General features: G+C 68.6%; 105 protein-coding genes, 1 pseudogene and 1 riboswitch (1 of these 107 running past the window's edge). Of the genes and pseudogenes, 49 read left to right on the plus strand and 57 right to left on the minus strand.

The genetic code is table 11. The features are described 5' to 3' along the window. Positions 1–1,540, plus strand: the 3' portion of a protein-coding gene (locus F8566_RS44375; protein WP_225994080.1) for an excinuclease ABC subunit UvrA. The gene continues 950 nt to the left of window position 1, outside the view; the window shows 1,540 of its 2,490 coding nt (coding positions 951–2,490); its start codon lies beyond the left edge, outside the window; it ends in the stop codon at positions 1,538–1,540. A 70-nt stretch (positions 1,541–1,610) separates the two neighbouring features. Here F8566_RS44375 and F8566_RS44380 read toward each other — a convergent pair whose 3' ends face one another. From F8566_RS44380 to F8566_RS44395, 4 genes are all read right to left on the minus strand, one after another. Beyond that, positions 1,611–2,351, minus strand: coding sequence for a LolA-like protein (locus F8566_RS44380; protein WP_151569508.1), 741 nt, complete (start codon positions 2,349–2,351; stop codon positions 1,611–1,613). Positions 2,352–2,677: 326 nt separating this feature from the next. After that, positions 2,678–2,872 (minus strand): hypothetical protein, encoded by a 195-nt coding sequence (locus tag F8566_RS50575; protein WP_192810193.1) that lies wholly within the window; start codon positions 2,870–2,872, stop codon positions 2,678–2,680. Between the two features lie 9 nt (positions 2,873–2,881). Beyond that, the gene (locus F8566_RS50580; protein WP_192810194.1) at positions 2,882–3,247 is read right to left on the minus strand and encodes a hypothetical protein; all 366 of its coding nucleotides are present in this window, start codon (positions 3,245–3,247) and stop codon (positions 2,882–2,884) included. A gap of 287 nt (positions 3,248–3,534) precedes the next feature. Further along, positions 3,535–4,194 carry a winged helix-turn-helix transcriptional regulator gene (locus F8566_RS44395; protein ID WP_225994081.1) on the minus strand — a complete coding sequence of 220 codons (660 nt, stop codon included), beginning with the start codon at positions 4,192–4,194 and terminating at the stop codon, positions 3,535–3,537. A gap of 91 nt (positions 4,195–4,285) precedes the next feature. On the opposite strand from F8566_RS44395, the gene F8566_RS44400 reads away from it, so the two are divergent. After that, a complete protein-coding gene (locus F8566_RS44400; RefSeq protein WP_151569512.1) occupies positions 4,286–4,684 on the plus strand; it encodes a hypothetical protein in 399 nt (132 codons plus the stop codon). A 51-nt stretch (positions 4,685–4,735) separates the two neighbouring features. Beyond that, entirely contained in the window at positions 4,736–5,185 is a 450-nt protein-coding gene (locus F8566_RS44405; RefSeq protein ID WP_151569514.1) for a pyridoxamine 5'-phosphate oxidase family protein, read from the plus strand. Here the strand turns inward: F8566_RS44405 and F8566_RS44410 are convergent. Next, entirely contained in the window at positions 5,182–6,054 is an 873-nt protein-coding gene (locus F8566_RS44410) for a helix-turn-helix transcriptional regulator (RefSeq protein WP_151569516.1), read from the minus strand. The genes F8566_RS44405 and F8566_RS44410 overlap by 4 nt on opposite strands. A gap of 149 nt (positions 6,055–6,203) precedes the next feature. Between F8566_RS44410 and F8566_RS44415 the strand changes: the two genes are divergently transcribed. After that, a complete protein-coding gene (locus F8566_RS44415; protein WP_225994082.1) occupies positions 6,204–7,229 on the plus strand; it encodes a zinc-dependent alcohol dehydrogenase family protein in 1,026 nt (341 codons plus the stop codon). Positions 7,230–7,242: 13 nt separating this feature from the next. Here F8566_RS44415 and F8566_RS44420 read toward each other — a convergent pair whose 3' ends face one another. Both F8566_RS44420 and F8566_RS44425 read right to left on the minus strand, forming a co-directional pair. Continuing rightward, on the minus strand, positions 7,243–8,001 hold the full coding sequence (locus tag F8566_RS44420; RefSeq protein WP_151569518.1) for an outer membrane protein assembly factor BamB family protein: 759 nt from the start codon (positions 7,999–8,001) through the stop codon (positions 7,243–7,245). Further along, positions 7,998–8,354, minus strand: coding sequence for a PQQ-binding-like beta-propeller repeat protein (locus F8566_RS44425; protein ID WP_151569520.1), 357 nt, complete (start codon positions 8,352–8,354; stop codon positions 7,998–8,000). The genes F8566_RS44420 and F8566_RS44425 overlap by 4 nt, the downstream gene beginning before the upstream one ends. 136 nt (positions 8,355–8,490) lie before the next feature. Here F8566_RS44425 and F8566_RS44430 point away from each other — a divergent pair, with 136 nt between their 5' ends. Then, positions 8,491–8,742, plus strand: coding sequence for a DUF4873 domain-containing protein (locus F8566_RS44430; RefSeq protein WP_151569522.1), 252 nt, complete (start codon positions 8,491–8,493; stop codon positions 8,740–8,742). A gap of 190 nt (positions 8,743–8,932) precedes the next feature. Here the strand turns inward: F8566_RS44430 and F8566_RS44435 are convergent, their stop codons facing one another. Beyond that, on the minus strand, positions 8,933–9,601 hold the full coding sequence (locus F8566_RS44435) for a GntR family transcriptional regulator (RefSeq protein ID WP_151569524.1): 669 nt from the start codon (positions 9,599–9,601) through the stop codon (positions 8,933–8,935). 57 nt (positions 9,602–9,658) lie between these two features. On the opposite strand from F8566_RS44435, the gene F8566_RS44440 reads away from it, so the two are divergent. Continuing rightward, positions 9,659–10,078: a VOC family protein gene (locus F8566_RS44440; RefSeq protein ID WP_151569527.1), complete on the plus strand. Its 420-nt coding sequence runs from the start codon at positions 9,659–9,661 to the stop codon at positions 10,076–10,078. A 764-nt stretch (positions 10,079–10,842) separates the two neighbouring features. After that, positions 10,843–12,060: an MFS transporter gene (locus F8566_RS44445; protein ID WP_192810195.1), complete on the plus strand. Its 1,218-nt coding sequence runs from the start codon at positions 10,843–10,845 to the stop codon at positions 12,058–12,060. Here F8566_RS44445 and F8566_RS44450 read toward each other — a convergent pair. The 4 genes from F8566_RS44450 to F8566_RS44465 are packed head-to-tail and all read right to left on the minus strand — an operon-like array spanning position 12,020 to position 15,929. Beyond that, the gene (locus tag F8566_RS44450; RefSeq protein WP_225994083.1) at positions 12,020–13,363 is read right to left on the minus strand and encodes an NAD(P)/FAD-dependent oxidoreductase; all 1,344 of its coding nucleotides are present in this window, start codon (positions 13,361–13,363) and stop codon (positions 12,020–12,022) included. The genes F8566_RS44445 and F8566_RS44450 overlap by 41 nt on opposite strands. Beyond that, positions 13,360–14,232 carry an amino acid ABC transporter ATP-binding protein gene (locus F8566_RS44455; RefSeq protein ID WP_151569531.1) on the minus strand — a complete coding sequence of 291 codons (873 nt, stop codon included), beginning with the start codon at positions 14,230–14,232 and terminating at the stop codon, positions 13,360–13,362. The genes F8566_RS44450 and F8566_RS44455 overlap by 4 nt, the downstream gene beginning before the upstream one ends. Next, positions 14,229–14,948: an amino acid ABC transporter permease gene (locus F8566_RS44460; RefSeq protein ID WP_151569533.1), complete on the minus strand. Its 720-nt coding sequence runs from the start codon at positions 14,946–14,948 to the stop codon at positions 14,229–14,231. The genes F8566_RS44455 and F8566_RS44460 overlap by 4 nt, the downstream gene beginning before the upstream one ends. Before the next feature lie 57 nt (positions 14,949–15,005). Continuing rightward, positions 15,006–15,929, minus strand: a complete 924-nt coding sequence (locus F8566_RS44465; RefSeq protein ID WP_225994084.1) for a substrate-binding periplasmic protein — start codon at positions 15,927–15,929, stop codon at positions 15,006–15,008. A 189-nt stretch (positions 15,930–16,118) separates the two neighbouring features. On the opposite strand from F8566_RS44465, the gene F8566_RS44470 reads away from it, so the two are divergent. Next, a complete protein-coding gene (locus tag F8566_RS44470; protein WP_225994085.1) occupies positions 16,119–17,438 on the plus strand; it encodes a CdaR family transcriptional regulator in 1,320 nt (439 codons plus the stop codon). Between the two features lie 263 nt (positions 17,439–17,701). On the opposite strand, the gene F8566_RS44475 is transcribed toward F8566_RS44470, so the two are convergent. Genes F8566_RS44475 through F8566_RS44485 form a run of 3 tightly spaced genes read right to left on the minus strand, consistent with a single transcriptional unit; the run spans position 17,702 to position 20,372 of the window. Then, a complete protein-coding gene (locus F8566_RS44475; RefSeq protein ID WP_151569535.1) occupies positions 17,702–18,307 on the minus strand; it encodes a response regulator transcription factor in 606 nt (201 codons plus the stop codon). After that, positions 18,304–19,446: a sensor histidine kinase gene (locus tag F8566_RS44480; RefSeq protein ID WP_151569537.1), complete on the minus strand. Its 1,143-nt coding sequence runs from the start codon at positions 19,444–19,446 to the stop codon at positions 18,304–18,306. The genes F8566_RS44475 and F8566_RS44480 overlap by 4 nt, the downstream gene beginning before the upstream one ends. Beyond that, complete coding sequence (locus F8566_RS44485) at positions 19,443–20,372, minus strand: sensor histidine kinase (protein ID WP_151569539.1); 930 nt, start codon at positions 20,370–20,372, stop codon at positions 19,443–19,445. Before F8566_RS44485 ends, F8566_RS44480 begins: the two co-directional genes overlap by 4 nt. A 278-nt stretch (positions 20,373–20,650) precedes the next feature. Between F8566_RS44485 and F8566_RS44490 the strand changes: the two genes are divergently transcribed. From F8566_RS44490 to F8566_RS44510, 6 genes are all read left to right on the plus strand, one after another. Further along, complete coding sequence (locus F8566_RS44490; protein ID WP_225994086.1) at positions 20,651–22,144, plus strand: MFS transporter; 1,494 nt, start codon at positions 20,651–20,653, stop codon at positions 22,142–22,144. Positions 22,145–22,424: 280 nt separating this feature from the next. Then, positions 22,425–24,482, plus strand: coding sequence for an NAD(+) synthase (locus F8566_RS44495; RefSeq protein WP_151569541.1), 2,058 nt, complete (start codon positions 22,425–22,427; stop codon positions 24,480–24,482). Between the two features lie 102 nt (positions 24,483–24,584). Further along, complete coding sequence (locus F8566_RS44500) at positions 24,585–25,427, plus strand: hypothetical protein (protein ID WP_151569543.1); 843 nt, start codon at positions 24,585–24,587, stop codon at positions 25,425–25,427. Positions 25,428–25,475: 48 nt separating this feature from the next. Next, positions 25,476–26,648, plus strand: coding sequence for a hypothetical protein (locus F8566_RS44505; protein ID WP_151569545.1), 1,173 nt, complete (start codon positions 25,476–25,478; stop codon positions 26,646–26,648). Positions 26,649–26,912: 264 nt separating this feature from the next. Next, the gene (locus F8566_RS52495) at positions 26,913–27,044 is read left to right on the plus strand and encodes a hypothetical protein (protein ID WP_264159536.1); all 132 of its coding nucleotides are present in this window, start codon (positions 26,913–26,915) and stop codon (positions 27,042–27,044) included. Between the two features lie 134 nt (positions 27,045–27,178). Beyond that, positions 27,179–27,721 (plus strand): hypothetical protein, encoded by a 543-nt coding sequence (locus tag F8566_RS44510; protein WP_151569547.1) that lies wholly within the window; start codon positions 27,179–27,181, stop codon positions 27,719–27,721. A 162-nt stretch (positions 27,722–27,883) separates the two neighbouring features. Here F8566_RS44510 and F8566_RS44515 read toward each other — a convergent pair whose 3' ends face one another. The 3 genes from F8566_RS44515 to F8566_RS44525 all read right to left on the minus strand — a co-directional run bounded on the left by F8566_RS44515 (position 27,884) and on the right by F8566_RS44525 (position 29,322). After that, positions 27,884–28,381 (minus strand): MerR family transcriptional regulator, encoded by a 498-nt coding sequence (locus F8566_RS44515; protein WP_151569549.1) that lies wholly within the window; start codon positions 28,379–28,381, stop codon positions 27,884–27,886. Next, positions 28,378–28,734 carry a hypothetical protein gene (locus tag F8566_RS44520; RefSeq protein ID WP_151569551.1) on the minus strand — a complete coding sequence of 119 codons (357 nt, stop codon included), beginning with the start codon at positions 28,732–28,734 and terminating at the stop codon, positions 28,378–28,380. Before F8566_RS44520 ends, F8566_RS44515 begins: the two co-directional genes overlap by 4 nt. A gap of 249 nt (positions 28,735–28,983) precedes the next feature. Then, positions 28,984–29,322, minus strand: a complete 339-nt coding sequence (locus tag F8566_RS44525) for an ArsR/SmtB family transcription factor (protein WP_151569553.1) — start codon at positions 29,320–29,322, stop codon at positions 28,984–28,986. A gap of 115 nt (positions 29,323–29,437) precedes the next feature. On the opposite strand from F8566_RS44525, the gene F8566_RS44530 reads away from it, so the two are divergent. Further along, positions 29,438–30,643 (plus strand): MFS transporter, encoded by a 1,206-nt coding sequence (locus tag F8566_RS44530; RefSeq protein WP_225994087.1) that lies wholly within the window; start codon positions 29,438–29,440, stop codon positions 30,641–30,643. 93 nt (positions 30,644–30,736) lie between these two features. Further along, complete coding sequence (locus F8566_RS44535; protein ID WP_151569555.1) at positions 30,737–32,179, plus strand: aldehyde dehydrogenase family protein; 1,443 nt, start codon at positions 30,737–30,739, stop codon at positions 32,177–32,179. A 32-nt stretch (positions 32,180–32,211) separates the two neighbouring features. Here F8566_RS44535 and F8566_RS44540 read toward each other — a convergent pair whose 3' ends face one another. After that, entirely contained in the window at positions 32,212–32,577 is a 366-nt protein-coding gene (locus tag F8566_RS44540; protein ID WP_151569557.1) for a MerR family transcriptional regulator, read from the minus strand. 92 nt (positions 32,578–32,669) lie between these two features. Between F8566_RS44540 and F8566_RS44545 the strand changes: the two genes are divergently transcribed. Continuing rightward, complete coding sequence (locus F8566_RS44545) at positions 32,670–33,173, plus strand: peptidylprolyl isomerase PrsA (RefSeq protein WP_151569559.1); 504 nt, start codon at positions 32,670–32,672, stop codon at positions 33,171–33,173. Positions 33,174–33,184: 11 nt separating this feature from the next. On the opposite strand, the gene F8566_RS44550 is transcribed toward F8566_RS44545, so the two are convergent. The 4 genes from F8566_RS44550 to F8566_RS44565 all read right to left on the minus strand — a co-directional run bounded on the left by F8566_RS44550 (position 33,185) and on the right by F8566_RS44565 (position 35,625). Beyond that, on the minus strand, positions 33,185–33,406 hold the full coding sequence (locus tag F8566_RS44550; protein ID WP_151569561.1) for a hypothetical protein: 222 nt from the start codon (positions 33,404–33,406) through the stop codon (positions 33,185–33,187). Positions 33,407–33,835: 429 nt separating this feature from the next. Next, complete coding sequence (locus tag F8566_RS44555; protein ID WP_192810196.1) at positions 33,836–34,225, minus strand: PPOX class F420-dependent oxidoreductase; 390 nt, start codon at positions 34,223–34,225, stop codon at positions 33,836–33,838. Between the two features lie 65 nt (positions 34,226–34,290). Beyond that, positions 34,291–34,902, minus strand: a complete 612-nt coding sequence (locus F8566_RS44560) for a hypothetical protein (RefSeq protein WP_151569563.1) — start codon at positions 34,900–34,902, stop codon at positions 34,291–34,293. Positions 34,903–35,013: 111 nt separating this feature from the next. Further along, positions 35,014–35,625 carry a TetR/AcrR family transcriptional regulator gene (locus F8566_RS44565; protein ID WP_151569565.1) on the minus strand — a complete coding sequence of 204 codons (612 nt, stop codon included), beginning with the start codon at positions 35,623–35,625 and terminating at the stop codon, positions 35,014–35,016. A 98-nt stretch (positions 35,626–35,723) separates the two neighbouring features. Here F8566_RS44565 and F8566_RS44570 point away from each other — a divergent pair, with 98 nt between their 5' ends. Beyond that, entirely contained in the window at positions 35,724–36,089 is a 366-nt protein-coding gene (locus F8566_RS44570) for an ester cyclase (protein ID WP_151569567.1), read from the plus strand. Positions 36,090–36,284: 195 nt separating this feature from the next. On the opposite strand, the gene F8566_RS44575 is transcribed toward F8566_RS44570, so the two are convergent. The 4 genes from F8566_RS44575 to F8566_RS44590 all read right to left on the minus strand — a co-directional run bounded on the left by F8566_RS44575 (position 36,285) and on the right by F8566_RS44590 (position 40,386). Continuing rightward, positions 36,285–37,250, minus strand: coding sequence for an alpha/beta fold hydrolase (locus tag F8566_RS44575; RefSeq protein WP_151569569.1), 966 nt, complete (start codon positions 37,248–37,250; stop codon positions 36,285–36,287). A 240-nt stretch (positions 37,251–37,490) separates the two neighbouring features. Continuing rightward, on the minus strand, positions 37,491–38,375 hold the full coding sequence (locus F8566_RS44580; RefSeq protein ID WP_151569571.1) for a hypothetical protein: 885 nt from the start codon (positions 38,373–38,375) through the stop codon (positions 37,491–37,493). Then, complete coding sequence (locus tag F8566_RS44585) at positions 38,372–38,953, minus strand: RNA polymerase sigma factor (RefSeq protein ID WP_151569573.1); 582 nt, start codon at positions 38,951–38,953, stop codon at positions 38,372–38,374. The genes F8566_RS44580 and F8566_RS44585 overlap by 4 nt, the downstream gene beginning before the upstream one ends. 542 nt (positions 38,954–39,495) lie before the next feature. Then, positions 39,496–40,386, minus strand: coding sequence for an AraC family transcriptional regulator (locus F8566_RS44590; protein WP_151569575.1), 891 nt, complete (start codon positions 40,384–40,386; stop codon positions 39,496–39,498). Positions 40,387–40,485: 99 nt separating this feature from the next. Between F8566_RS44590 and F8566_RS44595 the strand changes: the two genes are divergently transcribed. Further along, positions 40,486–41,280, plus strand: a complete 795-nt coding sequence (locus F8566_RS44595; RefSeq protein ID WP_225994088.1) for a phytanoyl-CoA dioxygenase family protein — start codon at positions 40,486–40,488, stop codon at positions 41,278–41,280. Positions 41,281–41,543: 263 nt separating this feature from the next. Here F8566_RS44595 and F8566_RS44600 read toward each other — a convergent pair whose 3' ends face one another. Further along, complete coding sequence (locus tag F8566_RS44600) at positions 41,544–41,915, minus strand: winged helix-turn-helix transcriptional regulator (RefSeq protein ID WP_151569577.1); 372 nt, start codon at positions 41,913–41,915, stop codon at positions 41,544–41,546. 110 nt (positions 41,916–42,025) lie between these two features. Here F8566_RS44600 and F8566_RS44605 point away from each other — a divergent pair, with 110 nt between their 5' ends. Beyond that, positions 42,026–42,652 carry an NAD(P)-dependent oxidoreductase gene (locus tag F8566_RS44605; protein WP_151569579.1) on the plus strand — a complete coding sequence of 209 codons (627 nt, stop codon included), beginning with the start codon at positions 42,026–42,028 and terminating at the stop codon, positions 42,650–42,652. A gap of 173 nt (positions 42,653–42,825) precedes the next feature. Here F8566_RS44605 and F8566_RS51975 read toward each other — a convergent pair. After that, positions 42,826–43,019 (minus strand): annotated as a pseudogene (locus F8566_RS51975) (transposase); the annotation flags it as partial. A 58-nt stretch (positions 43,020–43,077) separates the two neighbouring features. Further along, the gene (locus F8566_RS44610) at positions 43,078–43,785 is read right to left on the minus strand and encodes a hypothetical protein (protein WP_151569581.1); all 708 of its coding nucleotides are present in this window, start codon (positions 43,783–43,785) and stop codon (positions 43,078–43,080) included. A 318-nt stretch (positions 43,786–44,103) separates the two neighbouring features. Beyond that, a riboswitch (guanidine-III (ykkC-III) riboswitch) is annotated at positions 44,104–44,171 on the plus strand. A gap of 12 nt (positions 44,172–44,183) precedes the next feature. On the opposite strand from F8566_RS44610, the gene F8566_RS44615 reads away from it, so the two are divergent. From F8566_RS44615 to F8566_RS44625, 3 genes are all read left to right on the plus strand, one after another. Next, on the plus strand, positions 44,184–45,062 hold the full coding sequence (locus F8566_RS44615; RefSeq protein ID WP_151569583.1) for an MBL fold metallo-hydrolase: 879 nt from the start codon (positions 44,184–44,186) through the stop codon (positions 45,060–45,062). Between the two features lie 43 nt (positions 45,063–45,105). Next, on the plus strand, positions 45,106–46,014 hold the full coding sequence (locus tag F8566_RS44620) for a PhzF family phenazine biosynthesis protein (protein ID WP_151569585.1): 909 nt from the start codon (positions 45,106–45,108) through the stop codon (positions 46,012–46,014). A 191-nt stretch (positions 46,015–46,205) separates the two neighbouring features. After that, positions 46,206–47,078 (plus strand): alpha/beta hydrolase, encoded by an 873-nt coding sequence (locus F8566_RS44625; RefSeq protein WP_192810197.1) that lies wholly within the window; start codon positions 46,206–46,208, stop codon positions 47,076–47,078. A 387-nt stretch (positions 47,079–47,465) separates the two neighbouring features. Here the strand turns inward: F8566_RS44625 and F8566_RS44630 are convergent, their stop codons facing one another. After that, positions 47,466–47,867: a winged helix-turn-helix transcriptional regulator gene (locus tag F8566_RS44630; protein WP_225994089.1), complete on the minus strand. Its 402-nt coding sequence runs from the start codon at positions 47,865–47,867 to the stop codon at positions 47,466–47,468. Between the two features lie 91 nt (positions 47,868–47,958). Between F8566_RS44630 and F8566_RS44635 the strand changes: the two genes are divergently transcribed. Next, a complete protein-coding gene (locus tag F8566_RS44635; protein ID WP_151569589.1) occupies positions 47,959–48,816 on the plus strand; it encodes an SDR family oxidoreductase in 858 nt (285 codons plus the stop codon). Positions 48,817–49,047: 231 nt separating this feature from the next. Here the strand turns inward: F8566_RS44635 and F8566_RS44640 are convergent, their stop codons facing one another. Further along, complete coding sequence (locus tag F8566_RS44640) at positions 49,048–49,791, minus strand: hypothetical protein (protein WP_151569591.1); 744 nt, start codon at positions 49,789–49,791, stop codon at positions 49,048–49,050. A gap of 110 nt (positions 49,792–49,901) precedes the next feature. On the opposite strand from F8566_RS44640, the gene F8566_RS44645 reads away from it, so the two are divergent. The 4 genes from F8566_RS44645 (at position 49,902) to F8566_RS44660 (ending at position 52,293) form a co-directional block, all read left to right on the plus strand. Continuing rightward, the gene (locus F8566_RS44645; RefSeq protein ID WP_151569594.1) at positions 49,902–50,198 is read left to right on the plus strand and encodes a ribbon-helix-helix domain-containing protein; all 297 of its coding nucleotides are present in this window, start codon (positions 49,902–49,904) and stop codon (positions 50,196–50,198) included. A gap of 122 nt (positions 50,199–50,320) precedes the next feature. Continuing rightward, positions 50,321–50,599 (plus strand): hypothetical protein, encoded by a 279-nt coding sequence (locus F8566_RS44650; protein WP_192810198.1) that lies wholly within the window; start codon positions 50,321–50,323, stop codon positions 50,597–50,599. Positions 50,600–50,647: 48 nt separating this feature from the next. Then, on the plus strand, positions 50,648–51,673 hold the full coding sequence (locus F8566_RS44655; RefSeq protein WP_151569598.1) for a sigma-70 family RNA polymerase sigma factor: 1,026 nt from the start codon (positions 50,648–50,650) through the stop codon (positions 51,671–51,673). Positions 51,674–51,729: 56 nt separating this feature from the next. Next, positions 51,730–52,293: a dihydrofolate reductase family protein gene (locus F8566_RS44660; RefSeq protein WP_151569600.1), complete on the plus strand. Its 564-nt coding sequence runs from the start codon at positions 51,730–51,732 to the stop codon at positions 52,291–52,293. Positions 52,294–52,497: 204 nt separating this feature from the next. Here the strand turns inward: F8566_RS44660 and F8566_RS44665 are convergent, their stop codons facing one another. Then, positions 52,498–54,423, minus strand: coding sequence for an ATP-binding SpoIIE family protein phosphatase (locus F8566_RS44665; protein ID WP_151569602.1), 1,926 nt, complete (start codon positions 54,421–54,423; stop codon positions 52,498–52,500). A 1,088-nt stretch (positions 54,424–55,511) separates the two neighbouring features. Between F8566_RS44665 and F8566_RS44670 the strand changes: the two genes are divergently transcribed. Beyond that, complete coding sequence (locus F8566_RS44670; RefSeq protein WP_151569604.1) at positions 55,512–55,823, plus strand: hypothetical protein; 312 nt, start codon at positions 55,512–55,514, stop codon at positions 55,821–55,823. A 294-nt stretch (positions 55,824–56,117) separates the two neighbouring features. Then, a complete protein-coding gene (locus tag F8566_RS44675; protein ID WP_225994090.1) occupies positions 56,118–57,263 on the plus strand; it encodes a serine hydrolase domain-containing protein in 1,146 nt (381 codons plus the stop codon). A gap of 175 nt (positions 57,264–57,438) precedes the next feature. On the opposite strand, the gene F8566_RS52500 is transcribed toward F8566_RS44675, so the two are convergent. Then, positions 57,439–57,561, minus strand: coding sequence for a hypothetical protein (locus F8566_RS52500; RefSeq protein WP_264159538.1), 123 nt, complete (start codon positions 57,559–57,561; stop codon positions 57,439–57,441). A 505-nt stretch (positions 57,562–58,066) separates the two neighbouring features. Between F8566_RS52500 and F8566_RS44680 the strand changes: the two genes are divergently transcribed. Next, the gene (locus tag F8566_RS44680) at positions 58,067–58,393 is read left to right on the plus strand and encodes a hypothetical protein (RefSeq protein WP_151569606.1); all 327 of its coding nucleotides are present in this window, start codon (positions 58,067–58,069) and stop codon (positions 58,391–58,393) included. A 187-nt stretch (positions 58,394–58,580) separates the two neighbouring features. On the opposite strand, the gene F8566_RS44685 is transcribed toward F8566_RS44680, so the two are convergent. Further along, positions 58,581–59,063, minus strand: a complete 483-nt coding sequence (locus tag F8566_RS44685) for an SET domain-containing protein-lysine N-methyltransferase (RefSeq protein ID WP_225994091.1) — start codon at positions 59,061–59,063, stop codon at positions 58,581–58,583. 289 nt (positions 59,064–59,352) lie between these two features. After that, the gene (locus tag F8566_RS44690; protein ID WP_151569608.1) at positions 59,353–59,778 is read right to left on the minus strand and encodes a tyrosine-type recombinase/integrase; all 426 of its coding nucleotides are present in this window, start codon (positions 59,776–59,778) and stop codon (positions 59,353–59,355) included. 256 nt (positions 59,779–60,034) lie between these two features. On the opposite strand from F8566_RS44690, the gene F8566_RS44695 reads away from it, so the two are divergent. Continuing rightward, a complete protein-coding gene (locus F8566_RS44695; protein WP_151569610.1) occupies positions 60,035–60,499 on the plus strand; it encodes a hypothetical protein in 465 nt (154 codons plus the stop codon). Between the two features lie 232 nt (positions 60,500–60,731). On the opposite strand, the gene F8566_RS44700 is transcribed toward F8566_RS44695, so the two are convergent. The 4 genes from F8566_RS44700 to F8566_RS50585 form a co-directional block, all read right to left on the minus strand. After that, the gene (locus tag F8566_RS44700; RefSeq protein ID WP_151569612.1) at positions 60,732–61,940 is read right to left on the minus strand and encodes a CynX/NimT family MFS transporter; all 1,209 of its coding nucleotides are present in this window, start codon (positions 61,938–61,940) and stop codon (positions 60,732–60,734) included. After that, entirely contained in the window at positions 61,937–62,644 is a 708-nt protein-coding gene (locus tag F8566_RS44705) for a FadR/GntR family transcriptional regulator (RefSeq protein ID WP_151569614.1), read from the minus strand. Before F8566_RS44705 ends, F8566_RS44700 begins: the two co-directional genes overlap by 4 nt. Before the next feature lie 197 nt (positions 62,645–62,841). Further along, on the minus strand, positions 62,842–63,786 hold the full coding sequence (locus F8566_RS44710; RefSeq protein ID WP_151569616.1) for a Gfo/Idh/MocA family protein: 945 nt from the start codon (positions 63,784–63,786) through the stop codon (positions 62,842–62,844). A gap of 231 nt (positions 63,787–64,017) precedes the next feature. Then, entirely contained in the window at positions 64,018–64,353 is a 336-nt protein-coding gene (locus F8566_RS50585) for a hypothetical protein (RefSeq protein ID WP_192810199.1), read from the minus strand. Between the two features lie 66 nt (positions 64,354–64,419). On the opposite strand from F8566_RS50585, the gene F8566_RS50590 reads away from it, so the two are divergent. Continuing rightward, entirely contained in the window at positions 64,420–65,058 is a 639-nt protein-coding gene (locus F8566_RS50590) for a TetR/AcrR family transcriptional regulator (protein WP_192810200.1), read from the plus strand. 79 nt (positions 65,059–65,137) lie between these two features. Here F8566_RS50590 and F8566_RS44720 read toward each other — a convergent pair whose 3' ends face one another. Beyond that, complete coding sequence (locus F8566_RS44720) at positions 65,138–65,824, minus strand: response regulator transcription factor (RefSeq protein ID WP_151569620.1); 687 nt, start codon at positions 65,822–65,824, stop codon at positions 65,138–65,140. A 174-nt stretch (positions 65,825–65,998) separates the two neighbouring features. Here F8566_RS44720 and F8566_RS44725 point away from each other — a divergent pair, with 174 nt between their 5' ends. Together F8566_RS44725 and F8566_RS44730 are read left to right on the plus strand one after the other, a co-directional pair. Continuing rightward, positions 65,999–66,559 (plus strand): M15 family metallopeptidase, encoded by a 561-nt coding sequence (locus F8566_RS44725; RefSeq protein ID WP_225994092.1) that lies wholly within the window; start codon positions 65,999–66,001, stop codon positions 66,557–66,559. A 233-nt stretch (positions 66,560–66,792) separates the two neighbouring features. Continuing rightward, complete coding sequence (locus F8566_RS44730; RefSeq protein ID WP_404800403.1) at positions 66,793–67,776, plus strand: endonuclease/exonuclease/phosphatase family protein; 984 nt, start codon at positions 66,793–66,795, stop codon at positions 67,774–67,776. A gap of 79 nt (positions 67,777–67,855) precedes the next feature. Here F8566_RS44730 and F8566_RS44735 read toward each other — a convergent pair whose 3' ends face one another. Both F8566_RS44735 and F8566_RS44740 read right to left on the minus strand, forming a co-directional pair. Further along, on the minus strand, positions 67,856–69,178 hold the full coding sequence (locus tag F8566_RS44735; RefSeq protein WP_151569622.1) for a tannase/feruloyl esterase family alpha/beta hydrolase: 1,323 nt from the start codon (positions 69,176–69,178) through the stop codon (positions 67,856–67,858). Positions 69,179–69,433: 255 nt separating this feature from the next. Next, positions 69,434–69,967: a hypothetical protein gene (locus F8566_RS44740; RefSeq protein WP_151569624.1), complete on the minus strand. Its 534-nt coding sequence runs from the start codon at positions 69,965–69,967 to the stop codon at positions 69,434–69,436. A gap of 355 nt (positions 69,968–70,322) precedes the next feature. On the opposite strand from F8566_RS44740, the gene F8566_RS44745 reads away from it, so the two are divergent. After that, complete coding sequence (locus F8566_RS44745; protein ID WP_225994094.1) at positions 70,323–70,739, plus strand: hypothetical protein; 417 nt, start codon at positions 70,323–70,325, stop codon at positions 70,737–70,739. A gap of 232 nt (positions 70,740–70,971) precedes the next feature. Next, positions 70,972–71,835 (plus strand): hypothetical protein, encoded by an 864-nt coding sequence (locus F8566_RS44750; protein ID WP_151569627.1) that lies wholly within the window; start codon positions 70,972–70,974, stop codon positions 71,833–71,835. A 203-nt stretch (positions 71,836–72,038) separates the two neighbouring features. Here F8566_RS44750 and F8566_RS44755 read toward each other — a convergent pair whose 3' ends face one another. Next, positions 72,039–73,286, minus strand: coding sequence for an MFS transporter (locus F8566_RS44755; protein ID WP_225994095.1), 1,248 nt, complete (start codon positions 73,284–73,286; stop codon positions 72,039–72,041). 898 nt (positions 73,287–74,184) lie between these two features. Next, the gene (locus F8566_RS44760) at positions 74,185–74,955 is read right to left on the minus strand and encodes an MBL fold metallo-hydrolase (protein WP_151569630.1); all 771 of its coding nucleotides are present in this window, start codon (positions 74,953–74,955) and stop codon (positions 74,185–74,187) included. Between the two features lie 91 nt (positions 74,956–75,046). Between F8566_RS44760 and F8566_RS44765 the strand changes: the two genes are divergently transcribed. Next, positions 75,047–75,634, plus strand: a complete 588-nt coding sequence (locus tag F8566_RS44765; RefSeq protein WP_225994096.1) for a CGNR zinc finger domain-containing protein — start codon at positions 75,047–75,049, stop codon at positions 75,632–75,634. 237 nt (positions 75,635–75,871) lie between these two features. On the opposite strand, the gene F8566_RS44770 is transcribed toward F8566_RS44765, so the two are convergent. The 4 genes from F8566_RS44770 to F8566_RS44785 form a co-directional block, all read right to left on the minus strand. Continuing rightward, positions 75,872–77,200 carry a protoporphyrinogen/coproporphyrinogen oxidase gene (locus tag F8566_RS44770; protein ID WP_192810201.1) on the minus strand — a complete coding sequence of 443 codons (1,329 nt, stop codon included), beginning with the start codon at positions 77,198–77,200 and terminating at the stop codon, positions 75,872–75,874. A 393-nt stretch (positions 77,201–77,593) separates the two neighbouring features. Beyond that, positions 77,594–78,205 carry a hypothetical protein gene (locus F8566_RS44775; protein ID WP_151569636.1) on the minus strand — a complete coding sequence of 204 codons (612 nt, stop codon included), beginning with the start codon at positions 78,203–78,205 and terminating at the stop codon, positions 77,594–77,596. Between the two features lie 127 nt (positions 78,206–78,332). Next, positions 78,333–79,016: a hypothetical protein gene (locus tag F8566_RS44780; RefSeq protein WP_151569638.1), complete on the minus strand. Its 684-nt coding sequence runs from the start codon at positions 79,014–79,016 to the stop codon at positions 78,333–78,335. A gap of 94 nt (positions 79,017–79,110) precedes the next feature. Continuing rightward, positions 79,111–80,700: an alpha/beta hydrolase gene (locus F8566_RS44785; protein ID WP_151569640.1), complete on the minus strand. Its 1,590-nt coding sequence runs from the start codon at positions 80,698–80,700 to the stop codon at positions 79,111–79,113. Positions 80,701–80,871: 171 nt separating this feature from the next. Between F8566_RS44785 and F8566_RS44790 the strand changes: the two genes are divergently transcribed. The 3 genes from F8566_RS44790 (at position 80,872) to F8566_RS44800 (ending at position 83,336) form a co-directional block, all read left to right on the plus strand. Continuing rightward, positions 80,872–81,327, plus strand: a complete 456-nt coding sequence (locus F8566_RS44790; RefSeq protein ID WP_151569642.1) for an SRPBCC domain-containing protein — start codon at positions 80,872–80,874, stop codon at positions 81,325–81,327. Further along, positions 81,324–81,671 (plus strand): ArsR/SmtB family transcription factor, encoded by a 348-nt coding sequence (locus F8566_RS44795; RefSeq protein ID WP_151569644.1) that lies wholly within the window; start codon positions 81,324–81,326, stop codon positions 81,669–81,671. The genes F8566_RS44790 and F8566_RS44795 overlap by 4 nt, the downstream gene beginning before the upstream one ends. Positions 81,672–81,980: 309 nt before the next feature. Then, positions 81,981–83,336 carry an MFS transporter gene (locus F8566_RS44800; RefSeq protein ID WP_225994097.1) on the plus strand — a complete coding sequence of 452 codons (1,356 nt, stop codon included), beginning with the start codon at positions 81,981–81,983 and terminating at the stop codon, positions 83,334–83,336. Here F8566_RS44800 and F8566_RS44805 read toward each other — a convergent pair. Further along, positions 83,333–83,707, minus strand: a complete 375-nt coding sequence (locus tag F8566_RS44805) for a winged helix-turn-helix transcriptional regulator (protein WP_151569646.1) — start codon at positions 83,705–83,707, stop codon at positions 83,333–83,335. The two genes, F8566_RS44800 and F8566_RS44805, sit on opposite strands and share 4 nt — an antisense overlap. 83 nt (positions 83,708–83,790) lie before the next feature. Between F8566_RS44805 and F8566_RS44810 the strand changes: the two genes are divergently transcribed. Beyond that, complete coding sequence (locus F8566_RS44810) at positions 83,791–84,447, plus strand: nitroreductase family protein (protein WP_151569648.1); 657 nt, start codon at positions 83,791–83,793, stop codon at positions 84,445–84,447. A gap of 355 nt (positions 84,448–84,802) precedes the next feature. Here F8566_RS44810 and F8566_RS44815 read toward each other — a convergent pair whose 3' ends face one another. Continuing rightward, positions 84,803–85,555 (minus strand): helix-turn-helix transcriptional regulator, encoded by a 753-nt coding sequence (locus F8566_RS44815; protein ID WP_151569650.1) that lies wholly within the window; start codon positions 85,553–85,555, stop codon positions 84,803–84,805. A gap of 85 nt (positions 85,556–85,640) precedes the next feature. On the opposite strand from F8566_RS44815, the gene F8566_RS44820 reads away from it, so the two are divergent. Beyond that, positions 85,641–87,077 (plus strand): MFS transporter, encoded by a 1,437-nt coding sequence (locus F8566_RS44820; RefSeq protein WP_151569652.1) that lies wholly within the window; start codon positions 85,641–85,643, stop codon positions 87,075–87,077. A 23-nt stretch (positions 87,078–87,100) separates the two neighbouring features. Here F8566_RS44820 and F8566_RS44825 read toward each other — a convergent pair whose 3' ends face one another. Together F8566_RS44825 and F8566_RS44830 are read right to left on the minus strand one after the other, a co-directional pair. After that, complete coding sequence (locus tag F8566_RS44825) at positions 87,101–87,778, minus strand: response regulator transcription factor (RefSeq protein ID WP_151569654.1); 678 nt, start codon at positions 87,776–87,778, stop codon at positions 87,101–87,103. Beyond that, positions 87,775–89,169, minus strand: a complete 1,395-nt coding sequence (locus F8566_RS44830; RefSeq protein ID WP_225994098.1) for a sensor histidine kinase — start codon at positions 89,167–89,169, stop codon at positions 87,775–87,777. Before F8566_RS44830 ends, F8566_RS44825 begins: the two co-directional genes overlap by 4 nt. Before the next feature lie 277 nt (positions 89,170–89,446). Here F8566_RS44830 and F8566_RS44835 point away from each other — a divergent pair, with 277 nt between their 5' ends. Continuing rightward, a complete protein-coding gene (locus tag F8566_RS44835) occupies positions 89,447–91,603 on the plus strand; it encodes an MMPL family transporter (protein WP_151569656.1) in 2,157 nt (718 codons plus the stop codon). 122 nt (positions 91,604–91,725) lie between these two features. Here the strand turns inward: F8566_RS44835 and F8566_RS44840 are convergent, their stop codons facing one another. Beyond that, positions 91,726–93,273, minus strand: coding sequence for a PQQ-binding-like beta-propeller repeat protein (locus F8566_RS44840; protein WP_151569658.1), 1,548 nt, complete (start codon positions 93,271–93,273; stop codon positions 91,726–91,728). 265 nt (positions 93,274–93,538) lie between these two features. Next, complete coding sequence (locus F8566_RS44845; protein WP_151569660.1) at positions 93,539–93,916, minus strand: winged helix-turn-helix transcriptional regulator; 378 nt, start codon at positions 93,914–93,916, stop codon at positions 93,539–93,541. Between the two features lie 131 nt (positions 93,917–94,047). On the opposite strand from F8566_RS44845, the gene F8566_RS44850 reads away from it, so the two are divergent. Then, a complete protein-coding gene (locus tag F8566_RS44850; RefSeq protein WP_151569662.1) occupies positions 94,048–94,413 on the plus strand; it encodes a DoxX family protein in 366 nt (121 codons plus the stop codon). A 114-nt stretch (positions 94,414–94,527) separates the two neighbouring features. On the opposite strand, the gene F8566_RS51980 is transcribed toward F8566_RS44850, so the two are convergent. Both F8566_RS51980 and F8566_RS44855 read right to left on the minus strand, forming a co-directional pair. After that, on the minus strand, positions 94,528–94,908 hold the full coding sequence (locus F8566_RS51980) for a hypothetical protein (protein WP_225994099.1): 381 nt from the start codon (positions 94,906–94,908) through the stop codon (positions 94,528–94,530). Beyond that, complete coding sequence (locus F8566_RS44855; RefSeq protein WP_225994100.1) at positions 94,874–95,719, minus strand: helix-turn-helix domain-containing protein; 846 nt, start codon at positions 95,717–95,719, stop codon at positions 94,874–94,876. Before F8566_RS44855 ends, F8566_RS51980 begins: the two co-directional genes overlap by 35 nt. A gap of 75 nt (positions 95,720–95,794) precedes the next feature. On the opposite strand from F8566_RS44855, the gene F8566_RS44860 reads away from it, so the two are divergent. Genes F8566_RS44860 through F8566_RS44875 form a run of 4 tightly spaced genes read left to right on the plus strand, consistent with a single transcriptional unit; the run spans position 95,795 to position 97,653 of the window. Beyond that, positions 95,795–96,001: a hypothetical protein gene (locus F8566_RS44860; protein WP_151569664.1), complete on the plus strand. Its 207-nt coding sequence runs from the start codon at positions 95,795–95,797 to the stop codon at positions 95,999–96,001. Further along, positions 95,998–96,225 (plus strand): hypothetical protein, encoded by a 228-nt coding sequence (locus F8566_RS44865; RefSeq protein ID WP_151569666.1) that lies wholly within the window; start codon positions 95,998–96,000, stop codon positions 96,223–96,225. Before F8566_RS44860 ends, F8566_RS44865 begins: the two co-directional genes overlap by 4 nt. Before the next feature lie 10 nt (positions 96,226–96,235). Next, positions 96,236–96,568 (plus strand): hypothetical protein, encoded by a 333-nt coding sequence (locus F8566_RS50595; protein WP_192810203.1) that lies wholly within the window; start codon positions 96,236–96,238, stop codon positions 96,566–96,568. Between the two features lie 44 nt (positions 96,569–96,612). After that, positions 96,613–97,653, plus strand: coding sequence for a Glu/Leu/Phe/Val family dehydrogenase (locus F8566_RS44875; protein WP_151569668.1), 1,041 nt, complete (start codon positions 96,613–96,615; stop codon positions 97,651–97,653). Positions 97,654–98,374 lie beyond the last annotated feature (721 nt).

Here is a 98,374-nt window from a genome sequence, read left to right on the forward strand (position 1 = left end):
CAGCTGGGCGAAGCGCGTGGCGGCCGACCTGGGCGTACGGCAGCGCGAGGTGGGTGAGCCGCTGTTGCAGGACCTGGGCCGCAGGCTCGGGATCCTTGACCGGCTCGGCCTGGCCCATCTCCAGCTGTCCCGGAGCGCGGCGACGCTGTCCGGGGGCGAGCTGCAGCGGACCCGGCTCGCCGCGCAGCTCAGCACCGAGCTGAGCGGCATCATCTTCGTCCTGGACGAGCCCGGGAACGGGTTGCATCCGGCGGACAAGGCACACCTGCTCGACATCGCCCTGGAGTTGCGCGAGGCCGGTAACACGGTGCTCCTCGTCGAGCACGACCCCGAGCTGATCGCCCGCGCCGACTGGGTGATCGACATGGGACCCGGCGCGGGCCGCCTCGGTGGTGAGGTCCTGGTGTCGGGGCCACCCGCCGACGCGGCCGCCCATCCGGGGTCGCTGACCGGGCGCTATCTGTCCGGTGAGGGGCCACGCCTCCGCCGGGCCCGCCGTCCAGTGGACGGCTCCGGCTGGGTGGAGTTGCACGGCCTGCGTGCCCACAACGTGACTGCGGACCTGGTGCGTTTCCCCATCGGCCGCCTCACCTGCCTGACCGGGGTGAGCGGCAGCGGCAAGAGCAGCCTGCTCGGCGCGCTCGGGGCCGGTGTGGAGGCCGCCCTGAACGGGGCGGCGACCGACATGGTGCGGAAGGTGACCGGCCTCGACGGCTTCAGCTGGGTCGCCGTCGTCGATCAGGAGCCACTCGGCCGGACGCCGCGTTCCAATCCGGCCACGTACAGCAAGGCGTTCGACATCATCCGCAAGCTGTTCGCCGAGACCGACGTGGCGCGCAAGCGCGGTGTCAATGCGTCCTGGTTCAGCTTCAACACCGCAGACGGCGGGCGCTGCGAGACCTGCACCGGCTATGGCCGCAAGCTCGTCAACATGCACTTTCTACCGGACGTATGGGTGGTCTGCGACGCCTGCGAGGGCCGGCGTTACAAGCCGGAGGCCCTGGAGATCAAATATCAAGGATTGGCCATTGACCAGGTACTGGAGCTGACTGTCGCCGAGGCCGTGGAGCGGCTTTCCGAGCCCCGGCAGCTCGCGGAGATCCTGAGGGCCTTGAACCAGGTCGGGCTTGGCTATCTCCAACTCGGCCAAAGCGCCACGGAGCTGTCCGGCGGCGAGGCGCAGCGGCTGAAGCTGGCGTCCGCGATCCAGCGCGGTGCCGCGAGCCGCAAGGCGGGCCTCGTCGTTCTCGACGAGCCCGTCTCGGGCCTGCATCCATCCGACATCCAGCGTGTCGTGGACGCCCTCGATGTGCTGCTCGACTCGGGCAACACCGTCGTCGTGGCCGAACACGACATCCCCGTCGCCGCGTCCGCAGACTGGGTGATCGACCTGGGCCCGGGAGCTGGTCCGGACGGAGGCGCAGTGGTCGCGGAGGGCACCCCGGACACCGTCGCGACGGCGGACACCCCGACCGCCGTTTTCTTCCGACGGCACGCGGCAGGCCTGCCCCTCCTAGAGGTACGGCACGCGCGCTGCTGAGAGACCTTGGGCTCTGACCCTGGTCGGCTCTCTCTTCGGTGTGGGTGTATCCCGGGACAATCGAGTTGGGTCAGCCCTGCCCGCTGAGTTTGAGCGCTCCCTTTGGTGCCGTGAACGCGCCGGGAGCCTCATAGGTGAAGTTCAGCGCTTTGGCGCCGTCGAACAGGCGCACCGGGTAGGGCGTGCCTTCGGCGGCAACGTAGTACGGAACACCCTTGTCTGGACGCTCCCAGTAGGAGTAGTCCAGCACCACGTTGACCGGCATGCCATTGATCTTGCTCGGCGGGCGCTTGGCCAGCACGCCCTTCGGCGAGGGGAGAATGTCGCGCAGCCCGTCCGTGGTCAGATAGGGGTCGAACGTTTTGGCCAGATAGGACGGCGCGATCACCCACTTGCCACCCAGGGCCGCCCCCGCTTCCCTGCCGGCCGTCTTGACCCAGAGCTGCTTGCCCTTGAGGTAGAGCTTGCCCTGGGTCTTCACCACCTCCGCCGGGGTGGCGGCGCCCTTGGCGGCAAGGTCGATCACCCCCTTGGCCGAGTCTCCCGCGATCACCACATCGATCTTTGCGCCCTTGGCCTCGCCCGGCAGAGTGCCCTTCACGTGGACCGACGTGGCGGCCCTCAGCGCGGCCTGGCTCTCCTCAACGATCTGGGCAGCGGTCTTGATATAGCCGGACGTGGCCGACGACTGACTGGCGGGCGACTTGGGCGCGTCCTTGGAGCCCTTGTCCTCGCCTCCGCACGACGCTGTGGCCAAGCCAAGGAGCGCGACCCCTGCCACAAGGCGGATGCGCGCAAGAGGGAGGTCCATCAGGCTCCTGAGTCCGTGGTCGGCGGCGCTCGTCCACCACCGTGGTGGTGAGGCGGTTGCAAGATAATGGCGCGACGATCAAGGCCTCAACCCCGCCCGCCGAAGTCGAGCGCTCCCTGGGCCGCCGCCTTTTCCGCGTCGGGGATGGCGCCGTCGCGGTTTGCGGACGCCGCAGCCGATTTCGCTGGCCGTCAGCTCGCGTCTCGCGGGTCGACAACGCCTGCTCAGGCCGGATGCCAACCGCCGCCAACGGCGAACACCGCTCACCGCCCCCGCGCGCCAGGCATGAACGATCAGCGATCTCCTGACAGGCCTGGCTGGCCACATCAGGCCGGGGCCGGATGCCCGGCCGTTCTCCCGAGCACGACAGCAGACCCGCCGAGATCGCCGACCGCTTCCACCTCGCCGAGTCCACCGGCAAGACGCCCGTCGGCCACATGCCGGCGAAGATCGGGCGGGACCGGGTGCAGGCGGTGATCTTCGCGTACGACGCCGGGGTTGGTGCGGCCCGCGCGAGTCAACGAGCCTTCTCAGCTGGGCGAAGTGCCGCGGCGGGCCTGTGTGATCATGTCGATGACGGACTGGGGGTCTTCGACCTCCAGGACAAGGCGGGTGTGGCGGTCGTTGGCCAGGTCGATAATGATCGCCTTCGTGGGGTGGCGGATGTCCCAGAACTCTCGCTTGCCGCGGCTGCAAAAGGTGCCGGCGACGATGAGCCCCGGAGCCCAGAAGCCCAGGGACCACCCGATAGGTGGGCGTCTGATCCGGTCAGGGTTGCCACTCACGTGTTGAACGTGCGCCAGCGGAATGGTCAGACGCCGCTTGAAGGCCCAGAGCCGGTGGAGTCCCTCGATCTCAATGTTGAGGTTGTCGTTGTGGACGGTGATCCGCGTCATGGTCATGCACCCCCCGAAGCGTCGCAGGGCTGACAGCCAATCGACGCCAAGGTTGGTCTACCCAAACGGCGGGCCTTGGGCGTGGCAGGGTTACCCGGGCTTGCACGTGCGGAGTGGTTCTCTCATGTGGCGCCATGCCGTTCGGCGACCTTGGCCATGCGATCACCGGTGAGATCGCTCATGCCGCCGAGCGGGAAGAACGGCACGAAGGCGATGCCGGTTTCCTCACAGGCCGTCAGGAGTTCGGCGTCGTCGCGTTTGCCGGCGTGGAAGTGGTTCTGTGTGCTTCACGCGGGCGTGTGGATGCGGGCTGCTTCGAAGAGGCGTTGGCCGGCCTGCTCGTCTCCGGTGATGGTGAGCCGCCCGTCCTCGACGGCCTTGGTGAGGGCCCCTTCCACGCCGAGGACGTCGGCCAGGGTCTCGGGGTCGGTGTCGACGATCGTGTCGGGCCGGTCATGCGGCTCGCCGCGGATCATCTCGACGAGCTGACCGCCGGCGACCCGCGTGGTGAAACGGTAGCGGCCGAGGCGTACCTCGTAGGTGGCGGTCCATGGCCGTTCGGGCTGCGGGGTGAAGAGGCTGCGCAGCCTGAGCATGGCGGAGTCGGCACCCACGTGGCCCGTGGACGGCTCCGGCGCGGCCGCTCCCCAATGTCCGAGCGCGACGAGGGCGGCGTCCAGCCGGGCGCCCCAGTCGGTCAGCTCGTAGACCTGGGAACTGGCCGGCGGGGGCAGGGTGCGGCGTCGTACGATCCCGGCGCTCTCCAGTCCCCGCAGCCGCTGGGCCAGGACCTTGGGGCCCGCACCCGGCAGCCCGTCCTGGAGGTCAGTGAACCGCTTGGGGCCCAGCAGGAGTTCGCGTACGACCAGCAGGGCCCACCGTTCGCCCACGTAGTCGAGTGCGGTCGCGATCGCGCACTTCTCACCGTACTGCCGGTTCGTCGCCATGGTTGCCATCATACAGGTGCTCACTTGCCATTGACGGTACGTCTACTTCCCTATAGAAAGTAGATACAACCCCGATGGAAAGGAAGAATTCATGCCCATCGCTTACCTCGACGTACCGGACAGCGCTGCTCTCAGTACGAAGAAAGAACTGGTGAAGGCGCTCTACGAGGCCCTGCACGAGGCCTACCCGTTCCCCGACGACACGCGGATCTTCCTGCGTGAGTGGCCCCTCCACAGCGTGAGCCAGAATGGGCTTCTGGGCTCGGAACCAGCGAGGCCCGCGTTCGTCATGCACGTCCCGGAGGGGGCCGATCCCGACGCCAAGCGCACGATGCTGAAGAAGGTCAACGCAGCGGTCACCGAGGCCTACCGGCTTCCGGACTTCATGACGTTCATCCACGAGCACGCCCTTGACCTTGTGGCGCTCGACGGAGGCCTGCTCGCGGACGACCAGCAGCGGGTCGAAGACCAGGCAGAGGTCTACGGCTGACCCTTGCCGCGCCCGCCGAGGGCGTCCGACAAAGAAGAGAGGTGTGTGCCCATGGCGGATCTTGAGGACTTCGCTCAGCTCGTACCGGGCGATCATGGCCTGTGCGTGGTGTCGACCCTGCGGGCGGACGGGACCATCCAGTCGTCGGTGGTGAACGCCGGCGTCCTGGCGCATCCGGTGACCGGTGCGCAGGTGGTCGGGCTGGTCGCCGTCGGCGGTGCGCGCAAGGTGGCCAACCTGGGAGAACGGCCGCGCGCGAACGTGGTGGTCCGCGCAGGCTGGGAGTGGGCGTCAGCCGAAGGCCCGGTCGAGCTCGCCGGCCCCGACGACCCGCTGCCCGGCGTGGACGACGAACGCCTCCGGCTCCTCCTGCGCGAGATCTTCACCGCCGCCGGCGGCACGCACGACGACTGGCCCACCTACGACCGGACGATGGCCGAAGAACGCCGCGTCGCCGTCCTGCTCACCCCGGAACGGATCTCAGGGAACCGCCGCGGCTAGAGCTTCCGCTGAGCCTGAATCTGCAGCAACCGGAGGGCGGCCTGAGCGGGGCTTCCCTCCGGAGCGCTGTAGATCAGAATCCGGTGGCCGGAGCCGTCGGGCGTGGTGAGGGTTTCCAGGTCAAGGGTGATGTCGCCGACCTCTGGGTGGCTGAGCTGACGTTCACCGTAGGCATGGCCGCCCACGGAGTGCTTGGACCACAGGGTGGCGAACTCCGTGCTGTTCATGGTGAGTTCCCCGATCAGTCCGGCGAGCCTGCGGTCGCCCCTGTGACGCCCGGCCGCGTTCCGGAGCGCAGCCACCGCGCAGGTGGCCGCCTGGTTCCAGCGCGGGTGGAGGTCACGGTGATGCGCATCGAGGAAGAGCATTCTGGTCAGGTTGGGACGGTCTGACGGCCGATCGGGGGCCTCGGGGTCGAGGTGGCCGGCCAGCAGCAGGTGACCGAGCCGGTTCCAGGCGAGCACATCGGTGCGGTGGTCGGTGAGGACGGCGGCGGCGTTCTCCATGGAGTCGAGGAGCCGGCGCGTGCTCGGGCGTACGGGCGCGGTCCTGGCGCTCCGGCGTGGCCTGGATGGCTCCGGCCGTGCCAGGCGGTGCAGATGAGCCCGCTCTGCGTCCGTCAGCCGCAGTGCGTCAGCCAGGGCTTCCAGCACGGAGGTGGACGCTTGGTGGCTTTGTCCCTGCTCCAACCGCGTGTAGTAGGTGGGGCTGACGCCGGCGAGCTGGGCGAGTTCCTCCCGGCGCAATCCCGGTACCCGGCGCAGGCCATGGTGGGCGATGCCAAGTTCTTCGGGCTTGAGCCCGTTGCGTCTGCTGCGTAGGAAGTCGCCCAGCGTCGTACTGTCCGGCAAGCTCGCGCTGTCCCGCATAAGCATCATCTTGCCCTGTGCATCGTCGGCAGTGCCTGACCCTGCCGTTGCCAGGCACGTGGTGAGTAGGCATCTCGGGGTGTGGTTGCCGTACGACCGGCGGTCCAGGCTGAGTTCCGTTGAGGACCCAGCTTTGTATGGAGCAGCCGATGATGACGTACTGGACGATGACCGCGACCGGTCGCGAGCACCTGAAGCTTGCCCACGGCGATGTCCCCGTCCCGGGCCCGCGAGAGGTTCTGGTGAAGGTGGGCGCAGCGGCACTGAATTTCCGTGACCGTCTGGCCATCGACGATGGGCTGACGATGGTGTTCCCCGAGACGGGGCCGTTCGTGCCTGGTTCCGACATGGCGGGAACGGTCGTCGCCGTCGGCGCGGCGGTGGAGCGGTGGCAGCCCGGGGATCGAGTGATCTCGGTGAGCCTGCCCGGCTGGATCGACGGATCCGGACCGGGCGACGCGCTGCTGGGCGGTCCCGAGGCGCTCGGCAGCGGCTACTTCCCGGGGGTCTTCTCCGAGTACGTCGTCCTGGACCAGGAGTGGGTCGTGTCAGCCCCCGCAAATCTCACCGACGCGGAGGCCAGCGCCCTCCCCATGGCCGGCCTGACGGCATGGACCGCGCTGGTGGAACGCGGACGGCTGCGCGCTGGCCAGACCGTCCTCGTTCAGGGCACGGGCGGGGTCTCGCTCTTCGGTCTCCAGATCGCCGCCGCGCACGGCGCCAAGGTGATCGTGACCTCCGGCGACGATGCCAAGCTGGCCCGGGCTGCGGCCTTGGGCGCGGACCACGGAATCAACCGGAATTCCCGTGACTGGGTCCAAGCCGTGCATGAGCTCACCGCAGGCCACGGCGCCGATCACATTCTGGAGATCGTCGGCGGAGCGCACCTGGCCCGTTCGTTGGAGGCTGCGGCCGTCGGCGGACATGTCTCGCTGATCGGCGTCCTGGGAGGCTTCGAGTTCGCGGGCAAGATCTCCGATCTGGCACGCAAGAAGCTCACCCTCCACGGCATTCAGGTGGGGCACCGGCGTTCCCTGGAGGAGCTCGTCCGTGCCGTCGACCAGGCCGGCATCTCTCCCGTGATCGACACCGCGTACCCGCACACCGAACTGCCCGAAGCCTTGGACCATATGACCCGCGGCCCCTTCGGCAAGGTCGTCCTAACGTTCCCCTGACCCTGCTTGGCCCTTAACGCAGCGCTACCAGACCGGCGCTCGTCCGGACGTAGAGCACGGTTGCGGCATCGAACGCCGACACCGTGCCCGTACGGGACGCGACGTAGACGACCCCGCCGGCCACCACCGGTGAACCCGCACAAGACCCGAACGGCCGGACCCAGCGCGCACGTCCGGACGCGATGTCACAGCATGCAACCGGGCACTGTCCTCTTCGGGCGGGACATCCGGAGAACCTCCACCAGGAACACCGCCCCGTCCAGCACCGCCACCCCGGAGTCCACCTCGTTGTCACGATCGAGGTCGGGCAGATGGCTCCAGACTTGCTCTCCGGTCCGCGCGGGTCGAGGCCCACGACCTGCGCGGTCCACTCGTCATCCTCACGGCAGGCCGGCACCCACACCCGCCCCTCAGCCAGTAACGCGTGCGCCTGAGCGAAGTAGGCGACTTGCTCCTCCTCCCAGTCCTCGTCGTCCTCCTCCTCATCCGCAAGCTCGGCCGGGAAGGTGAGGTCCTCGGGTCTTACCAAGGTCACGAGCTCTCCGGAGCCCATGTCGAGCATGGCCACGCCGGTGTGGGTGTGGTTGGCCTCGAAGCCGAGGGACGCATAGGCCATCCCGTCCGCCGAGATCGCCGGGCTCGTCTGCACCCAGCCGGACGCGTCGGTCGAGCGCCACCGCAGCCGCAGATCGGGCAGGTCGAGCGCGCGCACCTCGTTCAACGTGTTGAGCAGCAGAAGATCGCCGAACACGGTCGGGGGAGCCGCAGTCATCGAGCGTGCGGACCAACTCGCCGGTACGAACGTCGAAGACCGAACTGTCCCCGCCAGAGCTCCACGAAGACCCAGGAATTCCAGACGTCAGGCGCCACCATGAAATCGGCGCGGCCATCCCGATAGCCCTCGCCGACCACGCGCCGCCACCGCAGCCCGCCGGTCACAGCGTCGAACGCGTAGAGCATCCCGGACACATCAGCGGCGAGAAGCGTGTCACCTGCAAGCACCGGAGAGGCCACCACAGGCGTATCCGTCCGCGCGACCCAGGCGACCTCCGCCTTATCAGGCACCCCGGAAACCCAATAAACCCCGGTACGCCCGTCATCGCCATAGTGCGGCGTGACCTCCATACCCCTCCCCAGATGATCACGATGGTGATCAAACCGTACCGAGGAGCGAGTCCACGCGCGGAGAGTGTCCGACCTGAGCGCTATGGTGCGTCTCCATGAACACAATTCAGGCTGGCCCTGATGAGACGGCCCAGCTGTGAGCCGCTACCGGGGACCCGCCACGCTGATCAGCAGCGACGGAGCCGAGGTCGAGGTCTATGTCGACCTGCGCACCAAGCAGCGGGAGTGGTCCGGGACCGCGACCATCGGCGACTTCGACGCCACCGGCCTTAACGACCGGACGCTGAGGCTCCCAGACGGCCGCGAGGCACAGGTCACGCTCGGCAGTTCGGCAGCCTGGTCTGACGTCATCACGCTGGAGGGAAGTGGTCCGCCGCCCTTCGCCTGAGCAGACCCGCAAGTCTGGAGCCCAAGCTCCGCCCGGTTCACCGATCCCGCCGATCGGGCACGTGAAAGGCCGCGGTGGCCGGTCAGCGCGGGGTGATCCAGCCCTCCGGGATCTGCCCCCTGGGAGTATCGGCCCCAAGGTCAGCTGCGTGCTCGTGCTGAGCTGGGCGAACGTTGAGGCCGCGTGGCCGTCAGCTCGAGTCGGTGTTCGCGGTGACGACGTTGAAGGCGTGCCGGCGGTGGGCGGCGAAGAGTTCGAGGGCGGTCTCCGTGTCGCGGGCGCGTAGCGCTGTGACGAGTTCGCGGTGTTCGCGCGGAATGTCGGCGAGATAACCCTCGGTGCTGACGTTGATGCGAGTCAGCAGGAACAGGTGGACCTGGCAGCGGATGGACTGCCACGCCTCCACCAGGCGCCAGTGCCGGGCGGCCTCAAAGACGGCGTCGTGGAAGGCGATGTCCAAACCCACCATCTCGTGCTCGTCCATGGCGCGGTCCATGAGGTCGGCCGTCTTCTCGATGAACGCAAGGTCCTCGTCAGAGGCGTGGGCCACCACCTGCCGGACGGCGAGATCCTCCAGCGCGCCCCGCAGACTGTCCAGCTCTGCGACGTCCTCGGACGACAGCGTGGTGACCGTGGTGTTGCGATGCCACTCGCAGTGCACCAGACCTTCGCGCTCCAGGAGCCGCAGCGCCTCACGCACCGGGCCGCGGCTGACGCCCATCGCCGCCGACAACTCCACCTCCCGCAGCTGCGACCCCAGGCCGTAGGCCCCGCTGAAGATCGCTTCCCGAATGCGGTCGGCGACCTCGTCGGCCAGCCCCCGGCGGCGCGCGGGGGCCACCGCGGCATGCTCTCTCATATCTCAATGTTAACATTGATGTCGCAATGTCAACATTAGTAGGAAGGACGTACCTCCATGCCCTCGGTCCCTCGGTTTCACCTGGCCATGCCGGTCGACGACTTGGCCACCGCCCGGCGCTTCTACGGCGAGGTACTCGGCCTTCCCCAGGGCCGGAGCGCCGATACGTGGGTCGACTGGAACCTGCACGGCCATCAGTTCGTCACGCACCTCGCACCGGTCCGCGCCCAGCGCATCCACAACCCGGTCGACGGCCACGACGTTCCCGTTCCGCATTTCGGCCTCATCTTGACCATCCCTGAGTTCCACGAACTCGCCGCCCGCCTCCGCGCCGCCGACATCGCGTTCGTCATCGAGCCATACGTGCGCTTCGAGGGCGAGCCCGGCGAGCAGTGGACGATGTTCCTGCTCGACCCGGCGGGCAACGCCCTGGAGTTCAAAGCGTTCGCCGACGACTCCCAGGTCTTCGCCACCTGACGCCACCGCGCCGGTGCGCGAACGGCCGCATCCGTCATGACGCCGCGCCGATATCCTCCACCGGCAGCGAGACGATCTGCGCACCGCAGGGCGGGCCACCTCCTGGTGAACGCGACCCCAGGCCCTCCATGGCCTCCTCCAGCGGCTGCATCACGCTGCCCACCCGATGAGCGCGTCCAGGAGCCGATGCAACTTCCCTCGAGGGATGGGCTCGTCAATCGCGATGCGGTGGCGCGAGAGGCAGGTACGCGGTCAGATGTCCCACGATCCGATCGGCCGCGCATGGCAGGTCCCACACGGGTGCCAGCGGCGCGCCCGTAGAGGAGATGAACCATGATTCCCCGTCTGGGCCAGCGCCGACGCTCACGCTGTCGCCGAACCGGGGGGTGTTCCGCAAGAACACCCGCTGCCGTGCGGGTTCGGCCTGGCCCTCGTGATGACCCCTGGGACGCTCTCTGGGCACCGCACCCAGCGCCCGAGGCGCGCGGCGGTCGGATATCCCTCGGCGATGAGGTGGTCGCAGGCCGCGCGGACCGTTCCGGCGCGGCCACCCCGAGTTCGGCGGCCAGTCCGCGGGTGGCGTGGCAGGTGCGTGTCCGGAGTGAGCCTTCCGGCCCGTACGGCGGCGCGCAGTGCCCGCTCGAGCCCGGCCGACGTCCTGCACCCGCATCGACCTCCAGGGCAGGTCGAGCCCAAAGTGGGCCAATAATTCGAGGTAAAACCGGATCTTAGAATCGGCTCGATCGTCTCGTAGCGTCGCGGCGGTGACCATCGACGAGACGCTACGGCGGGGTGCAGGGGTGCGCCGGCTGGCTCGGCTGCTGGCCCTGACCTACGGGCTGACGATCGCCAATCTCTACTACTGCCAGCCGCTGCTGCCTCGGATGGCCGAGTCGTATCCGATGTCGTCTGCGGTGGTGCATCTGACGACGGCGGGTCAGCTCGGCTACGTGATGGGGCTGGTGCTGGTCGTGCCGCTCGGCGACATCGTCCGCCGCCGTCGGCTGGTGTGCGTGCTGCTGCTCGTTGAAGCGGCCGCGCTGGCGGCGACTGCGATGGCGCCTACGGTCACCGTGCTGCTGGTCGCGGGTGCGGTGATCGGCATGGCGAGTGCGAGCGTGGTGAACGTCCTGGTGGCCTACACCGCCGCGGTCGCCGCCGATCACGAACGCGGTCGGGTGATCGCGACGGTGGTCGGCGGCGGGCTGATGGGGGTGCTGTTGTCCCGCACGGTCGCCGGGCTCGGGGCAGAGGTCGTCGGATGGCGGGGCGTCTTCTGGGCCGCCGCCGCGGTGACCTTGCTGCTCTCGGCGGCTCTGCTCGGCATCTTGGCACCGTCCCCGCCAGAGACGTCGATCGGTTACACCCGGCAGTTGCGTGCCACTGCCCGTCTGCTGCGGACAGAGCCCGTTCTGCGGCGTCGCTCGCTGATCGGCGGCTGCGTCTTCGCGAGCTTCGGTGTCTTCTGGGCGACCGTCGCCTTCCTGCTGGCGGGCCCGCCGTACGGGTACGGCGAGGGGCAGATCGGTCTGTTCGCCCTGGTCGGCGTCATCGGAACACTTGCCGCACGGGTTGCAGGCCGGGCTGCGGACCGGGGGCGCCAGCACGCGGCCACGGGCCTGCTCCTGGCGCTGGGCGTCGCCGCGTTCGTCGCGCTTTCGGCCGGGACGGACGAGCTCGCGTGGATCGTCGCCGGGCTTGTGGCGATGGACGTGGCGATCAGCGGCACGCACATGCTGAACCTCAGCGTCGTCCACGGCCTGGTCGACACCGCCCGTTCCCGCGTCGCCGCGGCGTACATGACCTGCTACACCCTGGGCGGCGTGCTCGGCTCCGCCACGGGCAACGCCGTCTACCGGGTCGGTGGCTGGACCGCCGTTTGCGTCCTCGGGGCCGCGTTCATGGCGGCAGGTCTGACAGCATGGGCCTTCGATCACCGGATCAGAGGGATTCTCTGGTCGCGGGGCGGCGGTGGACGGTGAGGTCGGCGAAGCGGTCGCTGCGGAACGGCTCAAGGTCGGCCGGACGGCGGTCCGTGGTGATGAAGTCGGCCATCGCCTTGCCGGTCACGGGGGCGAGGGTGATGCCGAGCATGCCGTGCCCGGTGGCCACGTAGGCGTTGCGGGTGGTGGCGACCCGGTCGAGGACGGGCAGTCCGTCCGGCAGCATGGGGCGTCCGCCCACCCAGGGATCGTGGATGAGCGCCATCAGTTCGTCCGGCGAGTCGTACCACTGGCCCAGGTAGTCGCGGCTGGCTCGGGCGATCGCCACGATGCGGCGCCAGTCGAGCCTCCGGTTGTTGCCGCTCAGTTCCATCGTCCCGGCGATGCGCGTGGTTCCGCCGATGGGGGAGACCGCGACGTGCTTGTCGCCCAGGTACATCGGGTGGACGGGGGCGGGATCGAGCTTCACCGAAAAGCTGTAGCCCTTCCCCGCCTGCAACGGCAGCCGTACGTCCAGGAGCCGCAAGAGGTCGGCCGACCAGACCCCTGCGGAGACCACCACTGACGAGCACCTGATGTCGTCCTCGGCCGTACGGACCGCCACCACGCGTCCGCCGGATCTGCGGAAGCCCCGGACGGCGGTGTGCTCGCTGATCGTCACGCCTTCCTTGCGCAGCCGCTCGGCCAGCGATTCCACGAAGGCGTTCGGGTCGATGACGCCCTCGCCGCGCACGAGATAGCCGGCGGTCACCTTGCCGCCCACCGCCGGATCCAGTTCGGCCATTTCCGCTGCATTGAGGATCTCGCCGGGCACCTCGTACCCTGTCCCGGCCATCGCGCGCTGGGTTTCCAGTACGCGGCGGGCCTCTTCCCCTGAGCAGAACGCGTGGAGCAGGCCGGGGCGCGTCAGCGTGGTCGCGACTCCGTCGTCGGTGAGCTCGGTGAACCGTTCGAACGTGTTCTGCGCGAAGCGGGCGACCGCCGCGTACCCATGGTCGAAGCTCTTGCGGGAGCAGCTCCTCTGGAACATCACCAGCCAGCGCAGGAAGGCCAGGGTCGGCTGCGGACGCAGATAGAGCGGCGAGTCGGGCCGCCCGATCGAACGCGCGGCGTGCCAAGTGACCCCGGGTGCGGGGACCGGAGCGGAATGGCTCAGGCAGACCCACCCCGCATTCCCCCGGGACGAACCGCCGCCGACCGGGCCACGGTCGACGACGTGCACCGGTACGCCCTGCCGGTGGAGGTGGTAGGCGATGCAGAGGCCGATCGCGCCGCCGCCGATGACGACGACCGGAACGCCGTTGTGTCCGCCGACCTGGTTGTCTCCGGACAGGCCGCTCACCGCCCAGAACCCTCGTAGGAGGCCAGGAACGCCTGGGTACGAGCCTCTTGCGGATCGTCCAGGACCTCCTCGGGCGTTCCCTGCTCGATGATGCGCCCGCCGTCGAGGAAGGCGATCCGGTCGGAGATCTCCCGCGCGAACGGCACCTCATGGGTCACGATCGCCATCGTCATGCCGTATTCGGCGAGCCCCCGGATGACACGCAGCACCTCGCGCGTCGACTCCGGGTCCAGCGCCGAGGTCGGCTCGTCGAACAGCAGCACCGCGGGCCGCAGCGCGAGCGCCCGCGCGATGGCCACCCGTTGCTGCTCGCCCCCCGACATCTGCTCGGGAAAGGCCAGCGCACGGTGGTCCACCCCGACGCGGCGCAGCAGCTGGACGGCCGTCTCCAGGGCCTGGTCCTCGCTGACCTTGGCGGCCTTCATCTGCGCGAGCACCACGTTCTCGATCGCGGTGAGATGCGGGAACAGGTGGAACCGCTGGAAGACCATCCCGACGCGCTGGCGCAGCTCGGCCAGGTCGCGGTAGACCGCCCGGTCACCCGAGAAGACCGGCTCCCCGGCGAGCTCGATCGTCGCCCGGTCGGGCCGTTCCAGCAGGTTGACGCAGCGCAGCAGGGTGCTCTTCCCGCCGCCGCTGCTGCCGAGAAGGCTGACGATCTCCCCGGCACGGATCTCCAGGTCGATGTCGTCGAGCACCAGCCGTCCGTCGAACGACTTCGACAGCCCGCTGATCCGCACGACCGCAGGCCCCTCGGGCGGCTCCGTGGACGGCCTTCCAGCTGGGTCGGCGGCCGTTGCCGGGACGGGATCCGCGGGGACGGCGTCCGCTGGCTTCTCCGGCCCCGATCCGGCCTTCGTGAGTTTCATGACGTGGTCTCCGATGCGAGCATGACGCGGGCCTTGCGGAGCCGGCGCCGGCGGCCGGGGGTCAGCGCGGCGCCCGCGCGGACCTTGCGTTCCAGCCACAGCAGGGCCTGTGACAGCGGATAGCACAGCGCGAAATACACGGCCGCGATGACGACGTACACCTCCAGCGCGCGGAAGGTGTCGGAGGTGATCAGCTGCGCCTGGGTCATCAGCTCCGCCGCCGAGATGGTCACCAGCAGGGATGTCGACTTGAGCAGGTCGACCAGGAAGGTGTTGGTCCCGGGCAGCGCCAGCCGCAGCGCCTGCGGGAAGATCACGTGGGTGAGCGTGCCGAGCCTGCTCATGCCCAGCGCGTGGGCGCTCTCGCGCTGGCCGTCGTGCACGCCGGCCAGCGCGGAACGGAAGATCTCCGACAGATATGCCGCGTAGAACACCACCAGGCTCAGCGCCCCCGCCTCCAGGGCGCCCATCTTCAGCCCGACCGAGGTCAGCCCGAAGTAGGTGATGAAGATGATCGCCAGCAGCGGGATGTTCTTGAACACCTCGGTGTAGAGCGCCGAAGGGAACCGGACCATCCGCAGGTGACTCAGCCGCATGAGGGCGAGAACCAACCCGAGGACGGCGGCCCCGCAGAACCCGAGCACGGTGTACTCCACCGTGTGCAGCAGTCCTTGCCAGAGGGGGTCGGAGTAGTCCGACCAGGGGACTTCGAACATGGGGGCGTTTCCGTTCTCCGGGAGTCTCACCGGCAGGGATCAGAGGGAGGGCGGTGATCAGAGGGAGGGCGGTTTCCAGCCGGCGGGGCGGTCGACGCCGGCGCGCAGTGCCCCCATCCACGGCGAGGCCTTGAGGAACTGGTCCGGGTCGCCGCCGTACTTCTTGATCAGCGTGGTCATCGTGCCGTCGGCGTACATCTGCCGGATCCCCTCGGAGATCGCCTGCTCCAGCTTCGGCTCCTGCTTGGGAATGTAGAAGCTGGTCATGTACGGCCTGAGGTACTCGAACGCCTTCTCCTCCTTGACCTGGGCGTCGGTCGGGGGAGTGAGGTACCGGGTGCTGAACTTCAGGTCCGGCCGCTTCTGCTGGGTGTAAATGATCAGCAGCGGGTCGAGGAAGCCCACCGAGATGCGGCCGGCGCCCAGGTCGCTGAAGACCCCGTTGGCGTTGGGGTAGGTCCGGAGCTTGGAGTCCGGGACGGCCTGGATCGACTTGACCCACACGTAGCCGGTGACCGTTCCCATGGACAGCCCCCGGAGGCTCTCGACCGTCGGGTACTGTCCGTCGCCGCGCACGGCCATGGCGGGCGGGGAGTAGTACGGCGGGTCGGTGAACAGGCCCTGCTCCTGCCGCTCCTTCGTCCAGGCGATGCCGCCGATCGTGATGTCGGCGCGCTGGGCCTGGATGCTGCCGAGCATCCCGTTGAAGTCGGTGACCTTGGGTTCCAGCTTCAGGTTCAGCTTGCCGGCCACGTGCTGGAGGATCTCGCTGTCGATGCCGACGAGCTTTTTCCCCTCGGTGCCGGTGTAGGGCATGTAGGGCTGGATGGCCACCGTCAGGACCCCGGGCTTGAGGGTGCCGTACACGTTGGTGGCGTTCTCGGTGCCTTCCGCGCCGGCGTCCGCGCCGCCGCATCCGGCGGCGACGGTGACCATGATCAGTGCGCTGGCGATGGACGCCCGGCGTTTTCCCCACCACATGAAGCATCAACCTCGTTCCACTGAACGTGTCCGGCGCGTTCGGGCCTCCGCCGGTGAGCCCCCCGAGCCCGCGACTATTGGCGTTCACGCTAGGAAGTGGGGTAGTGCGCCGTCATTGGCCGAAAAGTACGAAATTGGCCGGTCAGAGGGCTCTTCAGTCGTATCATCCGTACGACAGTGGAGGTGTCGGTGGGCGAAGGAAGCGGTGTCCCGGGGCACTCGATCCTCGCCCCTGCCCTGGCTCAGGGCATCGCGGGCGACACCAGCGCGATCATCGGCTACAACGTCCTGATCACCGACCGGGACGGCGTCGTCATCGGCAGCGGCGACACCAGCCGCATCGGCTCGTTCCACGAGGCGTCGGTTCAGGTCATGCTCACCCAGGAGGCGGCCGCGCACTCCGCCGGGGAGGCCCGCCGGCTGCGGGGCGTACGGCCCGGGATCACCCTGCCCATCGTCATCGACGGCGACGCGGTCGGCACCGTCGGCATTACCGGCTCGCCCGCCCAGGTCGGGCGCTTCGGCCGGGTCGTCAAGCGGCAGACCGAGATCCTGCTCCAGGAGTCCCTCCTCCTGCGATCCCGGCTGCTGCGTGAACGCGCGGCCGAGGACCTGCTCCGCGAAATCGCCCACTTCGACCCGGAAGTGGTGTCCCCGGACGACCTGGTGGCGCGCTCGGCAGATCTTGGCTACGACCTGCGCGCGCCCCGCGTGGCCGTCATCGTCGACATTGGCGCCACCGGCACGCCGGTCACCGGCCCGTCTGTCTCCGAAACGTCCGGCACCGGCACGTCGGTCACCGGCCGGTCCGTCTCCCGTGGCGACCCGTCCGCCCCGGATACCGAGACGAGGAACTCCAGCGTGGACGCCCGGGCGCAGCGGGCCGACGCGGACATGCTGCGGGCGCTTCCGCCCCGTCTGATCCGGGAGGCGTTCGCCGACTCCCAGGACCTGGTCGCGGGGATGGCGTCGGGCCGGTTCGCCGTGCTGCACCAGACCCGCGACCGGCCCGTCCGGGACCTGGTGCCCTTGTGCGAGTCGATCGTCGAAGGTCTCGAGCGGAGGCTGGCGGTGCCGGTACGGATCGGGATCGGCGCGGCCGCGTCCTCGGTGGCCGCGCTGCGCGACTCTTACGAGGACGCCGCGTCAGCTCTCCGCCTCGGGCCCCGCGCCCGGCCCGGCATCAGCGTCCACGTCATCGAGGACCTGCGGGTCCACCGGCTGATCGCCGCGGTAGCCCCGCGCACCAGGGCCCGCTTCACCGCCTCACTGATCCCCGCCCTGCGCGCCCGCTCCGACTGGCCGGTGCTCCGCCGCACGATCATGGTCTGGTGTGAGAGCGGCTTCAGCCTGGTACGGACGGCGTCCACCCTCAACATCCACCGCAACACACTGATCTACCGGCTGGACCGGATCGCCCACCTCTCGGGTCACCCCGTGCGCGACCATCCTGCCGCCCTCGCCCTCTACCTCGCCTGCATCGCCGACCAGGTAGAACCCCACTCCTGATCCCACCCGAGCCGGTGAGGAGGGGGCCCGCGACCACCACGCCGCAGGCACCATGCCGCGAGCACCATGCCGCGAGCACCATGCCGATGCCGCCTGATGATGACCCGAGCGGGGCACCGAATGGCCCGCCCTGCGCAGGTCTGAGCCAGACCTGCGCGGGGCGAGTCAGTCCCTGATCAGCGAACCGGCTGGTGATGAAGTCGGCCAGCGTCTTCGCAGCTGATCGACACGCTCATGGGCGGCGTGGCAGGGCAGGACCGGCGCTAGAGCCAGCCGGCGTGGCGGGCGATGCGGATCGCGTCGATGCGGTTCCGGCCACCGACCTTGCTGATGGCGTTGGACAGGTAGTTGCGCACGGTCGCGGGTGAAAGCGAGAGTTGCGTGGCGATCTCGTCGGTCGGGATCCCGTTCTCGGCCGCTCGCAGCACGTCGGCCTCACGGCCGGTCAAGGGGCTCGTGCCTGTTTCGAGCGCGGCGGCCACCAACTCTGGATCGATGACCCGTTCGCCCGCCGCCACGCGCCGCACGCCCTCCGCCAGCGTCTCGGCGGGCGCGTCCTTGACGATGAATCCCCGCACGTGCACCTTGAGGGCGCGCAGCAGGTTGCCCGGCTGGCTCAGCCCGGTGAGCACCAGCGTGCGGCAGCCGGGCAACTGCTCGCTCAGCTGGCCGGCGGCGCTGAGCCCGTCCAGTCCCGGCATGTCGATGTCGAGGACCGCCACGTCCGGCCGGGTCCGGAGCGCCGCCTCCAGCACCAGGTCTCCGCGGTCCAGCTCCGCGACGACCTCCATGTCCTCCTCCAACGTCAGCAACGCCACCAGCGCCCCGCGAATCATGTGCTTGTCCTCGGCGATCAGCACCTTGATCATTCGCTCTCCTCCGGAACCTCGACGCACAACCGGAACCCGCCCCCCGGGGTCACCGAGGCGGAGACCGTCCCGGCCACGGCCCGTGCCCGTTCCCTCAGGCCGGTCAGCCCGCTGCCCGGTCCTGACGCGGCCCGGACCCCGTCGTTGGTGATCTCCAGTCGTACCGCTCCGTCTCCCCGCCTGATCGCTATCTCGCAGGTGCTCGCCTCGCTGTGCCGCAGCACGTTGGTGACCCCCTCGCGGAGTGCCCAGGCCAGCACCGCCTCGGCCTTCGGGGGGAGGTCCCCCAGTTCGTGCCGGATCTGCGCGTCGATGCTCGCCGCGCGCAGCAGTGCGGCCGCGCCCTCGGTCTCGGTGCGCAGCGAGACGGCATGCTCCTCCCGGGTGACCGTCCGAACGTCCCGCAGGGCCTCCTGCGCCACCGCGACGATGCTCTTCATCTCCGCCTCGGCGGCCGGCGGATCCCGGTCCAGCAGCTTCAGGGCCAGGTCGCCCTTGAGGGAGATGGCGGAGAGGCTCTGGCCGAGCAGGTCGTGCAGGTCACGGGAGACCCGCAACCGTTCCCGGCCGATCGCCAGTTCCGCCAACTCGGTCCGCGCGTTGTGGAGTTCCTGGACGACCTGGACCAGCCGTGCCGAGCCGTACAGGCTGGCCGCCATCAGTGCCAGCACGATCGGCCAGTAGACGAACCCGTTGATCAGCGTGAAGGCGGAACCGACGGGCCAGGCCGCCTTGAGGATCCCAGCGGTCGCGGCGGTCCCCGCCAGCGGTGCGACGATCGCTCCGATGGCAGGCCACTTGGGCAGCACCATCGGCGCCGACGCGATCAGCAGCACCTGGGTGGGCACCCAGTTCCACGTGTACACGGGCATCGGCGCGTACACCAGGACGGCCAGCGCCAGCAGGGTCAGCACGCCGTAGGGCGGTCGTACGCCGCGGGCGACCGCGAGGCTGTGATGCAGCTGCAGCCCACCGAGCGCGAGGAACGCCAGCACGGCCATGGGAATCGACACGCTGGGCGTGGGCAGGCCAGGAGTGCCGAAGACGATGAAGACCGGAGAGATCGCGACAATGGGGACGTGTGCGGCGACCAGCACCCAACGGGCCCTGCGCATGTTCCAGGGACGGCTCTGGCTCATCCGCTGGTCACCTCAGCTGTCAGCGTCCCGTCCCGGTCGATCACCTTGATCACGCAGTGCCGGGCGTTCTGGTTCTCCAGCAACTGCGACAGGCCGCAGCGCAGCTCGGCCCGGAGCGCGTCCGGCACCTCACCGTCGAGGCCCTCCGGCAGGATGAGGTTCGTCTCGATGCCCGCCGCCGACAACAGGGTCGCCGCCGTCTCGAGCTCGGCCCGCAGCGTGACCTCCTGATACCGGGTGACCATCCGGCGCACCTCGGCCAGCGTGCGCCGCGAGTCCTCGACCAGTGTGGCGAGTTCGCGCCGCTGGCCCTTGGCCACCAGACCCTCCAGCGCCGGGCCGACCGACTGCCTCAGCTGCCCGTCGATGCGCAGGCGTTCCCGCACCACGGCCTCATCGGCGAGGGATCGGCGGGCGTTCTCCAGCTGCCGGACCGCGCCGATCAGGAAGATCGGGACCGACAGCGACGTGCCGTAGACCAGGACGGCCAGCGTGAAGTAGACCGCCCATTCCGGCTGGTCGAAGGCGTAGATCGCGGCAGGGGCAGGCACCGCCGCCAGCGCCGCGTACGTGAGGAACGACCACGGCGCCCGGATCACGATCAGGACCAGACCGGCGAGCGGGCAGAGCGCGCCCAGCCAGCCGACTCCGATGAACGGCATCGCGCCGAAGATGAGGGCCGCGACCACGACGAGTCCCCAGGCCTGCCCGGGCGTACGGTCACCGCGCGCCTTCGACCGGACGATCCACACCTGAAGGGGCAGATAGCAGGCGGTGACGACAGCGGCCTCCTCGGTGTGACCGGGGAAGGAGGGGTGTGTCGCGACCCGATGCAGATTGAGTAAGGGGAGTAACACGCTGTAGGCGACCGCACCAGCGGTCGCCACCTGGATGAACCGGCTGGACTGCCGGTGTACTTCGACCACGCTCGCGACCCCCGACCGAAGATCGGAAAGAAAGGACAGACGGCCGGATTGCCGGAGCACCACTGTATTGACCATGAATGTGATGGACTAGCCCTTCTGCGGCTGAACAAGTCAGTGTCCGTGCCGCGGAGCGGCCAGCACCAGATGCATTCGTCCCCTCTCGGTGATGACGTTCATCACTGATGTTCGTCACCGGAGGTTGAGGACATCGGCATCTGCCATGCGACGGCGCACGCCTGGAAACTCCTGTTCATCGTCAATTGATCCAGGAGGGCGCCTTGACCGCTCTAGTCAACGAGAAGGCCATAGCCGACGAGAAGGCCAAAGTCGACGAGAAAGCCGTCGTCGACGCGCCGACCGTGCCCCGGCGCTGGCTCGGCCTCTTCGCGATCCTCACCGCGACGCTCATGAACCTGCTCGACGCGAGCATCGTCAACGTGGCGCTGCCCGTGATCCGTACCGACCTGGGCGGCTCGTACGCGACCCTGCAGTGGATCGCCGCGAGCTACACCCTGGTCCTGGCGATGGGCCTCCTGACCGGCGGCCGCCTCGGTGACATGTACGGCCGTTACCGCATGCTGATGTACGGCCTGGCCGGCTTTCTCGCCGCATCGGTACTGTGCGGCATCGCCTGGTCGCCCGGGTCGCTGGTCACAGGCCGGGTGCTGCAAGCCCTGTTCGCCGCGGTCATGGTGCCGCAGTGCTTCGGCCTGATCCGTGACCTTTTCCCCGGCAAGGAGCAGGCGAAGGCCTGGGGCGTGTTCGGCCCCTCCATCGGCCTGGCCTCCATCCTCGGCCCGGTCGTGGCCGGTCTGCTGATCAAGGCGGACCTCTTCGGCTCCGGCTGGCGCATGATCTTCCTGATCAACCTGGTGCTCGGCGCGTTCACGTTGATCGCTGGCCGCAGCTCACTGCCGCGGGCCGGGGGCGACCGTACCGGCGGGCTCGACCTGGTCGGTACGGGCCTGGCCGGGCTGGCCATGGCGCTGCTGGTCTACCCGCTCATCCAGGGCCGTGAGCACGGCTGGCCGGCCTGGACCTTCCTGATGCTCGCCGCCTCGGTCGCGGTGTTCGTCGTCTTCGCCTGGCAGCAGGTACACCGCAAGGCCGCGGGCGCGGCTCCGCTGATCGAGCTCAGCGTGTTCGCCCGCCGCTCGTACACCTCGGGGGTCCTGTTCGTCATCGTCTTCCTCGGCGCGCTCATGGGCTTCTCGCTGGCCGTCGGCCTGATGCTCCAACTGGGTCTGCACTACAGCCCGATCGGTGCCAGCCTGGCCATGGCGCCCTGGGCGATCGGCGCGTTCGTCGGCTCCGCCGTGGGGGCCATGGCGCCCCAGCTCGGCCGCAAGAGCCTGCACATCGGCCTCTCGATCATGGCGGTCGGCACGGTCGGGCTCCTGCTGGTGTTCGACACCTCCGGCATCGGCCTCGGCAGCTGGAATCTGCTGGCCCCCCTGCTCATCTGCGGCATCGGCATGGGAATGATCTTCGTCCCGATGTACGACATCATCATGGGCGAGATCCAGGATCACGAGGTCGGCACCGCCGCCGGCGCGCTGGAGTCGTTCCAGCAGCTCGGCGCGGCCCTCGGCGTCGCCGCCCTCGGAACCGTCTTCTTCGACCGCTTCACCGACCCGGCCCGTGATCTCACCGCCCTCAAGCAGGGCGCCCTGGCCGCCGCCGAACAGGTCACCCTGATCAGCCTCGGGCTCTTCGCCCTGGCCTTCCTGGTCGGCTTCCTCCTCCCCAGGAAGGCCCGCCAGACCCACTGAACCCCTTGCGAAGGCCTGCACGATCACGCTGCCGTGATAGTGCAGGCCTTCGCAGTCCACCTCGACGGGGTTTCGGATCACCTCGTCGAGGCGGACGTAACGTGATCACAGGCCCACGGCCTGGCGTGGCGTAGGGCCGGGTGGCGTCCTCCATGCCTCATCTGCAATCTTTCCCAGAGGCCGTAACAGATTCGGCCTCTGACCTGGATGGGCTTCTGACCTGGATGGGAATTACTCGCATGACCAGCGAGCGCCACACGCCGCACGCCCCGGAGACCCTGTGAACCTCTGGTCGATCTATCAACACGGCTTCGCGCGGGTCGCCGCGTGCACCGGTCATGCCGCCATCGCCGACCCGCCTGCCAACGCGGAGGCCGTGCTCCGGCAAGGGCGCCGATGCGCGCAAGAGGGAGTCGCCGTCGCGGTCTTCCCCGAAATGTGTCTGACCGGCTATTCGATCGAGGACCTCCTCCTGCAGGACGCCCTCCTCGATGAGGTCGAGGCGGCGATCGAGACCGTGGTGGCCGGGTCGGTGGAGCTGATGACGGTGCTCGTCGTCGGCGCCCCGCTGCGCCATCGCCACCGGATCTACAACTGCGCGGTGATCGTGCACCGCGGCCGGATCCTCGGCGTCACGCCCAAGTCCTACATCCCGTACTACCGGGAGCTCTACGAGCGGCGGCAGATCGCCCCGGGCGACGACGAGCGCGGCGGGACGATCCGCGTCGGCGACGCGACCGTGCCGTTCGGCGTCGATCTGCTCTTCGCCGCGCAGGACGTCCCGGGCCTGGTGCTGCACGTGGAGATCTGCGAGGACATGTGGATGCCGGTGCCGCCGAGCGCCGAGGCGGCGCTGGCCGGCGCGACCGTCCTCGCCAACCTCTCGGGCAGCCCGATCACGGTCGGCCGGGCCGAGGACCGGCGGCTGCTGTGCCGCTCGGCGTCCGCGCGCTGCCTCGCCGCCTACGTCTATGCCGCGGCCGGGCTGGGGGAGTCGACCACCGACCTGTCCTGGGACGGCCAGACCATGATCTACGAGAACGGCGCGCTGCTGGTCGAGACCGACCGGTTCCCGCTCGACGACCAGTACGCGGTGGCGGACGTGGACCTCGACCTGTTGCGACAGGAACGGCGGCGGATCGGCACGTTCGACGACAACCGCCGCACCCACGCCACACGCACCGGAGCCTTCCGCCAGGTGGACTTCGTTCTCGACCCGCCAGCCGCAGACCTCGGGCTGCGCCGCCGGGTCGAGCGGTTCCCGTTCGTACCAGCCGATCCTGAACGCCTCGCCCAGGACTGCTACGAGGCGTACAACATCCAGGTCGCCGGCCTCCATCAGCGGCTGGCGGCGATCGGCGGCCCGAAGGTCGTCATCGGGGTGTCCGGCGGCCTCGACTCCACGCACGCGCTGATCGTCGCCGCCCGGGCGATGGACCGCGCCGGACGCCCGCGCAGCGACATCCTCGGCTTCACCCTGCCCGGGTTCGCGACCAGCGAGCACACCAAGGCCAACGCCCACAGGCTGATGCGCGCGCTCGGCGTCACCGCGGCCGAGCTCGACATCACCCCGACCGCACAGCTCATGCTCAAGGAGCTCGGCCACCCGTTCTCCTCCGGCGAGGAGGCGTACGACATCACCTTCGAGAACGTGCAGGCCGGACTGCGCACCGACTACCTGTTCCGACTGGCCAACCAGCACGGGGGCATCGTGCTCGGCACAGGTGACCTGTCCGAGCTGGCGCTCGGCTGGTGCACGTACGGCGTCGGCGACCAGATGAGCCACTACAACGTCAACTCCGGAGTGCCGAAGACGCTCGTCCAGCACCTGATCCGCTGGGTCATCAGCAGCGGCCAGTTCGACGAGGCAGCCAACCAGACGCTGGCCGCCATCCTTGACACGGAGATCAGCCCGGAGCTCGTGCCGGGAGAGGAACTGCAGTCCACCGAGTCCATGATCGGCCCGTACGCGCTGCACGACTTCACCCTCTTCCACGTCCTGCGCCACGGCTTCCGGCCGTCGAAGATCGCCTTCCTGGCCTGGCACGCCTGGCACGACCGGGACGCGGGGGCCTGGCCGGCCAACTTCCCCGAGCCCGAGCGGGCGGCCTACGACCTGCCGGAGATCTGGCACTGGCTGGAGGTCTTCTGCCGCCGCTTCTTCGCGTTCGCGCAGTTCAAGCGTTCAGCCATGCCGAACGGGCCGAAGGTCTCAGCCGGCGGCTCCCTTTCGCCCCGCGGCGACTGGCGCGCCCCGTCCGACGGCACAGCCCACGCCTGGCTACGAGACCTGGCCCGCTGGGACATCTCCAGCGCGGAACCCAACCGCAGTGCTTAACCGTCCAATCTCCACGAACCGGGCAGTCCTCGCCGTAGCCTGCTCCCCACAAATACGCCCGCTGGGCGCCGGTTGGGGAGCGCCCTCCTGGAGGCCGATGACATGCGACGAATGGTTGCGGCCAGCCTGACGATCGGGTTGTTGACTGTTGGCGCATGCGCCGAGGAGAAAGGGCCTGAACGTCCTTCAGCCGGCGTCACGGCCACAAAGGCGCCGGACGGCGGTCAACTGCGTCTGGTCGACAGGGGCCTCTCGGTGTTTCCGGGACCCGGCAACGGGGCCAGATTCCGGCCGGAGGCCAAGGCGGCTGGACGTGACTACAACGTCGTCTCGTGGGGCATCCTCATCGAGAACACCAGCAAATGGGCAGCGACTCTCACACTGGTCGACGTCCACCTGGTCGACGCGGCAGGTGTCGCGCTGTCCAAAACCGACTACGACCGGCCGAAGGCGGAGACCATCGCCGTCATCCGTCCCGGCGAACGCTTCGGTATGGGACTCACGCAAAACCTGGCAAAGCCCGGCAAACCTCGTAAACGGCTCCGTACACCGGCCGACCTCCAGGTGCAGATCGGCCAGTCCGCGTGGTTCCCGCCGAACAGCCGCTCCAACGAGTTCGTCAAGATCACTGCCAGCGAGATCAAGACCCCTCACGATGGGCGGGCCACCGTGTCATTCACGATGGAGTCACCCTCCCATCAACAGGCGTGGGCCACCGCCCTGTTTCGGAATGCGGCCGGAAAGATAATTGGTGGAACCGGCCACTGTGAAGACTCGTTCGGCGACCAGCCCGAGCGAGTCGTCGCTCCCGGGCGCTCTCGCGGCACCATCAATACGCGTTACGTAGTCCCCCATGTCGCCGCTGCGCGCACTGAGGTCTATCTCGATACGGTGCCCGTAAATGACCTGGGGAAAATGGCGGAACGCGGCCAATGCGGGACGTGACTCCAGAGTGGCTCCAGCGGTGTCGTCAGCCAGCCTTAAGATCACGCCATGTCGATTCGGAAGCAGCTCGCACCTCCGAGGCCACTGGCAGTCGGTGACGTGATCTCCGCTCACTCGCGAGATCTTGGAGAGTGGACGGCCGCGCAGATCATCCGCATCAACGCCGATACGCAGACGGCGGCCGTGCTCGAGCTGGACTGGTCCGGGCCTGAGCCGTCGTCCGTAGCCGACCTCGGTGACGTCGCGCCGCTCAGGCTCACCCACCACTCCTGGAACGGAGGACTGTCCTTCTGCAACCACGCATGGGTCCTGCCCCGCAGCTACAAGGTCATCGGATCGATGCGGCTGCTCCACGACCACCCGGCCAACAGCTGGGCTTACGGATGGAATCTGGGCGACCAGCTCGCCCGGCAGCGTCGGTGGGACCGTGGCGCCGGCGAGGACCCGGCCGCAGCGTGGAAGGCCGAGTACACCGGCGAGACGGTCAACGAGTTCCTCAGCCGGCCGGCAGCACCACGGCCAGAGGTCGCCCACCTGACGATCAGGGACATCGACTCCCTCGACTGCGCTCAACTCGTCCAGCGGTTCCCCCAGCTGACCCGGCTCCACCTGCACGGACGCCTTGGCCTGCTCCACGCGGCGGGCGAGCTGAACCGGCTGGCCTGCCTCCGCAGGATCCACGTCGTCGACCTGTTCGGAATGACCGAACAAGACCGGCTTCGACCACAGTCCGTGCCAGAGATGGAGTCGGTCGACCTCCACGGCATCCCCGCCGACTACGCCGCGGCGATGCGCAGCACCTGGCGACCCGAGATCCCCGCAGGCACCTATGTGTCCATCCGCCGAGCCCGCAAGCCCGACTGGGTCCAGGAGAACCGCAACAACCCGCTGCGCGACTGGGACGGCCGCGAACAGATCAGCACCACCACCTACAACAGGGCTGTCGCCCAGTACAAAACAACACGCAAGGCGGTCCTGCAGACACTGGCCGAAGAACCCGCTGACGGCCGATCGGCACCCCTGGAAGAGATCGGCCGCGCCTACGCAGAGGCCTTCAACCAGCTTGACCACCAGAAGGGCTTCATCGAGACCGTCGAGCGCGAAGAGCTCTTCGCAGCCCTCGACCACATCGTGAACGAGGCCGAAGCACTTCACGGCCCCGGCCTCGAAGACGCCCGCAACAGTCTCATCTCCGGTGCGGAGTCCGTCCGAGACTGGTAGCACCCATCGAGCCGACTTTCTGGACAGAGGCTTCCGGACGCCGCCGTGCCTGGTCGGTTGATTGTGGAGTTTGCCCACGAAGCCGCGTACCCATGGCAGTGAAGCAGCCATATTTGGCAGTTTTCATACTTGCGCACCGTCCTCTGGGTAACTGCTCGGACACCACTTCTTTGTCATGCATATGCTGAGATCGCTCTGTGCGGTGATACCGGCGCGGCTGCAGCTGGGAGGGGCCGTGAGAAGTCGATTCCAGGAGATTTTCAAATGGACAGATTGCTGCGCGCATCTCTTCTCACCGCGCCCGGCTTCATGCTCGGGTGCGGTGTCGTCCGCATGGCCGCCGGCAGTGACGGGCTGTTGTTCGCTCCCGGACTGATCACTGGCGTTCAGAGGTGATGCCGGGCCGATCTTTCGCCGAATTCTCTCCGCGGGAGCGGCCTCCGAAACGGCGTCGCCTGGTCCTCGGCCTGGTGCTGGTGTGTGTGCTGGCATTCAGCGGCTGTACGGTGACGGCCGCGTGGTCTCTGGGGGTGTTCACGTCCAAAGGCCGGTACGACCCGATCGACGCGTGCACTCTCCTGCCGTCCACCGAAACGCTGGCGCCCCTGGTGCGGAACGGCGCGCAGGAATCGGGAGACTCACGGCCCAAGACGTTCCTCGACTTGGGAGACCAAGGCAACATGACGTCCCAGTGCAAATGGAGCAGCGTCCCACCCAAGCAGGACCGCCCGTTCCGTACTGTGCGGATCCACGCCAAGACCATGACGAACGATGGGCGCCGGTCTGCCGAGAAGGAGGCAGACCACGACCTGGACCTCTGGCACCGGAACAACGGCCGGAACAGGGCGCGGCCGGTCACAGTGGCGGAGCGGGCCTACGCCACCACCGACAAGACCGTGATCTCGATCTTTGTCGTCACTGAGATCTACGACCTGCACGTCAAGTTCCGGGACTCGAACGTGCTGGTGGACGTGTCGGCGCGCACGCACACCCCGCCGGGCGACAAGGAGCGGGCCCTGGTGCTGGGCCTGGCACGGGACGTCGCGGAGCGCCTGCGCACGCACGCCAACTGATCGCACGGACTCCAGCAGGCCGTTGAACGTCGATCAGCCACGTCGCACGTCCACCGCCATGTACGGGAACTCGCGGCCAGGGAATCGGCGTCGGCAATGCCCGCGCCAGGCGCGCGTCGTTGATGACCTCGGTCACCAGCCGCCGAACCGTTTGCTTGCCGGTCAACATCCGCACCCCTGCCCATCGCTCCCGGCTTCGCCGCGCGAAGGGCCCGCAGCGAGACTCGCGCCGGCCAGGTCGGCGAACGGCAGTGGGCAGTCTTGCTCGGCGGCGCAGGCGACCAGATCGTTGCATCCGGCCGCCAGCGTCTGGCGGAGCGTGGTCGCGATCACCTCCAGATCGGCGATCTTGGCCTCGACCTCGGTGAGCTTGTCGGCCGCCCGTGCCCGCAGGCCGGTGCCCGGCTGGCGGTGCCCGTGCCGGTGCGCCGCGGTCTCCAGTAGCTCGGCGACCTCGTCCAGGGTGAATCCCAGCCGCTGCGCGGTCTTGATCACGCGGAGCAGTGTCACGGCTTCGGCTGGATACAACCGATGCCCGCCCGGCGTCCGGTCCGGCTCTTGCAACAGGCCTCGCCGCTCGTAGTACCGCAGCGTCTGAAGATTCACCCCGGCCGCCGCCGCGACCTGTCCGCTCCGCAGCCCCTCGGTGGCCGTGGTCATGGCCGCGTCCCCGCCGTCATCACCTCTGCGGCCCGGGCGGTCAACGCCTCCAGCACCTCGGCGTGCTGGTCGGCGACGCTGACTTCCAACGCCAGCGCGCCACCGGTCGCCGTCAGTGTGAAGGTGAAGAACGAGCAGCACCCGGTCTCCCGCGTCGCCAACTCGGCGGCCCGACCGGCCACCTCCGGATCGGGCCGCAACATCAACCGCACCCGGCCCGCGTCGACGCGCATGATCTGCGTCACCGCCTCACCGAACAGCGCGTCGAACTCGGCTTCGCGCAACGGCTGCTCGGCCGTCGGCAACGTGCACGCCGCCGACGCCCACCTCTGATCACCTGGCTGAAGTCCCATACCTGGAACGGTAAGCCTGTACCCCGGTACCGGATGCAACCCCTGGGACCGCGTGCTGCTCCCGCAGGTCGAGCGTGCACGCGAGGACGACGGCGGCTGGAAGATGGTGTTCGCTCGTGCTCGGCTACTCGGTCGCCGCCATTCGGACTGGGCCACTCGGTCGCTGCGACTTGGCCTGGGCCACTCGGTCACTGCGGCTCGGCCTCCGCCGCAGCCATACCTGGACCCGGGGCGGGTGCGTGTGGCTTGTCAGGTTGCGGCGGGGGTCCGTCCGGCGGGCTGTGATCTCAGGGCGTTGAGCACGGCGTCGAGCAGGCCTGGGAACAGCGTGTCCAGGTCGTCGCGGCGCAATCTGATCAGGCGCGTCCGTCCGTCCACGATGGTGCGGGTGAGGCCTGCTTCGCGGAGTACGCGGTAGTGGTGCGACAGCGTGGACTTGTGCAGCTCGATGCCGGTGCCGAGGGGTGCGCAGTTCTCGTCGCCGTCGGCGAGCCTGGCGACGATCTCCAGCCGCGCCGGATCGGACAGCGCGTGCATGAGCTGGGCCAGCGTGATGTTCTCCGCCGGCGGGTGCGGTAGTTCACGCATCGGCTCCTCCGTGCCCCTCGGACGGATCCACGGTAGCGTTCATTGGATAGTTGGACAAATATCAAACTGATGGTTAGTTTGATGATCGCCCAACAGTCCAATGAAAGGAACGATCGTGCTCCGGTTGCTTCCCCTGGCGCTGGCCACGTTCGCGGTGGGCACCGACAACTTCGTCATCGCCGGGCTGCTGCCGGCGATGGCGGAGGACCTCGGTGTCACGGTTCCCGTCGCCGGGCAGCTGGTGACCGTGTTCGCCCTGACCTTCGCGATCTCGGCCCCGGTCCTGGGAGCGGCGACGAGCGGGATGAACCGGCGCACCGCATTGCTGCTGGCACTGGCCGTCTTCGTCGCCGGTAACGCCGCCACCGCGCTGGGCACCAGCTACACGTTCGTCCTCGTCGCCCGCATCGTCACTGCGGCCGGCGCGGGCATCATCACCTCCGCCGCGTCCAGCACAGCCGTGGCCTTGGTACCTCCCGAACGGCGGGGAGGCGCGTTGGCACTGGTCATGGGCGGCCTGAGCGCCTCGACCGCGCTCGGCCTTCCCATCGGCACGCTCATCGGCGGCGCCAACTGGCGTCTCACCCTGTGGGCCGTCGCCGGGGCGGGGCTCGTCGCGGCCTTGGGCATTGCCTTGGGCCTGCCCAAGGTGTCGTTGCCCGCCGCCGGCTTCCGCGCCCGCCTTGCCCCGATGAAGCAACCCTGGGTTTTGGGCGTTCTGGTCGTCACCATGACGGCGCTTGCCGGGTCGTACCTGCTCTACCCTTACGTGGCGGCCGCGACGGAGGATCTGACCGGCGGCTCGGCAACGACGCTGACCGTCCTGCTCCTCGCCTGGGGACTTGGCACGCTCGCCGGAACCCTCATCGCAGGCCCCCTCACCGATCGATACCGTCCCGAACGCGTTCTGGCGGTGTCCCTGTTCGCGGCGACGCTGGTGCTGGCGATCAGTCCGATCATGATGGCCGGCCTGGCGTCCGCGGTGGTGTGGGCCTCGCTGTGGGGCCTCTGCATCGGCATCCCCGTCATCCCGCAACAGCACCGCCTGGTCGCCCACGCGCCGGCCGCTTCGCCGATTCTGCTCGGCCTCAACTCCGCGGCGGTGTACGTCGGCATCGCGTTTGGCGGCGGCCTGGGCGGGCTCGCCCAGAGCTGGATCGCTCCGGCCCGGCTCGGGCTGCCGGCCGCCGCGATCACCGCGCTGGCGTTCGCCCTCACCTTGGCCACGACCCGCCGACCGGTCACGGGCGGGAAACCGGCGCCGGCATCGCGTACCGATACCGGACACCGGCATCAGTCCGCCGAGCCGGAACGAACCTGACGCGGCTCCCGAGCTTGACCCGCGCTCGACGCGACTCCCGCGCTTTCACCTTCCTCTCATCCTTCATCCATCACCGACAGCCAAGGAACGACGATGACCGGATTCACGATGACCATCAACGGCGCGGCAACGACGGGCGACGGAACGTTCGACGTCATCGACCCCGCCACAGGAGAGGTCTTCGCGCAGGCCCCGGACTCCGGCAGAGGGCACCTGGACGCGGCGATGAACGCCGCCGCCGAGGCCTACCGCCATTGGAAACTCGACGAGGAGGTGCGCCGGCGCGCCCTGCTCGACGCCGCCGACGCTCTGGACTCCGGTGCCGAACGGCTCGCGCGGCTGCTCACCTCCGAACAGGGCAGGCCCCTTCCGGAGGCGCGCGCCGAGATCGGCTGGGCCACCATGTGGCTGCGCTATTACGCCGACCTGGAAATCCCGCGTGAGATCGTCCAGGACGACCAGAACGGCTTCGCCGAGGTGGCGCGCCGCCCGATGGGCGTCGTGGCCGCCATCGCGCCGTGGAACCTGCCGATCATCCTCGCGATCTGGAAGATCGCACCCGCGCTGCTGGCGGGCAACACCATGGTGCTCAAGCCCTCGCCGTTCACGCCGCTGGCCACCTTGGCGATGGGGGAGATGGTGCGCGGCGTCTTCCCGCCCGGCGTGCTGAACATCGTCAGCGGTCAGGATCCCCTCGGTGCCTGGATGACGGCGCACCCCACCCCCCGGAAGATCACCTTCACCGGCTCGGTCGCGACCGGGATGAAGGTCGCCGCCGCGGCGGCCAAGGATCTCAAGCGCGTCACTCTGGAACTGGGCGGCAACGATCCCGCCATCGTGCTCGAAGACGCCGATCTGGCCCGGATCGCCGACGACGTCTTCACAGGCGCCTTCATGAACAACGGCCAGAACTGCATGGTGATCAAACGGGTCTACGTCCACGAGCGACGCCATGCCGACCTGGTGGAGGCTCTCGCGGAACGGGCGAAGGCGGCGCGCGTCGGGAGCGGCTTCGACGACGTCCAGCTGGGCCCGATCGCCAACCGCCCGCAGTTCGACCGGGTGTCCGAACTGGTCACCGACGCCATCGCGCACGGCGCGGTCGCCGCAGCCGGAGGACGGGCACTCGAACGTCCCGGATACTTCTTCGAGCCGACCATCCTGACCGGTGTGTCGGACGGCATCCGCATCGTTGACGAGGAGCAGTTCGGCCCCGCGTTGCCTGTCATCGCCTACCGCGATCTGGACGATGTGGTCGACCGGGCCAACGACACCCCGTACGGCCTGACCGCGTCGGTGTGGACGGACGACGATGCCAGGGCGGCGGACGTGGCATCGCGACTGGAGTGCGGGCAGGTCACCGTGAACGCTCACGGAAACGGCTTGCGCCCGGACCTTCCGTTCGGAGGCCACAAGCAGAGTGGGATCGGCGTGACCAATGGACCGTGGGGTCTCCACCGCTACACCGAACTACAGGCCCTCACCCGTCCCGCAAGGACCACAAGTGCTTTGGACAACGAACGACAGACCGTCTGACTGTCGAGCCAGGCGCGCGGTTCGTGCGTGCGTCAACTGAGGAACCGGCAGCGCCCGGCGTGGCAGTCTTGCAGGCTTTGCAGGGCTGCCCGCCGGGCCCTGGCCAGCTCGGCCATCTTGGCGTCGATCCGTTCGACCACCGCCTCCAGACGCCACCGCTCGCTATCGCACGTGGCCCCGCCCGCGTCATGCGCGGCCAGCGCGTCGACCACCTCGTCCAACGTCAGGCCCAGCTCCTGCAGCCCTTTGGCCATGCGGATCCGCTCGACCGTCGCGGCGTCAAAGATCCGATAACCCGACGGCCTGCGTTCGGCAGCGGGCAACACCCCACGCCGCTCGTAGAAGCGCACGGTGTCAACGCTGACGCCGGCCTCGCGGGCGACCTCCCCGATCTTCACGCGACCTCACCCCTTGACTCTGGACTATGGTCCAGACTTTAGGGTCTGGGATGCAGGCACCACAAGCCACCGCTTCCGGAAGGAATCCAGCCATGGACATCCCACCTGCCTCCACTCCCGTCGTCTGCGACATGACCACCGCCACCGACACACCCCAGCAGCGCCTGGACGCGTACCAGGACCTCTTCGGCCGGCACCTCATCGGCCGCGAAAGGACCGCCGAGGGCATTCGCTTCCAGCTGCGCGCCAACCCAGGCGTCGAGCAGCAGGTGCGGAAATTGGCCGAACGCGAGAAGGCCTGCTGCGCATTCTTCGCGTTCGACATCACCACCGACGGCGACCAGGTCATTTGGGACTGCGCGGTCAGCGACAACGACACCGCTCGTGCCGTGCTGGAGGAGTACTACCTCCTGCCCGAAACCGCCGTCCAGAACCCCGCCGAACTCGGCGACCACCTTGCCGCCAAAGGCCTGCACTTCACCACCGACCCGGGCGGCACCGTGCACCAAATCGTCCACGTGCCAAGCCGAACGTCTCGGTCAGTCGGCGGCCTTCCGCCAGGCAGGCCGTCGGCGATCCGGGCAGGTGGCTCTTGAGGCCAGACCGGTTAGGAGGTGAGGTCGAAGTGGCCGCGCTGCAGGCTGTTCAGCAGCCTCTCAAGCTTTTCGCTCCCGGCCCCGACAACGTGGCGACGTGAATCTTCGTACTTCGCTTGCTCCATCTCCTCGGCGTTAGAACCCTTGGGATACGAGTACATGTAGCCAGGCTCTATCTCCGCCTGATCGCTGACCGTGCACAGGACGCGTCGAGTGGAAAGCTCGACGATCACCGCGTTGAAGTGGATGCGGATTCGTTCGAGAGGGACCCGGCATCACGCGGGCGACTTGACCAAGCTGCTGCCGGATGGCCGTGAACCGGTCCGCGTGACGCAACACCACCTCGTGCCGGGTCTCGGGCTCGGCGCTGAAGTTCTGGTACGCGCCCATCCCGGCCACAACCACGATCAATGCGACGAGGGTCCGCCTGACCATCCCTGTCCGTCCATCGGACCAGGTCTCGCTCCCCCAAGCGGGAGACGCTGGTGCCCATTATCAGCACGGGCGGCCAGGCGACTCCATGCGCCTGCAACAGGCCCTGACCGACCTCGGGCCATCGTAGGACGATCTTTCCGCCAGACGCCAGAAAGACCACGGGCACATAGACACCCGCGTGGCCCCTCCCAGCGCCGAGCTTCGCCGCTGGAAGAGGGCGATGGGTCTCACACCTTGCGGCTCGACCTGGGTCCGTTCAATCCCCAAGAAATGATCTGGTTGGGCGTGATCGTGATGACCTCCCGGGAAAGGCCCGGCAGCGGCGGCTCGTGATCGGTCAGAGCCACCGCCGTGCCCCGGATCTCGATGCCGCGCGGCACCCAGGGGTCCACCGACGCCAGATCATCCACGACGAACGACACGGTGCTGCCCTTCTGGACGTTCCTGAACTTCTTGGACGCCCCCAGCGCGCCCCCGCCGATTGTGATCGTGCCTGCGGCGGCGTCCACAAAGAAATTGACCGGGTTGTTCTGCACCTGGCCAGCCGGAGAAACGGTGGCCATGCGGCCGATGGGCTGGCTGGTCAGATAGTCGAGTTCCGCCTGTTCGAAGATCATGCGGGCCAGCCTCCAACCCTGACATCAATGCAGTCAAACGCACGCAGCCACGACACGCCGCCAGGTCAGTGTGGGGGTGTTGCGGCCGGTATCTGCGTCAACTGGCGGCGATGGGCGTTGCGGCGGATCAGCACCACGATCGTGGTCGCCGCGGCGGCGCCGAAGCAGGTGAATCCCCCCACGACCGCGGTGGCGAGATCGCTCACCTGCGGCTGGCTGCCGACGGCGTAGCGGGCGTCGGCGTTGGAGGCGTTCTTCAGGCACGTCAGTCGATAGGTGCCCGCGACCGGCACGTCCAGGCGCCACAACCCGTGCCACGTCGTGCTTTTGATGGTCAAGGTGACCTGGCTGGTTTCGGGCTGGACGGGCACTGGCCGTCCGGACTGGTCATAGGCCTGGCAGCGGTCGCCGGGCGTGCCCCGCTGGTCGACGTAGAAACCCATCCGTTCACCCGGGTCCAGTCGCATGGACACGGTCTCACCAGCCGCGAACGTACGTTGCGGCAGCGCACTGAACACGAAGGCGTGGAACCCCCAGGCCACGAAAGCGAGCCAGCCTAAGGCGAACGCCATCGCGACCACGAACCAGCGGCGGCGCGGACGAAGCTGAGGAGAGCGGAGCAGAGAAACGTTCATGAAACACAGACGCACCACCGCAACCGTCGGTTGCTTTCGCAACGAACCGCAGTCTCGGAGAACGTCCTGCCAGGAAGCGAGATCAGGCAGCCTGCCTCGAGCTCGCCCAGGTTGGTCCTCGCCACACCAAGATCGCCATGTCAGGACGGTCGGTCACCGGGGTTGGGGGCGTAGCCCATCGAGGATGAGCTGGGCGATATGTGCTGCGCGTTTGCGGCTGGTCTCTGCGTTGGCGTGGCGGATGGCGGCGAAGGCGCCTGCGACGAGTGCCATCACCTCGTCGACGGTGAGGTCGTGGCGTACGGCGCCGGCTTCGTGCGCGCGGTGGAGCAGGCCTGCGACATGGCGTGTGAGATCTGCGGCGACGTCCGGGGCGGCGGTGCGCAAGTCGAACTCGGCGGCCACGAGCGCGCTCTTGACGGCTGCGTTCTCGGCGCCCGAAGCCATCATCCGTGACAACAGCGTGAAGAGGGCTGCGGGATCGCCGGTGGCGGCGAGCGCTTCTGCCTCCGCCACGAGCTGCCTCAGCTGATCGATCGCGACAGCGAGGTACAGCGCTTCCTTGGACGGGAAGTGCCGGTGGACGGTGCCGGGGCCGACGCCCGCGCGGCGGGCTATCTCATCGAGCGAGACGCCAAGGCCCTCCGTCGCGAACAGCTGCTGCGCGGTGCGCAGCACCCGCTCCCGATTGCGGCGCGCGTCAGCTCGCAGCTCGCGGTCACTCCCGTGAGCTGCCGGAACGGGCTCAGGTGGCTGGCTGGACATATCGGCAACAGCATAACCGGGGCGTCGCACCGTATACTCGATGATCGTAACCGGGGCGACGCCCCGCTTATGTCCAGTTCATCGATCAGGAGGAGCCGATGACCACACGCGACGACGTGATCGCCCTAGTGCGGCGGATGCAGGAGTGCTTCAACACCCGGCAGTTCGACCAGGCCGCCGACCTGCACACACCCGATTTCTTCAGCCATCCACTTGGCGCGACCGGGTTCGAGGCGGGCAAGGACGCCTGGACCAAGCTCGTTGCCCAATTTCCCGACGTGCGCGTCGTCGCCGACGACATCGTGGTCGACGGCGACCGCGTCGCCGTCCGCTCGTCCGTACAGGGCATCGCAATCCCGGAGGGCAACGCACAGCCAATGCTCATCGAGATCTTCCGCATCGCCGATGGCCGCTTCGCGGAGGCGTGGGGAGCCACCGAGGGCCCGGACCCGCGTGTCAGCTAAGACCACGAGGCCAACGTCTGCGCCGTACGGATCATCATGGCGCTCGCCGAGGCCCGGCCTGCCGGGCTGACCACCAAGCCAGCTCATGAGCGTGACCAAGCTGACCAGGCCGGTCGGCGCCCGGCCTTCCGGCGTGTCGGCGACCGGCCTCTCAGCGTCCTACTTTTGCCCGTCGAGGGGATTGAAGACAGCCGCTCAGGAGCTGAAGAAGGCGAGCACTTGGTCAGTTGTGAATTTCGGGTTCTCCTCGGGGATGAAGTGCCCGGAATCTGGGGCGATCACTTCGCGGACGTCGTCGGCTACGTTGCGGAACGACTGCGCGACCAGGGACTGCATGGAGTATTGGCCGCCCATCGCCAGCACCGGCATGCGCAGGCGTTTGCTCGCGTTCGCGCGGTTGTCGGCGGCATCGGCGGTGAAAGCGCGGTAGTAATCGAAGCCCGCGCTGCGATCGGCGGGGTCGACGTAGGCCTGGTAGTAGCGTTCCCGGTCGATGGCGTCGGGGTGGCGGGTGGCGTCATAGATGGAGCCGTAGAACGGCTTGACGTCGTCGTTGTCCACGATCTGCTCGGGGACGGGCTTCCTCATCTGGTTGAACTCGATGTGCCAGGTGAACGCGTTGAGGTCGTCAAGCCCGAAGCCGGGAAGCGGGGACTCCATCACGGCGATCCGAGACACCTCACCGGGGTGGTCGCGGGCCCACGGGTAGGCAATCGAGACGCCCATGTCGTGCGCCACGATCCCCACGTTCGTGAAGCCCAGTTTGCGCACGGCCTCGCGGATCCGCAGCGCCGTGGTCGCCTTGTCATAGCCGCTGGGCGGGGCAGTGGAGTCACCGAGCCCTGGCAGGTCGACCGCGATGACCGTGTGCTTGCGGGCGAGGGCGGGCATCACCTTGTGCCACGCCCACCACGTCTCCGGCCAGCCATGGATCAGCACCAGCGGCGGCCCGGATCCGCCGCGGACGTAGTGGATGACAGAGCCGTTCACCTGGACCTTGCCGTGCTGGAACCCGTCCGCGAATCGGGCCGGGCCCGACGTCGGTTCGCCGGACCCGGCCGGTTCGGCCCCGGCCGAGCCGGCCGCAAGGCTCAAGGTGACGGCCAGCGCGGCGAGTACGGACGTCACGGCCCGCCAGAGCCGTTTTCTGGTCGATGGCATGTCTGCTCCCGTCGTTGGTCACGAACACTCGCGAGTTGTGACCGCCGCGCCGCTTGAAAACCATCGCTCCGTCCCACTACTTGGAGAACCGTGAGCCCAGCACCCTGCGCCGACCCGCCCCGGAAGGATCGGCGCAGGTTGCTGGAGCCGGCTGTCCGGGTACGAGCTCGCCGTGCCGTGTCCGTCCACCCGGTGTTCGGCGCCGGACGGTGAGGCCCGGCGCCGCCGCGGGTGGCCAGGTCAGCCGCGCGTGGAGCCGCCCGTGGCCGGTGTGTTCAGCTGCGCGCTCGTCCGGCCGGTGAGCTCCTCAAGGGAGACGTTGTGCCGCGACCCGTTCTGGAGGATTGCGGTGACGTGCTTGACGCCGCCGCGGGGTGAGGCGTTCTCGCGCTCCTCCGTCGTCGGCGCGTCCGGCCACCAGGCCGCGAAGTAGCCGCCGCTGACGGTCGCGGCGACGCTGCCTTTCGCCTCCGTGGCGAGTTCCAGGCCCACCACGCCGGCGCCGACCCTGCCGGTCACGACACGCACGCTCTCCTCACTCGTGCTCATGACCGAGCCGAGGGCGGCCCGCGCCGACCCTGCGGGAACGGGCGGAAGCGGTTGTGCGTCGGGCCCCGGCGTGCTGCCCGTCGAGCCGACGAGGTCGCCCTTGTCGAGGAGGCAGGTGATCTCGGCCAGGTGGCTGCTGTCGTCGTTGACGTAGACAAGCGTCCACGGCCCCCGGCCCTCCGTCACCACAGGCCGGAAGCCGAGCTCGCGCCCGGTTGTGTTCTTGGCAGTGTCCCGGGCGCTGTCGAGGCACTTCTTCTGGGCGTCGGCGGCCCGGTCACCGCTCACCGTGTGCGGCGTCGCTGTCCACGCTGCCATCGCCGAGCCGCCGCCGAACACGCCGGGCAGCAGCAGCGCCGCCGCGATGCCGACGGCCACCCCTCCGCCGATAGCGGTGAGACGCCTGGCGGTGCGCTTACGGGGGCTGCTGGTCGTCGGCTCGGGCGTCCCCATCGAGTCGGTGGCCACCACCCGGGCCAGCAGCGCCCGGGCCTTGGGGTCGGTGCTGGTGTCCAGGTCGGCGGGGGTGACCGCCGGGTCGAGGTCGCGCAGGGTGTGGTCAAGGGTGTCGTTCATCGTGTGCTCCGGGAGTCGACGGTGGCGGTCGCCACGGGCTGGGTCGTGGTGGCGGGGGCCGCGTCGGCGTGGTGGCGCAGGGCACGCCGGGCCCGGGTGAGCCGAAGCCGGAACGCGACGGGGGAAATGCCGAGCACCCGCGCGGCCTGTGGGGCGGTGAGGCCGTCCCACACGGCCAAGGCGAGCGTCTCCTGGTGGCGCGGGCTGAGCCGCCGCCACGCCTGGACGAGGTCGAGCCGGCGTGCCACCAGCTCGGGGTCCAGCCCGGCCGCCGCGGCGCCGGTCAACTGGCTGTCGGCGATGCGGACGGCGAGCGCCTGCCGCCGCTGGTCGGCCCGCAGCCCGTTGCGGAGAGTGCGGTGCGCGACGCCGAACAGCCAGGCCCGCGCCTCGTCCGCCGCCAGTGGCACGTCGTCCAGGCGCCGCCAGGCGACGAGGAACACGTCGGCGACCACGTCCTCGGCGTGGGAGGGGTGGACGCGACGCTCGACAAACCGCAGCAACGCGGCATACGTCTGCTCGTAGAGGTGGGCGAAGCGCTGGGTGCGCTCCGGTGGCCCGGTGTCGGTGACGTTCATGCCTAGGTCATGTCCGGCAGGCCCACAGGTGTGTCGCGAACCGTCTCGACGAGGCGTCGGCCACGGCCTCCTCCGTGCTCTCGCCGGTGACATCGCGCGTCGCCCCAGCCGGCAGCGCTGACCACGTGAGGCGGGAGACACCTGCATTGAAGTCGCGGCAGGCAAAGACCACACGGTCGCGTTCCGCGGCAGGCGCGGTCACGGTTAGGTCTGGTCATCATTTCGGTGCGGATCGACAAACGCAGTACCTCGCCGAACGCATCGCAGGGGCGCCATGGAAGACGCCAATCTGGTTGAAGACGTCAGATACGTCTATCACCGGAGTCGGTGGGGAGACATCTCGGAAGCCGTCGCGACCTACATCTTCATGTGCGTGGTGGTCGTGCTGGTCTGGGGCCCTTGCTGGTGGGCGGCGTGGCCGTCGCGGCCGGCGCATACGTGATCATCGTCCGCCGGTGGGCGCGGACCTATCCGGGCGGGCTGGTGGTGGCGTTGGACGAGTCCGGTGTGCGTTTTCTTGCACGTGTCAGGGACTCGTCCGTTCACCCGGGGTGCTGAGTGAGCTGCACAGAGGCGGCTGACCGGCTACGTCGCCGGTATTCGGTGGGTGTCAGGCCGACCAGGGTCCGGAAACGGCGGGCGAAGTACGTCGGGTCGTCCCAGCCGACGGTGGCACCGACCCGGGCGACCGGCAAGGCCGAGTGTGCCAGCAACGTGGCGGCCCGTTCGGCTCGCAGCCGGGCCAGGAAGCCCAGCGGCGTCAATCCGACATACCGTCCGAACAACCGGCCGAGATAGGCGGGATCCAGGTTGACCGCCCGGGCGAGATCGTCAAGCCGCCACGGGTGGGCAGGCGCCGCCTCAAGGCGGGCGATGGTGGCGGTGACGGCGGGGTGGACGGCGGACTCGGGCGTCGCCGGCCCGGGGTCACGGCCGTCGGCCAGGACGCCGAGCACGGTGACCAGCCGGCCCAGCACACGGCCGGGCCGGTTCTGGTCGGCTCCGAGATCCCGTTCGAGCAGGCTGATCTCCGTGATGGCGTCCTCGGCGGCGACCGGATCGACGGTCGTGACCGCCACGCCATGCGCGCCCGACGCCACCGGATCGGTCCACAACATCTGGCGCAGCATCGGGATGTCATTGAGCGCCGCCAGTTCGGCCCGTAGCGCCTGGGCGGACAGGCAGCAGTTGGCGACGGTCAGGTCCATGCAGTCCCGGAAGCCGTGCCAGGCCCCGGGACGGAGCACGATGACCTGCCCGCGCCGCAGCGGCTGCTCACCCTGGCTGGTCACGTGCCGGCCACGACCGGTTCCGATCACCGCGATCTCAAGGAAGTCGTGGGCGTGCGGCTCGATGTCGAGATCCAGGTGGTGGACGCCGCCCAGCACCGGGCCCCCGTTGAACAAGGCGTGCTCGTGCAGGGTGGCAGGCATGTCGGGATCGTACGACTACTTGCCTGGATCGGCCTAGCTCGTGGCGGTGCCCCTCAACGAGGCTTGCGTTATCCCAACGGCACGAAATCTTGGAGGTCAATGATGCCAACGACTACGAACGAGCACTCCGGCAGCGACGTCGACACCGACGGACAGGTGCCGGACGAGCTTGTTGCTGCCTATCGTGAATCCGGTTTCGTCCGAGTACGCGGCGTACTCGATCCCAGCCAGATCGAGCGCTTCCGGGCCGCCGCCGAGGCGTTCCTGGAGGCACACCGCGCGGAGAGCGTGGAACGGCAAGGCGTCTTCAGCCAGCTGGTCAACGTCTGGCAACACGACCAGACGCTGCGAGAGCTCACGTTCGACCCGCGCCTCGGCCGCATCGCCGAACAGCTCGCCGGGTTTCCGCTGCGGCTCTGGCACGACCAGATGCTGGTCAAGGAACCGCACAACAACGCCGCCACGGAGTTCCATCAGGACCGTCCGTACTGGCCGCATGCGGGCGACCGGCTCCCGCTGTCAGCGTGGATAGCGCTGGTCGACGTTCCCCCGGAACGGGGCTGCATGACCTTCCTGCCCGGCACCCAGCATCGCACCGGCCTGCGCCCGCAAGACCTCCACCACGAGGAGGACCTGTTCACGCTGGACCCGTCACTGCGCTGGATTCCCCGGGTCACCGTGCCACTGCGCGCAGGCGACTGCACGTTCCACAGCGGCTACACCGGCCACATGGCACTGCCCAACCGCACCGACCAGGCCAGGCTCGCCCACGTCACCATCTACATGGACGAGGCGACCCGCTACAGCGGGACCGGGCACATCGTGACCGACCCCCTCGGGCTCGCCGCGGGTGAACGGCTGGACGGCGACACTTTTCCCCGCCCCTGGGCTTAAGTGCTCTCCCTCAACCGAAGAACCAAGATCGACCAGGAACCGGCGCCGCCGCGACCAGCCTCCGGCACGTCCCCCAGGTCGTCCCACCGCACCGGCCTGCACCCAACCACTGGAAGCCTTGGACGCCGTCCTCACCGGCAAGACCCCATGGCCGCAGTCGGTCCGCCTGGCCGCCGACATCCTCAACACCACACGCTGGCTCACCCGCAATCGCAGCCAGTGAGGCCAGCTCCCGAACCTGCTGCGCGCAGTGAGCCGGCTGGTTATGGAGCTGTGTATTGCTCCCGTGCGTCGAGTAGCTCGTCCCAGTGCTCGGCTGCCCACGCGCATGCAGCCTCAAGTGGCTCCAGCATGCTGCGGCCCAGCGGCGTCAGCGCGTACTCCACTCCCGCTTTCGGGTCAGCGTGCACCGTGCGTGAGATGAGCCCATCTCGCTCCAGGCCGCGCAGCGACTGAGTGAGCACTTTCGGGGTGACGCGGTGCAGTGGCACGCGAAGCTCGGAGAATCGGCGCGGACCGCCTTCCAGGCAGCGAAGGACAAGAGCTGCCCACTTGTCACCGAAGCGGAATGGCAACAGTGAGGACGGGCACAGCTCGTCGAACATGTCCGGAGGCAGCGGCTGCCGGTGCGTCATGGTTTCTCCTGCCTGTGGGCTGGGACCGGTGACTTGTCTCGGTATCCAGGAGGTAACCGCCCTTGCGGATACCTTTCGGGAGCATCGAGTCAACCGGAGGTATTCCAACAATGGGCAGGTTCGTGGTTTTCGGGGCCGGTGGTCGAGCCGGCCGGCAGGCTGTCGCTGAAGCGCGTCGGCGTGGACACCAGGTCACAGCGGTGGTCCGCGACCCGTCCCGCTACGGCGGCTTGGCGGACGGCGGCGTACGGATCACCGCCGGAGATGTCACCGATGTGGCCGACGTCGCCGCCCTCGCGGCTGGGCACGACGCCGCGATCAACACGGCGGCGGTCATCGACTCGGAGACCTTCTTCACCAGCGCCGCACATGCCCTCATCAAGGGCCTGCAGCAGGCCGGGGTGGACAGGCTCGTCACCGTTGGGCTCGCATCGCTCCTGCCCGGCCCCGATGGGATCCGCTTGCTGGACATGCCCGATTTCCCCGCCGAGTTCCGGCCCTTCTGCCTGGCCCACGCCGCCGGTCTTGAGGCGCTTGGCGTTGAAGGCGGCACGCTGGACTGGGTGTATGTCAGCCCAGTTGGCGACTTCGACCACGAGGGGGATCGCACCGGTCACTATGAGATCCGCGAACACGGTGACATGACGGCGCGCATCTCCTATGCGGACTTCGCCCTCGTCCTGCTCGATGAGGCCGAGACCCCACGGCACCACCGCAGCCACCTGGCCGTGACATGACGACATGACATGACATGACGGCAGGGGGCTTTGGCAGGCGCCGCCCGGGCCTGCGCTAGGCAGCCGACCTCCTCCTGGGAGCCGTGCGGGTGCGCACCTGCGCTACTCGATCGGCCGGACCAGCGGCCCGTATTGGCGGGAGGCGGCAGGGGTGGCCGGGGCGGCGCTTGCCACAGCCGCGCCAGCACCTCGCGCGCCACCTCGCGGTCGGGCCGGTCGGCCCCGGTCACCATAACCATCACCCCTGCAACCCGCCCGGGTCACAGACCACGTGGCGTTTGCGCCCGTTGATTCTCTTGGCCGGATCGAATCCGAGCGTGGCCTTGCTAACGGTCTCCGACGCCTTCACCGACTGCGAATCAACGATGCGGCTCGATAGCGGTGAGCGCTCACCGGTTCTTCAGCACGCTCTAAGGATTGAGGGGCTACCGCAGCGCTGCTACTCCCACCGCGGACAGGCCGCCGGCCACTGTCAACATCCACGCCTGCATGAGCTCCATCGGCTGGCTCATGTCTACCAGGGTCGTCACGGCTACGACGATGGACTCACGCTGGCGTACCAAGTCGGCGACCGACGGGGCCAATGGGATGTTCGACCACTGGCGGACCCGATCGCCAGGGGACTGCATCGTGACTGTGATCCGGTCACCGTCGATATGTGCGCTGAGAATCGGGTTTGGCTCGTCAAGTGACGGCAGCATTTCCAAGCTGAGCCCTAGCTCCGCGTACGTGCGTAGGGTGCACAGCCGCCATCCACCCTTATCGCGACACAGCAACGCGGCCTCATAGGACGGATTGACCAGGAACACCGGTAGATCGACCGCAGGGGCTCCGACGGCGGCCCCCAAGGCGGCGGGGAGGGTGAACGTGCTGGCCCGCCATGTGAGGTGTCCTTGCAAGGCGTACGGCTCGGCCATTTCGTCGTACCACCCGGCCTGGTGACATTCCGGGTGATGCAATGTCGCTTCTGCCCGATCCCCACCGAGGGAGTACACGACCAGCGCGGGCTCACCCGACAGCGGCCGACCGCACGTCTGGCAGTCAACTGGTCTCAACTGCTCATTGAGCCCGGCATGGACCTTCCGGAGCCGCCACCGGGTTCTCCGATCGGTCTGAAAAGAGATGTCAGGCACGCACGCTCCGTCCGTCGATGATCCCTGCAAAGCTAGCCGTACCGGATGTACCACGCCGGTTTCGGTGCGGGACGTGCCAGGTCGAAACCTCGGGAGCGCCTGGCACTCCCTCGAAGTGCTCACGTTTCCACTGCGGAGGTGGGCCCCGCTGTTTCGTCATGTGATCATCTTGCCCGGCACTGCGATCCGGGTGTTGGTCTGAGACGTGCGGGATGGTCGTCGGAGTACAGACGTGCTGTGGAGGCAACCTCGCGATGGCAGGTGACTTTTCCGGGCGCCCTGACCGAGGAGCAAGGCCCGGCCAGTGGTACCGTCCGCGTGGAGGCTCGTACGTGCCTTCCCCGGACGAGATGTGCGCCGTACCCGGCCCGCTAAGACGACGCACTCCAGGAGACGTCATGGGTGCGCGCACTTCCCTGATCGACTTCGCCGGAGCGGTTCCGCAGCCTCGTCCGCTGGATGTCCGGTGGATTCACGGCTCGCCGTCGGCCAAGCACAACACCGACCCGGACATTCAGGTCCACGCCTACGACGAGCACACGTTCATCCTCCGGCAGAACATGGCGATCGACTATGAGGCACCGTTCCTGTTCCTGCTCTTCGGCAACGATCAAGTGGTGCTGATCGACACCGGAGCCACGGAATCCGCCGAGTTCTTCCCCCTTCGCCAAGTGGTCGACGAGCTCATCGAGTCCTGGCTCGCCCGTCACCCCCGGCCCGGCTATCACCTGCTGGTGCTCCACACCCATCCGCATGGTGACCACATCGCGGGCGACGGCCAGTTCACCGATCGTCCCGACACCACGGTGGTCGGCGCGGAGCTGACCACCGCCTGGCCGTACTTCGGATTCGCCGACCACTCCGATGCCGTGGCGCAGGTCGACCTGGGAGGCCGGGTGCTGGAGTGCCTGGCCACCCCGGGCCATCATGAAGCGGCGGTCACGTTCTACGACCCGTGGACGGGGTTCCTCCTCACCGGTGACACGGTCTACCCCGGCCGGCTCTACATCAACGACTGGCAGGCGTTCGCCCGGACGATCGATCGCTTGATCGACTTCTGTGAGCACCGGACGGTCACCCACGTGCTCGGCTGCCACATCGAAATGACCAGGCAACCGGGCGTTGACTACCCGGTCCGTACCGTTCACCAGCCCGACGAGCCCCCACTGCAGATGACCACAGGCCACCTGCGCGAGATCCGAGCAGCACTGAAGGAGATCGGCGACCAACCCAGCCGCCGCGCCTTCCCGCTGTTCATCCTGTGGCCCACCACATGAACGGCACCAACACCCCAAGCCTCGTCCTGCGAGGACCGCAGTGATGCTTCCGGCCAGGACCTGTGTCGTCTCTGGCTCGGCCTTCGTCGACCCTCGCGATCCGGACAACGCGCTGGGCAATCCGTTCGCCGTCGTCATGGGCGCCGACGTGAAGGCGTTCAGCGCAGCGCAACGCCAGACGCTGGCTCGCCGCACCGGCGCCCCCGAGACCGTGTTCGTCAACGCGGTCCGCGGAACAGACGGCCCCACCGCGTACGAGCTCGACCTGACCGTCCTGACACCGACCGGGAAGGCCCTCGGGGTGTGCGCTCACGGCTTCATCGGCGCCGTATACGCGCTCATCGAGGCAGGGCTCATCACGGCAGGCCTTGATTTGATGATCAGCACGCCGTCAGGAGGGTCGGCGCGCGCCTCGCTCTCCAGCGACGGCACGGTCATGCTGCACTTCGTCGCCCGTGAGAGCCTGAGCGCGTACGGCCGTGAGCAGGCACTCGAGGAGATCTTCCACGTGCCGCTGCCGTCCCTGGCCGACGGTCTGCCAGTCCTGTCCGTCGGCTCGCCCAAGCTGACCGTCGAGGTGACACCCGCCGCCTTTGCGCTGCTGCGGCGTGAACTGGACGGCCTGGACTACGACCGGCTGATGGCCTTGCAGCGCGAGTTGGACATCAACGGGATCCACCTGTTCTGCCGCAACACCATCACGCGCATGCCCGAACGCGCGATCCAGGTGAATGCCTACCTCGGCAAGAGCCTCGTCGTGGACCGGGCCACCGGCGTTTCGAACGCGGCCCAAGTCAGCGCCGATCCTCACATTCATGAAGGCCAACAGCTCCAGATTGCCCAATACACCCAGACAGGCCGCTCAGCGGTCCTCACCTTGACCAAGGGAAAAGAACTCAGCGTCTGGGTAGGCGGCGCCGCGACCCTCCTCGCTCACCGAGAAATACGGTGAGAGCCTGTCTCAAAGCGCTGTGGATCTGATGTTGAGTAGATTCTCACGCTGCGTTCCGGCGTGATTGGGGGAACTTCCTTGCATTGGGCCGGGTCCCCGCCGCCGCCCCATGCCAACGTCGGACCAGGTGCGGAACTGAAGGACTAATGGGCAAAGTCAGTGTTCGGTTGGCTTATGCGATCATTTGCCGGATGAGCACTGAACTGGGGAGATACGGCCTCACGTTGGCAACCTGGCGGGGTTGTTCGGTGCTTGTGGGGTTGATGACCTCGCTGCTTCTGACCGGTTGTCTGGGTGGTGAGGAAGGGAAGCGCGTGACGTCCGACGCGCCCCTCAACGAGCAATGCGGGTCCGTGCCTGGCGAAGCTAAGAGGGTGGCCCTTCAGGCAGCCGACCGGGCCAGACTGGGTGCCGCGGTGGTCGGCTCGCAGCAGGCCCAGGTTGGGGTCGTTCTCGCCTATGGCGCGTCGCAGACCCTGTGCGACTGGCTTGAGCAGGCGCAACTACTGGCCTCCGCCACGCAGTCTCGGGTGCTGATCATCGACCGGCGAGGCGTTGGCTCCAGCCAGGGAGCGGGAAATCTCAGCAAGCTCCCAAGTGACCTCGTCACGGGCGCGCAATGGCTCAGAGCCAACGGAGCCAAGAAGATCGTGCTCATGGGCTCCTCGATGGGCTCGGCGGCCGCGCTGGTCGCCGCGGACAAGGCCGGCCCACGCACCGCAGTCCACCCCCAGAACCCGCAGAGCCCTGGACTCCAGCCACCAGCCTGTGCCGTTGTCGCCATCTCACCAGTGAGCGCTATCGAAGACGACCATGGCAACCGAGTCGATGTCTCCAAGGTGTCGTCGGTCCCCGGAGCGGCCTGGTTGGTCTTCGAAGAGGGCAACGCGGATGTGCGGGCAGCCACCGAAAGGGTCGCCACCCAGCTGCGGCAGGCCAAGGCGCCCAACGTGAAGCTCAAGACAGTGAAGGGAAGCGATCACAGCATCGCTCTTGTGAGCAAGCATGCTGATGCTCGCGACTTCGTGGAAGCAGCCGTCCGCTCCTGCCGTACAGACCCGTAGGGCCGTGCCGGAGTGCCTGTGCTTCGAGCGTTGTTGAGCTGATGCAGAACGGGTTCTCGCGTGCGTTCCGGCGTGGTCGGAGGAGACTTCTCGGCGTGAGCCGGCCCGGAAGTGTGTGGTGGGCGGGACGCGCTTGCCGCTGAAGTCGTCCCCGCGCGGAAACTACTTTCAGCGGCGTGCGACGTGCGGCGTGCGGCGTGCGACATGCCGTGCGGCGTGCGGCATCTCAGGCGCGCCGGCGGGCGGCTGAGCGGAAGAGGCTGACGGCCACGCTGATTTCCGAGGTAACGGCGGCGTGGTAGCGGAGCCCGGCCGGGGGCGGGCGCGGTCCCTGGGCCGCCGCGTTCGGTGAACGCGGCGGGTGTCGACGTACGACGAGAAGGAGGCTCAGGCCTTTGCTGCGTCGTATTCCTGGCGTGCCTTCTGGACTGCGGCCATTCGTCGCTCCGTCCAGAGGGAGAGATCACGGACCTGTTCGGCGCCTTCGCGGCCGAGGTCGGTGAGGGCGTAGTCCACGCGGGGCGGAATCACGGGCTTGGCGTCGCGGTTGACCATGCCATCGCGTTCCAGGGTCTGCAGCGTCTGGGCCAGCATCTTCTCGCTGACCTGGCTGACCTTGCTGATCTCCCGGCGCAGCTCGCTGAAGCGGTACGAGCGTTCCAGGAGCACGATCAGGACCAGGGTGCCCCAGCGGCTGGTGACGTGCTCCAGGACCGCGCGGTGAGGGCACATCAGGTCACCGTCGGTCTTGCGCATCCGGTCCAGAAGCGGCGTATCACTTACTTCCACACCAGTACCTTACTTCAAAGTGGGTACTGTAAGAAGGGTTAGCGTGCTCCTAGGTTGGTACGCAGTGCAACCAACTAGGAGATCTCTGACCATGAGCATTGTCGTTACCGGCGCCACGGGGAACCTGGGCCGTCTTGTCATCGAAGGCCTGTTGGAGAAGGTTCCGGCCGCCCAGATCACCGCCGTCGTCCGCAGCCAGGAGAAGGCGGCCACCTTCGCCGCCCGCGGCGTGAAGATCGCGATCGCCGACTACAACGCCCCCGAGACCTTTGACGGTCTCTTCTCCGCCGGCGACAAGGTGCTCCTGATCTCAGGCAACGAGTTCGACAAGGGCCGCGTCGGCCAGCACAAGGTCGTCATCGATGCCGCGAAGGTGGCCGGGGTCGCCCTCCTTGCCTACACCAGCGCCCCCGGCAGCCTGACCGCCGCCCTCGCCGACGACCACAGGGGAACAGAGGCGGCGATCTTCGAGTCCGGTGTGCCCTACGTTCTGCTGCGGAACGGCTGGTACCACGAGGTCTACACCGAGCAGCTGGCCTCCGTACTCCAGTTCAACGCCGTCACCCAGGCCTCCGGCGAGGGCCGCGTCGCCTCCGCCGCCCGAGCCGACTACGCCGCCGCCGCGGTCGCCGTGCTCACCGGTGAGGGCCACGAGAACAAGACGTACGAGCTGAACGGCGACACCGCCTGGAGCTTCGCCGAGTACGCGGCCGAGCTGAGCAAGCAGACCGGTAAGCAGATCGGCTACAACGCCGTCTCCGTCGAGGAGTTCAACGCCATTCTGACCGGCCCCGCCGGACTCCCCGAGCCGTTCGCGGCGATCCTGTGCGGCGTAGAGGTCGCTGTTGAGAAGGGCGAGCTGGCCGGCACCAGCGACGACCTCTCTCGCCTGATCGGACGCCCCACCACCCCGATCGCCGACTCGATCGCCGTCGCCCTGAAGGACTGAGGAACCTAGTGGCTCCTGGGGTCCCCGGGTGCCGAGTCGCCCGGGGACCTCCATCATGTCCAGATGCGCGGCGGATCCGGAGGCCGCCGCCGGCCTCCGTCACCTACGGATGTCTGCTGCACCCTCGGCTCCGCCCCTTTGGCCGCGCCCCTTTGGCCGCGCCCGTTTGCCGCGACGCTTGGTTGCGGCGCTGCCTGCCGCCCCTCCGGTCTCGTCCGGGCCGCTTCAGGATCAGGGGAGTTGGAAGCCCTGTTTGGAGAAGTCGACCGCGTTGGCCGGGGCGGTGATTCGTTCAGCCTGGCCATAGGCGAAGACGAGGCGGTCGGCGGGCGACTTGTCGTTGGTGACTGCGAGAGGCAGAGGCTCACCCTGGGACGAGATCCACAGATGGGTGCCCTCGCCGTCGGTGAGGTCGAAAGCGGGCTTGCCCTCGAAGTCGCGGCCGGGTCCCAAGGAGAGCGTCTCACCGGTGCCGGCGGGGCCGAAGATCATGGTGTTCGTCGCGAAGGAGCCCAGGACGCCCATGTCCTTGCCCCGCATCACGGTCCACTGGTTCTTGAGCTTCTTCAGAAGGCTGGCAGGCGGCTTCGGGCCGTCACCGACGATGACTTCGGAACCCCTGGTGTAGTGCTTGTCGCCGATGATGACGAACTGCGTGGTGGTGCTCTTCTTACTGGTCAACGGGCCACTGATCTTGCCCTTGGAGTTCTTGCCCCGGACGCTGTAGTCGAGCGTGATCCGGCCCTTCTCGGTTTTGACCTTGCCGCGGACCCGTACGTTGGGCGCCTTGGTGAACGCGCCCTGCGCCTTTGTCGCGATCTGGGCCGCGGTCTGCGGCGGGGTGGCGGTCACCGTGACGGTCGGAGCGGTCTTCCCCGTGCTCCCGGCATCGCAGGCGCCCACGGCGAGGGGCAGAGCCAGGGCGCCGACAGCGACGTAAAGCCGGGCTCTGGTCGCCCCCGAATGCTTCGGCAATTGGAACACCTCCCTGCCTTGGACGCACGGGAGAGCCAAATGGATGACGAGCAACCATTTGCCGTGGAGCGTTCTCGGCCCTGACCGCACGCGAGCGGTAGGATAAAGGTATGACCGCGAAGGCCAAGATTACGATCACGATCGACCGTGACCTGATAGAAGCCGCTGAGGCGGCCGTCGAATCGGGCAAGGCCCGTTCGGTATCCGACTACATCAACGGTGCCGTCCGAGACCGTGCGGAACGCCACGCTCGATCTCGCCAGTGGCTGGATCACAAGCTTGCCGAGATGAGATCCAGTGACCCGGGCGCATTCGACGCCGCAGGACGCCGCGCCGCCGCCGCCCTGGGCATTGACCCGGCAGAGCTCGACGAACAACCAGGTCAGGCCCGGCCGGGTGCCGCGTGAGGATCGTTGACCACACAGCTCTCAGCCAGATCGCGGCCGGATCCTGGGAAGGGCTTCGCCTGCTGGACGCGGTAGAACGCTTCGATGTTCCCGTTGTCATTCCAGCCACGGCACTGGAGCACGTGGCACGGAAAGCCTTCGGCGACCCTGACGCGGTGTCGCTCCTCGGGCACATCGACGCCACCCTGGGGTTCCGGCAAATCACCGTGGACGCGCTCGATGAGCACCGTGCGCTGCAGGTCGCAGAGGCCGGGTCACGGCTTGCCCCAGAGGACCGGGCGCTGTTGTACGCGCATGCCCTGGTCTGTGCGCGGGAGCACGACTGCGTGGTGATCACAGCCGACAGCGCCATATGGAAGGACGTGGCCCCCGACGTCGTCACGGTCGAACTGGCCGACTGACTTTCGCATCACATCGCGCGGTCAGGCTTCCGCTTGCCGTCCAGGCCGATGAGCAGCGGGTGCGCGACCTGGTGTGGACCGCCAACCGATCGGGGTGCTGAACGGCGGCGAGATCGCATACACCATGATGGGGCCGTGGAACTGGAGCCTTACCGCGGTGAACTCGTGGCGTACTGCTACCGGATGCTGGGCTCGTTCCACGAAGCGGAAGACCTCGTGCAGGAGACGATGCTGCGCGCGTGGAAAGCCCGTGATCGGTACGACCACACACGCGCGTCCGTCCGGACCTGGCTGTACCGGATCGCGACCAACGTTTGCCTGACCGCGCTCGAGGGGCGTGCGCGGCGGCCGTTGCCGTCCGGGCTGGGGGCGCCGGGCGATGATCCCGGAGTGCCGCTCACGCCGGCGTTCGACATCCCCTGGATACAGCCGTTCCCCGACGCGCGCTTCGACGTGGGGGCCCGGACCGACGTGCGGCTCGCGCTGGTGGCGGCGATGCAGACTCTGCCACCGCGGCAGCGGGCCGTGCTCGTGCTCCGCGAGGTACTGGAGTTCAGCGCAGCCGAGGTCGCCGAGCAGCTCGAGACCACGGTCGCTGCCGTCAACAGCGCGCTGCAGCGGGCCCGCGCCGCCCTGACGGACGTGGGTGAGCTGGGGCAAGTCCCTGAGCCGAACGACCCGGAGGTGCATGCGGTGATCGGACGGTATGTGCGGGCGTTCGAGACCGGTGACGTCCCCGCGCTCGTGCGGCTCCTCGCCGCCGACGCGATCCTGGAGATGCCGCCAGTGCCGCTGTGGTACCGGGGCAGCCGCGACTACGGCCTGTTCATGCACCGCGTGTTCGAGATGTGGGGGAGCGGCTGGGGCACCATGCCTCTCACCGCCAACGGCCAGCCCGCGTTCGCCGCGTACGCACCGGAGCCCGGTGGTGGACATCGGCTGCACACTCTCCAGGTCTTCACGGTCACCGGAGGCCGGATCTCGCACAACGTCGTGTTCGCCGATCCACGCGTGTTCGAGGCGTTCGACCTGCCCCAACAGATTTCTTTCGACGATTTCCGCCCGCCGCGATGAGTCAGGCCGATGCCGCCAGTACGTACGGGTGAGCATCGACCGAAGGGACATCCATCGTGAGCGTCATCGTCATCGAATTCATCACCCTGGACGGGATCGTCTCCGACCCGGACGGATCAGCGGGCACGCCGACCGGCGGCTGGGCGTTCCGGCACGGCCCAGAGACGGTCGCCGGGGACAAGTTCCAGCTCGGGAGCACGCTGGACGACGGTGTCATGCTGCTGGGCCGTACGACCTGGCAGCTGTTCTCACAGCTGTGGCCCGGGCGCGACGACCCGTTCTCCGCGCGGATGAACGCCGTGCCGAAGCTGATCGCCTCCCGAACGCTGACCGACCCATCCGCGTGGGCGAACTCGCAGGTCATCACCGGAGACCTCGTCGACGTCGTCAAGCGCGAGCGCGAGCGTCGCGATGTCATCATCACGGGCAGCCTGAGCGTCGTGCACGCGCTGATGGACGCGGACCTGATCGATGAGTACCGGCTCCTGACCTTCCCCACGGTCCTCGGCACCGGCGAGCGGCTCTTTCCCGCCGGTGGCCCGCCCGCGTACCTGGAATGCCTCTCGGCCGTGCAGTCAGGCGCCGCCGTCCTCACGCGGTACGAGAGGGAACGACGATGACCGCCGTTCAGTAGTCGCCGGTGGCAGTGCCTCCAATGGACGCCGGTGACCGCCGTTCAGTGGTCACCGGCAGTCGTGCCCGTCAGAGGCCGCCGGCGGCGGCCCTTCAGTGGTCACCGGCGACCGTGCCCGTCACCGGTCGCCGGTGGCCGCCGTTCAACGGTCGCGGTGACCACCCTCAGCGGTCGCCGGTGGCGGTGCCGTTCAGCGGTCGTCGGTGGTGGTGCTGAGGGTGCACCAGATGGTCTTGCCGTCGTTGCGGGGGTGACTGCCCCAGTCGTCGGCCAGGGCCTCGACGAGGTACAGGCCGCGTCCGGACTCGTCGTCAGGTCCGGCGACCCGGACGTGGGGCAGTTGGGTGCTGCGGTCGCTGACCTGGATGGTCAGTTCCCGTTCGCTGTGCCGCAGGCTCAGGTTGATCGGCCCATGGGCGTGGCGGACGGCGTTGGTGACGATCTCCGAGGTGAGCAGGACCGCGGTGTCGATCAAGTTGTCGGTCAGGGCCGGCTTGCTGCTTCGGGGAGCGGCCCAGCAGGCCAGCGTTGCGGCGCAGAACTGGCGGGCGTCGGCGACCGCCGCGGGCTGGGCGGGCAGATCGGTGCGGGCTATGGCGATGGGCATCGCCGGAAGTCGTGCCAGCAGCAGGGTGACGTCGTCGTAAGTGCTGGCGTCGGCGAGCAGGGTGGACAGGACGCTGTCGGCGGTCTTGTCCAGACTGAGGCCGTGCCGGGCAGCCAACGCCAGCGTGGCTTCCAGCGTGATCAGCCGGGTGTCCAGGTCGCTGGTGCGGGTTTCGACCAGCCCGTCGGTGTACAGCGCCAGTGTGCAGGCCGACGGCAGGGTGAACTGGGCCTGCTGGTACGAGTGCTGGGTGGCGATGCCACCGACGCCGAGCGGCATGCTGATCGGTGCCGGGAGCGGATGAACGGTGTGGTCGGCGCAGATGATCAGGACGGGCAGGTGGCCCGCCGAGCAGACGGTGGCCTCGCCCGTCTCGGGGTCCACGACCAGATAGCAGCAGGTGGCCATCTGGGCAGGCATGTCGCAGAGGACCGCATCGAGGCGCTGCATGAGCTCGGCGGGTGGCAGGTCGGTCTTGGCCAGGGCGTTGGACACCGCGCGGAGCTGGCCCATCACCGTTGCCGCCTCCAGGCCGCGGCCCATGACGTCGCCGATCAGCATCCCGACCCGGCCGCCGGGGAGGGGGATCAGGTCGAACCAGTCGCCGCCGACCCCGGGGCCTCGCGTGGCCGGCAGGTACCGGCCGGCAGTCTGGATCGGAACCTGGCCAGGAGTGCCCATCAGAGTGTGCTGCACGGTGAGCGCGAGTTGGCGTTGCTGCTCGTACAGCCGGGTGAGCTCCTGAGCGCGCAGCCGTTCGGTGAGTTCCCGGACGATGGCGCAGCCGCCGATGATCGTCCCGGTGGAGTCACGGACCGGCCAGAGAGTGACGTCGACGTCGAGCAGCCGCCCCTCGCGGGTGACCCGGATGGTCTCGTGGTTCTCGATGTGCTCGCCCCGGGCCAGCCGCCGCAGCAGCGAGGCGATCTCAGCCTTGTGGCCGGGTGGCGCGAGCATCGAGACGTTCATGCCGATGGCCTCTTCGGCGGTGTAGCCGTACAGCCGCTCGGCGGCGGAGTTCCAGAACGTGATCGTGCCGTCCAGCGTCTTGCTCAAGATGGCGTCGCGGGAAGACCGGACCAGTGCGGCGAGCTCGCTGGTCTGCCTGTCGGCGGCGCGTGCGCTGATGTCGCGGATCGCGGCGAACCCCAGCACACCGCCGTCGTCTCGCAGAGTGCTGAGGGTGAGCTCGATGGGGAACTCGTGCCCGTCCTTGCGTACGCCGCACAACTGCAACCGGCTGACCGCCGGATGCCCCTGCCAGGGCAGCCCCTGCGGGGCGTTCTCGCAGTGGTGCAGCGGATGGCGGCCGCAGAACGTGCCGCATTGACGGTGTGGAACGATCAATGCTGCGGGCTGCCCGAGCAGCTCGCGGCGCCGGTACCCGAAGAGCACCTCGGCCCGGGCACTGATCGCGCGGACGAGCCCCGCCCCGTCCACCACCAGCAGCGCGTCGGACGCCGCCTCCAGCGGGGCGCCGCGATCCTCATCCCGGCCAGGCCCGATCACGTCACATCACCGATCCTCAACGTCACCCGGCGACCACTCGGAGACACACCCCCACCCATGCCCTCCGGGCATTCGAGCACGCTCGGCTCTGACTGTCTCCCGATTGTCACAATCGGTATCGAAGTACATACTGAACGTGCGAGCAGCGATGACCTCTGCACCCGGCCCCCAACGGCCCACCCCGCGCAAGCTCTCTATTCACCAGAACGCGCAAAGCCGCCCAGACATCGGTGCAGACGCTCAGGCCCACCCACCACCCACCCCGCAACGCTCCGCCACACCCACGCGGGGCGGCAACGCCAATGCGGCGCTGCCCGCGCCATTGCAGGGCCGCGCACACCAATGCAGCCCTGCCCACGCCTACGCGGCACCCGCGCACTCCAACGCGGCACCGCGCACTCCAACGTGGGGTCGCGCATCCAACGTGGGGTTGCGCATCCAACGTGGGGTTGCGCATCCAACGTGGGGTTGCGCATCCAACGCGGCGCCGCTCACGCCAACTTGCGTCGCGCACGCACGCCAACACGGCGCCGCGTACAGCAACGCTGGGCCGCCCCACGTCAACGCTGGGCTGCTTGTGACAACGCAGCGCGGTGCCACGCCAACGCTGGGCCGCCACCCGCGCCAATGCAGGACAGCCACGCCAACAACACAGTCGTTGTGGGGACTGCACCTCGCCCGAGCGGGCCTGCTCCTTGGCTGGCTTGCCGAAGGAGCGGCGATGGGTGATTTCTCCACCTCAACTCCTTGACCAGCGGCAAGAAGAACTGTAAACGGCTGATCACTTCACGTGACATCAAGGGCGCGGTACGGTCAACGTCACCTGCCCCGAACCGGCGGCGCGGGGCCTGGACCTCCAGGTCGTGCAGCCGTTGCGTGATCCCGGAAGGCAGGGATCGCGGTCGTCCATGTTCCCTGGCCGTCCGCGTCACACCGCTCCTGGTGGGCGAGCGCCACCCCGCAAGGACGCTCGCCCACCCGGAGCGGTGCCACAAGCACCGCTGCCCGCCCCGGGGCCTTCCTGGATGCTGGTCAACGGTCTATTCGAACCGCAGCTACAACAGGCTGTGTGGGTAGGACAATCGACCATGGGCTCGTCCGAAGAGCAGATCTATCTGGCGGTGTGCATCGAGACCGCTGTCCCTGAAGGCGTTGACCGGGGCGCTGATGATGCCCCGCACAACCTGGGACCGCCGTTCCGTAATGCTGTGATCGCCCGGCTCTGGCTTTCCAACTACCTCGCGGCCACTGCCGACAGCCTGGAGCTGGACGGCGACCACGACGACCTGGTCACCGCCTACCGCGACGCCGTCGCGCCGATGCGCAAACACGGAAACGCCACCGTGGGCAGCGTCCGCTATGAAATCCGCGCCAAGCCCGGCAAAGGAGAGCCCGCCTGAACGATTCGCGGGCTGCGATGCACAAAGGAGTGTCGCTGGGGGGATGGGCGCGTTGCGATGCGAGGAGCGCCCAGCTGAACGAATGGGGAGCTGTCGGCGGGGGCGCGTGGTGTGGGCTGGGTGATGGCGGGTTTGATCATCCACGGACGGTTCCGCGTCGGGGTGGCGGCTGTATAAGGGTCCCTGGTGGGAGGGACCTGCGATTCACTCGGCTGAGGGACGACGGTGGATGGTGATCTCCGTAGCGTTCCGGGCATGAGAGCAGCCCGTACTTCCTCTGGTGTTAGGACGGCCGTGGTCGCGGTCGCAACGGTGAGCGTCATCAGTGCGTGCGGTGAGGGTGGTGGAAAAGGCGGGGTCGATGCGGCCCTTAAGCGTGACGACCGTCCGGATGCGGCGACGATGCCTGAACGCACCGATCCGGCCGTTCAGAGCTTCCTGGATGCCACCTTGCCGAAGGGGCCCGGCGGCACGGTTGTCGCAGCCCGGAACGGCGAGCTTGTGCATTGCAAAGGCTTCGGCCTCGCCGACCGCGAGAAAAGGATTCCAGCACGCTGCGATACCGCGTACGACATCATGTCGATGACCAAGCAGTTCACTGCTGCCGGAATCATGAAGCTGGAGATGGCCGGCAAGCTGCGCGTGACAGATCCGATCAGCAAATTCGTCGGCCCGGTGCCCGCGGACAAGCGGGGGATCACGCTGCATCACCTGCTGACGCATACGGGCGGGTTGAATGATGAAGAGTCCGGCGACGACTACACCCCGGTCTCGCGCGACAAAATGCTGGACGTCGCACTGAAGTCGAAGCTCCGATCCGCTCCGGGCACCGAATTCTCTTACTCCAACCTGGGATACAGCGTCCTCGCGGCCATCATCGAGAAGGTCGCGGGCGTCGGTTATGAACGCTTCCTTGCCGAGCAACTGCTCGTACCGTCGGGGATGACACGGACCGGGTACGTGCTGCCGCAGTGGGACCGTGACCAGGTCGCGGTGGAGTACGACGAGCACGGCAAGCCTCAAGGCAAACCGTACGAGCACCCCTGGGCCGCCGACGGACCGTACTGGTTCCTACGCGGCAACGGCGGCCTGCTTTCCACGCCGCGCGACATGTTCCGCTGGCATCGCGCATTGGAAGACGACAAGGTCCTCTCTGCAACCGCCAAGCGCAAGATGTTCAAGCCCCACGTGGCCGTTGGCGAACGACCCGGCTACAAGTTCTACTACGGATATGGCTGGGGTGTAATCCGTGCCGGCAACCGCTACATCATTGAGCACGACGGCGGGAACGACTGGTCGTTCGGCGAATTCGCGCGCTTCCCTGGCCATCGGACGATGGTGTTCTGGATCAGCAACCATGCGTTCCGGAAAGGGAAATGGAACCTTGATGAGCAGAACATGGAGCTGACCCTCGGAATCGAGAAGCGCACCCGCCGCTGACCAAAAGCCGGGCGGGTCATTTCCGCCGGCGACATGGTTCAGGCGGCCGCCGGTTCGGCAACTGCACGCTCAAACTCAAACCCGCCCGACCAGGCCCTGACCCCCGCTCGATCTCGAACCGGGCGTGCCGGTGTGAATCAGGCCCAGAGTTGGAGGCGGGTATGGCCGGGCGGTCCTACTGCGAACTCTCGGCGATGGGCGGCCAGACCCAGTCGAGGGTGCCGTCATCGCACACCTCGGGCCGGTCACCGCGAACGTCCACACCATGCTCGAGCGCGTCGGCGATCCCGCCGAGCATCTCCGCGACGCCTGGCCAGAGCGGCTCACCTGCGGGCGGCCTCGTACCTGTCCCGCTTTATGGCGCATCCATGCGGCGGACCGTGGAGCAGGTTGCGGACTGTGCCGCAGGGGTCGGCTGGCCGTGGAGCAGGACGGCGAACAGGTAGCCGCCGCCCGTCATCGGCGATCGGCCGCACCCTGCCGCACCCCGGTGGTGAATCCGCCGCGTCGAAGACGACGCGTTCGCGGAGCCGAGCGGAGACCTGGACGAACGGTTCAAGGGGGCTGGCCGCCCGTGCGATCGGGTCCTCGCGCGCCACCCGATCTCTCTTCCGAAGAGTTGATCATCCCAGCCTGCCTCAGCGGGCGCCGTCCCCCAACCCCTGGTTGAGGGGTGCATCCCGTCGCGGCGCCCCGCTGGTGCGGGATGGCAGGCGCGGGCAGCGGCGGCCAAGGTCGTGATCAAACGACCGAGGACGAGCTGGAGGACGGCATGAGTCCCCGGAGTACGCAAGATCGAGCCCGTGGAAGGCGGCTTCCAGATCTTCACCGACGCCGGCGTCCAGACCGCCGACGTCGTCATCAACGCCGTCAACCCGCCGCCGCACTCAATCCCCGAGAACACCGGCGCGCTGATCTCGTCACTGCTCGCCAGCCGGGCAGCCGAGCCCCACCCCGACGGCGGGCTGAACGTCGAGACCGCAACCGGGCGGCTCACGGTGTCCGGCCAGGCCGACCCCCGGCTGTACGCCATGGGCGACCTCGCAGGGGACAGGCCGTTCATCACCACGAGCATCGCGGGCCTGGCCGCACGTGCCGAAGCGACCGCCCAGGCGCTCCTGGCAAGCTGACGGCACCGGACAGGCCAGGCGGTCTCAGCAAGTTGACGGCACCGGACGGAGCGGCTGTTCTGTCCGGCCTGGCCCCGAGTCCAGCGCATACCGGCGCCAGGGCAGAGCAAGGCGCCAGGGCAGAGCAAGATGTGGGCTCTGTTGTTGCGCGCGGGAGTCTCTGTCAGTGGCTCGCGCCGAACCGGTGTCAGTTAATGCCGTCCGGCACCACCGGCGTCCGGTCGTCGATTTCGAGGAGATAGGGGGCGGCCAGGCCGTGGTAGTCGGTTTTGCGTTCGGCGGGCAGGTCCTTCCAACCGGTGATGAGGCCCCGGCAGCGGTGTGATTTGCACCGGCAATGGACGGCGAAGTGCTCGACCGTGTAGTTGCGCATGGCGTAGTCGAAGGTGATCTCCTGGCCCGCGGTGATGAGCTGGCGGGCGACATAGTCGTGCGCGCCGCCGGCGTTGGGACGGATGCCGCAGTTGGGGTCGCAGGAGTGGTTGACCTTCGCGGTCAGCCCGCCGTGCAGCACGAACCGGTGCTCGCCGATCTGAGAGGCATGGGCATGGTTGTGGTCGAGTTCGCGGTCGATGACACCGACCATCACGGTCTCGCCGGCCTGGAAGGATCGGGTGGCGAACACGCCTTCGCCCTTGCCGTCGGTGCGCTGGAGCTCATAGCCGTTCACGTCGCCTGCTTTCTGGAGGAACAGCCACCCGCAAGCTGATCAGGACTGAACCGACCCGTTTCCAAAGCCGGGGACGGTCGGCAGGCATGGCCTGTGTGAGAGGCATCTGCACTGCAGGCGACCACGAGATCGGGTGGATGGCGGTGCGCTGGCATCTGCCCGTCGTGTTGAGGTGCGTAGATCGTCTTGACTGTACAACACAGCGCCACCGATCACGCGCGTTGCAGCCCCTGCACTCTGGGACCGGCGGCCGGACTCCGCGGAGGTCAGCAGCGACCACGGACAGGACTCACTGGTCGGTGGTGAGTCGTTCGATGGCTTTCTGCCGGTCTTGGAGGGTGGGCTGGCTGTAGCGGCGGGCGGTTTCGACGGAGTGGCCGAGGAGTTCGGCGACGATGACGATGTCGGTGCCCCGGCGGGTCATGGTGGTTCCGGCGGTGTGGCGCAGGACGTGCGGGGTGAAGATGCCGTCGCGGCCCAGAGGGCAGGCCTGCGGTGTCGGCGATGGTGCGCAGTGCGGTATAGGCCGAGCGGGCCGACAGGCGGCCGCCGGGGCGGTTGAGGAACAGCGCGGGGTGGTGTCGGCGCTCTTCCAGCCGGAGCGTTCGCGCAGCCATTCCTCCAGCACGGTGCGGAGCTTGGGGTGCAGGGGGACTTCGCGGTATTTGCCGTTTTTGCCATGTCGGACGATCAGATGGCTGTTGCGGGCTGACATGCGGATGTCGCCGGTGTCCAGTGTGGGGCTGGACCGCAGACTTACCGTCCACCGCAGCCTCACCGTCGGCCAAGCGTCACCCTCTACCTCAGCGTCCAATTCCAGCCTGCGGGCTCAGCCCGAGCCGGTCGCATGAGCATCTGAACGCGGGGAACATGACCGGTGACACGATCAACCCCGACCGTCCGCGGCGCCGCAGACCGAGCAGACGGTCTCGGTGTGCTCGGTCCGGGACGCTTGTGATGGAGAAACTCTGATGACGATGTTCCACCCCGACGACGCCGACGACGCCGACGGCGCCGCATCACTGGTGCCGCGCACCGGCCGATGGCAACTGCCGAGCGAACGGTCAGCGGCGGCCCACGCCCGCCGAACCATCCACGCCGCCCTGCAACGGTGGGGACTGGGCCCGGCCGCAGACACCCTCACCAGCCAACTGGCGTCACTGATCCAAGACCTCTCCACCCGCTCCGCCGTGCGCGTTCCCGCCCTGATCGACCTGCGGCTGGAACTACGCGCAGCCGACCGCCTGCTGCTGGGTGAGGTCCAGGCCTCCACCCCCGACCGGCCCGGACCCGCTGATCAGACATCCGCCGGCAAGGGCGGCCGCGGCATCATCGCCCTCACCTATGGCCGCCGCCTCGCACGCAACGGCACCGCCACCTGGTACACCCACGCCTTCACCTGGTGGCAGCCGAACACCATCACCACTGACCGCTGACCTGCCCACCGGGTCTGGCAGCGGCGGTGCTGTCAGGCACTCCAATGTCTGCAGCTTGGCGACTATCCGCAGCTTGCCGACCTCACCGACGTCACGCCGTTTCCGTCGCCGCTGTCGCCACCGTCTCCGCCGTCTCCGTCGCCGCAGCCTCGCCCGGAGACGGCCTCACCCGCCGACACCGACAACCGCATGTCTTGCCCTGGCGGTGTCTCCGCCGTATTCCGGCCGCGTCTCAAACGGAGTCGTCGGTGAGCTGGATGTCGCGTCCGGCGCCGAAGCCTGCCGCCGCCATGGCGAAGGACAGGCCGGTCAGTACGAGGAGCGGCAGGCCCCAACCACCGGTGTGGTCGTGCAGTACGCCGAGGACCAGGGGGCCGGCGGCGGCCACGAGGTAGCCGATGGCCTGAGCCATGCCCGCGAGAGCGGAAGCCTGTGCCGGGCTTGCGGCGCGGCGGCTCTGGAAGGTCATGGCCAGCACGAGGCAGGCGCCGCCGCCGAGGCCGAGCAGCGTGCAGGAGAGGAAGGACAATCCCGGCGCCACCAGCAGGACGACGAAGCCTGCAGCGACGAGGGCCGATGCGGTCGCGGCCGTCCACCGCTGGTCGTCGTGACCGCGCGAGAGCAAGGGCACAACGCTGCTGGCCAGCAGGGCGACCACTTGGTAGAAGAACAGCATCCATCCGGCAGCGGATGCGGAGGTGCCCTGATCGGCCAGGATGCTCGGCAGCCAGGCGATGACGGAGTAGAAGCCGAGCGATTGAAGCCCCATGAAGAAGGTGACCTGCCAGGCCAGACGGGAACGCCACGGAGTCTCGCTTCTGCGCGCGGCGGGCGCCGGGCGGCCGGCGTCACTGCGCATGTAGGCAATCCAGACGAGCAGCCCCGGGACCGCGAGGACCAGGCTCCAGCCGAGAGATGTGCGCCATCCGCCGGGCAGGGCATCGGAGAGCGGCACGGATATGCCCGAGGAGACGGCGGCGATCAGGCCCATGACGGTGACGTACAGGGCGCTGACCGTTCCGATGCGGTGGGTGGGCACGGACCGCCGCACCACGGCCGGTAGGAGGACGTTCCCGCACGCGATGGCCGCCGACAACACGACGGTCCCCGCGAACAGGCAGATCAAGGAGGGAAGCGATCTCAGCACGGTCCCCGCGGCCAGGACGGCCAGCGACAGGACGAGCAGGCGGGAGGCGCCCAGGCGGTGCGACACGCGTCCGACCAGCGGGGACGTCGCGGCGAAGGTGAGGAGGGGAAGGGTGCTGAGCAGTCCGGCCCCGCCAGAGGCCAGAGCTGCGTCGCGTTCGATCGCGGGAAGGAGCGCCCCCACCCCGGTGAGCGTGGCTCGCAGGTTCGCCGCCACGAGCACGATCGCGATCAGGAACCCAAAGGAGACGGCTCGGCGGTCCAGCTCTTTCTCGGTGAGTTCCTGGGACGTCATTCCGCTGCCTCTCGCCGCGCTGTGGCGGCGGTATGACGCGTGGCCTGGACCACCGAGGCGGCCATGCATCGCGCGCCAGTCTCGTCTCCGGCCTCGATGGCGTCCACGAGCTGCCCATGGAGACGATCGTGTTCGGCCGCGGCCTCGGCGTTCCAGGTCAGCGCGCCGAGCGCGGAGGTGAGCGCGCTGCCCAGGTATTCGTAGACCTCGGCGAGGATCTCGTTGCCGCTGGCGCGGACGAGGGCGCGGTGGAATTCGCCGTCCACAGCCGCGATCGTTTCCATGTCCCCGGTACGGCCGGCCTCTTCGGCACAGCCCAGTAGCCGACGCAGTTCGGCCAGGTCATCGGTCGTGCGGCGAACGGCGGCCAGGCCTGCCGCGTACTCCTCGAGAATCGCGCGCAGCTCGAAGACGTCCTCGCTGCGGGCGGAAGCCGCACGCCGGACCAGCACGGACTCCAGCTCGCTGGACGCGCGGACGTAAGTGCCGTCTCCGGCCCGTGCCTCCAACAACCCCAGATGAACGAGTGCCCGGAGCGCCTCGCGCAGCGTGTTGCGACTGACCTGAAGCTCCTGGACAAGGACGCTCTCGGGCGGGATCCGGGTCCCGACCGGCCATCGACCGGCCGCGATGTGGGCACGCAGGCTGCTCACCAGCTGGGCCGACAAGGACACCCCCCGGTGCGGCGCCTCCAAGCCTTCCATCCGTAGGACCTCCAAATGTAGGACATTTGGCTCGCCATGGTGGAACCTCGATAGGGGAGTTGTCAATACCGGGCCTGGGCTGGTCGACCAGGCCGAACGGGCCTGGCGCCTGACCTTGCTCACCGATGTGGTGATCTGCTGGACGACCTAGTACTCCAGCAAGGCCATCGTTGAACTGCGCCGCCGAACGCCCCGTCCTACGCCCCTTCGCTACGAGCTTCGATGGCGGTGATGATCTCTTCGCACATTCGGTGGGAGAGCAGAGCGTCGGCGGGTGACAGCGTGATGCCTGTACGGACCGCGTCGAGGAAGCGCGCGCAGGATTGCTCGACGCCGCGCTGCTGGGAGACCGGGATCCAGTCGGGGCGGCGGGTGAGGGTCTGCGCGCCGTTGTGATCGATGACGTCGGCGAGGTTGAGGACCTGGCGCTTGCGGCCGTTCCCCATCACCTCGCAGATCTCTTCGGTGCTGCCGCTGTCGCGGTTCATGATTCCGATTGCGGTATGGCCGTTCCCCGACAATTGCAGGAGCACGTGGAACAGCCGGCCGTCACGGACCTTGGCCCGTACATCCATGTGGGTGATCTCGCCCGGCACCAGGAAGCGCAGGGTGTCCACCACATGGATGAAGTCATCGAAGATGACGGTGCGGACGTCGCCGGGCAGATCCTTGCGGTTCTTCTGCATGACGATCAGGTCCCGTGGCTGCTCCAGCAGGTCGACGTAGCCGGGGGCGTGGCGGCGGTTGAAACCCACCATCAGCGACTGGCCGGTCTTCTCCGCCAGTTCTGCCAGGCGCTCGGCTCCCTTGAGGTGATAGTCCAAGGGCTTGTCGACATAGACGTGGACTCCCGCCTTGAGCAGCCGTTCGGCCAATGACACGTGCGAGGCGGTGGCGGTGTGGATGAACGCCGCATCGAGTCCCGCTGTCAGCAGTTCATCCAAGTCGGTCGTCCACGACGGTATCCGGTGGGCCTCGGCGATCCGACGCAGCTTGTCCGCGTTCCGGGTGTGCAGGCGCAGGTCGATGTCGGGCAGCGTGCCCAACACCGGCAGGTACGCCTTCTGTGCGATGTCCCCGAGCCCTATCATCGCCACGCGCAGCCGGCGGCCGTTCGACGGCCCATCGGTGGAGGTTCCCATGGCGGCTCAGGCTAACAGCCGCCATCCGCATGGGCGCCGTCCGCGCAGGTCATCGCCCCTAGCGGTGGTGGACGCTTACGAGCAGGCGCACCGCGACGATGCGGATGAGCGCAACCAGTACGTGCCTGGCGCTACAACCAGTACGTGCCTGGCACGACAACCAGTATGTGCCTGGGCCGCGCCCTGTTTCGGGGTCGCCGGTGCGCGTGGCGACCGCTCGCCACCGCCTGGTCACGCCGGTTCCGCCTGCCCGGTGCGGAGGAGCAGTGTGGTCATGATCAGCGCTCCGGACGCGCCGATGAGGCTGCCGATGCCGAGCCGGCCGTCGACGGCGTAGGACGCGACGGCGGTGACGAGCACGCCCGCGGAGAAACAGTAAGCGGCAAGGAGCGCCGGAGCGGCCATGCGGTCTGGCAGCGCGGCGGCGACGAGCAGCGCCGCGCAAAGGATCAGGTCGGGGACCAGGAAGAGGTTGTCGGCACGCCAGGAGCCGGTCGGGAAGAGGAAAGCGAAGGTGCCGAGGCTGAGCAGGACGGCCGCGCCACGTCCGATCTTGAGCGTTGTCATGTCTACAGCGTAGACATGGGGTCACCGCGATGTCTACGGCGTAGACACTCCTGGCAGGATGGACGCATGCCACCACGCGCTCCGCTGACCACCGAGGCCATCGCCGCCGCCGCCCTCGAACTCGGCGACCGCGAGGGCGCCGAGGCGATGACGATGCGCCGCATCGCCGCCGAACTCGGCTGCGATCCAATGGCCCTATACCGGCACTTCCCCAACCGCCAGGCGCTGCTCGACGCCGTCGCCGACCTGGCTCTGGCCGACGTGCCCGACCCCGACCCGCACCAAGCCTGGGAACCACGGCTCGTCACCGTCCTGGTGTCGATCCGGTCGGCGGCGCTGCGCCATCCGGGCATCGCCGCACACGTCGCCGGCCGCCCGCCGCTGCAGCGCCACGGGCGCAGACTCGCCGTGGCCATCATCGGAGCCCTCGCAGAAGCGGGCCTGCCACCGGAGGACGTGGTACGGGCGGCGCAGGCACTCATCGCCTACCTGGCGGCCGCACTCGCAATGAGCGTACGGGCCGGGCAACCCGACGCACGCTGGCACGAGCTACGGGCCGTGATCTCCACGCTGCCAGGCACGCCGCCCAGCGACGCGCTTCCGGTGACGGGATCCGAAGACCAGTTTCAATACGGGCTCGGACTGCTCATCTCCGGAATCCGAGTCGAGGCCGAACACGAACGTCGGCCACTTGCTTCTGGCTGACCACCGCAACCTTGCGAGAACGCCAGCGGGGTGCGCAAATCGTGAGAGGCGTTTGAGGCGAACGCTCAACCCCAGCGGCCTATCCTCCCTCGCCTCCGGCGCCTGCTCCTGTGTCGATGCGGTAGCCGACGCCTGGCACGGTTGCGATGATCCAGGGTTCGCCGAGCCGCTTACGCAGTGCCGAGACGGTGATGCGCACGGCGTTGGTGAACGGGTCGGCATTCTCATCCCACGCGCGTTCCAGGATTTCTTCGGCGCTGACGACCCCGCCTTCGGCAGCGACGAGGACTTCGAGCACTGCGAACTGCTTCCTGGTCAGCGCGACGTACCGGCCATCGCGGTAGACCTCTCGGCGGAACGGGTCCAGACGCAGGCCCGCGATCTCTCGCACGGGCGGTCTGTTGTGGGCGCGCCTGCGGTCGAGCGCTCTGAGACGGAGCACGAGTTCTCGGAGTTCGAACGGCTTCGTGAGGTAGTCGTCGGCGCCGAGCTCGAATCCGGAGGCCTTGTCGTCGAGACGGTCGGCCGCGGTGAGCATGAGGATCGGCATGCCGGTGCCAGAGTCGACGATGCGTTTGGCGATCTCGTCGCCGGACGGTCCGGGAATGTCGCGGTCGAGGACGGCGATGTCGTAGGTGTTGATGCTCAGCAGTTCCAGAGCGGTGTCGCCGTCACCCGCGATGTCTGCCGCGATCGCTTCCAGGCGTAGGCCATTGCGGATGGCCTCTGCCATATAGGGCTCGTCCTCGACAATCAACACACGCATGTTATTGAGCCTACGAGCGGGCGCATATCGTCGGCATATCGAAAACCACATACGTTCTGGCAACACCGCGCTGCGTTGACTGGCTGCGTGACTCGAACTCCGCCACCATCAGCACGAACAACGAGGCGCCGGATTCGCTGGCTCCTTGTCATCGGCCTGATAGCCGCCATAGCAGTGATCGTCGCAGCCCTCGGCTACCAGGCGCCGGAGCCCTCGTCCCTCTCGTCCTCCTCGGTCATATCACCCTCGGATGCTCCTCCCAGTCAGCACCGTGATGTGCTCAGCGAGGCTGACGGTGCCGTCCCCGACGGCGTGACGGTCTTCGATGACGCGATTCCGGCTGTGGCCAACCTCGATCCAGGTCTACTCAAAGCCCTCCGCCAGGCCGCAACGGCTGCCGCGGCCGACGGAGTCGAGTTCTACGTCAATGGCGGCTGGCGTTCCCCGGAGTACCAAAATCAGCTTCTTCGCCAGGCGGTCTCCAAGTACGCGTCTGAAGACGAGGCCGCCCGATGGGTGGCCACCGCGGCGACCTCTCCTCACGTGTCGGGGAACGCGGTCGACATCGGGCGCTCCGATGCGACGGCGTGGCTCTCCGAACATGGTGCCGAGTACGGGCTATGCCAGATCTACAGGAACGAACCCTGGCACTACGAACTGCGTACCAGCGCGCTCGGTCGTCGTTGCCCGCGCATGTATGCCGACCCCACCCAGGACCCGAGGATGCAGCAGTGACCGGCAGTGAGCAAGGACAGACGGTGGCGCAGGTGGACACGGCGGAGACCGGACAGGGCAGCGCCGCCCGCCCGGATACCGGCTCTGGCACCCCGGGCGCAGGCGTCCACCCGGATACCGGCTCTGGCACCCGCCGCGCAGGCATCCGCCGGGATACCGGCTCCGGGACCTGGCGTACGCGCATCCGCTGGAATACCGACTCCGGGGCTTGGCGTGCGCGCCTGCGCCGCGGGATCTGCATCGGCTCCCAGCCGGGGCCGTGGAAGCGCGGCCTGGTGCTCGCGGCGCTGGCGGTGCTGCTCGGCCTGCTCATGCTGCTGCACGCGTACATCCCGAACCGGGCCAAGAACCTCGGCAGCCTGGTGGAGACCTTCCTGCCGTGGTTCGGCCTGTTCATCCCGGTTCTGCTGGCGGGGGCGCTGTGGCGCCGCTCTGCCTCCGCGGTGGCCGCGCTACTGCTGCCGATCACGGTGTGGCTGAGCCTGTTCGGCGGGCTGCTCAGCGACAAGTCCCACCCGGGCAGCGACCTCATCGTGGTCAGCCACAACGTCGGCGCCGACAACCCCGACCCGGTCGGCACCGCCCGCGACCTGGTCACCTCCGGTGCGGACGTGCTGGCGCTGCAGGAGCTGACCCGGCAGGCCAGATTCACGTACGAGAGGGAGCTGGCGAACGCGTACCCGTACCACACGGTGCAGGGCACGGTCGGGTTGTGGAGCAAGCTGCCGCTGTCGGACATCCAGCCGGTCGACACCCAGATGGACGCCGGGCCGCTGGCCGCCACCAAGCCGTTCGAAAGGAGGGCCGACGCCCGGGCGCTGCGCACCACGGTGGCCACTGACCACGGACCGCTGGCGGTGTATGTGGCCCACCTGGGGTCCGTACGCGTGAATCCCAGGGCGGGCTTTGGGACGGACCACCGTGACAGAAACGCCCAGGCGCTCAGCGAGGCCATCGCCGCCGAACGCAATGAGCGAGTGGTGCTGCTCGGCGACCTGAACGGCACGATGAACGACCGCGCGTTCGCCGGCATCACCTCGCAGATGCAGCCGGCCCAGGACGCGGCGGGCGACGGCTTCGGCTTCACTTGGCCGGCGACGTTCCCGGTGGCGCGGATCGACCAGATCCTGGTCCGCGGCGTAAAACCGAAGAGCTCGTGGGTGCTGTCGGCCACCGGCAGCGACCACCTGCCTGTGGCAGCCGGAATCAGCTGGTGAACATCACGTAAGCCTCCGGATCCGTTCCGCGGCTCAGCGGGAGTCCTGGCTGGCCGAGCACCACGCCGAGGCGACGTGTCTACAAGGTGCCGCTCGGCGGCGGTTGCACACCTCGCTGTGTCCAGGCGGCGAGCTTGTCGAATGCGGCGCGGAAGTCCGGCAGCATCGGGCGTACGAGTGTCGGGAAGGCGGCGTTGAGCCCGTCGGTGTGCGTGCCGCCGGGCACGCGGTAGTAGCGGTGCAGATGCTGGCGGCCGGCGCGCTGCACCATTTCGGCGTAGACGTCGCCGGTCTTGCTGATGGGCACGAGGACGTCGAGGGTGCCGTGAATGCTGATGAGGGGCTTGGTGATCCGGCCCGTCAGCGAGACCCGGGCGACGGCCTTGCCGACCTGCGGTGGACGGGAGGCGTAGTCGTAGTCGGTGTCGCATCCTGCGCCCGTGCCCTCGGGGCAGAACGGCGTCCCGGCCTGCTTCGCCCCGTCGTAGCCGGGGTCGAGTTCTTCGCGGACGATCCGCTGGAAGAAGTCCCACTGGTTCGTGTGGTGCCATCCCCATAGCGGCTCTGAGCCGGCCGGATAGCCGGCGGCGAGCATCTGCGCGTGCGCGCCGGGCTGTCCCAGCGCGTAGCGGGGATAGGCGCGCAGTGCGGGCGGCAGGGTGGTCAGCAGGCTGGTCTTCGGTGTGAACAGCAGGGCGTTCCAGTCCACGCCGCCGGTGTAGAGCCCTGGGTGGCGTTCGAGCTGGCCGCGTACGAGATATCCGCCGGCGGACAGGCCGGCGACATAGGTGTGCCGGGGCGCCCGGCCGTAGCGCTTGGCCGCCACGTGTTTGGCGGCGACCGTCAGCTGGGCCATGCGGGTGTGCCACTCCCGGATCGCTCCGCCCGGTGAACGCCCGTCGCTGTAGATCGCCGCGCCGGTGTTGCCCTTGTCGGTCGCGGCGAACGCATAGCCCTTGGCCAGGACGTGGTCGCCGATGATGCGGTCGTTGGCGTACTGCTCGCGGACGCCGGGTGCGCCCGCCACCACCAGACCGCCGTTCCAGCGGCGCGGCAGCCGGATGACGAACTGGCTGTCGTGGTTCCAGCCGTGGGTGGCGTTGCTGGTGGAGGAGTCGGGGAAGTATCCGTCGAGTTGGACACCGGGCACGCCGGACGGATGGGCCGTGCCCGGGGCCTCCAGGCCCGCCCAGTCGGCCGGGTCGGTGTGCCCCGTCCTGATGGTCCCCGCGGTGGTCAGATCTGGCAGGCAGGCCGCGATGGCGCGTGCGGCTCCGGGGACCCGCAGGCCCCGCTCGCCGCACCCGTCCGCGCCTGCCGTCCCGGCCGCGGCGAAAGGGGCGAGGGCGGACACCAGCAGGATCGGCACGACGGCGGCCGCCGTCCAGGAGTGAAGGGCCATGGGAACTCCTCGTTCGGCATCGACACCCGAAAGCTAGGAGCAGCCGGTCCCACCAGGTAAGTGCACAACGGCCACAGCGCTGGGCCGAACGGCACATGACCATCGGCCAAAGCCACCCGTTCGCCACACCCCATCGGCCCCAACCCTTTGCCGGTACATACGCGCCCGGCCGCGGTCCCCCAGTTCCCTCCAGGCCAGTGCCCTGGGCACCGCCGCCGCCTTATCGGCCCGCGCCCAGGCCAGACATCCGCCGCCCTATGGATGCAGCGCACCAAGCGCGTTGATCAGAAAACTCATCGACATTTTCGGCCGGTCGATCACCAACTGGTGCCCGAACCCACCGACAATCGGTGCCGGTCTCACAGGCATAGCCAACCCCTCGACCTTGGCCGCCGACTCACCTCGCCCCAACGCCATCGAGATCTTGTTCGCCCGCATCGCCCCACTCGCATCGGCCAGCACCTCTGGCGCATCCCGATACGCCCGCGGCAACACCGAAATCCCCAGGACCGGCTCCCATGACGGCACCAGCATCACACCCCGCCGCACCACCTCGAGGTTCGACTCGGCCTCCCGGGTCTCGGTATCGATGTGTCTGTTCCCCGGCAGCGGCTCGGCGACCTGGGGCGTCTCACCCAGAATCTCCTCCACCGTCTCCTGGGTAATCATCAGCCGAGACAGTCGATCCTCCTCGGCCTCCAACCGCGCCTGCACCTCAGCGAGCTGCCGCTGCAGTTCCTCGATCCGCTGCCGGGACCCGGCCAGCCGCCGCGCCAACTCCTCCTGCAACGACCCATCGCCACCACCGCCTGCACCCACGGTCGAAGCCGACCGCGCAATCAAACAGCCCAGCCCACCAACAGAACCAGCTCACCCGGCCACCAAGGTCACACCCATCCCGGTGAAGGTTCACCAACCGATGATGGCAAGCTCGTGGCGTGCTGATCGAGGGATATGACGGCGGCCCGTTGGTCAACGGAGAACTGTTGGTCACCCGTCCGGGATTTTGGTCGAACCACCTGCTGGGCTGGTGTAGCGCCATGGGCGCCGACAGCCCAGCCCCCGAATGGTTCGGCGAGGACGGGGCTGATGTCGACGCAACCTCCGAGCTCCTCATGGACCCCAACAGTGGCCGGTGCTGCAGGTGCCCTTTGCGGAAGGCCACAGCGCTGTGGTGGTCTACCGCAACCTCCTCGGGGACTACGGAGTCGACTACCTGCTCACCCATCCCACCTGGGGCCGTCCCCGGCACATCGCAAGGTGGGAAGGAGACTGGACCGGCGGCGTGCTGACGTGGGACGAACTGCGCCACATCGTCGACAGCCCCACAACCGAAGGCATCACCGACCACGCCGCCCGTCTTCTGCTGCTCACCCCCCTGCTCGACCTGCTCGACGTGCACGAGCCGCCAGCCGAACAAGCAGCGGCGAGACTCAGCACCGCGTTGACGGCGATAGGCGCCCCCCAAGACACCGCTCCGATCACAGCGCAGCATCTCCTCGCCTGCTGCGCGAAAGGCATCTGGCACGATCCCACATGGACCGCACCGCCCAACCCCTGACCTGGATAGATACGCCCCTGAGAACAAGCTACGCCCAGCCCCGATTGGACTGTCCGAGCGGAGCGAGGGTCTTGCTTTTAAGGCATTGCGGGCCTGGGCGGGTCGAGACGACGAAGCGGTCGTGGTGGAGCGGGGATCAACGTCGTAGCCGTTCGGCAGCCGGTGGCAGACGTCTGATCGCTGTCGTAGTTTCGCTTGTGGTGGGACATCCGCCCGGACGGAGGAGCGGTCCTTGGTCAGCGAAAGGGAAGAGGAAACCATCGAGGTCGCGCCCGTGGTGGCTGGGTGCTATGTGGTCACCTTGCGACCCGACGAGGGTCACGTTTGGGATGCCGAGCGCGTGCCCGGGACCGACGACGAACGCGAGCGTTGGGTGGCCGCTCGCCGGCAGTTCGAGGAGGACCTCGCACGCGCTGACGCCGCGTTGAACCGTTCGGTCGATCGGCCTTGGTGGCGGCGCGGCCGGCGGCTCGCGGAAATCCGCTGGCTGCCTTGGTTCCGGGCCGAGCAGAAGGCACGCGCCGGCGAACACGCGGCACTGCAGGCACAGGCCAGGGAGCGGTATTGGCCGGTGCAGGATGAGATCCTCGCCCGGGTAGCGGAAGTCCGCGCGGCCCGGGAGCGTGCCGCGGCGATGGCCCGGGAGCGGCAGGCGCGGCTTACCGCCGTCGCCCACCGCGGGGTTTGGGGCTGGGTCCGGAAGGGACGAACCGTCGCCCATGTGTTCCGGTACGACGTACCAGAGGCACGGGCGCTGCAGAAGGATGACAAGACCCGCGGGCCGACGCGGCTGGATGCGCTGGGCGATGAGCTGTACGAGTGGGGAATCACGAAGGTGCGCTGGAACGCCGCGACGAAGCGCGCAGTGGCCGATGACTGCGCCGCGGCAGGTTATCCGCTCACTTTTGCCGAATGGTGGGCGGCCGTCGCTCCGTGGGAGGAGCCGGACCGGGCACCCACTGGATGGTGCACGAACCGGCCGCCGTTTCCCGTACCGACCCGCCGCAGCCGCGAACGGCTTGAACAGCGCGAACGGGGGACCGGCCACCACAGCAGCTATGGCGTCGGTGACTCCGGCGGGTTCGGAAGCTTCTAGCCTTCTCGGCTGCAGCACCGTGCGCCGCAGCCGCCCTACATGCGAGGGAAGGTGAACGCGCAGTTCCTTCCCGGCACTTGTGGGGCCGCTGTGGTTTTCCCGCTGGCCGTGTGCCGTCCAGCATCCGCGTTCAGCACTGCATGCGCAGGCGTCGACCCCTCCTCGCATCATGCACCGGCACACGTCGGCTGCGCGTGTGGTGTTCATCGGTTGCGCGCGGCGACGGCTATCGCTGGCACGATGGCCAGTGCCAGGATGCCGCCGCCGATGGCCAGGGATGGGTAGCTGGCAGCGGCAACGACGAGGCCCGAGGCCATGCCGCCGGTTGCGCCCGCGACGGCGATGGCGACGTCGACCAGGCCCTGGGTCTTGGCTCGGGTGGCCAGCGGGACGGCGTCGGTGACGATCGCCGTGCCGGCGACGAGCCCGAAGTTCCAGCCCAGGCCCAGCAGCGCGAGCGCCACCGCGAAAAGGGCGACGGAGTCGCCGGGAGCGCTGGCCGCGACGAGTCCGGCGGCCAGCAGAGCCAGGCCCGAGGCGACGGCGATCGTGAGGCTGCCGTAGCGGTCGACGAGCCAGCCGGTCAGGGGTGAGGGCAGGTACATCGCGCCGATGTGGATGGCGATGACAAGGCCGGAGGCGGCGGTGCCGTGGCCGTGATCATGCATGTGTACGGGTGTCATCGTCATGATCGCCACCATGACCAGTTGAGTGGACACCATGACCAGCGTGCCGACCAGCACGCCGGGGGAGCGGCGGCCCTCGACCGCGCGGCCCGGCTGCCCGTCCGCCGCGCCACGTTCCGGCTCAAGGGCGCGGGCCAGCAACAGCGGGTCAGGACGCAACCAGACGGCCAAGACCAGGGTGGCCATCGCGTAGGCGGCTGCCGCAAGTATGAATGGCCCAGCCAGGTGGGGGATGCCCAAAGCGTGCGCGAGGTCGCCTGCGGGTGCGGCCACGTTGGGGCCGACCACACCGCCAAGGGTCGTGGCGACCAGCACGACGGACACGGCGCTGGCGCGTCGTGCGGGGGTGGCCAGATCGGCTCCGGCGTAGCGGGCTTGCAAGTTGGTGGCCGTACCGGCGCCGTAGACGAACATCGCGAGGAACAACAGGACGGCGTTATCGGCCACCGCGGCGACGATGACTCCAGCGCTGCCCACGGCACCGGCCAGATACCCGGCGGCGAGGCCAGGGCGGCGGCCGCGGGCATGCGAGATGCGCCCTACGGCGACAGCCGCCAGCGCGGAACCGGCGGTCGCCAGGGCGCTGAGCAGACCGGCAAGGCTGGTGGAGTCGAGCATCTGCTGCGCGAGCAGGGCGCCCACGGTCACACCGGCCGCCAGCCCGGCACCGCTGAGGACCTGAGCCGCGACCAAGACGATCAGGACGCGGCGCTGCGTCTGGAGGCGCGGGTGGTCCACTAGCTGGGAAGGCACGGTAGTCGTCACGGGAGAGTTCTTTCGGTAGGCGTGATCCGCGCAGCCGACGCCACCGGCGCGACTCAGGCAGAGGCACCAGGGCGAGGCCGATGGGAGTGGGTGACGAAGCGATGGAGTGAATGCGCGCCGAATCGGCGGCGTAGGGCCGGGGCAGGAGGTGGCGGGGCAGCGCGACGTTCTGGTGACGCGGGGAGGGTCAGGGAGGCGACGGGAAGAGCTGCGGAGGAGGCGATGGGCGGCCCCGCCCGACGCGCTGGTCGACGCGCGGACCGTTGGAAGACGGCGGCAAGGCGGCGATGGATCGGCTCGGTGCGCTGGTACGGACTGACGGGATGGGCTGAGGAGGAGGCGGTGGGGCCGACTCGACGTGGACTGGATGGGGCGCGATGGGATGGCCAGGCGGACAAACGAACTAGCGGCTGTTGGGCGGTTCGATACGGGACGTGTGGGCCAGGTGATGGGGCGGCGGCGTCAAGGGTTAAGCGGCCAGGGGTTTGATCGGTGCCGAGGTCGCACATTGATGGCGTCGGATGTGTCTTCCGTGGGCCAGCCCGCCACTCGCCGGGCACCAGCGCGATAGCCATCCAGGCCCAGGGCGGCGTGTGGCGCCGCTGCGGCAGGACGGACTGGCTGGGGCCACGGCCCTGCCGAGACGGTGGCGGCCGCGGCCCGAGCGAGGGCGGTGGCGGCCACGGCGCTGACCAGCGCGGCGGCCGCCGTTCGATGTCGGCGGACGTATTCCTTCGGCCCGGCGACTTCGGCCCGGCGACTTCGGCCCGGCGACAGCCGCAGGGCCCCAGCGCGCAGGGCCCCAGCGCGCACGGCCCCCAGCGTGTACGACCCCCGGCGTGCGCGGGTGCCGGGGTGGCGGAGCCACGGCCCCGGCCGCAGCAGCAGTCGGGCGCGGTCAGTCTAGGTCTAGGCGGTCGGCTAGCCCGGCGTTGGTGAAGGCGGCCACCAGCTCGTCACGGCCTTCGGTGAAGTGGGCCCAACTGTCGTAGTGGACGGGGACCACCCGGCGGGCGCCCAGGATTCGGGCGGCCTCGGCAGCTTGAGCACTGTCAATGACGAGCAGCGAGCCATCCCAGAGGACGGGGATGCGGGGCGCCCCGGCGAAGAGGATGGCGGTGTCCACGGGTCCGAAACGTTCGGCGACCTCCTTGACCGCGTCGAGCGAGGCGTTGTCGCCGCTGACGTAGACCGTCGGCAGGCCTTCCCCGGTCAGGACGAATCCGACGACCTGGCCGGTGATCGGCTCGACCTCCTCGCGCTTGCCAGGCCCGTGGATGGCCGGTACGCCCGTCACGGTGATCGTGCCACCGTCCGGCCGATCCAGATCAACCGACTCCCAGTCGGCCAGCCCCACGGCACCCTTGCCGAGACGCTCTCCGCCGCCGGGGGTGGTGAGGGTGAGGGGAACGTCGGCGAGCAGGGCGCGGCCGGAGTTGTCGAGGTTGTCCGGATGCTCGTCGTGGGAGAGCAGGACCACGTCGATGCCGCCGAGGTCATCGGGGCTGCCGGAGGCGGGTGCGGTCTTGGTCAGGATCTTGCGGCCGTTCTCCTCGTAATCGCCGGGAGCGTCGAACGTCGGGTCGGTGAGGAACCTCAGACCGCCATATTCGAAGAGGGCGGTCGGGCCGCCGAAGACGCGGACGGGGAACTGCTCAACAGAGGGCACGAAACTATCTCCTCACGGATGAAGGGAGGTCTATCCGTGAAGTGACCGTAGTAGTTCCTCACGGATGAGCGCAACCCGTACCATGAGAGTCATGACCGCCGAGCCTGTGTTGCCGCCCGCGCCGGGGGCGGACGAGTACCCCGCCCTCGACTTCGTCAACAGCGCCATCGCACTGCCCGGTGGGCAGTTCATCGACCTCTTCGGCACCCCCAAGGGGGCGAACGAGTGGCTCGCCGAACGCGGGCTCGCCCCGGCCGATGCCGGACTGCAGGAGATGTGCACAACGCAGCTGCGCTCGTTGCGCGAACACCTCCGGGCATTGTTCTCCGCCCGCGTTGCCGGACTTCCCGCCCTGCCCGCGCCCCTGGCCGCCGTCAACGATGCGCTGCGCAGGGTCCCCACGGCCGCCCTTCTCCAGTGGGACGAGAAGGAGGGCCCCTACCGCGCGGCCCCGCATCCCATCAACGAGGTCATGGACCACGCCTTGGCGACCCTCGCAGCCAACGCGGCCGACCTCCTCACCTCACCCGACGCCGAGCGCCTCACCGCCTGCGGTTCCACTCCCTGCAACCGCTACCTGCTGCGCCACGGCCGCCGCCACTGGTGCTCCACCCGCTGCGGCGACCGCGCCCGCGCCGCCCGGGCCTACGCCCGGCGCACCCAGCCGAAGGCGGACTGACCCACGACCGCCCGGCGTGGTGGAGGGCGGCGAACGTCCGTAAGGAGCTCCCGGCCCACACCCCTGATTAGGACCGGCCGCTGGTCTCAGGATTGCCCGCCGGTCTCAGGATCGGCCGCCGGTCTCAGGACCGCCTGCCGGTCGCGCATGCGCCGAGGAACCCACTCGCCCTCAACTGAGGCCCCCCGGAACTCCCACGGCTGGGTGCGGATGCCGAGACGCTCCAGTCCTCCTGGCTCAGGCGGGATGTTCGGTGATCAGGCGGTCGGCGGCCCAGCGTCCGTTGAAGGCGGCCGAGTCGGACCAGGGCAGGCCGAGGTAGTCTCCGGCCAGCAGGACGGGGCTGGCGGTGGGCAGGTGGTCGCGGTAGCGCTGCACCACCGTGGCGTGTCCCAGATGCATGTAGGGCAGGGCTTCCTGCCAGCGGGACACCTGGCTTTCGATGACCCGGTCGGCCAGCCCGGGGAGCAACGGCGTCACCGCGTCGATGGCCTGGGTGCGGATCGTCGCGTCGTCGGCGGTCATCAGCTGCCGCGATACGTCCCCCCGGAACATGACGGTGAGCACCTCGCCACCGGCGGTGGCGTCGGCGCGTGAGTAGACAGCGATCGCCGCCAGTGGAGAGGAGGACTCCGGGGAGACCAGGACGCCGTAGGCGCCACCCAGCTCATCCGCCGCCAGAGGCTCGGCCAAGGCCAGCCCGACCAGCACCTCGCAACTGTAGGTGGTATGCAGGACGGCCCTTTCGGCTGGAGTCGGGTCGGCCAGCATCCTGGTGGCCGGAGCCGCCGGTGTCGCGATCACCACGGCGCGGGCCTGCCGGGCACCGCGTGAGGTGGCCAGGCTGACGGGGTCGCCGGGGGAGGTCGGACGCTGGACGCGCTCGACACGCACGTCATACTCCATGTCCAGCTTGGCCGCCAGGGCTGTGGTGAGCGCACCCAGCCCACCGCGCAGAGTGAACGCCTTGGGGCGGCGAGCCGAAAACGCCGCCAGCGTCCCCGGTAGGACGGCGCTGTTGCCAGCCAGCTCTTGGAAGAACAGGCCGTTGACGGAAGGCAGCAACAGCCGACGGGTCAACCCCGACCCAAAACTCGCACGTGCCCACTCCAGTCCCTCGTGGCCGTCCAGATCACGCCAGGGGACCACGTCACTGGCCGGGCGTGTCGCCAGCTTGCGCGTGGACCACATCCCCCGCGCCGCCGCCGGCATGTCCCGGGCACGCACCAACCCGCCCGACACGAACGTCCAAGAACGATCGGTATCGAACCGCCAAGACCGGCTGTCGGCCACCACCAACGTCCGCCCCGAGACCTTGACGACCTGGTCGGACAGCCCCACGGTCTTCAGCAACTCGGGAATGATCTGGTATCCGGTGGACAGGAACTGGGCGCCCAACTCCATCAGCCCGTCACCCAGCGCCCGCGTGGCCATCCGCCCGCCCGGCCCGTCCCCGGATTCGAGCACCTTCACGTTGAGCCCGGCGGCCGCCAGCCGGAACGCAGCGGTCAGGCCGGAGATGCCCGCGCCGACCACGATCACCTCGTCCGAACCAGCACCTGTCATATGACCTGCCTCCTCAGCACTGACTGGCCCATCCGCGACCATGGAGCCGGCCAGGAATCCGCTCGAAGCCCATATCGGAGTCGGCTCGATGCCCGCTGTCGGCGGCGGCCGGTGTTGGGAGAGCGGCAGTCCGGCGTGGGCGTCACCAGGAGGCGGCTGCGCGCCGTACGGCGCACGGCTTCCTCCATCAGCATCGACACGGGCGAAAGGAGTCTGGCAACTACACACCTTTGCCGCCACCGGTAAGACGGTCGTTAATCACCGGTTTTCTGCCATTCCGCCGGCGTAGATCCATGCCCTCGACGCCTCACGGAAGTGCATGTGCCATTCGTGCCACAATGATCCATTGGAAGCGCATTGAATGACGAATGCTCTGGCCGGAGGCGGCGGTTCCTAGCCGCTCGCAGGCTGTGGCGGGGACGGGTTGACGAAGATGACCGTCTTCTCGTTCGGCGGCGGTGTCACGTCCAGGCCGTACGAGGTGAGCACTTCAACGATTTCGCCGAGGTGATCGGGGCTGTACCAGCCGATCACGAGCGGCCGGAGAAGGGTGTGCCAGCGATGGATGCGTTCGTGTCGCAATGCCTCGCGGACGCGGGCGTGGTTGTCGTCGATCTTTTCCCATTCCTCCACGAGGGCGACGTAGTCATCGTGCAGTTCGTCGGCGTCGTAGTCGCCTCGTTCTACTCCTTCGACGGTCTCCGCGTGCTCGTCGGGGTCGATGCCAGCGGCGGCCAGCAACTCGGGCTTCATCGCCTCGATCTCGTTCTTGACCCAGTCGGGCATCGGCTGCTCCGCGACGCCCCATCCCTCCTCGGCGTAGAACGCGTCGGCGTAGGCCTGTGCGTAGCTGTAGAGGAAACCCTTTGGCCCGCGCGGCGTCTCGGCGGCCGCGTCCTGCTTGGTGAAGGCACGCCAGGCAAGGTCGAAGTCGGCCCCAAAGCCGCGCTCGTTCAGCTCAGCGAACGCGCCCCGCAGCCGCTCAAGATCTGTGCCATCCCGCATGCGCGGCAGTATCGCACCCGCCACCAGCAGGGGCATGCGCCACCAGCGGGGCATGCGTCACCAACAGAGGCAGCGCCACCAGCAGGGGCACGCGCCACCAGCAGGGCATGCGCCAGCAGGGCATGCGTCACCAGCGGGGCAAACGCCATCCCCGCTTCCACGCGGCAGGGGCGCCGATCTGCTTGACGCTCTTGTCGAGTCGCGCCCGGCGCCTGCCGTCGAGCCAGATCCGGGTGACCGCGCCGCTGGAGCGCAGGCCGTTCGTGGTGAACGAGCCGTTCGTGGTGAGCGAGGCCCAGGCCGTTCCGGCGCTCTTCTTCTGGACGCGCAGGACGTCCATGCCGAGCTCTGGCAGGGCGACGGTCGTGGTGGTGCCCGCGACCGTCATGCGTCCCTTGCCCCGCTCCACGATCATCGGGATGTCGCCGCGGCGGGAGTCACCGTAGCCTTCAACGCTCAGCAACCCGATGTCGAAGAAGCGCCGGTCAAGCCTGCCCTGCCCGACCAGCGTCGCAGCGTCGGAGGGGATGACGTAGCGGTGCCCGCCGACCGTGAGCCGCTGGAACGTCGTTCTCTCACGTCCCTTGCCCGGCCGAACGCCCAGCACGACGGCCGTCGAACCCTTCCCTCGTACGCGCACGACGTCGCCGGTCACGAGCGTCACCTCACCGGCGCCTCCCTCCCCGGCCCGCGCGGTCGGCGCCCCGGCCCGCGCGGTCGGCTGCCGCGCCACAGCCGGTGCCGGAACGTTGATCGCCGTACTTGCCAGGACGGTGGCGGCCACAGCCGCCACCGTTCTTTTCCGTCTCATCTCACTCCGTGGGTAGCAACGAAGATCCATCGCCACCTCTTGCCCGAAGCCGCTCGCGCGGTTGCGGCCCCGGAACTTCCACGGCTGGGCGGTGTTAAGGGGCGCAGTTGATGTCGGCGGCAGGCAGAGTGCCGGTACGCAGGTAGGCGTTGACGGCCCGGTCCGCGCAGGAGATGGGTGTCAAGCCGTCGACTTCGCGTCCGTACACGCCGTGCGAACGGATGTCCGCTGAGATCATGCGCGAGCCCTTGAGCTTGCGGTGCATGACCACGGCACCTGCGTACGGGACGTTGTTGTCACGCGTGGCCTGGAGTAGCAGCAGGGGGACCCGGTTGCCGATCTCCACTCCGGACTCGCGAGGCTGGGTCTTCCAGAACGGGCACGGGAAGATGGCGTTGGCCGTCGCCGCGAAAACCGGCTGCGTGCGGCGTGCGCGTTCGATGTTCTGCCAGTACTGCTCCGGGTCGGCGGGCCAGCCCCCTGCCGGCCACCCGCCGTCCCCGCAGAAGATCGCGTTGCCGCTGCTGAACTGATTGTCCAGCTCAGGGCTCGGGTTGCGGAACAGCTCAAGCCACATGCGCAGCTCGGGAACGGGCTGCACCTGCTTGCCGTCGGCGGCGTCGACCAGGTTGCGAACGGTCTTGGCGAGGGTGGGATTGCTTTCCTCGGTACCCACCATCTGGCGCAGGATGAGTCCCAGTACGTTCGCGTGGACCGTGTAGTCGCCGATGGGGAGCGGGCCGGCGTCCACCCGAGCGCTGAGGCGTTCGACAACGGCGCGGACCTGCTGGGGAGTGCGGCCGAGCCGGTACTCGTTCGAACGCTGGGCCGTCCAGGCCGCCCATTCGTTCAAGCCCGACTCCTGGGCTGCACCGGCCGCCTGGAAGTTCTCGTACTGCGTCAGCGTCGGGTCGGTAACGCTGTCGATAACAATCCGGTCGGCGTGGCCAGGGAACATCTGGGCGTACGTGGCACCCAGATCGGCACCGTATGACACGCCGTAGAAGGACAACTTGCGTTCGCCGAGAACAGCGCGGATCAAATCCATGTCGCGGGCGACGTTGCGGCTGGACGCGTGGGGGAGCAGCGCGGCGTTGTCCCCGTGCTCGTAGCAGAGCCGTGCGGTCTCACGCGCGTTCTGTACGGACGCCTCGAACGCCTCTCTCCGCGAGTGCGTCGGCTTCCCCTGCAGCGACAGCCCGCAGTAGATCGGAGTGCTGCGTCCGACAAAGCGCGGATCGAAGCCGATGAGGTCGTACCCGTCCGCCGCGTCCTTCATCGCGGGACGCAGCTGAGCGGTGTAGCTCAACCCCGGCCCGCCGGGCCCGCCTGGATTGGACAGCAGGATGCCACGACGGCGCGCGCCGTCCTTGGCCTTGATCCGGGAGATCGCCAGCTTGATCGAACGGCCGTCGGGAGCCGAGTAGTCCAGCGGAACGGTCACCTGCGCGCACTGAGCGCCCGCCTCGGTCAACTCCGTGGCGTCGGCTGGACAAGGGCCCCAGTCCAGGCGCTGCCCGAGATACCGCGACAGATCGGGAGAGGAAGATCGAGGAGCCGCATCTGAGACCGGGGCTGACCCCGAGGCGGCGGCTGATCCCCAGGCGGGGGCGGCGCCCGTCCAGCCGACGAGCGCGCTCATGGCGAGCGTGGTCACGGCCGTTGCAGTACGTGGGATGGTCATGGCCCCAACCTCATCCAATGCCGAGCAGGAAATCACTACGGCGACCCTCAAGCCCGAGGTAAGGCCAGCCATACGCAACACCCCAGCCAGGAGCAACCGGTGGGTTGCACTTGGACAGTGTGTTGTGCAACCCTAGAGTTGCGCCAAACGCGACAGTGAAGGAGTCACCTCATGAACCAGGACCGCATAGAGCGTGAGACCCTGATCGAGGCCTCCCTGGAACGGGTGTGGTCACTGGTGGCCGTTCCCGGATTCTGGGTCTCCGAGGAGTCGATGATGGCCGAGGGCGAGGCCAAGGAGGGAGAGACGATGGTGGCGACCAATCCCGACTACGGCGCCTTCCCGGTACGGGTGGAAAAGGTCCAGCCGCCGACGTACCTCGCGTACCGCTGGGCCAGCACGATCCGCGAAGAAGGGCAGCACGAACTGCGCGAGGACAACAGCACCCTTGTGGAGTTCACGCTCACCGCCGAGGGCGACAAGACGCGGCTCCGCGTCGTCGAAAGCGGGTTCGCGACGCTGGCCGCCTCCGACGAGGTGCGCGCCCAGGGGATCAAGGACAACACCAGCGGCTGGTCGGAAGTGTTCGCCGCGCTCAAGAGGCGCGCCGAGCAGTCGTCCGTGTGACCCACGAGAACGGCGCCGGCGAGGTCGACGACATCCTCGCCGCGCTTGCCGACCCGACGCGGCGTCGGCTGCTCGACGTGCTCTCCGCACAGGGCGAGGCCTCGGCGACGACGCTCGCCGAACGCCTGCCCGTCTCGCGGCAGGCGATCGTCAAGCACCTGGCCGTGCTGGACGCCGCCGGGCTGGTCTCCGGGCGCCGCGTCGGACGCGAGGTGCGCTACACGGTCCAGCCCGCGGCGCTGACCGCGACGGCACGGTGGATGGCCGCGCTCGCGAACGACTGGGATCGCCGTCTGGCCAGGATCAAGCGTCTCGCCGAGGCCGCAGAACGGGACTCACGCTGACACCCCGGCGCCTTCGGACCAACTCACGCTGACGCCCCGGCGCATTCCGGTCGACTCGCGCTGACACCTCAGCACCTTCCGGCCAAGGATGCGTTCAGCCTGCCCGGACTTTCCTGTCGATGTGTTTCAGTCTGCCCTCAAACCAGAGGCCCGGAGCGTTCCGTCCGGCATCGGTAACTGCGCAGCGTTCCCGCCCTCGTGCCATCCGTAAGACATCACTGGGTTCTTGCCGAAGGGAACCATCTCGTGGCTATTGAGACGACCTCTCCGCCATCTCTAGACCGCCGACAGCGATTGATCCTGTTCCTCTTGCTCGGTGCCGGGTTCATGCTGTCGGTCGACTTCTCCATCCTGAACGTCGCGCTCCCCGAAGTCGGCGCGGGCGTCGGACTGGAGGACACCGGGCTCGCCTGGATCGCCTCCGCCTACGCGCTGCCCGCGGCCGGCTTCACGCTGGTGTTCGGCCGGATGGCCGACCTGTTCGGCCGCCGACGGCTGTTTTTGTCCGGCATGGTGGTGTTGACGGGAGCCTCGCTGCTCGGCGGCCTGGCGTCCAATCCCGAGATGCTCCTGACCGCCCGGGCCCTCCAGGGCCTGGCCACCGCGATGACCATCCCGGCGGGACTGTCGCTCCTCACCACCACGTTCGCCGAAGGTGCCTTGCGCGAGCGCGTCCTGGGACTGAACGGCGCGCTGCTCTCCGGCGGCTTCACCATCGGCGCGCTGATCGGCGGCGCCCTGGTCGGCTTGCTGAGCTGGCGCGCCGCGTTCTTCATCAACGTCCCCGTCGCCGTCGCGATCCTGGTGCTCACGCCCGCCCTGATCAGCGAGAGCAGGACGCCCGACCGAATAAGGCTGGACCTGCCCGGAGCGGTGACCGTCACCGGCGGTCTCCTAGCGGCCACCTACGCGATCATCGAGACGAACCTCATCTCGGCTGTCGTCGGCGTGCTGCTGCTGGCCGCGTTCTGGGTGATCGAACTGCGTTCCCCGGCGCCCCTGGCCCCGCTGCGCATCCTCAAGCGCCCCACCGTGAAGTGGGGCAACTACGCCGGGCTCGTGATCTTCACCATGGAGCCCGCCATGATCTTCCTGACGACGCTGTACCTTCAGCGGACGCTGGACCTCTCCCCGCTGACCACCGGCCTGATCCTCGGCCTCCCGGGCCTGGCCTCGGTGGCCGCCGGGATCATCGCCGGGCGTCTCATCGGAAGTCTCGGCGGCCGAACGGTCCTGGTCACGGGCCTGGCCGTGCAAGGCCTGGCAACTCTCCCCCTGGTGTTCCTCGGCACAGGCAGGATCTCCCTGGCGATCCTGATCCCCGCGCTGTTCGTCGGGTTCTTCGGACACGTCACCGCGATCGTGGCCTTCACCGTGACCGGGACCTCGGGCCTGCCGGACGAGGAGCAGGGCCTGGCCACGGGCTTGACCTCGATGACCCAGCAGGTGGCCATCACCATCGGCATCCCGATCCTGAGCGCCGTCGCCGCCACGCAGAGCGCCGAACTGACCGGCCTCCACCTGGCGCTGACCGTCAACGTGGCCGTGACACTCGCCAGTGCGCTCCTCATCTGGCTAGGCCTGCGCCCACACGGCGACCAGCCCACGCCGGTGACCCCCGTACACCTGCCGAACGAAACCAACGAACAGCTGACCGCCCCCTAGCTTGCCCGGCTCCGGGCTTGTTCGATCTCGTTGATGTGGGTTTCCGTCCACTGTCGGAGCGCGGTGATGGGCTCGGCCAGACTGTGGCCGAGCGGCGTGAGGTCGTACTCGACCCGGGGCGGGATGGTGGGGTGGACGGTGCGGGTGACGAACCCATCGGCTTCGAGGCTGCGGAGCGTCTGGGTGAGCATTTTCTGCGAGACGCCCTCGATGCGTCGGCGCAGGTCGGTGTAGCGCATAGTGCCCTCAAGGAGGGCATCCACGATCAGGATCGTCCACTTGCCTGCGATGTGATCGAGGACCTGGCGGGTCGGGCACTTCGCCGAGAAGGCGTCGGCCGGCAGTCCGGAGGACTCCACAATGGTCTCCATGGAGAGAGCGTAAGGCACTAATAGGTGCCCTCTTCCCGATGGGGAGTCACTCTCCGATAGTGAGTGACATGACGCATCACACCATGTCTGTTGCAGAAGCGATCCGCACCCGCCGCACCGTCCGCCACTACCGGCCCGATCCGATCCCCGCGGCCGCCGTCGACGTGCTCCTGGACCTCGCCATTGAGGCACCCACCAGCTGGAACCTGCAAGACCGGTCGGTAGTGGCCGTCACCAGCGAAGAAGGCCGCGCCGACCTGGCCTGGGCCACAGGCGGCCAGCCCCAGCCCCAGGAGGCGCCGCTCATGTTGGTCTTCGTCGCCGAACCACTGTCCTGGAGGGATGACCACAGCGACGTCTATGACCAAGCCCGCCGCAACCGAGCGTGGAGCGAAGAGTTTGTCGCAATGTTCTCCGCGGCATCGCACGCATTCCAGGAAGACCTCGAGGAACGTGGCCTGTTGCGGGAGTACGCGGTCAAGGACGCCATGATTGCAGCGACGTACGTGATGCTCGCCGCGACGGAGATGGGACTGGCCACCTCGCCGATGAACGGCTGGGACGAGACCCGGGTGAAGAAGGCGATCGGCATCGGTGACCGCGACGACCTGGCCATCGCGCTGCTCATGTCCGTCGGCTATTCGGCGGAGGAGCGACGCCACCCCGGCCGTCGCGCCCCGGAACGCAACGTCTTCCGCGAACTCTACGGAGCGACCGGGAATGCCGCTTCCGCTGTGTGAATGATGAGGCTGAGGCGGCGACTGGACGTCCGCCTCAGCCTCACTGCGGATGCGCGTCCGCTCGCGCGTCTGGGTCCACCACCGCTGCTGGTCGCCAAAGGCTGGATTGTCCCGCTTGGGCGGAAGGGGTGATGTGGCCCGCTCCAACTCGGCATCGGTGATCGGGTCGAGGGCACCGGCCCCGGTATCGCCATCAAGGAGGGGCGGCCTGTTGCCGGCGTTCATCGGCCGCATCTCGGTCAGGTCAACGACCGGGGCCGCCGTCGCCGGTGGCGGTCTTGCGGGCGATGTTCTCGGCGGGGGTGACGATCAGGTCGGCGGGCGTGAGATCGAGATGTCGCAGAGCGCGTGCAACTTAGCCGGTCAGGTAGCGCTTGGGGGTTGTGCCCACGGTGCGGCGGAACGCCGTGAGGAACGCGCTCGGCGTTGCGTACCCGACGGCGTGCGCCACCCGTGAGACCGGCTGGCCCTCCGCGAGCATGGGGAGTGCGGCCCTCAGTCGCGCGTGGGTGCGCCAGCGGTCGAAGCTCATGCCGGTGTCATCAACGAACAGCCTCGTCAGGGTGCGGCGGCTTACACCGATGGCCCGCGCGTGCGCCTCAAGGCTTCGGGAGTCGGCGGGGTCGGCAATCAGCGCGTCGGCCACAGCGCGGACGCGTTCGTCGACGGGACGCGGCACATCGATGGGTGTCGCGGGCAGCGGGCGCAGCAGATCCACGACGACCGCCTCGGCGCGCAGGCGCGCGTCGTCGGCCAGGTCCTCGCGGGCGAGGTAGCCGATCAGGTGGGCCAGCAACCCGTCAACCGCGACCGGTGTCGGTTCGGACCAGTCGACGTCGCAGCGTTCCGGATCGAAGTAGAGGCTCAACAGCACCGCATCCCGGGTCGCGCCGGTGCCGTGGACGACTCCCGCGGGCAGCCACAGGGCCCGGGTGGGTGGCAGGACCCAGTAGTCGTCATCGACGGCCACGCCCAGCACGCCCCGGCGTGTCCAGGCCAATTGATGATGAGTGTGGCTGTGCGGGGGAATCCACTCTCCCGTGGTCAGCGGGAAGCTCCCGACAACGATCGCTCCGACCCCGGCGGGAACGTCGTACTCATTGGTCATGTGGTCGAGGGTATGGCCTCAATGCGAAACTCCGTGGCCTTGTAGCGTCTTGAGGCCATCCTGGGCGGTTGCCTAGCGTCGTCGCATGCCCACATCAAACCCGGCCACCGGGCGGCGCCGTGCCGCGCTGGTGGTGCTGTGCTTCATGCAGTTCATGCTCGTTCTGGACGACAACGTGGTGAACGTCGCGCTCCCCAGTCTCCGGGACGACCTCGGCTTCGGTGCGGCGGGCCTGGCTTGGGTCGTGAACGCCTATTTCCTCGCGTTCGGCGGGCTGCTGTTGCTGTTCGGGCGGGTGGCCGACTTGCTGGGGCGCAGACGTGTGTTCTTGATCGGCGTGGGTCTGTTCGGCTTGGCGAGCCTGGCTTGCGGGCTGGCGCAGGAGCCCTGGCAGCTCGTCGCCGGCCGGTTCGTCCAGGGTGCGGGGGCGGCCATGGCCGGGCCCGCCGCGCTATCGCTGATCACTCTGTTGTTCCCGGGGCCCGAAGAGCGCGCCAAGGTGCTCGGCGTATGGGGCGGCATCGCGGCGCTGGGCGGCACGACGGGGCTGGTGGTGTCCGGTGCCCTGACGGGCCTCGCCTCCTGGCGGTGGATCTTCCTGATCAACCTGCCGGTCGCCGCCGCTGCTCTCGTCATGCTCCCGCGCCTGGTGTCAGAGAGCCGGGCCGGCCACCGCCCCGACCGTCTAGACGTGCCCGGGGCGGTCCTGGGCACCGGTGCGCTGTTGTCCCTGGTCTACGGGCTGTTGCAGGAGCAGTGGCTGCCGCTCGCCTTCGCCCTCGTCTTGGCCGCCGCGTTCATCGTGGTCGAGGCGCGCAGCCCAGAACCCCTCGTGCCGCTGTCATTCTTGGCCGCCCGGACCCGCGCCGTGGCCAATGCCGCGACTCTCTTGTTCTCCGCCGGCTTTTATTCGATGGCGTTCCTTCTGATGCTGCACCTGCAGACCGTGCTCGGCTACAAGCCGCTCACGGCCGGTGCGGCGTACCTGCCGTACGGTGTCGGCATCCTCGCAGGGATGTGGCTTTCCTCCCGTGCGGCGATCAGAGCGGGTGTGCGGAGGACACTAGTCATCGCGTTCCTGATCAGTGCGGCCGGACTGTTCCTCCTGGCGGGTGTGGAGCCGGGCGACGGCTACGCCGCTGGAGTGCTGCCCGGCATACTCGTCACTGCCCTCGGGTGCGGCCTGAGCCTGCCCGCGCTGACGATCGCCGCGGTCAGCGGCACCACCGGGGAGAACGCAGGCCTCGGCTCGGCCCTCTTCACCACCGTTCAGCAGGTCGGCGGCGCCGTGGGACTTGCGATCCTGGTCACCTTGGCCACGCGCCGTAGCGACGATCTGGTCGGCTCGATCGGCGTCCGGCACGCCGCGACGGAAGGCTTCTCCTTCGCGCTCACCGTCACCGCCGTTCTTCTCGTGCTCGGCGCCATCCTCGTCGCGGCACTGCCCGGCGCCGAGCCTCGGGACGGCGCCGAGTCCCGGGGACTGCCCGAAAGCCACGCAGACGAGACCGTTGAGGGCTGAGCCATCGGCGCCGGTGGTGTGGCTCAGTGGCCGATGTCGCGTTCGCCGGCCTCGATGAGCCCGCTCTCGTACGCGAAGATGACGATCTGGGCGCGGTCGCGTAGGCCGAGTTTGGTGAGGATGCCTGACACGTGCGTCTTGACGGTCGCGGGTCCGATGAAGAGCTCTTTGGCGATCTCGGAGTTGCTGGAACCGCGGCCGACGGCGGCCATCACCTCGCGTTCGCGGTCGGTGAGGCGTTCCAGGCGGCCGGCGACGGTGGTGTTGACGGTGAGGCGCTGGGCGAACCGGCCGATGAGCCGCCGGGTGATCGAGGGCGCCAGCAGGGCCCCGCCGTCGGCGACGGTGCGGACGGCGGTCGCGAGCTGGTCGGGCGGGATGTCCTTGAGAACGAAGCCGCTGGCACCGGCGTGCATCGCCCGGTAGACGTACTCGTCGGGGTCGAACGTGGTCAGGATGAGCACCCGGACCGTCCTGTCGGATTCGGCGAGGATCCGCTCGGTGGCCTCCAGGCCGTCCATGCCGGGCATCCGGATGTCCATGAGGATCACGTCGGGCCGGTGCCGGCGCGCCACCTCGATCGCCTCGGTGCCGGTCCCGGCCTCGGCGACGACCTCGATGTCGTCGTGGATCTGCAGGATCATGGCGAAGCCGCCGCGGACCAGGGCCTGGTCATCGACGATGGCGACACGGATGCTCACGCGGGTTCTCCTCCGGTGGGCAGGTGGGCGACGACTGCGAAACCGCCGGCCGGGTGCGGCCCGGCGTCGAGGGTGCCGCCCAACAGTAGTGCCCGTTCCCGCATCCCCACGAGGCCGTGGCCTCTCGTGCCGTTGTGGGTGGAGAGGGCGGTGGTGCCGTGGCCGTCGTCGCGCACTTCGATGACGATCTCGTTCCCGGCGCTCCCTTGCCGGCTGCTGAGCCGCACCTCGGCGTGGGCGCCGGGCCCGGCGTGCTTGAGCACGTTGGTGAGTGCCTCCTGGACGATGCGGTAGGCGAACAGGTCCACGCGGGCGGGCAGCCCCGCCGACAACCCGTCCATCGACAGCGTCACCGCGATCCCCGTCCCGCGGATCTGATCGGTGAGCCGGGGGATGTCCGCGAGACCGGGCTGAGGCTCCGGCCCGTCCGACCCGTTGTCGGGACGCAGAACGCCGAGCAGATGGCGTAGCTCGGCCAGTGCCTGGCGTCCTTCCTCCTCCACCGCTCCCATCGCCCGCAGTGCCTGCTCCGGTATCGGGCCGTCGGCGGCATGCGCGGCCATCGCCTTGGCGGCCCCCGCCTGGACCGTCATGACGCTGACGCGATGGGCGACCACATCGTGCAGCTCGCGGGCGATACGGGTCCGTTCCTCGGCCACGATGCGGCTTGCCTCGGCGGCCTGCTCGGCCAGGACCCGGGCGGCATGGCGATCGCGCAGCCGGAGACCGCGCCCGATGTACCACAGTCCGGCCATGAAGCAGATGCCGAAGACGACCTCACCCCATGGCGCGGATTCGGTACGCAGGTCGATGGTGACCAAGGCGACGGCCGCGGCGACGCCCGCAGGGCCCCGCCATGCGCCTGGCGAGGGCGCACCGGACGCCCGCCAAGGGCCCAGCCATGCCGGGACGGCCCCCCGCCAGGAGCCACGCCATGTTGTGACGGCCTTCCGCCCCGAACGCAGCCAGGTTGGGACGGCCCCCCGCCTCGAGTCTGGCCGGGCCGGGCCGGCCGTGCGAGGACGTTCCTCCTCAGACGCGTACCGCCCGGCGCTGTAGAGCGCGACGAGCACCGGAACGCCGATGGCCGTGCGCGTGGTGGGAAGCATCAGGGCCCACGCGATCAAGGTGACGCTCAGCGCGGCCAGGGGTGCGCGGCGGCGCCAGTACAGCGACGCACCGGCCGCGACGAAGACCGGCAGGGCGGCGAGGTTGAGGTCACCGAGGGCGCGCCAGGCCAGCTCATTATCGTCGGGGGTGTCCTCCACGAGCACCAGCACGAGGGTGACCACCACCGCGAGAACGGCGTCCGTGGCGCGGGGCCAGCTGGCGAAGGGCCCACGGAACCTTCGCGGGACGACCGCGGCCGGCGGCGTTGTGGTGTTCACCATCGCTCCAAGGTGCGAGATCCACGGCCCTCCGCGGCTTGTCGGCGGGCGCGGGGCCACCGTATGCGGGGACGGACACACCGGTCATCCGTCGCGAGGCGGAGCGGGCATCCGCTGCCAGACGGGGAAGACGGCCCCCATCATCACGCACAACCCGCCTTGTGGGGGAGATCCGTTCCGCCGGTGGACGGGCGACTACGCCGGCTCCGGCGAGCACGGTTGAACCGACTGCCGGCCGGCGCACTCGCCGCCGCATCCGTCCCCCTGAAGGAGCACCGTCATGCATCGCGTCATTCGTCGCATCGGCGACGCCAGCGCCAGCCGACCATGGGTCACGATCGGGATCTGGACGTTCTTGATCGCCCTGGTCATCGGGCTGGCAGGCAGCGCCGGAGGCAAGTTCACCGACGACCTCATCGCTCCGGGCAGTCAGAGCGAGCGGGCGATGGAGCTCCTGGAGGAGCGCTTCCCCGAGGCTGCCGGTGGCAGTGCCAAGGCGGTCTTCGCCGCGCCGAAGGGGGAGAGGCTCGACAGTTACCGCCCCGCGATCCAGGCGGCCCTCACCCGGATCGGCGATGCGGAACGCGTGGTCACGGTGGCCGACCCGTTCACCGCCGGAACGGTCTCGCGCGATGGGCGCATCGGCTACGCCGAGATCACCTTTGATCGGCCGTCGGCCGGGCTCGGACCGGAGCCGGTGAAGGCGATCAGCGACGCGATCGAGCCTGCTCGAACGGCTGGCGTGGCGGCGGAGGTCGGCGGCGACGCGGCGTTCATCAACGCCGAGACCGCGACCTCGGGCACCGAAATCGCGGGTCTGCTGGCCGCGCTCGTCGTGTTGCTCGTCGTGTTCGGGACGCTGGTCGCCGCAGTGGTGCCGATCGCGATGGCTCTGATCACGGTGGGCACCGGGATGGGCGGCATCGCGCTGCTGGCCCACGCGATGGACGTCCCGAGCGCCGCGCCGAGCGTCGCGGCGTTGATCGGGCTGGGCGTCGGCATCGACTACTCCCTGTTCATCGTGGCCCGCTACCGCGACAACCGGGCGGCGGATCAGGACAACCGCACCGCACTGTCGAACGCGATCGCCTCGGCGGGCTCGTCGGTTCTGTTCGCCGGCGGCGCCGTCATCGTGGCGATGGGGGCCCTGTTGCTGACCGGCTTGGGCCTGCTGGCCGCGATCGGCTTGAGCACCGCGCTGGTCGTGCTCTTCGCCGTGGCCAGCGCGCTCACGTTGCTGCCCGCGCTGCTCTCGCTGCTCGGCGACCGCATCGACGCCGTACGCGTCGTTCGCCGCCGGTCCACCGCCAAGAAGGTCGAGGACGGGGCATGGTGGCGCATGGCCCACCGCGTCTCCGGCCGCCCTTGGCCGTACCTGCTCGGTGCGTCGGCACTGCTGCTCGCGCTGGCCGCCCCTGCGCTGTCGATGCAGACCGGCTATCCGGACGCGGGTGACGACGGGACGAACACCACTCACCGCCGCGCGTACGACCTGCTGGCCGAGGGCTTCGGTCCCGGGCACAACGCCCCGCTGGTCCTCGTCGCCGACCTGCGCAGCCCAGGCGTGAACGCCGAGACCATCCCCGCGCTGTCCGAACGCCTCACCGCCGATCCCGGCATCGCCTCGGTGGGCCCGCCGCGCACGTCCCCACGGGGAGACGCGGTCGTGCTGCCCGCGATCCCCACCGGCGCGCCCGCGGACCCGGAAACCGCCCAAACCCTGGAACGCGTTCGCGACCTCGTCCCCGGCAACGTCGCCGTGTCCGGCGTGACCGCCTTGACCGACGACGTCACCCGGCAGCTCGACAAGACCCTCCCGATCCTCATCGCCGGCGTCCTGGCCGCCTCGTTCCTGCTGCTGATGGTGCTCTTCCGCGCCATCGTGGTACCGCTGAAGGCCGCCGCCATGAACCTGCTCTCGATCGGCGCCGCGTACGGCGTCGTGGTCGCGGTGTTCCAGTGGGGATGGTTCGCGGACCTGTTCGGCCTGGACGGTACGTATCTGATCGCATCCCCGCTGCCCACGATCTTCTTCGCCGTCCTCTTCGGCCTGTCCATGGACTACGAGGTGTTCCTGCTCTCCCGCATCCGCGAGAGCTACGACACCACCAGGGACAGCACCGAATCGGTGGCCCGCGGCCTGGCGGGCACCGGCCGAGTGATCACCTCCGCCGCACTGATCATGACGGTGGTCTTCCTCGGCTTCGTCGCCCACCCGTCGCCACTGGTGAAGATGCTGGGCCTGGGCCTGTCAACGGCGATCCTGCTCGACGCCACGATCGTCCGGATGGTGCTCGCCCCCGCGGCCATGGCTCTCTTGGGCCACGCCAACTGGTGGCTTCCCCGCTGGCTCGACCGCATACTCCCTCACCTGAACGAGCGCGCCGAGACCCCTCCGCAGCAACCCGAGCCCGAGCCCGCCACCGTATCCAGCTAGCGCGTAACGCAAAACGATGCCGCTGGTGATGGTTCAGGCTGGTCCTGAGCCAGGAGAAAGGCCGAGCCATTGTGCAGGCAATGGCTCGGCGCCGCGGTGGGTCTCCATGAATCAGAGCGCGGTCACGTCGTGGTCGTCACCTCGCAGTCCAAGACGCGGCCTTCCGCCGTCCCGATCAGCATCCGGCCGTCCCGCTCAAGGCTCATCGACAAGGGGGTGCCCGGGATCTCCGTCCGCCACCGGACCGTCCCGTCAGCCGCATCCAGGGCGAGGATCTCACCGGACCTGAGTGCGGCGTAGACGGTGTCGCCGTCCGCCTCCAGCACGGTCACTATGAAGTCGCCTCGGAAAAGCCAGTCCACCGCTCCGTCCGACAGCCGCCGCCGGACGATGTACGCGGCGTCGGCCATCCGTCCCCTCCGCGCCGCCAGACCGCCCCCGTGCACTAGGGCGCCGCCCCCAACCCGGACGGCGGGCCCGCCGAAGATGAGCCGGTCGACCTTCGCCTCCCATTCGAGCGGGAACAGCCACCGGACCTCCCCTTCGGGAACGCCGACGGACACGATCCACGTGTCGTCGCTGGGGAAGGCATCGTTCCGGCCTTGGAGGAAGTACAGTTCGGGGCTGTTCCGAACGCGCAGGACGTGTCGGCCGCTGTCGTACCGCCCCAGTGCGACCCGGCCGACCTCCACCCCCTCGGGGCTGACGAGCCGGGTCTGTGGCCGTTCCTCCTTGTAACGCGCGTCGCGCAGCGCCAACCAGCCGTCGTTGCGCGTCGTGAACATCATCGATGTCCCGTTGTCGAACGTCTCCAAGACGTTCCCGTCCGCGAGGGCGACGCGGAGGGCCCGCCCAGGACGCCGCATCCAGCGGCCTTTCACAAGGCGCTTCCCCTCCGAGATGTTAACCATGGCCGACCGCTCGTCAGGGGCGACGGCGATCTGCCGCCCACCCGCCTCATCCAGAACGACCCACTCCCGTTCTCCCGAGGCCAACCACGCCTCCAGCGCGATTCCCTCCAGCACGGCCAGGACGCGCCCGTCGTCCAGACGCGCCACGTCCCACACCTGCCGCCGCCGCGTCCACCCGGGGAACAACTCCAGCAGCTCCGCCTCGGCCCCACGCTGGGCCGGCGTCTCGATCAGCGGCTCATCGCCGGGAGGCAGGCTGATCGTGTGCTCATCCGCCCATGTCCAGTCCCTTTCGAGGACGAACTCGTGGCCGTGGGTGCCCGCGCCCTCCCAGTCCTCGCTGTGCGGAGCCACCAGGAGGCGCAGCGTCCGGTCGTCCAGCCACTCGACCAAGCGAACCTCCCGGTCCGCGTCGAGCATGGACCTCGTCCACCCCGACTCCAGATCCACGAGCAGCAACTCGCCGTTGAAGAGGTAGCCGCCGTCGTAGCCGCCCGTTCCCACGGCCGCAAAGGGAAGGCTCGGGTGGAAAGCGATCGACCTCACCGGCCACCGCAGCCGCAGCAGGTGTTCCAGACGCAGGTCGTCGGCCCAGTAAACCCCCAGGCGCCATCCCTGCCACCACGTGTTGCAGGTCATGTCGCCGTGCCAACCCAGCCAGCCCAGGTCCCCGCCGACCAGGGTCCAGACCCCGTTCGAGGCCACCACGTCCGGAGCGCCGATGTCGGCGAACGGCTCGTCCCCCAGAATCCTTCGCACGTTCAGGCCCATCAGAACCCCTCGCAGTCGAGAACGCGGCCGCGTCGACGGCCACAGTCATGATCGCGCGAGCGTGGGCGTCGGCGTTCTCCCACCACGAGACCAGGTCAGGGACGCAGCGCCCTGCCGTCGGCCTCTTTGAACGAGCTGTACCAGAAGGCTTGGCTGAAGTGTTCGGGGTTGGTGAATCCCCACCGGGCGGCGATCGTGGTGGTCGTGTGGCCGGTCGCACGTCACGGACACTGCAGACGTCGAGGGCATCGGGTCATTGGTTCCGGGTCTCGTAGGCCTCTCGGCTGGACTCGATGTGCGGAACGTGCTCGATGGCCCAGCTGGCGAGGGCCAATGCGGGTGGAATGAGGCTCTTGCCGGTTGGGGTCAGCGCGTATTCGACCCGTGGCGGGACCTCGGCGTAGACCGTTCGGGAGACCAGGCCGTCGCGTTCGAGGTTCCGGAGCGTCAGCGTCAGCATGCGCTGGGAGATCCCGGGAACCTGCTGGTGCAAGTCGGTGAAGCGCAGGCTTCCCTGATCGAGGGTCGCCACGATCAGCAACGTCCACTTGTTGCAGATGCGGTCGAGGATGGCGCGGATCGTCCGCCCTCCGTCTCCTCGGATCATGCAGGTGTGCTCGTACTCCGACATGACAACCCTCTGTCTGTAACGCACATGCGTGTGCCTTTTGTAAGGCTTTCAATAGTGACGCATGATGAGGCTACTTACGGCTGATAACCATCGTGGCCAGCGCCACGTTCCGAGCCTCCGAGGTGCCTTTCATGGAGATTTCCTATTGGATCGTGGCGGCGCTCCTGGCCGTCTTCTACCTCTACGCCGGAGGCAAGAAGGCCATCCAGAGCCAGGAGCAGCTCCAGCCGATGATGGGCTGGGTCGACACCGTTCCCATGCCGCTCGTGCGGTTGATCGGAGTCCTGGAGGTCCTCGGCGCGGCCGGTCTGATCCTGCCGCCACTGACCGGGATCGCAGTCTGGCTCGCCATCGCTGCGGCGATCGGCCTCGTCCTGATCCAGATCGGCGGCATCGCCGTCCACGTCTCCCGTGGCGAGGCCCGGCAGATCGGTCTCAACATCGCCCTCCTGGCAGCCGCTGCGGCAGCGGCCTGGCTCGGCACGACCTGGCTCTGAACCGTTCGCCCGACGTCCCGGCCGACCGACCTCGGGCACCTCTGGGACGGTCTACCACCGGCCCTAGAACAGTAGCCATCAGGCAGACTCTGCCCATCTGCGCGACGTTCTTCGTCATGCAGGTGGGCAGAGTTCTCTGTAGGCCGCTTGCAGGTCGGTCGCCTCCGGCACACTCAGCGCCTGCACTGCGGTGATGACCTCGGCTGCACGCCAGTAGTTCGAAGGGACGAGGCGCCCGCTCGTCACCGCCTCCATGGCCGCGTGGGCGGCCTCGTCCGGCTGGTCGGAGGCGAGCAGCGCGAGGGCGAGGTCAAGCCGAGCGGAGGCCGCTCGCCGGGGCCGGGCAGGGCCGACCGTGGGTCGCTCCAGCCGATCGAGCACGCCGCGGGCGTACGGCTCGGCCGCCGGATCGCCGAGCCACGAGAGCGTTGTGGCGGTGTAGGCGTCGCTCTTGGCCGGGTCATACCGGAAGTGGTGCTCGGGCCGGTCGGGCATCGGCAAGGGCTCCACGAGCCGCTCGACGCGCGCCAGGGCCTCGCGGGTTTCTCCGGCCGCACCAGTCACCCCATCGGCCGCGAGCCGCGCCCACGCGCCCCTCCTGTGCGGTCGCCTGAATGAACGCTGAGCCGTTCTTGGGCGCTACCTCCTGGGCGCCTCGTGAGAGCTTGACGGCCTGCCGGTAGTCGCCATCGGTGATGTGCTGCCACGCCTGCGTCTCCAGCGTCCAAGCGAGGATCTCAGGGTGCCCCACGTGTCTGGCGAGCTGTGCGGCGGTCCGCAGGCGCGCGGTGGCGGCCGGGCGGCGGCCGAGGTCAACGTCGCACGTCGCGGCGAGCAGGGACAACCAGCCTCCGACGACGACCAGGCGGCGTCGCTCGGCCAGAGTCATTCGCGCGTCCATGAGCTGGGAGACGTAGGCGAGGTGCTGCCGCGTGCGGGCGAGCAGTTCGTCAGGGGCCGAACTCGGGTAGGCGGACGCGAGATCGTCCACGGTCATCTCCAACGCCACAAGCGTCTCGTCCCCGACGTCGGTGGCGGCCACCCTGCGCGCGAGCTCGATGGTTTCCATCGTCTCGCCAAGGGCGTCATGGGTCACAGCACGGATCGGGACCGGCTTGAGTTCGGCGAGCGTGCCGTCGGCGTCAAGTAGCTCGTCGAGCCGTTCGGCGAACTTGGGCGAAGGCACCTTGTCACCCGCGCGGATCTTCGACAGGTGCCCGTGATCGCACGGAACCATGCGGGCCAGCTCCCGTACGCCGATGCCGCGCTCATCCATGAGGACGCGCAGCTTCTCGCCGAAGGTCATTCGCTCCACCCGTTTCGCCCGCCGGCGGGCGAACGCCGGTGATCCGAGGGCCTGACCGGAGGTGAGTCCGGCTTGATGACGACGGTAGCGGAGACCAAGAACCGGCTACGCCTGGACTTCCCCGGATGGTCCATCATCACCACCAACCGTGGCCGCTGGTGGGCGACTCGCAACCCCGTGCGGGATCCGACCACCCGGCGGCTTGTTGACCACAGCGTGACCGCTCTCGAAGCCGACACCGCCGAGGAGCTACGCGACAAGCTCACCGAGGCGACACGATGACCACCGGCGAGATCACTGCGTATGTGCCGTTCGCCGTGGACACTGCGCGGGCACTGGAAGCAGAAGTGGCGCGAAGCGGCTTCAACCAGGCTCAGTTCATCGACTTCGCCGTGCGGGCATGGGTGCTCCTCCAGATGCACCAGGCCAGCGGCGGGAAGGTGTTCCTGCAAATGCCCGACGGCAGGATGCACGAAGTGGTGTTCGAGCCGCCCGCGCACGACTGATCCCAAGAACGTGGCCATCTTCTGGCCCGCTGGGGCTCCGGTTCGCAGGAGCGCTGGCCTCCTGCGGGCACTGTGGATCGATGCTGGCAACCAGGACGAGTACCACCTCGACGCCGGCGCGGCGGCCTTCCGGCGGATGGTCTCGGCCGCCGGAGTGCCGGACGACGCGACCATCCGGCAGGTCGTCCAGGCCCTGTCAGATGTACGGCGCTGTCTTCGATCTGGAGGCCGTTTCAACCGATCGGCGGAATTGCCGTATCACCGAACGACATTCATCCCGTTCGCCGCTCAGGCCCAGATTCTGATCATTTGTTCGATCACAGTGGAATTTGTGAGCCACTAGGCCAATCCTTGGCTGCAATACCGGCCAATCGGAAGGGCAATGCAGTGTCCGCAGAATTCGATCACGAGCAGGTCGCCATCCGCACCGGCCTTCGCTCTGATCTCCCGGTGATCGTCGCCGTGCACTCGACGAAGCTCGGCCAGGCGGTCGGAGGCTGCCGCCTCTGGCGTTACGCCGACTGGCGCGATGGGCTCGCCGACGCCCTGCGCCTGTCGGCCGGCATGACCGCCAAGTGCGCCGTCGCCGGTCTGGCGAACGGTGGCGGCAAGACCGTCGTCGCGGTGCCCGAGAGCACCGTCCTGGATGTGGCACTGCGCCGCAAGGTGCTGGAAGACGTGGCGGACGCCGTCGCGTCTCTGAACGGGGCGTACGCGACCGGTCCGGACGTCGGAACCACACCGCAGGACATGGCGGCCATCGGCGAACGCACCGCGCACGTCTTCTGCAAGCCGGAGGAACGGGGCGGCAGCGGTGACTCCTCACCGGCCACCGCGCTCGGCACGCTGGCCGCCCTGCGCGCCGTCAGGCAACGCCTCCACGGCACCTCCGCACTCACTGGTGCACGCCTGTCGGTGGTGGGGCTCGGCAGCGTCGGTCTGCGGCTGGCCCGCCTACTCGCCGCCGAAGGCGCCGAACTCCTGGTCAGCGACATCGACCCCGCCAAGCGCGAACGCACCGGCGAACTCGGCGCCACCTGGGTCGCTCCCGACGAAGGCCTCACCGCGGACGTGGACATCCTCGTCCCCGCCGCGCTCGGCGGGACCCTCACCAAGCAGATCGTGCCTGAACTGCGCTGCGCCGCCATCGTCGGACCCGCCAACAACCAGCTCGCCACCCCGGACGTCGCCGACCTCCTGCACCGGCGCGGCATCTTCTGGGTGCCGGACTATGTCGCCAGCGCGGGCGGTGTCATCAACGCGCTCACCATGGAACTGCATCACGGCACCGCCCACGAGGCACGCAAGCGCGTCGAGGCCATCGAGCACACCGTCGCCGACCTCCTCCACGCGGCGGACCATCAGCAGGTGACCCCCGCCCAGGCCGCATCCCAGCTCGCCCAGCGCCGCCTCGACACTGCCACGTGACCCGAAAGCATGCCGTGGCCACCAAGCTCGTCCTCGTGGTCCGTGACAACCTCAAGCCCGCGGTGTTCGCGACAACCTCAAGCCCGCGCCGGCGGTGAACGCGGCCGCGGCGGTCGGGCTCGGCCACTCCGCCTTGATCTGGGCCACGTCTTCGTATGCCGTGCCCCATCAGCGGCGTCGACCTGCGGTTTTACGCCCGCCTGATGCAATTTCCGAGACTTGTGGTGCGTGTGGCCACGGAAATCGTGACCTCGACACTGCGGCGGACGAGGTCGGTCGGCCGCGATATCGTCCACGGGCCCGGCGATCAGGCGGTCGGGCATGGCGGTTGGGACTTTTGTGCGTTCGACTTGACGATTCGTGGGTGAGTATGCGATCCTGACTGCGGGATTGAGGTTGACTCTTAATGTAAGTGTGGACATCTGTCTGCGTTTTGATTTATGCTGCCCTTCCGCACTAGCCCTCGACATCCCGCTCCTCCGTATCGGCTGTGATGTCGTCTGGCGTGCGTGTCGTCAGTTCGCCGCGAGCCCTCGGAAGGGACATCTGTTGGCAGCCACGCGCAACGCCTCCGCCGTATCCACTGGCCCCCGTCGCGTCTCCTTCGCGCGCATCAAGGAGCCGCTCGAAGTCCCGGACCTCCTTGCTCTGCAGACCAACTCGTTTGATTGGCTGCTGGGTAATGAGAGGTGGAAGGCCCGGGTCGAGGCGGCCCAGAAGG

This window comes from Actinomadura rudentiformis (assembly GCF_008923185.1).
Classification (GTDB): Bacteria; Actinomycetota; Actinomycetes; order Streptosporangiales; family Streptosporangiaceae; genus Spirillospora; species Spirillospora rudentiformis.

What these genes read in the sequence shown, in the direction of transcription:
- F8566_RS44380 (WP_151569508.1), bottom strand. Translation starts at nt 2,351, where the DNA reads ATGGACCTCCCTCTTGCGCGCATCCGCCTTGTGGCAGGGGTCGCGCTC.
- F8566_RS50580 (WP_192810194.1), bottom strand. Translation starts at nt 3,247, where the DNA reads ATGACGCGGATCACCGTCCACAACGACAACCTCAACATTGAGATCGAG.
- F8566_RS44395 (WP_225994081.1), bottom strand. Translation starts at nt 4,194, where the DNA reads ATGGCGACGAACCGGCAGTACGGTGAGAAGTGCGCGATCGCGACCGCA.
- F8566_RS44400 (WP_151569512.1), top strand. Translation starts at nt 4,286, where the DNA reads ATGCCCATCGCTTACCTCGACGTACCGGACAGCGCTGCTCTCAGTACG.
- F8566_RS44405 (WP_151569514.1), top strand. Translation starts at nt 4,736, where the DNA reads ATGGCGGATCTTGAGGACTTCGCTCAGCTCGTACCGGGCGATCATGGC.
- F8566_RS44410 (WP_151569516.1), bottom strand. Translation starts at nt 6,054, where the DNA reads ATGCGGGACAGCGCGAGCTTGCCGGACAGTACGACGCTGGGCGACTTC.
- F8566_RS44415 (WP_225994082.1), top strand. Translation starts at nt 6,204, where the DNA reads ATGATGACGTACTGGACGATGACCGCGACCGGTCGCGAGCACCTGAAG.
- F8566_RS44420 (WP_151569518.1), bottom strand. Translation starts at nt 8,001, where the DNA reads ATGACTGCGGCTCCCCCGACCGTGTTCGGCGATCTTCTGCTGCTCAAC.
- F8566_RS44425 (WP_151569520.1), bottom strand. Translation starts at nt 8,354, where the DNA reads ATGGAGGTCACGCCGCACTATGGCGATGACGGGCGTACCGGGGTTTAT.
- F8566_RS44435 (WP_151569524.1), bottom strand. Translation starts at nt 9,601, where the DNA reads ATGAGAGAGCATGCCGCGGTGGCCCCCGCGCGCCGCCGGGGGCTGGCC.
- F8566_RS44440 (WP_151569527.1), top strand. Translation starts at nt 9,659, where the DNA reads ATGCCCTCGGTCCCTCGGTTTCACCTGGCCATGCCGGTCGACGACTTG.
- F8566_RS44455 (WP_151569531.1), bottom strand. Translation starts at nt 14,232, where the DNA reads ATGAAACTCACGAAGGCCGGATCGGGGCCGGAGAAGCCAGCGGACGCC.
- F8566_RS44460 (WP_151569533.1), bottom strand. Translation starts at nt 14,948, where the DNA reads ATGTTCGAAGTCCCCTGGTCGGACTACTCCGACCCCCTCTGGCAAGGA.
- F8566_RS44465 (WP_225994084.1), bottom strand. Translation starts at nt 15,929, where the DNA reads ATGTGGTGGGGAAAACGCCGGGCGTCCATCGCCAGCGCACTGATCATG.
- F8566_RS44475 (WP_151569535.1), bottom strand. Translation starts at nt 18,307, where the DNA reads ATGATCAAGGTGCTGATCGCCGAGGACAAGCACATGATTCGCGGGGCG.
- F8566_RS44480 (WP_151569537.1), bottom strand. Translation starts at nt 19,446, where the DNA reads ATGAGCCAGAGCCGTCCCTGGAACATGCGCAGGGCCCGTTGGGTGCTG.
- F8566_RS44500 (WP_151569543.1), top strand. Translation starts at nt 24,585, where the DNA reads ATGCGACGAATGGTTGCGGCCAGCCTGACGATCGGGTTGTTGACTGTT.
- F8566_RS44505 (WP_151569545.1), top strand. Translation starts at nt 25,476, where the DNA reads ATGTCGATTCGGAAGCAGCTCGCACCTCCGAGGCCACTGGCAGTCGGT.
- F8566_RS52495 (WP_264159536.1), top strand. Translation starts at nt 26,913, where the DNA reads ATGGACAGATTGCTGCGCGCATCTCTTCTCACCGCGCCCGGCTTCATG.
- F8566_RS44515 (WP_151569549.1), bottom strand. Translation starts at nt 28,381, where the DNA reads ATGACCACGGCCACCGAGGGGCTGCGGAGCGGACAGGTCGCGGCGGCG.
- F8566_RS44520 (WP_151569551.1), bottom strand. Translation starts at nt 28,734, where the DNA reads ATGGGACTTCAGCCAGGTGATCAGAGGTGGGCGTCGGCGGCGTGCACG.
- F8566_RS44525 (WP_151569553.1), bottom strand. Translation starts at nt 29,322, where the DNA reads ATGCGTGAACTACCGCACCCGCCGGCGGAGAACATCACGCTGGCCCAG.
- F8566_RS44535 (WP_151569555.1), top strand. Translation starts at nt 30,737, where the DNA reads ATGACCGGATTCACGATGACCATCAACGGCGCGGCAACGACGGGCGAC.
- F8566_RS44545 (WP_151569559.1), top strand. Translation starts at nt 32,670, where the DNA reads ATGGACATCCCACCTGCCTCCACTCCCGTCGTCTGCGACATGACCACC.
- F8566_RS44555 (WP_192810196.1), bottom strand. Translation starts at nt 34,225, where the DNA reads ATGATCTTCGAACAGGCGGAACTCGACTATCTGACCAGCCAGCCCATC.
- F8566_RS44565 (WP_151569565.1), bottom strand. Translation starts at nt 35,625, where the DNA reads ATGTCCAGCCAGCCACCTGAGCCCGTTCCGGCAGCTCACGGGAGTGAC.
- F8566_RS44570 (WP_151569567.1), top strand. Translation starts at nt 35,724, where the DNA reads ATGACCACACGCGACGACGTGATCGCCCTAGTGCGGCGGATGCAGGAG.
- F8566_RS44575 (WP_151569569.1), bottom strand. Translation starts at nt 37,250, where the DNA reads ATGCCATCGACCAGAAAACGGCTCTGGCGGGCCGTGACGTCCGTACTC.
- F8566_RS44580 (WP_151569571.1), bottom strand. Translation starts at nt 38,375, where the DNA reads ATGAACGACACCCTTGACCACACCCTGCGCGACCTCGACCCGGCGGTC.
- F8566_RS44585 (WP_151569573.1), bottom strand. Translation starts at nt 38,953, where the DNA reads ATGAACGTCACCGACACCGGGCCACCGGAGCGCACCCAGCGCTTCGCC.
- F8566_RS44590 (WP_151569575.1), bottom strand. Translation starts at nt 40,386, where the DNA reads ATGCCTGCCACCCTGCACGAGCACGCCTTGTTCAACGGGGGCCCGGTG.
- F8566_RS44595 (WP_225994088.1), top strand. Translation starts at nt 40,486, where the DNA reads ATGATGCCAACGACTACGAACGAGCACTCCGGCAGCGACGTCGACACC.
- F8566_RS44600 (WP_151569577.1), bottom strand. Translation starts at nt 41,915, where the DNA reads ATGACGCACCGGCAGCCGCTGCCTCCGGACATGTTCGACGAGCTGTGC.
- F8566_RS44605 (WP_151569579.1), top strand. Translation starts at nt 42,026, where the DNA reads ATGGGCAGGTTCGTGGTTTTCGGGGCCGGTGGTCGAGCCGGCCGGCAG.
- F8566_RS44615 (WP_151569583.1), top strand. Translation starts at nt 44,184, where the DNA reads ATGGGTGCGCGCACTTCCCTGATCGACTTCGCCGGAGCGGTTCCGCAG.
- F8566_RS44620 (WP_151569585.1), top strand. Translation starts at nt 45,106, where the DNA reads ATGCTTCCGGCCAGGACCTGTGTCGTCTCTGGCTCGGCCTTCGTCGAC.
- F8566_RS44625 (WP_192810197.1), top strand. Translation starts at nt 46,206, where the DNA reads ATGAGCACTGAACTGGGGAGATACGGCCTCACGTTGGCAACCTGGCGG.
- F8566_RS44635 (WP_151569589.1), top strand. Translation starts at nt 47,959, where the DNA reads ATGAGCATTGTCGTTACCGGCGCCACGGGGAACCTGGGCCGTCTTGTC.
- F8566_RS44645 (WP_151569594.1), top strand. Translation starts at nt 49,902, where the DNA reads ATGACCGCGAAGGCCAAGATTACGATCACGATCGACCGTGACCTGATA.
- F8566_RS44655 (WP_151569598.1), top strand. Translation starts at nt 50,648, where the DNA reads ATGAGCAGCGGGTGCGCGACCTGGTGTGGACCGCCAACCGATCGGGGT.
- F8566_RS44670 (WP_151569604.1), top strand. Translation starts at nt 55,512, where the DNA reads ATGGGCTCGTCCGAAGAGCAGATCTATCTGGCGGTGTGCATCGAGACC.
- F8566_RS52500 (WP_264159538.1), bottom strand. Translation starts at nt 57,561, where the DNA reads ATGCTCGGCGGGATCGCCGACGCGCTCGAGCATGGTGTGGACGTTCGC.
- F8566_RS44690 (WP_151569608.1), bottom strand. Translation starts at nt 59,778, where the DNA reads ATGTCAGCCCGCAACAGCCATCTGATCGTCCGACATGGCAAAAACGGC.
- F8566_RS44695 (WP_151569610.1), top strand. Translation starts at nt 60,035, where the DNA reads ATGACGATGTTCCACCCCGACGACGCCGACGACGCCGACGGCGCCGCA.
- F8566_RS44700 (WP_151569612.1), bottom strand. Translation starts at nt 61,940, where the DNA reads ATGACGTCCCAGGAACTCACCGAGAAAGAGCTGGACCGCCGAGCCGTC.
- F8566_RS44705 (WP_151569614.1), bottom strand. Translation starts at nt 62,644, where the DNA reads ATGGAAGGCTTGGAGGCGCCGCACCGGGGGGTGTCCTTGTCGGCCCAG.
- F8566_RS44710 (WP_151569616.1), bottom strand. Translation starts at nt 63,786, where the DNA reads ATGGGAACCTCCACCGATGGGCCGTCGAACGGCCGCCGGCTGCGCGTG.
- F8566_RS50585 (WP_192810199.1), bottom strand. Translation starts at nt 64,353, where the DNA reads ATGACAACGCTCAAGATCGGACGTGGCGCGGCCGTCCTGCTCAGCCTC.
- F8566_RS50590 (WP_192810200.1), top strand. Translation starts at nt 64,420, where the DNA reads ATGCCACCACGCGCTCCGCTGACCACCGAGGCCATCGCCGCCGCCGCC.
- F8566_RS44720 (WP_151569620.1), bottom strand. Translation starts at nt 65,824, where the DNA reads ATGCGTGTGTTGATTGTCGAGGACGAGCCCTATATGGCAGAGGCCATC.
- F8566_RS44735 (WP_151569622.1), bottom strand. Translation starts at nt 69,178, where the DNA reads ATGGCCCTTCACTCCTGGACGGCGGCCGCCGTCGTGCCGATCCTGCTG.
- F8566_RS44765 (WP_225994096.1), top strand. Translation starts at nt 75,047, where the DNA reads ATGACCGCCGAGCCTGTGTTGCCGCCCGCGCCGGGGGCGGACGAGTAC.
- F8566_RS44770 (WP_192810201.1), bottom strand. Translation starts at nt 77,200, where the DNA reads ATGACAGGTGCTGGTTCGGACGAGGTGATCGTGGTCGGCGCGGGCATC.
- F8566_RS44775 (WP_151569636.1), bottom strand. Translation starts at nt 78,205, where the DNA reads ATGCGGGATGGCACAGATCTTGAGCGGCTGCGGGGCGCGTTCGCTGAG.
- F8566_RS44780 (WP_151569638.1), bottom strand. Translation starts at nt 79,016, where the DNA reads ATGAGACGGAAAAGAACGGTGGCGGCTGTGGCCGCCACCGTCCTGGCA.
- F8566_RS44785 (WP_151569640.1), bottom strand. Translation starts at nt 80,700, where the DNA reads ATGACCATCCCACGTACTGCAACGGCCGTGACCACGCTCGCCATGAGC.
- F8566_RS44790 (WP_151569642.1), top strand. Translation starts at nt 80,872, where the DNA reads ATGAACCAGGACCGCATAGAGCGTGAGACCCTGATCGAGGCCTCCCTG.
- F8566_RS44805 (WP_151569646.1), bottom strand. Translation starts at nt 83,707, where the DNA reads ATGGAGACCATTGTGGAGTCCTCCGGACTGCCGGCCGACGCCTTCTCG.
- F8566_RS44810 (WP_151569648.1), top strand. Translation starts at nt 83,791, where the DNA reads ATGTCTGTTGCAGAAGCGATCCGCACCCGCCGCACCGTCCGCCACTAC.
- F8566_RS44815 (WP_151569650.1), bottom strand. Translation starts at nt 85,555, where the DNA reads ATGACCAATGAGTACGACGTTCCCGCCGGGGTCGGAGCGATCGTTGTC.
- F8566_RS44820 (WP_151569652.1), top strand. Translation starts at nt 85,641, where the DNA reads ATGCCCACATCAAACCCGGCCACCGGGCGGCGCCGTGCCGCGCTGGTG.
- F8566_RS44830 (WP_225994098.1), bottom strand. Translation starts at nt 89,169, where the DNA reads ATGGTGAACACCACAACGCCGCCGGCCGCGGTCGTCCCGCGAAGGTTC.
- F8566_RS44835 (WP_151569656.1), top strand. Translation starts at nt 89,447, where the DNA reads ATGCATCGCGTCATTCGTCGCATCGGCGACGCCAGCGCCAGCCGACCA.
- F8566_RS44845 (WP_151569660.1), bottom strand. Translation starts at nt 93,916, where the DNA reads ATGTCGGAGTACGAGCACACCTGCATGATCCGAGGAGACGGAGGGCGG.
- F8566_RS44850 (WP_151569662.1), top strand. Translation starts at nt 94,048, where the DNA reads ATGGAGATTTCCTATTGGATCGTGGCGGCGCTCCTGGCCGTCTTCTAC.
- F8566_RS51980 (WP_225994099.1), bottom strand. Translation starts at nt 94,908, where the DNA reads ATGCCCGACCGGCCCGAGCACCACTTCCGGTATGACCCGGCCAAGAGC.
- F8566_RS44855 (WP_225994100.1), bottom strand. Translation starts at nt 95,719, where the DNA reads ATGACCTTCGGCGAGAAGCTGCGCGTCCTCATGGATGAGCGCGGCATC.
- F8566_RS44860 (WP_151569664.1), top strand. Translation starts at nt 95,795, where the DNA reads ATGACGACGGTAGCGGAGACCAAGAACCGGCTACGCCTGGACTTCCCC.
- F8566_RS44865 (WP_151569666.1), top strand. Translation starts at nt 95,998, where the DNA reads ATGACCACCGGCGAGATCACTGCGTATGTGCCGTTCGCCGTGGACACT.